Annotated in this window: 102 protein-coding genes and 3 pseudogenes (2 of these 105 cut by a window edge); 49 read left to right on the top strand and 56 right to left on the bottom strand. The window is 71.7% G+C overall.

Translation table 11 applies throughout. The features are described 5' to 3' along the window. The 4 genes from ACZ7DY_RS15310 to ACZ7DY_RS15295 form a co-directional block, all read left to right on the top strand. Nucleotides 1–928, top strand: the 3' portion of a protein-coding gene (locus ACZ7DY_RS15310; RefSeq protein WP_471134970.1) for a WD40/YVTN/BNR-like repeat-containing protein. The gene continues 158 nt to the left of window position 1, outside the view; the window shows 928 of its 1086 coding nt (coding positions 159–1086); the start codon falls outside the window, past its left edge; its stop codon occupies nt 926–928. A gap of 33 nt (nt 929–961) precedes the next feature. Continuing rightward, a complete protein-coding gene (locus ACZ7DY_RS15305) occupies nt 962–1639 on the top strand; it encodes a uracil-DNA glycosylase (protein WP_471134968.1) in 678 nt (225 codons plus the stop codon). Continuing rightward, nucleotides 1636–2652, top strand: coding sequence for an N-acetylglucosamine kinase (locus ACZ7DY_RS15300; RefSeq protein ID WP_471134965.1), 1017 nt, complete (start codon nt 1636–1638; stop codon nt 2650–2652). The genes ACZ7DY_RS15305 and ACZ7DY_RS15300 overlap by 4 nt, the downstream gene beginning before the upstream one ends. A gap of 95 nt (nt 2653–2747) precedes the next feature. Continuing rightward, nucleotides 2748–3692: a sirohydrochlorin chelatase gene (locus ACZ7DY_RS15295; RefSeq protein ID WP_471134962.1), complete on the top strand. Its 945-nt coding sequence runs from the start codon at nt 2748–2750 to the stop codon at nt 3690–3692. Between the two features lie 119 nt (nt 3693–3811). On the opposite strand, the gene ACZ7DY_RS15290 is transcribed toward ACZ7DY_RS15295, so the two are convergent. The 3 genes from ACZ7DY_RS15290 to ACZ7DY_RS15280 all read right to left on the bottom strand — a co-directional run bounded on the left by ACZ7DY_RS15290 (nt 3812) and on the right by ACZ7DY_RS15280 (nt 7430). Then, complete coding sequence (locus ACZ7DY_RS15290; RefSeq protein ID WP_471134959.1) at nt 3812–4855, bottom strand: lactonase family protein; 1044 nt, start codon at nt 4853–4855, stop codon at nt 3812–3814. A 377-nt stretch (nt 4856–5232) separates the two neighbouring features. Beyond that, on the bottom strand, nt 5233–5745 hold the full coding sequence (locus ACZ7DY_RS15285) for a hypothetical protein (RefSeq protein ID WP_471134957.1): 513 nt from the start codon (nt 5743–5745) through the stop codon (nt 5233–5235). Nucleotides 5746–5927: 182 nt separating this feature from the next. Next, nucleotides 5928–7430, bottom strand: coding sequence for an FUSC family protein (locus ACZ7DY_RS15280; protein WP_471134955.1), 1503 nt, complete (start codon nt 7428–7430; stop codon nt 5928–5930). Between the two features lie 273 nt (nt 7431–7703). On the opposite strand from ACZ7DY_RS15280, the gene ACZ7DY_RS15275 reads away from it, so the two are divergent. From ACZ7DY_RS15275 to ACZ7DY_RS15260, 4 genes are all read left to right on the top strand, one after another. Next, on the top strand, nt 7704–8600 hold the full coding sequence (locus tag ACZ7DY_RS15275; protein WP_471134953.1) for an NAD-dependent protein deacetylase: 897 nt from the start codon (nt 7704–7706) through the stop codon (nt 8598–8600). Between the two features lie 140 nt (nt 8601–8740). Next, on the top strand, nt 8741–8944 hold the full coding sequence (locus ACZ7DY_RS15270; protein WP_471134950.1) for a hypothetical protein: 204 nt from the start codon (nt 8741–8743) through the stop codon (nt 8942–8944). A 126-nt stretch (nt 8945–9070) separates the two neighbouring features. Continuing rightward, nucleotides 9071–9466: a CBS domain-containing protein gene (locus ACZ7DY_RS15265; RefSeq protein ID WP_471136657.1), complete on the top strand. Its 396-nt coding sequence runs from the start codon at nt 9071–9073 to the stop codon at nt 9464–9466. Between the two features lie 75 nt (nt 9467–9541). Beyond that, entirely contained in the window at nt 9542–10465 is a 924-nt protein-coding gene (locus ACZ7DY_RS15260; RefSeq protein WP_471134948.1) for an SDR family oxidoreductase, read from the top strand. A gap of 57 nt (nt 10466–10522) precedes the next feature. On the opposite strand, the gene ACZ7DY_RS15255 is transcribed toward ACZ7DY_RS15260, so the two are convergent. Next, nucleotides 10523–10939, bottom strand: a complete 417-nt coding sequence (locus ACZ7DY_RS15255; RefSeq protein WP_471134945.1) for a CBS domain-containing protein — start codon at nt 10937–10939, stop codon at nt 10523–10525. 186 nt (nt 10940–11125) lie between these two features. On the opposite strand from ACZ7DY_RS15255, the pseudogene ACZ7DY_RS15250 reads away from it, so the two are divergent. From ACZ7DY_RS15250 to ACZ7DY_RS15225, 6 genes and pseudogenes are all read left to right on the top strand, one after another. Beyond that, nucleotides 11126–13620 (top strand): annotated as a pseudogene (locus ACZ7DY_RS15250) (molybdopterin oxidoreductase family protein). Further along, complete coding sequence (locus ACZ7DY_RS15245; RefSeq protein WP_471134943.1) at nt 13617–14108, top strand: hypothetical protein; 492 nt, start codon at nt 13617–13619, stop codon at nt 14106–14108. The pseudogene ACZ7DY_RS15250 and the gene ACZ7DY_RS15245 overlap by 4 nt, the downstream one beginning before the upstream one ends. 148 nt (nt 14109–14256) lie before the next feature. Further along, the gene (locus tag ACZ7DY_RS15240; protein ID WP_471134940.1) at nt 14257–14820 is read left to right on the top strand and encodes a DUF2243 domain-containing protein; all 564 of its coding nucleotides are present in this window, start codon (nt 14257–14259) and stop codon (nt 14818–14820) included. After that, nucleotides 14820–15659, top strand: a complete 840-nt coding sequence (locus ACZ7DY_RS15235) for a cytochrome c oxidase assembly protein (protein WP_471134937.1) — start codon at nt 14820–14822, stop codon at nt 15657–15659. Before ACZ7DY_RS15240 ends, ACZ7DY_RS15235 begins: the two co-directional genes overlap by 1 nt. A gap of 50 nt (nt 15660–15709) precedes the next feature. Next, on the top strand, nt 15710–16144 hold the full coding sequence (locus tag ACZ7DY_RS15230; protein ID WP_471134936.1) for a hydrolase: 435 nt from the start codon (nt 15710–15712) through the stop codon (nt 16142–16144). A gap of 48 nt (nt 16145–16192) precedes the next feature. After that, nucleotides 16193–17254 (top strand): YihY/virulence factor BrkB family protein, encoded by a 1062-nt coding sequence (locus ACZ7DY_RS15225; RefSeq protein ID WP_471134934.1) that lies wholly within the window; start codon nt 16193–16195, stop codon nt 17252–17254. Between the two features lie 5 nt (nt 17255–17259). On the opposite strand, the gene ACZ7DY_RS15220 is transcribed toward ACZ7DY_RS15225, so the two are convergent. Beyond that, the gene (locus tag ACZ7DY_RS15220; protein WP_471134932.1) at nt 17260–18057 is read right to left on the bottom strand and encodes an SAM-dependent methyltransferase; all 798 of its coding nucleotides are present in this window, start codon (nt 18055–18057) and stop codon (nt 17260–17262) included. A gap of 383 nt (nt 18058–18440) precedes the next feature. Here ACZ7DY_RS15220 and ACZ7DY_RS15215 point away from each other — a divergent pair, with 383 nt between their 5' ends. Beyond that, nucleotides 18441–18635, top strand: coding sequence for an antitoxin (locus ACZ7DY_RS15215; protein ID WP_471134929.1), 195 nt, complete (start codon nt 18441–18443; stop codon nt 18633–18635). Between the two features lie 139 nt (nt 18636–18774). On the opposite strand, the gene ACZ7DY_RS15210 is transcribed toward ACZ7DY_RS15215, so the two are convergent. The 9 genes from ACZ7DY_RS15210 to ACZ7DY_RS15170 form a co-directional block, all read right to left on the bottom strand. Beyond that, nucleotides 18775–19725 (bottom strand): ribosome-inactivating family protein, encoded by a 951-nt coding sequence (locus ACZ7DY_RS15210; protein ID WP_471134926.1) that lies wholly within the window; start codon nt 19723–19725, stop codon nt 18775–18777. A 195-nt stretch (nt 19726–19920) separates the two neighbouring features. Next, nucleotides 19921–20616 carry a L,D-transpeptidase family protein gene (locus tag ACZ7DY_RS15205; RefSeq protein WP_471134923.1) on the bottom strand — a complete coding sequence of 232 codons (696 nt, stop codon included), beginning with the start codon at nt 20614–20616 and terminating at the stop codon, nt 19921–19923. 844 nt (nt 20617–21460) lie between these two features. Next, nucleotides 21461–21871 (bottom strand): RacP protein, encoded by a 411-nt coding sequence (locus ACZ7DY_RS15200; protein WP_471134920.1) that lies wholly within the window; start codon nt 21869–21871, stop codon nt 21461–21463. Beyond that, nucleotides 21766–22401: a DUF6192 family protein gene (locus tag ACZ7DY_RS15195; protein WP_471134918.1), complete on the bottom strand. Its 636-nt coding sequence runs from the start codon at nt 22399–22401 to the stop codon at nt 21766–21768. Before ACZ7DY_RS15195 ends, ACZ7DY_RS15200 begins: the two co-directional genes overlap by 106 nt. A gap of 419 nt (nt 22402–22820) precedes the next feature. Next, nucleotides 22821–24494, bottom strand: a complete 1674-nt coding sequence (locus tag ACZ7DY_RS15190; RefSeq protein ID WP_471134915.1) for a serine/threonine-protein kinase — start codon at nt 24492–24494, stop codon at nt 22821–22823. A 135-nt stretch (nt 24495–24629) separates the two neighbouring features. Further along, nucleotides 24630–25784: a hypothetical protein gene (locus ACZ7DY_RS15185; protein ID WP_471134913.1), complete on the bottom strand. Its 1155-nt coding sequence runs from the start codon at nt 25782–25784 to the stop codon at nt 24630–24632. A 143-nt stretch (nt 25785–25927) separates the two neighbouring features. After that, on the bottom strand, nt 25928–26908 hold the full coding sequence (locus tag ACZ7DY_RS15180) for an SDR family NAD(P)-dependent oxidoreductase (protein WP_471134910.1): 981 nt from the start codon (nt 26906–26908) through the stop codon (nt 25928–25930). A gap of 55 nt (nt 26909–26963) precedes the next feature. Beyond that, entirely contained in the window at nt 26964–28148 is a 1185-nt protein-coding gene (locus tag ACZ7DY_RS15175; protein WP_471134907.1) for a zinc-dependent alcohol dehydrogenase, read from the bottom strand. Between the two features lie 106 nt (nt 28149–28254). Continuing rightward, entirely contained in the window at nt 28255–28629 is a 375-nt protein-coding gene (locus tag ACZ7DY_RS15170) for a DUF6479 family protein (RefSeq protein WP_471134904.1), read from the bottom strand. 345 nt (nt 28630–28974) lie between these two features. Between ACZ7DY_RS15170 and ACZ7DY_RS15165 the strand changes: the two genes are divergently transcribed. Further along, on the top strand, nt 28975–29769 hold the full coding sequence (locus ACZ7DY_RS15165; protein WP_471134902.1) for a VOC family protein: 795 nt from the start codon (nt 28975–28977) through the stop codon (nt 29767–29769). 63 nt (nt 29770–29832) lie between these two features. Continuing rightward, the gene (gene ku / locus ACZ7DY_RS15160) at nt 29833–30897 is read left to right on the top strand and encodes a non-homologous end joining protein Ku (protein ID WP_471134900.1); all 1065 of its coding nucleotides are present in this window, start codon (nt 29833–29835) and stop codon (nt 30895–30897) included. A 45-nt stretch (nt 30898–30942) separates the two neighbouring features. Here the strand turns inward: ku and ACZ7DY_RS15155 are convergent, their stop codons facing one another. The 6 genes from ACZ7DY_RS15155 to ACZ7DY_RS15130 all read right to left on the bottom strand — a co-directional run bounded on the left by ACZ7DY_RS15155 (nt 30943) and on the right by ACZ7DY_RS15130 (nt 36000). Next, on the bottom strand, nt 30943–31479 hold the full coding sequence (locus ACZ7DY_RS15155) for a cysteine hydrolase family protein (RefSeq protein ID WP_471134898.1): 537 nt from the start codon (nt 31477–31479) through the stop codon (nt 30943–30945). Nucleotides 31480–31489: 10 nt separating this feature from the next. After that, nucleotides 31490–32407: a non-homologous end-joining DNA ligase gene (ligD, locus tag ACZ7DY_RS15150; protein WP_471134896.1), complete on the bottom strand. Its 918-nt coding sequence runs from the start codon at nt 32405–32407 to the stop codon at nt 31490–31492. Between the two features lie 83 nt (nt 32408–32490). Beyond that, complete coding sequence (locus ACZ7DY_RS15145) at nt 32491–33198, bottom strand: HAD family hydrolase (protein ID WP_471134893.1); 708 nt, start codon at nt 33196–33198, stop codon at nt 32491–32493. Then, a complete protein-coding gene (locus ACZ7DY_RS15140; RefSeq protein WP_471134891.1) occupies nt 33195–34157 on the bottom strand; it encodes an LLM class F420-dependent oxidoreductase in 963 nt (320 codons plus the stop codon). The genes ACZ7DY_RS15145 and ACZ7DY_RS15140 overlap by 4 nt, the downstream gene beginning before the upstream one ends. Nucleotides 34158–34348: 191 nt before the next feature. Continuing rightward, entirely contained in the window at nt 34349–35074 is a 726-nt protein-coding gene (locus tag ACZ7DY_RS15135; RefSeq protein WP_471134888.1) for a nucleotidyltransferase domain-containing protein, read from the bottom strand. A 77-nt stretch (nt 35075–35151) separates the two neighbouring features. Next, entirely contained in the window at nt 35152–36000 is an 849-nt protein-coding gene (locus tag ACZ7DY_RS15130) for a LysR family transcriptional regulator (RefSeq protein WP_471134886.1), read from the bottom strand. A gap of 80 nt (nt 36001–36080) precedes the next feature. Between ACZ7DY_RS15130 and ACZ7DY_RS15125 the strand changes: the two genes are divergently transcribed. Then, nucleotides 36081–36584, top strand: coding sequence for a cupin domain-containing protein (locus ACZ7DY_RS15125; RefSeq protein WP_471134883.1), 504 nt, complete (start codon nt 36081–36083; stop codon nt 36582–36584). Nucleotides 36585–36597: 13 nt separating this feature from the next. Here the strand turns inward: ACZ7DY_RS15125 and ACZ7DY_RS15120 are convergent, their stop codons facing one another. Together ACZ7DY_RS15120 and ACZ7DY_RS15115 are read right to left on the bottom strand one after the other, a co-directional pair. Then, a complete protein-coding gene (locus tag ACZ7DY_RS15120) occupies nt 36598–37413 on the bottom strand; it encodes a thioesterase family protein (protein WP_471134881.1) in 816 nt (271 codons plus the stop codon). A 65-nt stretch (nt 37414–37478) separates the two neighbouring features. After that, nucleotides 37479–38015 (bottom strand): P-loop nucleotide/nucleoside kinase family protein, encoded by a 537-nt coding sequence (locus ACZ7DY_RS15115; RefSeq protein ID WP_471134878.1) that lies wholly within the window; start codon nt 38013–38015, stop codon nt 37479–37481. Between the two features lie 247 nt (nt 38016–38262). Here ACZ7DY_RS15115 and ACZ7DY_RS15110 point away from each other — a divergent pair, with 247 nt between their 5' ends. The 7 genes and pseudogenes from ACZ7DY_RS15110 (at nt 38263) to ACZ7DY_RS15080 (ending at nt 48407) form a co-directional block, all read left to right on the top strand. Beyond that, nucleotides 38263–41901, top strand: a complete 3639-nt coding sequence (locus ACZ7DY_RS15110) for a nitrate reductase subunit alpha (protein WP_471134875.1) — start codon at nt 38263–38265, stop codon at nt 41899–41901. Nucleotide 41902: 1 nt separating this feature from the next. Continuing rightward, on the top strand, nt 41903–43510 hold the full coding sequence (narH, locus tag ACZ7DY_RS15105) for a nitrate reductase subunit beta (RefSeq protein WP_471134872.1): 1608 nt from the start codon (nt 41903–41905) through the stop codon (nt 43508–43510). Then, a complete protein-coding gene (narJ, locus tag ACZ7DY_RS15100; protein WP_471134870.1) occupies nt 43507–44145 on the top strand; it encodes a nitrate reductase molybdenum cofactor assembly chaperone in 639 nt (212 codons plus the stop codon). Before narH ends, narJ begins: the two co-directional genes overlap by 4 nt. Beyond that, nucleotides 44142–44876: a respiratory nitrate reductase subunit gamma gene (gene narI / locus ACZ7DY_RS15095; RefSeq protein WP_471134867.1), complete on the top strand. Its 735-nt coding sequence runs from the start codon at nt 44142–44144 to the stop codon at nt 44874–44876. Before narJ ends, narI begins: the two co-directional genes overlap by 4 nt. Nucleotides 44877–44971: 95 nt before the next feature. After that, a complete protein-coding gene (locus ACZ7DY_RS15090) occupies nt 44972–45955 on the top strand; it encodes a helix-turn-helix transcriptional regulator (RefSeq protein WP_471134864.1) in 984 nt (327 codons plus the stop codon). Nucleotides 45956–46144: 189 nt separating this feature from the next. Then, nucleotides 46145–46717, top strand: a pseudogene (locus tag ACZ7DY_RS15085) (dioxygenase family protein); the annotation flags it as partial. Nucleotides 46718–46877: 160 nt separating this feature from the next. After that, nucleotides 46878–48407, top strand: coding sequence for an FG-GAP and VCBS repeat-containing protein (locus ACZ7DY_RS15080; RefSeq protein ID WP_471134862.1), 1530 nt, complete (start codon nt 46878–46880; stop codon nt 48405–48407). Nucleotides 48408–48450: 43 nt separating this feature from the next. On the opposite strand, the gene ACZ7DY_RS15075 is transcribed toward ACZ7DY_RS15080, so the two are convergent. Further along, nucleotides 48451–49416 (bottom strand): GNAT family N-acetyltransferase, encoded by a 966-nt coding sequence (locus ACZ7DY_RS15075; protein WP_471134859.1) that lies wholly within the window; start codon nt 49414–49416, stop codon nt 48451–48453. Nucleotides 49417–49577: 161 nt separating this feature from the next. Here ACZ7DY_RS15075 and ACZ7DY_RS15070 point away from each other — a divergent pair, with 161 nt between their 5' ends. Together ACZ7DY_RS15070 and ACZ7DY_RS15065 are read left to right on the top strand one after the other, a co-directional pair. Continuing rightward, on the top strand, nt 49578–49862 hold the full coding sequence (locus ACZ7DY_RS15070; protein WP_471134857.1) for a DUF6199 family natural product biosynthesis protein: 285 nt from the start codon (nt 49578–49580) through the stop codon (nt 49860–49862). A gap of 32 nt (nt 49863–49894) precedes the next feature. Then, complete coding sequence (locus ACZ7DY_RS15065) at nt 49895–50182, top strand: hypothetical protein (protein ID WP_471134855.1); 288 nt, start codon at nt 49895–49897, stop codon at nt 50180–50182. Between the two features lie 43 nt (nt 50183–50225). Here the strand turns inward: ACZ7DY_RS15065 and ACZ7DY_RS15060 are convergent, their stop codons facing one another. After that, a complete protein-coding gene (locus ACZ7DY_RS15060) occupies nt 50226–50642 on the bottom strand; it encodes an ATP-binding protein (protein ID WP_471134853.1) in 417 nt (138 codons plus the stop codon). A 255-nt stretch (nt 50643–50897) separates the two neighbouring features. Between ACZ7DY_RS15060 and ACZ7DY_RS15055 the strand changes: the two genes are divergently transcribed. Further along, complete coding sequence (locus ACZ7DY_RS15055; protein WP_471134851.1) at nt 50898–52073, top strand: alpha-hydroxy-acid oxidizing protein; 1176 nt, start codon at nt 50898–50900, stop codon at nt 52071–52073. A gap of 103 nt (nt 52074–52176) precedes the next feature. Then, nucleotides 52177–53697 carry an MFS transporter gene (locus ACZ7DY_RS15050; RefSeq protein ID WP_471134848.1) on the top strand — a complete coding sequence of 507 codons (1521 nt, stop codon included), beginning with the start codon at nt 52177–52179 and terminating at the stop codon, nt 53695–53697. On the opposite strand, the gene ACZ7DY_RS15045 is transcribed toward ACZ7DY_RS15050, so the two are convergent. The 4 genes from ACZ7DY_RS15045 to ACZ7DY_RS15030 all read right to left on the bottom strand — a co-directional run bounded on the left by ACZ7DY_RS15045 (nt 53694) and on the right by ACZ7DY_RS15030 (nt 58543). Beyond that, nucleotides 53694–55256 carry a glycoside hydrolase family 13 protein gene (locus ACZ7DY_RS15045; RefSeq protein ID WP_471134846.1) on the bottom strand — a complete coding sequence of 521 codons (1563 nt, stop codon included), beginning with the start codon at nt 55254–55256 and terminating at the stop codon, nt 53694–53696. The two genes, ACZ7DY_RS15050 and ACZ7DY_RS15045, sit on opposite strands and share 4 nt — an antisense overlap. A gap of 80 nt (nt 55257–55336) precedes the next feature. Further along, a complete protein-coding gene (locus ACZ7DY_RS15040; RefSeq protein ID WP_471134844.1) occupies nt 55337–56218 on the bottom strand; it encodes a carbohydrate ABC transporter permease in 882 nt (293 codons plus the stop codon). Nucleotides 56219–56222: 4 nt separating this feature from the next. After that, nucleotides 56223–57173, bottom strand: coding sequence for a carbohydrate ABC transporter permease (locus tag ACZ7DY_RS15035; RefSeq protein ID WP_471134841.1), 951 nt, complete (start codon nt 57171–57173; stop codon nt 56223–56225). After that, entirely contained in the window at nt 57173–58543 is a 1371-nt protein-coding gene (locus tag ACZ7DY_RS15030) for an ABC transporter substrate-binding protein (protein ID WP_471134839.1), read from the bottom strand. The genes ACZ7DY_RS15035 and ACZ7DY_RS15030 overlap by 1 nt, the downstream gene beginning before the upstream one ends. Nucleotides 58544–58841: 298 nt before the next feature. On the opposite strand from ACZ7DY_RS15030, the gene ACZ7DY_RS15025 reads away from it, so the two are divergent. The 3 genes from ACZ7DY_RS15025 (at nt 58842) to ACZ7DY_RS15015 (ending at nt 65758) form a co-directional block, all read left to right on the top strand. Then, a complete protein-coding gene (locus tag ACZ7DY_RS15025) occupies nt 58842–63185 on the top strand; it encodes a discoidin domain-containing protein (protein WP_471134836.1) in 4344 nt (1447 codons plus the stop codon). Between the two features lie 146 nt (nt 63186–63331). Further along, complete coding sequence (locus ACZ7DY_RS15020) at nt 63332–64342, top strand: LacI family DNA-binding transcriptional regulator (protein ID WP_471134833.1); 1011 nt, start codon at nt 63332–63334, stop codon at nt 64340–64342. 132 nt (nt 64343–64474) lie between these two features. Beyond that, entirely contained in the window at nt 64475–65758 is a 1284-nt protein-coding gene (locus ACZ7DY_RS15015) for a ricin-type beta-trefoil lectin domain protein (protein ID WP_471134831.1), read from the top strand. Between the two features lie 8 nt (nt 65759–65766). Here the strand turns inward: ACZ7DY_RS15015 and ACZ7DY_RS15010 are convergent, their stop codons facing one another. Next, nucleotides 65767–66393 (bottom strand): TetR/AcrR family transcriptional regulator, encoded by a 627-nt coding sequence (locus ACZ7DY_RS15010; RefSeq protein ID WP_471134828.1) that lies wholly within the window; start codon nt 66391–66393, stop codon nt 65767–65769. Nucleotides 66394–66518: 125 nt separating this feature from the next. On the opposite strand from ACZ7DY_RS15010, the gene ACZ7DY_RS15005 reads away from it, so the two are divergent. From ACZ7DY_RS15005 to ACZ7DY_RS14995, 3 genes are all read left to right on the top strand, one after another. Continuing rightward, on the top strand, nt 66519–67970 hold the full coding sequence (locus ACZ7DY_RS15005; RefSeq protein ID WP_471134826.1) for an amidase: 1452 nt from the start codon (nt 66519–66521) through the stop codon (nt 67968–67970). Nucleotides 67971–68062: 92 nt separating this feature from the next. Then, nucleotides 68063–68545 (top strand): Lrp/AsnC family transcriptional regulator, encoded by a 483-nt coding sequence (locus ACZ7DY_RS15000; RefSeq protein ID WP_471134824.1) that lies wholly within the window; start codon nt 68063–68065, stop codon nt 68543–68545. Between the two features lie 26 nt (nt 68546–68571). After that, a complete protein-coding gene (locus tag ACZ7DY_RS14995; protein ID WP_471134821.1) occupies nt 68572–69258 on the top strand; it encodes an HAD family hydrolase in 687 nt (228 codons plus the stop codon). A 7-nt stretch (nt 69259–69265) separates the two neighbouring features. Here ACZ7DY_RS14995 and aspA read toward each other — a convergent pair whose 3' ends face one another. Next, the gene (gene aspA, locus ACZ7DY_RS14990; protein WP_471134820.1) at nt 69266–70675 is read right to left on the bottom strand and encodes an aspartate ammonia-lyase; all 1410 of its coding nucleotides are present in this window, start codon (nt 70673–70675) and stop codon (nt 69266–69268) included. A 70-nt stretch (nt 70676–70745) separates the two neighbouring features. Beyond that, entirely contained in the window at nt 70746–71771 is a 1026-nt protein-coding gene (locus tag ACZ7DY_RS14985) for an asparaginase (RefSeq protein WP_471134818.1), read from the bottom strand. A 141-nt stretch (nt 71772–71912) separates the two neighbouring features. On the opposite strand from ACZ7DY_RS14985, the gene ACZ7DY_RS14980 reads away from it, so the two are divergent. Beyond that, nucleotides 71913–72368 (top strand): Lrp/AsnC family transcriptional regulator, encoded by a 456-nt coding sequence (locus ACZ7DY_RS14980; protein WP_471134816.1) that lies wholly within the window; start codon nt 71913–71915, stop codon nt 72366–72368. A 140-nt stretch (nt 72369–72508) separates the two neighbouring features. Next, entirely contained in the window at nt 72509–73555 is a 1047-nt protein-coding gene (locus tag ACZ7DY_RS14975; protein WP_471136655.1) for a chitinase, read from the top strand. Here ACZ7DY_RS14975 and pulA read toward each other — a convergent pair. The 7 genes and pseudogenes from pulA to ACZ7DY_RS14940 all read right to left on the bottom strand — a co-directional run bounded on the left by pulA (nt 73545) and on the right by ACZ7DY_RS14940 (nt 83830). Further along, nucleotides 73545–76265, bottom strand: a complete 2721-nt coding sequence (pulA, locus tag ACZ7DY_RS14970) for a pullulanase-type alpha-1,6-glucosidase (protein WP_471134814.1) — start codon at nt 76263–76265, stop codon at nt 73545–73547. The two genes, ACZ7DY_RS14975 and pulA, sit on opposite strands and share 11 nt — an antisense overlap. Before the next feature lie 91 nt (nt 76266–76356). Continuing rightward, nucleotides 76357–77751: pseudogene (locus ACZ7DY_RS14965) on the bottom strand (alpha-amylase); the annotation flags it as partial. Between the two features lie 76 nt (nt 77752–77827). After that, complete coding sequence (locus tag ACZ7DY_RS14960; RefSeq protein ID WP_471134812.1) at nt 77828–78913, bottom strand: LacI family DNA-binding transcriptional regulator; 1086 nt, start codon at nt 78911–78913, stop codon at nt 77828–77830. Then, on the bottom strand, nt 78901–80550 hold the full coding sequence (locus ACZ7DY_RS14955) for a glycoside hydrolase family 13 protein (protein WP_471134809.1): 1650 nt from the start codon (nt 80548–80550) through the stop codon (nt 78901–78903). Before ACZ7DY_RS14955 ends, ACZ7DY_RS14960 begins: the two co-directional genes overlap by 13 nt. Nucleotides 80551–80655: 105 nt before the next feature. Next, the gene (locus ACZ7DY_RS14950; protein WP_471134806.1) at nt 80656–81528 is read right to left on the bottom strand and encodes a sugar ABC transporter permease; all 873 of its coding nucleotides are present in this window, start codon (nt 81526–81528) and stop codon (nt 80656–80658) included. After that, on the bottom strand, nt 81525–82535 hold the full coding sequence (locus ACZ7DY_RS14945) for a carbohydrate ABC transporter permease (protein ID WP_471134804.1): 1011 nt from the start codon (nt 82533–82535) through the stop codon (nt 81525–81527). The genes ACZ7DY_RS14950 and ACZ7DY_RS14945 overlap by 4 nt, the downstream gene beginning before the upstream one ends. A 20-nt stretch (nt 82536–82555) precedes the next feature. Continuing rightward, the gene (locus ACZ7DY_RS14940; protein WP_471134801.1) at nt 82556–83830 is read right to left on the bottom strand and encodes an extracellular solute-binding protein; all 1275 of its coding nucleotides are present in this window, start codon (nt 83828–83830) and stop codon (nt 82556–82558) included. Between the two features lie 358 nt (nt 83831–84188). On the opposite strand from ACZ7DY_RS14940, the gene ACZ7DY_RS14935 reads away from it, so the two are divergent. Continuing rightward, entirely contained in the window at nt 84189–85214 is a 1026-nt protein-coding gene (locus tag ACZ7DY_RS14935) for a LacI family DNA-binding transcriptional regulator (protein ID WP_471134798.1), read from the top strand. A 53-nt stretch (nt 85215–85267) separates the two neighbouring features. On the opposite strand, the gene ACZ7DY_RS14930 is transcribed toward ACZ7DY_RS14935, so the two are convergent. Then, entirely contained in the window at nt 85268–86032 is a 765-nt protein-coding gene (locus ACZ7DY_RS14930; protein WP_471134795.1) for an NAD(P)-binding domain-containing protein, read from the bottom strand. Nucleotides 86033–86115: 83 nt separating this feature from the next. Between ACZ7DY_RS14930 and ACZ7DY_RS14925 the strand changes: the two genes are divergently transcribed. Beyond that, nucleotides 86116–87318: a CaiB/BaiF CoA transferase family protein gene (locus tag ACZ7DY_RS14925; protein WP_471134793.1), complete on the top strand. Its 1203-nt coding sequence runs from the start codon at nt 86116–86118 to the stop codon at nt 87316–87318. Further along, nucleotides 87315–88487, top strand: a complete 1173-nt coding sequence (locus tag ACZ7DY_RS14920; RefSeq protein WP_471134790.1) for an acyl-CoA dehydrogenase family protein — start codon at nt 87315–87317, stop codon at nt 88485–88487. Before ACZ7DY_RS14925 ends, ACZ7DY_RS14920 begins: the two co-directional genes overlap by 4 nt. 15 nt (nt 88488–88502) lie before the next feature. On the opposite strand, the gene ACZ7DY_RS14915 is transcribed toward ACZ7DY_RS14920, so the two are convergent. The 3 genes from ACZ7DY_RS14915 to ACZ7DY_RS14905 all read right to left on the bottom strand — a co-directional run bounded on the left by ACZ7DY_RS14915 (nt 88503) and on the right by ACZ7DY_RS14905 (nt 90627). Beyond that, the gene (locus tag ACZ7DY_RS14915; RefSeq protein WP_471134788.1) at nt 88503–89069 is read right to left on the bottom strand and encodes a YbaK/EbsC family protein; all 567 of its coding nucleotides are present in this window, start codon (nt 89067–89069) and stop codon (nt 88503–88505) included. Nucleotides 89070–89130: 61 nt separating this feature from the next. Then, nucleotides 89131–89715 carry a helix-turn-helix domain-containing protein gene (locus ACZ7DY_RS14910; protein ID WP_471134785.1) on the bottom strand — a complete coding sequence of 195 codons (585 nt, stop codon included), beginning with the start codon at nt 89713–89715 and terminating at the stop codon, nt 89131–89133. A gap of 174 nt (nt 89716–89889) precedes the next feature. Further along, nucleotides 89890–90627: an acyltransferase gene (locus ACZ7DY_RS14905; protein ID WP_471134784.1), complete on the bottom strand. Its 738-nt coding sequence runs from the start codon at nt 90625–90627 to the stop codon at nt 89890–89892. Between the two features lie 143 nt (nt 90628–90770). Here ACZ7DY_RS14905 and ACZ7DY_RS14900 point away from each other — a divergent pair, with 143 nt between their 5' ends. Next, nucleotides 90771–91304 (top strand): gamma carbonic anhydrase family protein, encoded by a 534-nt coding sequence (locus tag ACZ7DY_RS14900; protein WP_471134781.1) that lies wholly within the window; start codon nt 90771–90773, stop codon nt 91302–91304. Nucleotides 91305–91335: 31 nt separating this feature from the next. Here ACZ7DY_RS14900 and ACZ7DY_RS14895 read toward each other — a convergent pair whose 3' ends face one another. The 4 genes from ACZ7DY_RS14895 to ACZ7DY_RS14880 all read right to left on the bottom strand — a co-directional run bounded on the left by ACZ7DY_RS14895 (nt 91336) and on the right by ACZ7DY_RS14880 (nt 96919). Next, entirely contained in the window at nt 91336–92001 is a 666-nt protein-coding gene (locus tag ACZ7DY_RS14895) for a DedA family protein (RefSeq protein ID WP_471134778.1), read from the bottom strand. A gap of 87 nt (nt 92002–92088) precedes the next feature. Continuing rightward, nucleotides 92089–93732 carry a carboxylesterase/lipase family protein gene (locus ACZ7DY_RS14890; protein WP_471134776.1) on the bottom strand — a complete coding sequence of 548 codons (1644 nt, stop codon included), beginning with the start codon at nt 93730–93732 and terminating at the stop codon, nt 92089–92091. Continuing rightward, nucleotides 93729–96215, bottom strand: a complete 2487-nt coding sequence (locus ACZ7DY_RS14885; protein WP_471134774.1) for a beta-glucosidase — start codon at nt 96213–96215, stop codon at nt 93729–93731. The genes ACZ7DY_RS14890 and ACZ7DY_RS14885 overlap by 4 nt, the downstream gene beginning before the upstream one ends. A gap of 260 nt (nt 96216–96475) precedes the next feature. Next, complete coding sequence (locus tag ACZ7DY_RS14880; protein ID WP_471136653.1) at nt 96476–96919, bottom strand: DUF4442 domain-containing protein; 444 nt, start codon at nt 96917–96919, stop codon at nt 96476–96478. Between the two features lie 96 nt (nt 96920–97015). On the opposite strand from ACZ7DY_RS14880, the gene ACZ7DY_RS14875 reads away from it, so the two are divergent. From ACZ7DY_RS14875 to ACZ7DY_RS14860, 4 genes are all read left to right on the top strand, one after another. Next, nucleotides 97016–98089 (top strand): DUF8017 domain-containing protein, encoded by a 1074-nt coding sequence (locus ACZ7DY_RS14875; RefSeq protein ID WP_471134772.1) that lies wholly within the window; start codon nt 97016–97018, stop codon nt 98087–98089. Nucleotides 98090–98170: 81 nt separating this feature from the next. Further along, nucleotides 98171–99229 carry a DUF8017 domain-containing protein gene (locus tag ACZ7DY_RS14870; RefSeq protein WP_471134770.1) on the top strand — a complete coding sequence of 353 codons (1059 nt, stop codon included), beginning with the start codon at nt 98171–98173 and terminating at the stop codon, nt 99227–99229. A gap of 110 nt (nt 99230–99339) precedes the next feature. After that, nucleotides 99340–100419: a DUF8017 domain-containing protein gene (locus ACZ7DY_RS14865; protein ID WP_471134767.1), complete on the top strand. Its 1080-nt coding sequence runs from the start codon at nt 99340–99342 to the stop codon at nt 100417–100419. Nucleotides 100420–100529: 110 nt separating this feature from the next. Continuing rightward, a complete protein-coding gene (locus ACZ7DY_RS14860; protein ID WP_471134764.1) occupies nt 100530–101846 on the top strand; it encodes an MFS transporter in 1317 nt (438 codons plus the stop codon). Here the strand turns inward: ACZ7DY_RS14860 and ACZ7DY_RS14855 are convergent. The 4 genes from ACZ7DY_RS14855 to ACZ7DY_RS14840 all read right to left on the bottom strand — a co-directional run bounded on the left by ACZ7DY_RS14855 (nt 101808) and on the right by ACZ7DY_RS14840 (nt 105346). Then, on the bottom strand, nt 101808–102599 hold the full coding sequence (locus tag ACZ7DY_RS14855; protein WP_471136651.1) for a spermidine synthase: 792 nt from the start codon (nt 102597–102599) through the stop codon (nt 101808–101810). The genes ACZ7DY_RS14860 and ACZ7DY_RS14855 overlap by 39 nt on opposite strands. Nucleotides 102600–103019: 420 nt before the next feature. Next, nucleotides 103020–104210 (bottom strand): elongation factor Tu, encoded by a 1191-nt coding sequence (tuf, locus tag ACZ7DY_RS14850; RefSeq protein WP_471134762.1) that lies wholly within the window; start codon nt 104208–104210, stop codon nt 103020–103022. 123 nt (nt 104211–104333) lie between these two features. Beyond that, on the bottom strand, nt 104334–104462 hold the full coding sequence (locus ACZ7DY_RS14845) for a hypothetical protein (protein ID WP_471134759.1): 129 nt from the start codon (nt 104460–104462) through the stop codon (nt 104334–104336). Between the two features lie 122 nt (nt 104463–104584). Next, nucleotides 104585–105346 (bottom strand): DNA alkylation repair protein, encoded by a 762-nt coding sequence (locus tag ACZ7DY_RS14840; protein WP_471134756.1) that lies wholly within the window; start codon nt 105344–105346, stop codon nt 104585–104587. 49 nt (nt 105347–105395) lie between these two features. Between ACZ7DY_RS14840 and ACZ7DY_RS14835 the strand changes: the two genes are divergently transcribed. Further along, nucleotides 105396–106100, top strand: coding sequence for a TVP38/TMEM64 family protein (locus ACZ7DY_RS14835; protein WP_471134753.1), 705 nt, complete (start codon nt 105396–105398; stop codon nt 106098–106100). 64 nt (nt 106101–106164) lie between these two features. Here ACZ7DY_RS14835 and ACZ7DY_RS14830 read toward each other — a convergent pair whose 3' ends face one another. Next, nucleotides 106165–107334 (bottom strand): thiolase family protein, encoded by a 1170-nt coding sequence (locus tag ACZ7DY_RS14830; protein ID WP_471136649.1) that lies wholly within the window; start codon nt 107332–107334, stop codon nt 106165–106167. Nucleotides 107335–107483: 149 nt separating this feature from the next. Here ACZ7DY_RS14830 and ACZ7DY_RS14825 point away from each other — a divergent pair, with 149 nt between their 5' ends. Then, nucleotides 107484–107972 carry a winged helix-turn-helix transcriptional regulator gene (locus ACZ7DY_RS14825; protein WP_471134750.1) on the top strand — a complete coding sequence of 163 codons (489 nt, stop codon included), beginning with the start codon at nt 107484–107486 and terminating at the stop codon, nt 107970–107972. A gap of 127 nt (nt 107973–108099) precedes the next feature. Next, a complete protein-coding gene (locus tag ACZ7DY_RS14820; RefSeq protein WP_471134748.1) occupies nt 108100–108972 on the top strand; it encodes an undecaprenyl-diphosphate phosphatase in 873 nt (290 codons plus the stop codon). 571 nt (nt 108973–109543) lie between these two features. Here ACZ7DY_RS14820 and ACZ7DY_RS14815 read toward each other — a convergent pair. Continuing rightward, nucleotides 109544–109771 (bottom strand): hypothetical protein, encoded by a 228-nt coding sequence (locus ACZ7DY_RS14815; protein ID WP_471134745.1) that lies wholly within the window; start codon nt 109769–109771, stop codon nt 109544–109546. Between the two features lie 85 nt (nt 109772–109856). Beyond that, nucleotides 109857–109988: a hypothetical protein gene (locus tag ACZ7DY_RS14810; protein WP_471134742.1), complete on the bottom strand. Its 132-nt coding sequence runs from the start codon at nt 109986–109988 to the stop codon at nt 109857–109859. Nucleotides 109989–110465: 477 nt separating this feature from the next. On the opposite strand from ACZ7DY_RS14810, the gene ACZ7DY_RS14805 reads away from it, so the two are divergent. Continuing rightward, complete coding sequence (locus ACZ7DY_RS14805) at nt 110466–110837, top strand: type II toxin-antitoxin system PemK/MazF family toxin (protein WP_471134739.1); 372 nt, start codon at nt 110466–110468, stop codon at nt 110835–110837. A 26-nt stretch (nt 110838–110863) separates the two neighbouring features. On the opposite strand, the gene ACZ7DY_RS14800 is transcribed toward ACZ7DY_RS14805, so the two are convergent. The 3 genes from ACZ7DY_RS14800 to ACZ7DY_RS14790 form a co-directional block, all read right to left on the bottom strand. Next, entirely contained in the window at nt 110864–111865 is a 1002-nt protein-coding gene (locus ACZ7DY_RS14800; RefSeq protein ID WP_471134737.1) for a PI-PLC domain-containing protein, read from the bottom strand. 207 nt (nt 111866–112072) lie between these two features. Beyond that, nucleotides 112073–113101: a HEAT repeat domain-containing protein gene (locus ACZ7DY_RS14795; protein WP_471134734.1), complete on the bottom strand. Its 1029-nt coding sequence runs from the start codon at nt 113099–113101 to the stop codon at nt 112073–112075. A 50-nt stretch (nt 113102–113151) separates the two neighbouring features. After that, a protein-coding gene (locus ACZ7DY_RS14790; protein ID WP_471136647.1) for a HEAT repeat domain-containing protein crosses the window boundary here: on the bottom strand, nt 113152–113465 show its final stretch. The gene runs 418 nt beyond the window's last position; the window shows 314 of its 732 coding nt (coding positions 419–732); the start codon falls outside the window, past its right edge; its stop codon occupies nt 113152–113154.

Genomic DNA, 113465 nt, shown 5'->3' with positions numbered 1-113465 from the left:
CGGCGGTGACAGCGCGCACTGGGGCCCCTCCGTCTTCCACTCCGACGACCTCGGCCGGAGCTGGACCGAGCCGTCGAAGCCGGCCGTGAAGTTCCCCAAGGACACCGGGGCCTCGCTGGAGCGCGTGTGGCAGCTGCACCCGTCCGCCGCCGAACCGGACGTGGTGTACGCGGGCACGGAGCCCGCCGCGCTGTACAGGTCGGAGGACCGCGGCGAGTCCTTCTCGCTGGTGCGCCCGCTGTGGGAGCACCCCACCCGTTCCAAGTGGGTGCCGGGCGGCGGCGGAGAGGGCCTGCACACCGTCCTGACGGACGCCCGCGATCCGCGGGCGGTGACCGTCGCGGTCTCCACCGCCGGCGTCTTCCGCACCCTGGACGGGGGCGAGAGCTGGACCCCGTCGAACAGCGGCGTCTCCGCGGTGTTCCTGCCCGATCCGGACCCCGAGTTCGGCCAGTGCGTGCACAAGGTCGCCCGGGACTCGGCCGACCCGGACCGCCTCTATCTGCAGAACCACTGGGGCGTGTACCGCAGCGACGACGCGGGCGCGCACTGGACGGACATCGGCGAGGGGCTGCCGTCCACCTTCGGCTTCGCGGCCGTCGCCCACCCGCACCGCGGCGGCACGGCCTACGTCTTCCCCATCACCGCGGACAGCGACCGGGTCCCGGCCGACCACCGGTGTCGCGTCTACCGCACCTGTGACGCGGGCGAGAGCTGGGAGCCGCTCAGCGCCGGCCTGCCCCAGGAGGACCATTACGGCACGGTGCTGCGCGACGCCATGGCGAGCGACGACTGCGATCCGGCGGGCCTCTACTTCGGCAATCGCAACGGCGAGGTGTACGCGTCGGCGGACGACGGCGACAGCTGGCAACTGCTCGCCTCGCACCTGCCGGACGTGCTCTGCGTGCGGGCCGCGGCCATCGGTTGATCGACCCCGCCGTTACGGCAGTAGGGTGACGCCGTGGCACCACGACCCTTGCATGAAATCGTCGAACCAGGCTGGGCCAAGGCCCTGGAGCCGGTGGCCGAACGGATCGCCTCGATGGGGGACTTCCTGCGCGCGGAGATCGCCGCGGGACGCACCTATCTCCCGTCGGGGCAGCACGTCCTGCGCGCGTTCCATCAGCCCTTCGACGACGTCCGCGTCCTGATCGTCGGTCAGGACCCCTACCCCACGCCCGGCCACGCGGTGGGGCTGTCGTTCTCGGTCGCGCCCGACGTGCGGCCGCTGCCCGGCAGCCTCATCAACATCTACCGCGAGCTGGGCGACGACCTGGGCCTGCCCGCCCCGTCGAACGGCGACCTCACCCCCTGGACCGAACAGGGCGTCCTCCTCCTCAACAGAGCGCTCACCACCGCCCCGCGCAAACCGGCCGCGCACCGGGGCAAAGGCTGGGAAGAGGTCACCGAACAGGCCATCCGGGCACTGGCCGCACGCGGGAAGCCGCTGGTGTCGATCCTGTGGGGCCGTGACGCGCGCAATCTGCGCCCGCTGCTCGGGCAGTTGCCTTCGGTGGAGTCCTCGCATCCGTCGCCGATGTCCGCGGACCGCGGCTTCTTCGGCTCGCGCCCGTTCAGCCGGGCCAACGATCTCCTGGTCCGGCAAGGGGCGCAGCCGGTGGACTGGCGGCTGCCGTGACCCCCGAAGCGTGCGTACTGGGCGTCGACTCGGGCGGCACCGGAGTGCGGGCCGCCCTGCGGTTCACGCCCGGCCCGCACGGCCCGCGCGGCCCGCACGGGTCCGATCCGGTGCGCCCCATCGGCCCCGTGCGCTCCGCCGATCCGGTGCGCACCGGGCCCCGGGGCATCGACGCGGGGCACTTCCTCGAACAGCTGCTGCCCATGGCGCGGGCGCTCCTCGAACAGGCGGGCGGCGGCCGGATCACGGCGGTCTGCGTCGGCGCCACGGGCCTCGGCACCCTCGGTGACGACCTCCGTGCCGTGCTGCCGTCCGCGCTCGAACGAGCCCTGGGCGTACGCCGTACGGTGCTCGCCGCGGACGCCGTCACCGCATACGCGGGCGCGCTCGGCGACCGTCCCGGAGCGGTCGTCGCCGCGGGCACGGGCATGATCGCGATCGGCACGGACCTCGCCGGCTGGCACCGCGCCGACGGCTGGGGTCATCTGCTCGGCGACTGCGGCGGCGGAGCCTGGATCGGCCGCGCCGGACTCGAGGCGGCGATGCGGGCGCACGACGGCAGGGCGGGCGGTTCGAAGGCGCTGCGCACACGCGCCGAGGAGCGGTTCGGTCCCCTGCCGGGTCTGCCGGGGCAGCTCTACCCCCGCACCGACCGGCCCGCCGTCCTCGCCTCGTTCGCGCCCGACGTGGCGGGCTGCGCCCAGGACGACCCTGTGGCGCAGGACATCCTGCGGGAGGCCGCCCGCCACATCGCCGCCTCCGCGGCCGCCGTCTGCCCCCGCACGCCGGGCGCGGAAGTCGCGCTGACCGGTGGCCTGTTGAAGCTGGGCGACCCCTTGCTCGTACCCCTGTACGAGGAATTGGCGGACCAACTGCCGCAGGCGCGGCGGGTCCCCGCGGCCGGCGATCCGCTGGACGGCGCGCTGCGCATGGCGGCCGATGTGGCCGCGGACCGGCTGCGGCTCCCGCTCGACGCGCGCCTGCTCTCCGTGCAGAGAGAAGGCGACAGTTGACCTCTACGTAATTCATCAGACAAAAACGGACTTATACCGCCCACCTGCACCCTCCCCGAACAGCGATGGTCCGCAAGCCAGTAGCATGCGGGCGCATGAGCTCCCCCACTGGGCCCGCATCCGGCCTGCCTGTACGAATGCCGCGCCCCCGTCAGCCGGGCCGGCACCGCCGTCCGGAGCCCGTCGCGGCTCCTGAGGGCGCGCCCGCACTTGTTCTCGCCGTGCCGGGCGCCCCCAGCACCACCACGCGCGGCCTCGCCGAGGAAGTCGTGAGCATCGCCCGCTCCGAGCTGCCCGGCCTGGACGCCAGGATCGGTTACGTCGACGGTGAGGAGGACGCCACCGTCACGTCCTTCCCCGAGTTCCCCTCGCTGCACTCCGTGCTCGCGCACGCCGCCGCCGAGCGCACCGCCCGCGTCGAGCGTGCCCGTGCCGCCGGCGCCGAGGTGGCCGAGCCCGAGGGCCCCGTGGCCGTCGTCGTGCCGCTGCTCGCGGGCCCCGACGCCGCGCTGATGCGCCGCATCCGGCAGGCCGTCATGGACAGCGGTGCCGCCGCCGAGCTGACCGACGTGCTCGGCCCGCACCCGCTGCTCGCCGAGGCGCTGCACGTGCGCCTCTCGGAGGCCGGCCTGGCCCGCGCCGACCGCGCCCGCCTCTTCACCGTGGCGACGGCCGCCGACGGCATCGTGCTCGCCACGGTCGGCGGCGAGGAGGCCGTGCAGGCCGCCGGGATCACCGGGATGCTGCTCGCGGCGCGCCTCGCGGTGCCGGTGATGGCCGCCGCGCTCGACGAGGAGGGCTCCATCGCCGCCATCGCCGAGCAGCTGCGCGGCTCGGGTTCGGCCCAGCTGGCGCTGGCGCCGTACCTGATCGGCCCCGAGCTGGACGCCGGGCTGCTGGACGCGGCCGCGAAGGAGGCGGGCTGCTCCGTCGCCGAGCCGCTCGGCCCCTACCCCGCGATCGGCAAGCTGGCGCTCGCCAAGTACACGACGACGCTCGGCATCACGCCGCAGCAGCCTTCGGGCGCGCCGGTGCACTGATCCGGTCCGCAACGCGATCGCCACGCGGTCGCGGCGCGTTCTGTCCGTACGGCGAAGGGCCCGCCCCGATGTGGGGGCGGGCCCTTCGTCGTGCCCGGCCGCTTCCGGGCGCGGCGTGCTCAGCCGAAGACCACACAGGAGGCCGCGGGGACCTCGACAGAGCCCGTGCGGCGCGGGAGGCCCGTCTCCTGGTCGATGGTGAACCAGGTGACGTCCCCGGAGCGCTCGTTGGCCGCGTACAGGTGCCGCCCCGCCGGGTCGATGGCGAGGTCGCGCGGCCAGTGTCCGCCGCACGGCACGGTGGCGAGCAGCCGGGGCGCGTCCCCCGCCTCGTCGAGCGCGATGACGGAGAGGACGTCGGGACCGCGCGTGGCGGTCCACAGGAAACGCCCATCGGGGGCGACGACGATCTCGGAGGGGTAGGTGTCGCCGTCCGGGGACTCCGCGAGGACCGGCAGCTCGCCGAGCGGCTTGAGCGCGCCGTCGACGGCGTCCCAGGCGCAGACGGTGAGCGTGGGGCTGAGCTCGTTCAGGATGTACGCGCGGTCGCCGCGGGGGTGGAAGACGAGGTGCCGCGGCCCGGATCCCGGGCGCAGCGCGACCTCGCGGTGCAGGGAGAGCTCGCCGTCGCCGAGCGCGCAGACGCGCACGGAGTCCGTGCCGAGGTCGACGCTGACCGCCCAGCGGCCGCTCGGGTCGGTGAGGACCTGGTGGGCGTGGGGGGCCTGCTGGCGCTGCGGGTGGGGGCCGGAGCCGGTGTGCCGGAGTTCGCTCGACGGCGCGGGCGCGAGGGAGCCGTCGGCGCGCAGCGGCACCGCGGTGACGCTGCCCGAACGGTAGTTGGCGGTGAGGACGTGCCCGTCGTGCAGGGCGAGGTGGGTGGGGGCGGCGCCGACCCGTACGGGCACTCCCGCGAGCCGGGGCGTGCCGCCGTGGGTGCGGAACGCGGCCACCGCGCCGTCCGGGGAGGTCTCGCTGACCGCGTAGAGCGTGTCCCCGCCGGGTGAGAGCGCGAGGTAGGAGGGGTCGGCGACCGCGTCCGTGGCGCCGGTGAGCGTCAGTGCGCCGGTGTCCGGGTCGACGTCCGCGGCGAGGACTCCGGGTCCTCCGGCCGCGGTGAAGGATCCGATGTACGCCCGTCCCGCGTCTCTGCCGACGACCACTGCCAGTCCCCTCTCGGCCGGGGCGCCTCGTGGGGGCGCCGCTCGTGCGGCCGACGCTAGCAGTCGGTCTAGACCAGGGGGCGACCGGAGGTGGCGGGCGGTGCCGGGGCGGGGTGTCGCGGAGGCGGCGGTGTCGGCGCACGATGGGCGGCCTGGGGGCCGCTCGGCGAGCGCTGTGCCCGCGCGCCCGCCGAGCGGTTCCGGATGCGGTCCGCTCCCGCACGGGCCGCGACCGTCAGCCCTGCAACTACCCCGCGTCCCGGCTGATCCACCCTTGGAGATGCCCGGCACACATGCGCGGATCGGGGCGTGATGCCCGCGGGCGCGCGGGGCGGGGCGCGGCGCGCGACGGCGCCCCGGGGCAGCTCCCGGGGCGGTCAGCGCACCCAGCCGGTGAAGTTCTGTCCGAGGGTGCGGGTCCGCTCCGCCGTACGCGGTCGCGCGCCCCCGTCGACGGCGGCCGACACGGCCCGTACAAGCCAGGCGTTGACCGACAGGCCCTCGCGGCTCGCGGCCTCCTCGGCGCGGGTCTTGAGGGCGGCGGGCAGGCGCAGGTTGACACGGGCGGTGCCGCCCTCGCCGGCGTCGGCGGGGACCGGGGCCTGTGCGGGGGCGGGCGTGTCGTGTGGTTCCGTCCGGTCCTCGGGCTGCGGGAGCGTCACCACGAAGTCCGGGTCGAGTCCGCGCAGCCGTACGTCGACCGAGCCGGGGGCGAGTTCGCGGGTGACCTCGTCCATGGCGGCGGACAGTACGTTGAGCAGGGTCAGGCGGGTGGCCGACTCCAGCGGCGCGGTCAGCCGCTCGGCGAGCTCGCGGGCTTCGTCGCCCCCGGCCTCGGCGGCCACGGCCAGTTCCCTGTGCAGTGTTTCGACGTACGGCGTGAGATCCATGACGCATGGTGACACCACTTTGGCGCCATTGGCAAACAGGAGGAGGGGGCCCTGAGCCCTCTCCCTGCGCTGCAGGGTGGGCTCATCGCAGCAGGTCAGGCGCTTGGCGAGGAGGCCGCACCACCCGACCTGCCGATGGTGTCGCAGGCGGCGTCATCCACGCCCGCACAGCGCCCCTCAGGTCACGCGATCTGCGCCGGTTCCTCCCGCTGCAGCGGTCCGGCGAGCGCCGCGAGGGCCCGCTCCACGCCGTGCAGGTGGGCGAGTGCGGGGTGGTGGCCGGCGGCCGGCTGGAGCGAGGCGTGGGGCTCCCCTTCGCGCCGGGTGCCGCCCGGCGACGTCAGCGCCTCCACCGCCGCCTCGACGCGCCAGCACGCGGCGGAGAGGCGGGCGTCGTGGGAGGCCTCCGGGTCGGCGGCGATGGCCGCGAGTCCTCGCACCTCGCGTGCGCAGTCGTCGAGCAGCGCGAGGACCTGCAGGGCGCGGCCCTTGCGGGCGCGCAGGGGGCTGAGCGGGTGCACGAGCGGGGCCAGTGACATGCGGACGCGGCCGAGGAGCAGTTCCAGTTCGGCGACGCGGGGTGCGGGGTCGGCCGACGCGGTGCCGCCGAGGCGTGCCGCGGCCTCCTCCGTGCAGCCGTGGACGCAGCGCAGCGCCCGCTCGATCCAGGCGTCGGTCGTGGCGTGCGTGGTCACGGGCAGGACGAAGAGCACCGCGAGGACCGCGCCCAGCGCCCCGACACCGGTCTCGGCAAGCCGCAGGGCGAGCAGGCCGGTGTCCAGTACGCCGAGGAGGCCGTACAGGGACCCCGCGAGGACCGTCACCGAGAGCATCATCCAGGAGTACGAGACGGCGGCCGTGTAGAAGATCCCGAAGACGCTCACCGCGATCAGCAGGGCGCTGGGGACGGCCGCGCCGTTCAGCGGTACGACGAGGACGAGACCCGCGCCGATCCCGAGGACCGTCCCGAGCACCCTGCGGAATCCGCGGACGAGCGTCTCTCCGCGGGAGGTGGTGTTGACGAAGACCCACCAGGTGGCGCCCACCGCCCAGTACCAGCGGTCGCCGGACAGCGCCTGTCCGACGGCGAGCGCGAAGGCGCCGCCGAGCACGGCCTGGATCGCCTGGCGCGTCGTGGCCCGGGCCAGTCCCGTGCCGGCCGGCGGAGCGGGCACCACGGCGGGCGGCAGCCGCCGCTCGTAGCACCACGCCCCGAACCGCACCGCCGAGGACGCGAGCAGGGAGATCACGACCGCCGCGTAGAGCTGCGGCAGCTGTCCCGGCTCGGCGTGCAGGAACTGGGCGGTGAAGAAGGTCATGAAGGCGAAGACGCCGAGGGAGTGGCCGCGCGGCCCCCACCGCCGGGCGTACACCCCGGCTCCCATGACGGCGAGGAAGGCGGCGTCGCGCGCCAGGGGATAGTCGTGCAGCCCGGCGGCGAGGGCCAGCACCGGGAAGCCGACGGCCGGGAGCAGCGCGGTGGTGACCGCCTGACCGCGCACGGTCGTGTCGGTGACGGTGAACAGGGCGAGGAGCGCGGCGAGCCCGCCGGTGATCGACCCGGCGAGCGAGTGCCCGGCGAGCCCGCACAGGGTCACCGCCAAGGTGATGCCGAGGACGGCCCGCAGTGCGAAACGCAACCGCGCCCGCCCCGGATCTGGCGCCACGAACACCCTCTTCAGCACAGCTTTCCCGCCCCTTTCGGTTGGCTCGTCCTGCCCACATGGAAATGGCGCCGCGGAATTCCGCAGCGCCATCGACAAGACCATCACACCACCTCAAGGCCTCCTGGCTCAACTGACACAGGATTCGCTGGTCCAATGGTCCAGTCCCGCCGCCGCGATGACGCCGCGAGGAGGCCCAGTTGCCCAGTCGGGGCGGCGTCCGCGGTCACCGGCCCGGGGCGGCACTTCTGGTTGTCCGGGACGGTGCGACCGGCCGGTACGTAAGGTGGCGGCATGAGGACGCGACCCACGCTGACCTGGGAGCCTCAGGGCGACCTGCCTCCTGCCTCGACCGACCTCGCGCCGGTCGTCGCCGCCGTGCGCGCGGGAGGCGTCGTCGTCCTCAGTGGAGCGGGGCTGTCGACGGAGTCCGGCATCCCCGACTACCGCGGGGAGAACGGCTCCTTCCGCCGCAACCACGTGCCCATGACCTTCCAGGAGTTCACCGGCAGCGCCCATGCCCGCCGGCGGTACTGGGCCCGCAGCCAGCTGGGCCGGCGGGCCATGGCCGGGGCCCGGCCGAACGCCGGGCACCGGGCGGTCGCGGCCCTGGCCGGGGCGGGCCTCGTCAGCGGCGTGATCACGCAGAACGTCGACGGGCTGCAGCAGGCCGCGGGGGCACGGGACGTGATCGAGCTGCACGGCAGCCTGAGCCGGGTGATCTGCATGAGCTGCGGGCGCCCCAGCTCCCGCGCGGAGCTCGACGACCGGCTGCGCGCGGCCAACCCCCGCTTCGAGGCCGTCGCCCTGCGCCACCACGCGGCGCGGGTCAACCCGGACGGCGACGTGGACCTGTCCGACGAGGCGGTCCGTGAGTTCCACCTGGTGGCATGCGCGGCCTGCGGCACCGAGGCGCTCAAGCCGGACGTCGTGTTCTTCGGCGAGAACGTGCCGCCGGAGCGGGTCGCGGCGTGCCGGGACCTCGTCGACGGGGCCGCCACCCTGCTCGTCCTGGGCTCCTCCCTCACCGTCATGTCCGGGCTGCGCTTCGTGCGCCGGGCGGCGGAGTCCCGTACCCCGGTCCTGATCGTGAACCAGGGCGCCACGCGCGGCGACCGGTGGGCCGACGCCCGCATCGACCTCCCCCTGGGCAAGGCGCTCAGCGACGTCGTGGCCCGCGCCGGCCTCTGATCGGCGAACGCGCGCGCGACGGGTCGGACATCCCCGTTGGACATCCCCGGCGGATGTCTGGCAGGGTCGCCCGTCCGTCCCCCATACGCCCACAACCCCCCGGCCCCGTAAGCCTCGAAGGGAGAAACACGATGATCGAAGTGAGCACACGCAGCGTCAAGGAAGCGGTCGCCGCCGAAGAGCTGCGCGCGAGCACCACGACGCTGGACATTCCCAAGGGTTTCGACCTGTGGTCCCCCGAGGAGATCTCGGAGTGGCTCGACCGGATCGAGGACGACCCGGGCGTCTCCGACGCCGACTTCTACGCCGCCCAGCAGGCGGTTCGGCGGGTCCTGGACGCCTAGGACCCGTTTCACGGGAGCCGAACCCGGTCACCCGAACCATAGCCTCCGGTACTGAAGGTGCGCCGGAGCCCCAAGGTTCGGAAAGGACGGTGGTCCACCGTGGCGACGACCAAGGCACGGGACATCATGACCGGCGGCGCGCACTGCGTGCGGGCACACGACACCGCGCTCGACGCGGCACGCAAGCTCAAGGAACTCCAGGTGGGCGCCCTGCCCATCTGCGGTGAGAACAACCGGCTCGTCGGTGTCGTGACCGACCGGGACATCGTGGTGAAGGTCCTCGGCGCCGGGCTCGATCCGGCGGAGGTGGAGACGGGCACCCTCGCGCAGGGCGAAGCCGTCACCATCGGCGCCGACGACGGCGCGGAGGAAATCTTCGCGACCATGACCCGGCACAAGGTCAGGCGCCTGCCGGTGATCGACGGCACCGACCTCGTCGGCATGGTCGCCCTCGCCGACGCCGCCCGGGCCCTCGACGCGCCCGATGCGGGACGCCTGGTCGAGGCGCTCTCCACCGACTGAGGCCGCCCGGCGGGCGACCGCGCCCGCCCGGCAGGCCGCACACAGCCCCCAGGGTTCTCAGGAGGTCCCTCCGCCATGCCCGACCACACCAACGGTGCCCCCAACGCCGCGTCCGCCTCCGCCCAGGTGTCGGACGAGCTCTTCCCGCCCTACCCGGTGCAACGCCTGCGACGCCCGGGGCTCGAGTCCGAGATGGAGCTCGCCCCGCGTTACCGGGCCAGGAACTACCGGCCCGCCGACAAGCTCGCCGGCAAGGTCGCGCTGATCACGGGCGGGGACTCCGGCATCGGCCGCGCCGTGACGCTCCTGTACGCGCGGGAGGGCGCCGACGTCGCCATCGTCTACCTGCCCGAGGAAGAGCCGGACGCCAAGCAGGTCGAACAGGAGGTCACCGCCCTCGGACGCCGGTGTCTGCTGCTCCCCGGCGACCTGTGCGACGCCGCGTTCTGCGAGGAGGTGGTGCGCCGTACGGTCGACGAACTCGGCGGCCTGAACGTCCTGGTCAGCAACGCCGCCTACCTCAACAGCCAGACCGAGCTGGACCAGCTGACGGCGGACGACTTCGACCGGGTCTTCAAGACGAACGTCTACGCCTACTTCCATCTGGTGATGGCGGCCGTCCCCCATCTGTCCCGGGGCGACTCGATCATCGCGACGGCCTCCGAAGAGGCGCTCAAGGGCAGTGACCTGATGATGGATTACGCCGCGTCCAAGGCGGCCGTCGTGGTCTTCACCAAGTCCATCGCCCCGCACCTGGTGAAGAAGGGCATCCGGGCCAACATCGTGGCGCCAGGACCCACTTGGAGCGCGCTGAACCTGGCGGGCCAGCGCTTCACCGACGACTACCTGGAGAACCTGGGCGCGCAGACGCCCCTGGGCCGGGTGGCGCAGCCCGAGGAGATCGCCCCGGCGTACGTCTATCTCGCGAGCGACGCCGACTCCAGCTACACGGTCGGCGAGACCATCGCGGCCACGGGCGGCTACACCGACTCGCGCTGACGACTACGGCGACGGCGACGGGCCGTGGGGGGCACCCCACGGCCCGTCGCGTCGGGTTCAGTCGGTGGAGAGGGCTTCCAGGAGGTCGCCGACCTTCGGGTCGGGCAGCGCTCTGGCGACGTCGGCCTGGGCGACCATGCCGACCAGGTCGTGGCCGTCGATGACGGGCAGCCGCCGCACCTTGTGCGCGGTCATGGTGCGCAGGATCTCGTCCGCGTCGTCGTCGGCGCCGATGGTCACCGCCTCGCCCTGCGCGAGCTCCCCGGCCCGGCAGGTGGCGGGGTCCTTGCCCGCGCCAAGGACCTTCACCACGATGTCCCGGTCCGTGAGCACGCCTTTGAGCCGGTTGTCGGTGCCGCAGATCGGCAGCGCCCCGACCCCGAGCTCCGTCATCTTGCGGGCGGCGTCCAGCACCGTCTCCTGTTCGCCGACGCACCCGGCCCCGCCGGTCATGATGTCCCGGGCCTTCGTCATCACAAGCCTCCGTTTCACAGCTGCGGTTCTCTCGGTATCGGTGGACGCGCCATGTGTTCCCCGCGGCGGCGAACCGTAACGAGGTCCCGGGCCCGCGGGGGCGGGAGGCGGCGGCCGTTAGACGGTGGCGCCAACGGGTACCGATGACGCGCGGCCCGCCGCCGTGCCGTCCGTACCCGCCGGGAGATGACCGTGGACCCTTCGATGGACCGGATCGCGCACCCGTGGGGCAGCCGTACTCCATACGGGCGACACGAACCGTGGCCCATGCGCAGGGACACCTACCTGGCGGAAGGCACCGACCCCGAGGGGGTGCAGCGGTGGGTGCAGGCCGCGTCGCTCCTGCACTCGGACGGGGACGCGATGGACATCGCGGTCGTCGACGGCCGGATGGTCGGGGTGCGGGGCCGCGTGCGGGACCGGGTCAACCGGGGCCGCCTCGGCCCGAAGGACCTCTTCGCGTGGCAGGCCAACGCCTCCCCCGACCGGCTGACGCGGCCGCTGGTCCGCAGGGACGGGCGGCTGGTCGAGTGCGACTGGGCCACCGCGATGGAGCGGATCGTCACCCGTTCGCAGGCCCTGCTGCATGAGAGCGGCCCCGGGTCGATCGGCTTCTACACGAGCGGCCAGCTCTTCTAGGAGGAGTACTACACCCTGGCGGTCCTGGCCCGCGCCGGGATCGGCACCAACCACCTCGACGGCAACACCCGACTCTGCACCTCCACCGCCGCGGAGGCGCTGAAGGAGTCCTTCGGCTGCGACGGGCAGCCGGGCTGCTACGACGACATCGACCACGCCGACGTGATCGCGCTCTTCGGCCACAACCTCGCCGAGACGCAGCCCGTGCAGTGGATGCGCGTCCTCGACCGGCTGGCAGGCGACGACCCGCCCCGGCTGGTCTGCGTCGATCCGCGCCCCACCCCGCCGGCCCGCAGGGCGGCCGTGCACCTCGCCCCGCGTCCCGGCACCAACCTGGCCCTGCTCAACGCCCTGCTGCACGAGATCATCCGTACCGACCGCGTCGACCACGACTACATCGCCGCCCACACCGTGGGCTTCGAGGAGCTGGTGGCGGAGGTGAAGGAGTCCACGCCGAAGTGGGCGGCCGCCATCTGTGACGTGCCGGCCGCCCGCATCGAGGAGGCGGCCGAGGTCATCGGAACCGCCGACCGGCTCCTGTCCACCGTGCTGCAGGGCGTCTATCAGTCGCATCAGGCCACCGCCGCGGCCGTCCAGGTCAACAACCTGCATCTGATCCGCGGCATGCTGGGGCGGCCCGGCGCCGGCATCCTGCAGATGAACGGCCAGCCCACCGCGCAGAACACCCGGGAGTGCGGGGCCAACGGCGACCTGCCGGGCTTCCGCAACTGGCAGAACGACGACCACGTCGCCGACCTGGCGCGGGTGTGGAACGTCGAACCGCGGACGATCCCCCATTACGCCCCGCCCACCCACGCCCTGCAGATGTTCCGCTACGCCGAGCAGGGGTCGATCCGCATGCTGTGGATCAGCGGCACCAATCCGGCGGTCTCCCTGCCCGAGCTGTCCCGGATCCGTTCGGTCCTCGCCCAGGAGCGGCTCTTCGTCGTCGCGCAGGACCTGTTCCTCACCGAGACGGCCCAACTGGCCGACGTGGTGCTGCCCGCGGCGACCTGGGGCGAGAAGACCGGGGCGTTCACCAACGCCGACCGCACCGTGCACCTGTCCGACAAGGCGGTCGAACCGCCCGGCGAGGCCGGCCCGACCTGGACATCTTCCTCGACTACGCGGCCCGCATGGACTTCCGCGACAAGGACGGCGGCCCGCTGATCACCTGGCACGACCCGCCGTCCGCGTTCGAGGCGTGGAAAGAGTGCAGCGCCGGCCGGCCGTGCGACTACACGGGACTGAGCCACGACAGGCTCCGCGGGGGCAGCGGCATCCAGTGGCCCTGCAACGACGCGGCCCCGGACGGCACAGAACGTCTCTATACGGAGGGCATCAGCTGGGCCGGGCCCGATGTCTGCGAGTCGTACGGCAAGGACCTGCTGACGGGGGCGGCGGACGATGCCGACGCGTACCGCGCGCTCAACCCGGACGGCAAGGCCGTGATCAAGGCGGCCGGGTATCTGCCGCCCCACGAAGAGCCCGACGAGCGGTACCCGTTCCAGCTGACCACCGGCCGGACCCTCTACCACTTCCACACCCGGACGAAGACGGCGCGCACCCCCCAGCTCGACGCGGCCGCCCCCGACATGTGGGTGGAGGCCTCCGTCTCCGACGCGGACCGGCTCGGCCTCGGCGAAGGGGACCTGGTGGAGGTGGCCACGCCGCGCGGGGCGGTCCGGGGCCGGCTGCGGGTGACAGAGATGCGTCCCGGCCTGCTGTTCCTCCCCTTCCACTACGGCTACTGGGACACCGAGGGCGGGCACGGCCACGACGCCGGTACCCCGGGGCGGGCCGCGAACGAGGCGACGAGCACCGACTGGGACCCGGTCTCCAAACAACCCCTGTTCAAGACGGCCGCGGCCGCGCTGCGGCTGGTCGAACGCGGCGCGGGCCGCGTCGCCCCCGCACCGACCACCACCGCCTCCGCCCCCTGCCGCGCGGACGCCGTGCCGGCCACGGCCGGGGGCCGCTCCGCGCAGGTCGCCCGGACGGACGACGTGGCCCGGGACACCCATGGGGAGGCGGCCGAATGAACGGGCTCCTGCGCGCCCTGCGGACCCTCCACGACGGCGAGGAGCACCTCGCGCGGCTCCTGACGGCCGCGGCGGAACGGCATCTGGCCGAGCACGAGGTCCACCACGTCGCCACCGACCTCGCCGAGTGGTCGCGGGAGCACGTCCGCCGCCTGACCGACACCGCGCACGCGTACGGCGCGGACCTCCGCGACCCCGGCGAGCGGCCCCTGCCCGGCGCCCTGACCACGCTCGGGGAGGGCACCGACGAGGCGGCGGACAGCGGCCCTGAGCCGGGTTCGCTTCTCCTGCGCGATCTGCGGGGACTGCATCTGGCCGCCGCGGAGAACTCCCTGCACTGGGAGATGCTCGCGCAGGCGGCACAGGCCGCCAAGGAGGAGAAGCCGCTCGCCGTGGCCTCGGCGTGCCACCCGCGAACCCTGCGCCAGATGCGCTGGACGAACACGATGATCAAGATTCTCTCCCCTCAGATCCTGACGAGTCTCTGAGGCCGCTTTCGCCGGATGACCGCTTTGGCTCCCTTCGCCGGATGGCCGCTTTCGCCGCGTGCGGAACGCCTCGGGCAGGGAACCTGCTCGTAAGGCATTCCCGGCAACAGATTCCCGGCGCACCCAGGTGCAGGAGCGGAGACGAGTGATGGCGACGACGACGGGCGGCACCCCGGCCGGCATCGCAGGACCGACGAGCATCCGGCTGCCGGGCATCGTGCTCGGGGTGGGGATGGGCGGGTTCGTCGACGGCATCCTGCTGCATCAGCTGCTGCGCTGGCATCACATGCTCAGCAGCACCAACGAGGACCACATCGGCGTGAAGTACTACAACCCCCACACCGTCTCCGGTCTGGAGATGAACACCGTCTGGGACGGCATCTTCCACACCGTGTGCTGGCTCGCGGTCCTGCTGGGCATCGGCATCCTGTACGCGCGGGTCACGGAAAACCGGCTGCGGTTGTGGGCCTCGCCGGTGCTGTGGGGCTGGATGCTGGTCGGGTGGGGCCTGTTCAACCTCGTCGAAGGCGTGCTGGACCATCACATCCTCGGCATCCACCACGTCCACGCGGGCGACGGCCAGGTCTGGTGGGACATCGGCTTCCTCGCCCTTGGCGCCCTGCTGGTCGCGGCCGGCCACCTCCTCCAGCGTGGCGGCCGCCCGATCGACACCGGTACGCCCGCGGGCCGGGGTGCGGGCCGGACCGCCTGATGGACCACCACATGCCCGCTCACCGGCACGGCGGGGGCGACGGCGGCGGCCTCGATGCGCTGCTGCCCGCGCTCGTCCTGCTGGCGGCCGTCGGCGCCTACCTCCTCCTCGTCCGCCGGGCCCGCCGCCGCAACCCGCCCCTGGGCTGGAGCCGTTGGCGCACGGCGTGGTTCCTCACCGCGGCCCTCCTGATCGGCGTGGCCCTGTCACCGCCCGTGGCGCCCTTCGCGCACGAGGACTTCCGGGGCCACATGGTGCAGCACATGCTCATCGGCATGTACGCGCCGCTCGCGCTGGTCCTGGCCGCCCCGGTCACGCTCCTGCTGCGGGTGCTCCCGGCGTCCGGCGGTCGCCGGCTGACCGCCGTGCTGCACAGTCCGCCCGCCCGCCTCCTCACCCGCCCCGCGGTCGCGCTGACCCTGTCGACGGGCGGTCTCGCCGCCCTCTACTTCACGCCGCTCCACGACACGATCACCGCCCACCCGGCGGGTCACTGGCTGCTCCACGCGCACTTCCTGCTGTCCGGCTGTCTGTTCGCCCACGTCATCGCGGGCCCCGACCCCGCCCCCGCCCGGCCGGGCGTGCGCGCGCGGCTGGTCTGGCTGGGCGCCGCGATCGCCGGACACGCGGTGATCTCCCAGCTGATGTACGGCGGCTTCTGGGTCCGGGTCCACGCGCCCATCGACCAGGTCCGGGGCGGCGCGGAGATCATGTACTACGGAGGGGACATCGCCGAACTGCTCCTGGCCGCGGCGGTGGTGGCCACGTGGCGCCCCGAGCGGCGTGGACGCAAGGCTCACGGGCCTGTCACCGCAGGCCAGTTGTCGAGCCCAGCCTGACAACGACCTTGCGACGCCCCGCCATTGTCGACCACGACGACCATGGACGCATGGAATCGATCAAGTCACGGCTCCCGGCCCGCTTCTGGACCGTCCCGTACGACGGGGCACGCTTTCCCGGGTCCCCCGCCGTCGCCGCCCGCCCCGGCATCGCGGCGGGCGGCAACTGCCAGCTCTTCGCCTACGCCGTGCTCGAACACTTCGGCCTGCCGCCCTTGGCCCTGCGCTCGGCGGAGTTGTGGGACGACACGGCCGCCACCGCCCGCGTGCGGGTGCCCGAACCCCTCGACCTGCTGCTCTTCAACGCCTCCGACAACGCGTACGGCGCCCATGTCGGCGTGTGGGCGGGCGAGGACGCGATCCTCCATCTCTGCGCGGAGGTGGGGCGCCCGATCGTGTGGCGCCGCGGCGACTTCGCGGCGCGTGAACGGTACCGGGTCCTGGTGGGCGTAAAGCGGGTGCGGGTACGGGCGCCGCGGAATTGATGCGCGTATCCCGGGATGGACCGCGCGCTTCCGGATACCCGGAGAAACATGGTGTGGACTCCGAAACGGCAAGGGAAGCACGGCGAGCACGCTCCGGACGGTCACGAGGCCCCCGGCAGGCCGGACACGGATGTCGGGCCCGGCGAACAGGTCGAGCGACGGGCCCCGGACACCCCGTCCGAGCTGCCCAAACGCTCCTGGTGGGCGGTGTTGAAGGGCACCGTCAAGGAGTTCAAGGACGATGAGCTGTCCGACCGGGCCGCGACACTGACCTACTACGGCATCCTGTCGCTGTTCCCGGCGCTGCTGACCCTGGTCTCGCTGCTCGGCATCGTCGGCCGGTCGGCGTCCCAGGAGGTCCTCGACAGCATCGAGGACCTCGCCCCCGGCGCCGTACGGGATGTTCTGAGCAGCGCCGTACGGCAGTTGCAGGGCAATGCAGGGACCGGCTCGGTGATGGCGATCGTGGGTCTGGCGATCGCGGTGTGGTCGGCGTCCGGCTATGTGGCGGCCTTCATCCGCAGCGCCAACGCCGTCTACGACATGCCGGAGGGCCGGCCGATCTGGAAGGTGCTGCCGATACGGCTCGGCGTGACCGTGGTGCTGATGGTCCTCGCCGTCGTCAGCGCGCTCATCGTCGTGTTCACCGGCGCCCTGGCCGAGGAGGCCGGCAGTCTGCTGGGCGTCGGCGACACGGCCCTCACCGTGTGGTCGATCGCCAAGTGGCCGGTGCTCATCCTCCTCGTCACGGTGATGATCGCGCTCCTGTACTGGGCCACGCCGAACGCGAAGGTCCGCGGGTTCCGCTGGATCACGCCGGGGAGCCTCCTGGCGCTGCTGATCTGGCTGGCCTCCTCCGCCGGTTTCGCGCTGTACGTCGCCAACTTCGCCTCGTACAACAAGACATACGGCACCTTCGCGGGCGTGATCGTCTTTCTGGTGTGGCTGTGGATCACCAACCTGGCGATCCTGCTCGGCCTGGAGTTCGACGCGGAGATGGCCCGGCAGCGCGCCGTGGCGGGCGGCCTCCCGGCGGATCAGGAGCCGTACGTGCAGCCGCGCGACACCCGCGCGTGGGACGAGGAGGACCGCCGCCGGCTCGAACCGTGAGGCGCTCAGCCGGACTTGCGGGCCACGCCCCCGTAGAAACCGATCTCGCGGGCCCGCTCCTCCGGCGGGGTGTCCGGGCGCCAGAACGGCACCTGGGCGAGGCCGGGCTCGACGAGTTCGAAGCCGTCGAAGAACCGCTCGACCTCGCCGCGGGAGCGCAGGTTCAGCGAGGCGCTGGCGTTGTTGTAGACGGCCTGGGCCTCGCTGCGGTCGGCGAAGTCGCCGGTGGCGTGCGACAGCACGAGGAAGCTGCCGGCGGGCAGGGCGTCCCGCAGGGTGGCGACGACTTCTTCCGGCTGCTCGGCGTCGGTGAGGAAGTGGAGGACGGCGACGAGGAGCAGGGCGACCGGCTCCTCGAAGTCGATCACCCGGTGGACGTCGGGGTGGGCGATGATGGCGGCCGGGTCGCGCAGGTCGCCGAGGACGATGCTGGTCTCGCCGGTACGGCTGAGGAGTCCGTCGGCGTGCGCCTTCACGATGGGGTCGTTGTCGACGTACGCGACCCGCACGTCCGGGGCGACCGCCTGGGCCGTCTCGTGGACGTTGGGCGAGGTCGGCAGGCCGGTGCCGATGTCCAGGATCTGGCGGACGCCGTGGCCGACGACGTGGCGGACGGCGCGCTGCAGGAAGGCGCGGTTGGCCCGGACGCCGATCCGCGCCTCTGGCGCCACCGCGGCGAGCGCGTCGGCGGCCCGCTGGTCCACCTCGTAGTTGTCCTTGCCGCCGAGCAGGTAGTCGTAGATCCGTGCGGGATGCGGCCTGCTGGTGTCTATCGCCTCAGCGGGAAAGCCGTCCTGCAGCACGCCGCACTCCTCTCGACAGCCGCCCCGGCCCCTTGCCCACGGGCGACGGGAACACCTTTTCACATCAACTGCGGTGCCCCGGCCGGGACATGAGCCGTAAGGCACTCACTCAGCGACCGAAACGTCCCTTGTTGGGCCCTGTCCGGAACACCAGGCGGCCGTACCAGCTCGCCATCCCGCTCCTCCCCGCAGTTACGACGGCCACCGCCGCGCCCGTCGTAACCGTCCGCAAGATCGCCAAAGGGTAGCCGGGGGCCAGGAGGCGGGGAAGCGAAAAAGCCCGCCGAAGCCTGATTCCAGGGGGCGTCGCAGCCACCGGATGCGGATCGGGCGCGGCGCTGCAAGCCTGGGACGTGGGGGCGAAGCAGAGAGGCAGGCATCCCATGTCAGTCATGGACAAGCTCAAGCAGATGCTCAAGGGCCACGAGGACAAGGCCGGCCAGGGAATCGACAAGGCGGGTGACTTCGTCGACGACAGGACCCAGGGCAAGTACAGCGGCCAGGTCGACACGGCCCAGGACAAGCTCAGGCAGCAGCTTGGCCACGACCAGTCCGGGGACAACCCCCCGCAGAGCTAGGACCGGGCCGGCCTGACGGGATCAAGGGGCAGACCCCGGCCATGGGCCGTCGCGCCGCGCGCGGAGCGAGTCCGCGTGCGGGGCGACGCCGTGTCCGGCCGGACCTCAAGCGCGCCGCCCGCCAGGGCAGAGCAGAAGCTCAGAACAGGCCACCCTTGGTGATCAGCACGGAGAGCCTTCTGTCCGGCGCTCCGCCGGGACCGTTGAAGATGTCGCCCAAGGTGCGGTACCTCGAACCGTCGACATTGACCGGGGAGCCCGATTGCCCACGATTCAGGTTGTTGACGAGAGCCGAGAGCCGGCCCCAGTTGTTCTCCAGGGAGGCCCCGAAGCTACCGATGTAGTCGAAATGCTGCGGACCTTCTCCACCCTGGCGGATCGTGTTGGACACGCGATTCTGGATCCAGCCCATGCGCGCGGCTTCGGAGGTCGCGCCGATGATGTGCGCGATGTCCCTGCCGTAGTCCTGGGAGGAGGGCCGGTTGTCCCGGACCGCGCCCAGTCGATCCAGGTGACGTGCCAGCGTCCAGCCCTGGTAGTTCATGTTCGCGCTGGCACGGGTCGAGTCGGAGGCTCCGAGGTCGCTGTACCGGCCCGTGTAGCCCAGGTTCGTGAACGCCCTGCGGTGGCCATTCGGGTACGCCGCGTGCTCTCTCTGCCGCAGGAGATCCGACGTATCGGAGAAGCGGTAGTTGTACCCCTGAGAGGTGAATCCGATCAGGTACAGGTCATGCGCCCAAAAGTAGAGCGAGAGGTTGTGCGTGCGCTGACCTCCACGGGGATAGCGGACGACCTGCACCTCGATGACATGGCCCTCCTCCCGCGTGGTCTGGCCGACGCCTCCGGCGATCGGGGTCGCCGCTATTCCGCGCAGCTCCCGGATCATGTTGTCGTACTGCCCGGCGGCGAGCGGATTGTTGCCGTCCTCCAGGCCGGTGATGTCCCATTCGATGCTCTGATAGGGGTACGCGGGCAACGCGTGCGCCTCGGGCGTCGCAACGCCCTGCGTGATCCCGAGTACGACAAGGAACGACGCGAGCCAGGCGCCTAATCGCCTGCCCCAACTGACAGTGAGCGCAGGGTTCTTCATGACCGGGTGACCTCCAGGAGACGCGAGCTCATACGCCGCCACCCTCCTGCACACCGCTCACGCCACGCTCACACTTTTCTCACGTTTCGCTCACGCACATGAGGAAGCCGGGAAGTCGCGCGGACGCTTCCCGGCTCTGTCTCAGGCGTTCGTCCGTGGCCGGCTCGTCCACGAGCGGCGGCGCCGGCCGCGGGATCAGGTGCCCGGCTTGCGGCCGTAGACGAAGACGTCGTCGCCCTTGCGCAGCGTGCTCCAGTACTTCGCGGCGTCCTTCTTCGTCATGTTGACGCACCCGTGGGAGCCCGGCGGGGCCCAGACGCTGATGCCCACGGAGTGGAAGGCCTGGCCGCCGTCGAAGAACTGGCTGTACGGCATCGGCACGTGGTAGATGCTCGACACGTGGTCGATGTCGCGCCAGTAGATCTTCTTCAGGCCCGTGCGGGTCTCGTGCCCGTTGCGGCCGGTGCGTACCGGGACCGGACCGTACTTGAGGTTCTTGCCGTCCTGGATCCAGCTGATCTGGAGGGTCAGGTCGACGCAGGCGATGCGCCCCTTGTCGGTCGGGCACTTGCCCGCCTTGTTGGGGTTGTTGCCCACCGCCTTCTGCTTGTTCATGAGGTCCATGACGCCCCAGGTGACGCTGCCCGCGTACCCGGCGTTCGGCGTGATGCTGTGCTTGGTCTGGAAGGCCTTGATGGCCTTGCAGTCGGCCGCCGACTGCCTGCCGTCCACCGGCCGGCCGAGGAACTTCTCGACCTGCTTCTGGTACGGGCCGGCCTGCGTCGAACACGACGCCGCCTGCGCACTTCCGGAACCGAGCGCCACGGTGAGCGGGGCCACCAGCATGGTGATCCCCAGCATCGCGACGCCTCGTCTGCGTATGTCCCCCATTGCCGCCTACCCCTCGTCAATCATCCGTTGTTCGTCGTCCGCGTCCGCGTTCGCGTTCGCGCTCGTGTGGGGGTTGAATCCCATGAGCTAGACGACGTACCCGCGGGGTTCGTTGTAGGGCGAATCGCCACAGGTGTGTAACAGAGGGGATTTGTCGCTGGGGGCGGGCCGTCTCGGGCCTGCGCGGGCCGGGGCGAGGCGAGGCCGCATGGGGCGACTGCGGGGAAGCCGACGGCTGGAACGGAACCGCCTGCTGGGGCCGTAAGTGACTGTCTTTGAACTCCGGCGTGCGGCGTTCACCCTGGTCCGTGACGAGCCCCGCCAGCGTTCGTTTTCCGGGCATTATCACACGTCAGTCACTTGCAGCGCTGTCACTGACCGCCATCGCACTAGGCGTGGGGCTCGCCACCGCCACTCCCGCTGAGGCCGGCGGCATCGGCGACTTCCTCTCCCCCGCCTCCGGCACCGACTGCGCCAACCACCACACCCGCCCCCACGCCCAAGGAGCCACCACGGCCGGGACCGGCACTGCCGACGGCAACCTTCTTGGCCTCCCGCTCGGCTCGGCACTCAACCAATGCGGCGGAGCTGACCTTGATTGCCGTCTCCAGCCCCCTCCTCCCTCACCCGTCCCGCTCCCGCTCCCGGTGCGACCGCCTGGAGTTTCACAGTAGGGAGCTCGGCACACCTGATCCTGCTGTTATGGCCGAGTTCGGAGTGGGCGGCAGGCATCGACCGCGCGGGGGCCGGCAGGCCGGAGTAGGCAGCAAGGGCTCAAGCAGCGCCCACTCCAGGTCGGTGGTGTCCGAGGGATACCGGCGCCGACGCACGATGACCGCCCCTGTCAGGCGATCAGGTCGAGGGGGGACTCGACCGAGTTGAGCTGGGCGACGATGTGCCGGATTCGCTTGTCCTCCGGGTCCACGGCGGCATGCGGGGCGATGGTGCCCGTGATCAGGCGGCGTACCTCCGTGAGCAGCACGTGGACCCGGGCCGTCTCGTAGGACTCCAGCTCGTTGGGGTCCACCGTGAACTGGTAGCCGTCCGCACGGGTGTAGATCACCGGGGGCCACCCCTTCTCCATGGTGATGTCGCGCAGCATCGCCATCCCCGACTGGATCTGGCTGCGGGTGAGTTCGGTCGCCCGTATCAGCTGCGGCATGTGCAGGCCCGCCGGACGGGCGTCCTTGAGGGCCTTCCAGATCGCATCCGCGTGCTTGCGTGCCGCATCGCCCCGGTGCCGTGACCGGGGCATTCCTGCACGGTGTCACGCTCATCCTCGGAGAACGGGCGCTCACGCAGCGAGGGCACGATCCGTCCGGTGGCCGCGACGAACCGCTGGCAGGCGCCGACCAGGTCCAGGAACTCCAGGGCGTGGTTGATGCGGCGCACGGTCGGCTCGAACGGCTGCGGCTCACCGGCGAGTTGCTGTTCGTGCGCCTCGCGAATCTGCCGCGACTGCTCGACCTGGGCGTGATTGACCTGATGGCGGGCGGTATCGTCGGTCATGGCTCTGAACGCCACTGAGGGCCGGCGCAGGAGATCGGTGGCCACCTTCGCGGCGACCTGCTCGTCGGCGACCAGGTCGTGCACGGCCTCGATCTTCTCCTGCACGGTCTCCGGGCCCGGGCCGTGGTAACCGACCCGCTGCCGGGTCGTCTCCGGTGTCCACCGTCGTTTCCCGGTCCGCTCGTCCAGCGGCGGATTCTTGATCGCTGCCCACCGTTCCTCGTCGTCGGAGATCGCCGCGAGGATCCGGTGCGTGCTGAAGGCGACCCTGGGCACCGGTGCCGCTCCGGGAACCGGCTGGCCACCCACCTGTACCCCTTGATCGTGGTCTAAGGGACGTTGGTGTCCTCGGACAGCCGGTGCAGCCACGCCGAGACGCCGAACAGGTCGTCGCGGAAAGACCGGCCGCTGTGCGGCTCAGCCATAGGGACCACTTCGAGAGCGCCGTCACCGATGATGAACTGGCACTTCGACATGTTCTCGACGGCCTCACGCAGCCGCTGGACGATCTGCTCGTACCGGCAGAATCCGCCCGCCGGTCGGCGCCGGAAAGGCGCTCCGCTCAGGTACGTGGGGCGCCCGGAAGCTCTCCGCAAAGCCTTCTGCCGGACCACTGCGCGCAGAGGGCTCAGTGCGTACGCGAGCCCTCCATCGTGGCGCGTGAACGAGATCAGCAGGGGTTCAAAGATGGGTTCTCACTTGCGCCAGACCGTCATGTCCGCGGTCAGGAAGCTGAACCCGCCCTTGGGCAGCGCGGTCGACTTCACCTGGACCACGAGCAGCGCGATGTCCCCCGTGGGGCTCTTGACGCAGATCTCGCTGCCCGCCGCGGCCGCGGCCAGCGGCAACCGGCGGCTGTCGGCGCCGGTGAGGGCCACCCGGCACGAGTCGAGGGACGCGCCCGGCTTGCCGTACAGCATGGTGATGACGCTGCTGTCGCTCTCCAGCGAGCAGCCGGTGTCCCCGCAGACGAACCGGACGTCGCCCCTGCGGTCCTTGCGCTGAACCGGCTCCTTGAAGCTCAGGGAGTTCTTCTCGTCCAGCCACTGCTGGGGGTACGGGATGGCCCTCGGCGACCGGGACCGGACGCTGTCGTCCGACGCGTCGCCCGAGTCCTCCGATGTCCGGCCGCCGCTCCCGGACGACTCCCCCGACCCCGACCCCGCCCCCGATGACGACCCCGGCTTCGACTTCGCCCTGGCCCCGGGCCCGGAGTCCGCCGCCCCGGCCGAGCCGGACTCCGACGACCCGGACGACGCCGACGACGCCTTCGCGTCCCGGTCGCGGAACGTGTCCATCGCGTCCATGACCGTCCAGGCCAGAGCCGTGAGCAACAGCGCCCCTGCCGCCACGGACGCGGTCGTGATCAGCGCGGTGCGGCGCCTTCGGGACCGCCGCGCCTCCCGCGTCACCGGCTGCGGCGCCGGCATGAAGGGCAGCGTGTGCACCGGCGTGGGGTGGGGAACCGGCGCCGGGACCGGCACCTCCGGTCCCATGACGTCGCGCCAGACGGTCGGCCCCGCGCCCGCCTCCGCGTCCCGGCCGAGGCGCTGCCGGCACCACGCGACGACCTCCGCCGGGGTGGCCCGGTCCTTCGGGTCGGCGGCGAGACAGCGGGCGAGCAGGGGGCGGAGCTGGACGGGCAAAAGGTCCAGGTCGGGTTCGGAGTGCACGATCCGGTACAGCACGCCGACCGAGGAGCCGGTCCCGTACAGCGGCTCGCCCAGCGCGGCGAAGGCCGCCGTCTGACCGAGCGCGAAGATGTCCGTCGCCGCCGTGACCTCCTGGCCCGACGCCTGTTCGGGGGCCATGAACGAGGGCGTGCCGACGGTGGAGCCGGTCGCGGTGTGCGAGGTGATGTCGGAGGCGAGCGAGATGCCGAAGTCGATGACGCGGGGGCCGTCGGCCGCCAGCAGCACGTTCGACGGCTTCAGGTCCCGGTGCACGATCCCCGCGGCGTGGATGGCCTGCAGCGCTTCGGCCACACCCGCCATCAGCCACAGGACAGCGGGTACGGGCAGCGGCCCGCGCCGGGCGACGGCGTCCGAGAGCGAGGGGCCGGGCACGTAGAGCGTGGCGAGCCAGGGCGGTACGCCGTCGGCGTCGGCGTCGATCAGCTCCGCGGTGTACGCGCCCCGCACGCGCCGGGCCGCCTCGACCTCGCGGCGGAAGCGGCGCCGGAAGTCCGGCGCGTCGGCCAGCTCCGGCCGCACCACCTTGATCGCCACGGGGCGGCCGCCCTGCGTGTGCGAGAGGTAGACGCGGCCCATGCCGCCCGCGCCGAGCCGGGCCGCGAGCCGGTAGCCGGCCACCACGGGCGGATCCTCGGCCTGTAGTGGCCGGAAAACACCCTCGGTCGCGTCGTGCATCGGCCCTCTCCCCCGGATCCCCTGATCCCTGATCCCCTGCCCCTCGGCCAACCGTTGGGCCGACCAAGGGAGCAGCCTAATCGGGCGGGCGGGGCGCGTGAGCGGAGGGTCGGACGACCGGTGGCTGGGCGCGTGTTACTTGTGCGGGTCCCGGAAGCGGCCGAACGTCTTCGTGAGGCCGCCCAGCAGCGAACCGTCCGCCTTGCCGGCCCCCGCCTTGCGCGGTCCCGGTAGCCCGTCGCCGCCGGTCGCCTCGGCGAGCGCGGCCTGCGCCGCCTCGGCCGCCTCGCGGTACAGGTCGCAGGAGTTCGTCATCGCCTCCAGCGCCTCGGCGTACTTGGTGACCATGCGCTGGGCGTGGGCCAGCTCCTCGTCGGGGGTGAGCAGGTGCCAGCCCTGGCGCAGCCGCTGCACGGCCCGCTCCGCCTCGCCCTCCAGGGGGCGCGGCAGCGCGGCGAACTCCTTGATCCTGTCGAGGAGTTCGGTCGGTTCGGAGCCGTCGAGGAAGACGCTGCGCACGGTGTAACGGTCCGCGTCGTACTCCGCGTGGCGCGGCGTGGTGGGCAGGACGACGCCACCGCCGCGCGGCATCCGCACGCTCAGCTCCCGCTTCATCGCGAAGTCGGCGATCTGCGCCTGCTCCGGCGTGCCCCGGTGCTCGACGACCAGGTGCCGAAGGCCGGGCGGCAGGAAGACCGAGACCGGCTGCTGTCCCTTCGCGTCCGGCGTCATCGCTTCGTGCACCACGACGTGGACGTACCAGCTGTCCCGGCTGCACTCCCTCAGCCGGCGGCGCAGCTCGTCGTCGTCCTTCGGCAGGTGGTTCGTCGAGCGCAGGCGCAGCCCCGGCACGGCGGCGTCGTGGTCCCAGGGGATGCGGTCGCTGTCGGGCCAGAACATGGTGGCGGGCGAGGGCCAGCGCATGTCCCACGCCTGTTCCGCCTCGGCGGCGAGGATCCAGGTGACGCCCTCGCCCTCCTTGCGGCGGCCGCCGGGGTCGTACGTGGTCAGCTGTGCGCGCACCGTGACGTCGTCGGCGACGCGCCAGCGGGCCTCGTAGAGGCGGCGCGCGGACGGGCCCGGGTCCGCGGACTCGTCCCGCGGGTACAGGACGGTCGAGCGGGCCGCCTCGACGGGGTCGAGGTCCAGGAAGTCGTCGAGCACCCCGGCCGCCTTGAGGGCGATCAGGTTGCGCCGGACGTCCTGCTCGGGTTCGGGTCCGAGATGGCTGCCGCGCGCCAGCCACACGGTGTCGGGGACGGTGGCCGATGAGGTGCTTTTCTTGGTCATGGAGTCGTTCTGTGAGTGATCAGGGCCCGACCAGTATGGCCCGTCGACCTGTCAATGGAAGTGGTACCGCCACATTGACTTCACCACGGTCGGCTCACGTCCCGCTCATGTCCGGCTCGCGCGCGGCGCGCGTGGGAATCGTCTCACTCGGCCTCGCGCGCGTTGTAGGCGTCGGCCGCCTTCTCGTTCATGGCGCTGCCCCACGCCTGGAACCTGCCGCTCACCGGGCCGTCGGGCGCGGGGGTGTCCGCGCCGCGCCGCATGGCCGGCCGGCCCTTGGGCGTGTCGGGCAGCAGGCGGGCGAGGGCGCCGTTGAGGCGGGTCGTCGCGGCGGGCGCCAGGCCGTGGGCCAGGTCCGCGGCCCGGGCGGCGGGGGTGAGGACCAGCCGGGTGCGGCGGCGGGTGACCGCCTTGACGATGCGTTCGGCGGCCCGCTGGGCGTTCATCGAGAGGACGGGCGCGCCGGCCAGGGCGGAGAACCAGCCGTACTCGCTGCTGCGGTCCCCGCCGAACTGCGCGTGGAGGTGCGAGCCGGTGCGCATGAGCCCGGGGTAGACGGCGGTGACGCTCACGCCGCGGGGGCCGAGTTCCGCGTTCAGCCCTTCGGCCAGGATGCCGGTCGCCGCCTTGGCACTCGCGTACGGGAGCAGGTGCGGTACGCCGAGCAGGCCGCCGACGGACGAGATCAGGCCGAGCCGCCCGCCGTGCTCGCTCTCCGCCAGGTACGGGAGGGCCTCCAGGGCGGTGTGTACGGCGCCCATGAACATCGTGTCCATGGCGTCCCTGAACTCGGCGGCCCCGACGGCCTCCACCGGGGCGACCTGGATGATCCCGGCGTTGGCGATGACGAGGTCCGGGCCGCCGCAGGCCTCGTGGGCGGCGCGGAACATGTGGTGCATGGACTCCTGGTCGCGCACGTCGCACACCGCCGTGTGGAAGGTGGTCCCGGGGTTGCGGTGGCGCAGCTTCTGCTCGGCGGAGGCGAGCTCGTCCCCGTCGCGGGCGGTGATGACCACGGTGGCCCCGCGGGCGGCGAGCCGGTCGGCCATGAGCAGGCCGAGGCCCCGGGAGCCACCGGTGACGAGCGCGGTCGTTCCGGACAGTGACTCGGTGGAGTGCGACATGAGCGCCTGACGTCCCTTCGTCGGTGGGCCGTTCCCGTCGGTGGCCGTTCCTCGGTCAGGGCTTGAGCAGCGTCTTGATCATGCCGTCTTCCTTGTCCTTGAACATCTGGTACGCCTTGGGGGCGTCCTCCAAGGGCATGTGGTGGGTGGCGAACCGGTCGACGCCGAGCGGGTCGTCGTCGGTGAGGAGCGGCAGGATGTCGTCCACCCAGCGCTTCACGTTCGCCTGGCCCATGCGCCACTGGATCTGCTTGTCGAACATGGTCAGCATCGGCATCGGGTCGACCGCGCCGCCGTAGACGCCGGAGACGGAGATGGTGCCTCCGCGCCGGACGATGTCGACTGCCGCGTGGAGGGCGACGAGCCGGTCGATGCCGACCCGCTCCATGAGCTTCTCGGCCACCGCGTCGGGCAGCAGGCCCACGCCCCACTGGGCCGCCTTGGCCAGGGGCGCGCCGTGCGACTCCATCCCCACGGCGTCGATGACGGCGTCCGTGCCGCGCCCGTCGGTCAGATCGCGGATCGCGTCGCCGAGATCCTTGCCGTGCCGGCGCAGGTCGAGGGCCTTGACGCCGTCGGCGTGCGCGCGGCTCAGGCGCTCGGGCACCAGGTCCACGCCGACCACGAGGCTCGCACCCCGGTGCAGGGCGATGCGGGCGGCCATGGCGCCGATCGGGCCGAGGCCGAGGACGGTCACCGTGCCGCCGGGCGGGATATCCGCGTACTCCACGGCCTGCCAGGCGGTGGGCAGCACGTCGGAGAGGAAGACGAACCGGTCGTCCGCGGGACCCGAGGGCACCTTGATGGGGAGGTTGTTGCCGAAGGGGACCCGGAGGAATTCGGCCTGCCCGCCGGGGACCTGGCCGTAGAGCTTGGTGAAACCAAAGAGGGCGGCTCCCATGCCGCGCTCCTTGACCTGGGTGGTCTCGCACTGGGAGTGCAGACCCTGGCCGCACATGTGGCAGGTCCCGCAGGAGACGTTGAACGGCACCACCACGCGGTCGCCCGCCTTGACCTCGGTGACGTCGCGACCGACCTCTTCGACGATGCCCATCGGCTCGTGGCCGAGGATGTCGCCGGGGTCGAGATAGGGCCCGAGCACCTCGTACAGATGCAGGTCAGAGCCGCAGATCCCGCTGGACGTCACCCGCACGATGATGTCCGTCGGGTCCTTGATCGCGGGGTCGGGGACGGTCTCCACTCGGACGTCGCGCTTGCCGTGCCAGGTGAGTGCACGCATCGGGTCTCCTCCTGCTCGCATGGGCGTCTTGCTCTCCACGGGTCTCCCGTGAGCGCGTCGCCATGCATCCCGCACGGCGCGACCGTGTGCCGGCCGGGCGGCGGTCTCAGGTCCTGCCGGGGCCGCCGCTGCCGAAGGAGCCGCTGGAGCCCGGCGTCCAGCGCGGCGGGTCCTGGTCGTCGCTCCGCTTGTCCCCGTGGTGCATGTTCTCCGGGCGGAGACGTTCACTCTCGTCATGCGCGTGCGGGACCTCGTCCGGCTCCCGCATCTCGCGGATCTCGTGGACCGGCCCCGACTCGGGGAGCTTCGGCTGTTCGTCCGCGCGCGGCGGTGCCGGCTCCCTGTTCCTGATCCTCTTGCCCAGCCAGAAGGCCCAGAGCAGCGCACCGACGACGATCAGACCGCCCACGAAGGCGCCGATCGTCCCGAGCGCGGCGCCGGAGGCGGCCAGGTCGTACAGTTCACCCCTTGCCGTGATCATGAGTGTCGACTACCCGGAACATAAGCGACAAAAACCCCTAAAGTGATTCGGAATAAACTGGTCCATACAGGTTCATGGTGCGCGTTCGCGTGACGGCGTGATCACGGCGACCATGATGTGACCCGGTGCTTCGGTCGCGGACCGCATCCTGCCCGAGGCGACGTCGCTGAGAGGAAGAGCGTCATGAGCGTGCCCGTCCCGCCCGACCCCGATACCCGCCCCTCCCCCGCCCCCGGCCCCGGCGGCCCCCACCCGGGCCCGGGCCCCGTACCCACCCCCGGCCCGGACCCGACACCCGACCCGGGACCCGACCCCACGCCCCTACCGACCGCCCGCTGAACGCACATGAACAGCCACAGAGCAGTGGTGAGAGAGGTCGCGGCCAGCACCTCGGTGTTCGGCGCGCCCTGCTGGGTCAGCCTGACCGCACGTGACCTGCCGACCGCGGAGCGGTTCTACCAGGCGGTGCTCGGCTGGGAGTGGCGGTCCGGCAGCCTCGGCGACCAGTACAGGTTCGCGAGCGTGAACGGGGTGCCGGTGGCGGGCGTCTCCGCCATGGACAGCCTCGGGCAGATGGCCGTCGCCTGGACCCCCTACTTCGCCGTGTCGAACGCGGACGAGACCGTCTCGCGCAGCCAGGAGCGCGGCGGGACGACCGCGGTGGGGCCGATCTCGTTCCCGCCGGGCCGGGCCGCGCTGCTGGCCGACCGCGACGGGGCGGTCTTCGGCATCTGGGAGGGCGAGCTGGTCGTCGGCTGGGAGAGGTGGCGCAGAGCAGCGCCGACCTTCGCCGAGCTGCACACCCGCAACGCCTTCGACGCGGCCATCTTCTACGGGGAGGTCCTGCGCTGGGCGACGGCGGAGCCGGGCGCCTGCGAGGTCGACTACGAGGACGACGAGGTCGTGCTCCGCAGCGAGGGCGACGTGGTGGCCCGCATCCATTCGGGCGCGGTGGACTCCGCGCCGGACCCCGCGATCCGGCCGCGCTGGCAGATCCACTTCACGGTGGCGGACGTGGACGCCTGTGCCAGGGCCGCGCAGGCCCACGGTGGCAGCGTGCTGCTGCGCGACGAGGGCTCGGCGGAGGCGATCCTGCGCGACCCGGACGGCGCGCGCTTCGTCGTGAACGGAGTGAAGTGAACGGAGCGAACGGACGGTAGGCCCGCGGCGGTCCTGACTGGAGAGAGGAAGGGTGAGACCGACATGGCGCGTCCCGTGTGGAGCGGAGCCGTTACCTTCGGCCTGGTGTCCCTGCCCGTCCAGATGTTCACCGCCACGGAGAGCCACACCATCCGCTTCCACCAGTTGCAGCGCGGTACCTCCGATCGGGTTCGCAACAAACGGGTGAATGAGCGCACCGGCGAGGAAGTCCCGTACGACGAGATCGTCAAGGCCTACGACGCCGGCGACGAGTACGTCCTCGTCGAACCCGAGGAGCTGGAGGACATCGCTCCGGGCCGCTCCAAGACGCTGGAGATCACGGGGTTCGTCGACCTGAAGGACGTCGAGCCGATCTTCTTCGACAAGACGTACTACCTCGGCCCCAAGGGCAAGGAGTACACGAAGATCTACGCCCTCCTGGAGAAGGCCCTGTCGGAGGCGGACAGGGCCGGGATCGCCACGTTCGTGATGCGCAACCACCAGTACCTGGTCGCGGTGCGGGCCGAGGGCGGGCTGCTGACGCTGCACACCCTCCACTGGGCCGACGAGGTCCGGGACCCGCGGGACGAGATCGACGATCTGCCGAAGCAGACGAAGGTCACCGACCGCGAGCTGAAGATGGCGCGGCAACTCGTGGACACCCTCCGCGTCGACTGGAATCCGGAGGACTTCCACGACACCTATCAGGAACAGGTGGCCGCGCTCATCGAGGCCAAGCGCACGGGCGAGTCGGTCGAGAAGGCGGAGCCCCCGGCCGAGTCCACCAACGTCGTCGACCTCATGGACGCCCTGCGGGCCAGCGTCGACCGGGCGAAGAAACCCTCGGCACGCGGCGGCAAGAAAGCCGACTCCGACGAGGTCACGCCTCCGACGCACATCAAGGACGCCGCCGCCAGACGCCGTCCCACGGGCGGCGGCAAGAGCCGGTCGAAGGGCACCGGGGGCGGAAAGGCGGGCGGCGCAAAGGGCGGCTCGCTCGACGCCCTGACCAAGGCCGAGCTGTACGAACGGGCCACCGAGGCAGGGGTCCCCGGCCGCTCCTCCATGAACCGCGACCAGCTGGTCGAAGCGCTCCGCGACACACGGAAGCACAAGGCGACGTCCTGACCGGCGACCGGCGCCGGAAACCGCAGGGGCTGTGCCGCGGCCCTCTCAGAACGTGATCCGGTCGACGGTCGTGACGTCCGCGCCCATGTTGCGCTCCATCATCCGCAGTGCCGCGTCCGCGAGGTCGGCGTCGATGGCCGCGACGGCGTCCTCGGCGACGACCACCTCCAGATGCCGGATGTGGGCGTCCAGCGCCGAGTAGAGCACGCACTGCTCGGTGACCTGGCCGCAGAGGATCACCCGGCCGACGTCCAGTTGGGAGAGCAGGTACGACAGGGGCGTCTCGAAGAAGATCGAGTGCCGGGCCTTGACCACGAAGAGCGAATCGGCGTCGGGCTTGATGGGTTCGATCAGGTCGGCGTGCTTCCCCGCGAGCGCGGTTTCGAGCATCTCGCCGTGGTGCGAGCGCCATTCGCCGAAGTTGTCGTTGGCGTAGATGACGGGAACCCCGGCCTCCCTGGCCCGCTCCAGCAGCCGGACCATGGTCGGCACGGCCTTGCGGACCGCGGGCAGCAGCACTTCCGCGTCACGGTGCTCGTACGTGTTGATCATGTCGATGACGATGACTGCGCTCTTGCTCATGTCCCTATGGTCACTCCGTTTCCTCCGCGCGGCCTCGCAGCCGCCGGGCCGCGGCCGCCACCCCACGGGCCCGCCGCGCCAGCCCCGACCAGGGGTCCTTGTCGAGCCGGTCGCCGAGGTCGGTCACCGTCCAGCGGCGCGCGGTCAGTTCCGGTACGTCCAGTTCGTCCCAGGCAAGCGGTACGGCGACGGGGGCGCCCGGCCTGGACCGCACGGCGAACGGGGCGACGGCGGTCTGGGCGTAACCGTTGCGCGCGACGTCCAGGTAGAGCCGGCCCTTGCGGGCGTCCTTGCGCGGCTCCGTCGTCAGCTCCTTCGGGTACCGCGCCGCCAGTACGTCCGCGGCGGCACGGGCGAAGGCGAGTACGTCGTCGACGTCGTCGCGCCGGTTCAGCGGTACGACGACGTGCAGCCCCCGGGAGCCCGTGGTCATCAGGCCCGAGGGCAGCTCCAGCTCTTCGAGCAGCTCACGCAGGCGGTGGGCGGCGGACCGTACGGACTCGAAGTCGTCGTCGGACGGGTCGAGGTCGAAGACCAGCCGGTCGGGGCGGCGCGGCCGGTCGGCGCGGCTCAGCCAGCGGTGCGGGGTGATGCACGCCTGGCCCGCGAGGTAGACGAGCGTGGCCGTGTCGTCGCAGAGCACATGCGTGACCTCGCCGTTCTCCTTGGCCATCGGGGCGCGGTGGATCCAGTCGGGGAAGTAGTCGGAGACCTCCTTCTGGTAGAAGCGGTCGCCGTCGATCCCGTCCGGCATCCGTTCGAGCATCAGGGGCCGGCCACGCAGCTCCGGCAGCATGCGCGGCGCCACGCGGCGGTAGTACGCGGCGAGGTCGGCCTTGGTGATGCCGTCCCCGGGGAAGAGTTCCTTCTCGGGCCGCTTCACCACGATCTCGCGCCGTCCGACCCGGAGCTCAAGGGTGGAGCTCACGCGACCGCCTCCTTCGTACCGATGGTGTTCATGCCCCCCGGTGCCGGGGACCGCGCACGCGGAGTGGGCCGGGGCCGAGTGGGTCAGCCGTCGGATCGTCCCTCGTCGTCCCTCTCCAACTGGTCGAACACGCTGTCGTCGAGCCGAGCGAGGAGGTCGGCCGGGTCCCGGTAGACGGCGACCGCGCCGGCCTCCTCCAGGTCGGCGCGCGGGATGCCGCCCGACAGGAGTGCGACGGGGCGGACGCCGGCCCGTACCGCCGCCTTCATGTCCCAGACCGTGTCCCCGATGAAGACCGCCGCGCCGGCGTCGACCCCGGCCAGTTCGAGTGCCCGGTGGACCGGGTCCGGGGCCGGTTTGCCGTCGGCCACGTCGTCGGCGCTCGCCGTGCCCACGATCACCTCGTCCGCGTCGATCGCGCGCCGCAGGGCGTCGAGCTCCCGGCCCCCGGCGGAGGTGGCGAGGACGTTGCGCCAGCCCCGGCCCGCCAGGGTGTGCAGCAGGTCGTGGGCGCCGTCGAGGGGCGCGAGCCGATCGGAGTAGGCGCCGTACAGGGCCTTGTGCGCGGCGCTGAGCGTGGCGTCCTGCTCCTTGTCCCGGTCCTTGCCGAGCAGGTGCTCGATGAGGTCGTCGGAGCCGAGGCCGATCGACCGGTGGATGGCGTGCGTGGACACCCGGTGGCCGGCCTGGCGGAAAGCCTCCCACCACGTGACGACATGCAGGTGATTGGTGTCGACGAGCGTTCCGTCGACGTCGAACAGCGCCGCGCGTCCGGCGCGTCCCCCGCTCATGAGCCGCTCCGCAGCCGGGGCAGGACGTTGGTCCGGTAGAAGTCGAAGAAGCCCTGCTGGTCGGGTCCGATCTGGTTGACGTACACCTCGTCGAAGTCCGCGTCCGCGAAGGCCCGTACCGCGTTCACATGCTCCTCCACGTCGTCGCCGCAGGTGACGGCGGAGCGGATCATCTCCTCGGTGACCAGCTCGCTCGCCTGCTCGAAGTGTTTCGGGGTCGGCAGGAGCTGACCCAGCTCGCCCGGCAGGTGGTCGGTGGGCCAGCGGCGGTGGACCGTCCTGACGGCCTTGTCGCGGTCGGGGCCCCAGCAGACCTTCAGCCCTCCTACGACCGGCTTGCGGCCACCGCCGGCCCTGCGGAACTGTCCGACCAGGTCGCGGTCGGGCGTCATGGTGACGAATCCGTCCCCGATGCGTCCGGCGAGCGCGGCCGCCCGGGGGCCGAACCCGGAGACGTAGAGGGGTGGTGGCTCGTCCGGGAGGGTGTAGATCCGGGCGTTCTCGACGGTGTAGTGGCGGCCGCGGTGGGTGACCTGCTCGCCGGTGAAGAGCTGCCGGATGACCTGGACGGCCTCCTCCAGCATCTCCATCCGCAGTTCCGCGTCGGGCCACCGGTCGCCCAGCACGTGCTCGTTGAGCGCCTCGCCGGTGCCCACGCCGAAGCGGAACCGGCCGCCCGTCAGGACGGCGGACGTGGCCGCGGCCTGGGCGTTGATCGCGGGGTGCATACGGATCGTGGGACAGGTGACGAGTGTGGTCACGGGCAGCGAACAGGCCTGGGAGAGGGCACCGATCATGGACCACACGAAGGGGCTCTGGCCCTGCGCCTCGCTCCACGGGTGGAAGTGGTCCGAGATGGCCAGCGCCTCGAACCCGGCCTGTTCGGCCGCCCTGGCCTGCGCGAGGAGCTCGGCGGGCGTGAACTCCTCGCACGACAGAAAGTATCCGTACACGGTCATGGCGCGCGGCGCTCCTTCGTCTGGGCCCCTCTCACAGGTTCACGCAGTCCGTGGCGCGCCACACACTGGACGGACCCGATGGGTGAACCGGCGGGACGGGCCGGGATCTCGTGCGCAGCGGGTACCCCCGGCGCCACGCGTCACACGAATCCCTCACCGCGCCCTCGGCGGGCCGCCCCGCCCCACGCGCCTCAGGGCCGCCAGAAACGCACGTACCCCTCCCGCAGAGGCCCCCCGACCACCCCGAGCACGCGCCCGACCGCGGCGGCCAGCGGCCCGGAATCACCATGCTCGGCCACCGCCCGGTGACCGTCCAGCAGCGCCTTGCCGAGCACCGGATCGGCGTCCAGCAGCCTGCGGGGCAGCCACTTGCCGATACCGGTCCAGGCGTTGTGATGCGCGGTGAGGAGATGGGCCGCTTCGCGCAGGGTGAAGTCGGCGAGGGCGAGCTGTTCGTACCGGTCGGCCGGCGGAGTGTCGGTCAGGTCGTCCAGGTAGCAGGTGAGGCCGTAGCGGCCCTGCTCCCGTTCGGCCGGGAGGAGCGGGGGCGGGCCCTCGGCGAGCACCGCTGCGGCGAGTTCGCGGGTACGGGAGATGTGTCCGTCGGGGTCGAACAGGGTCAGCCCCCGCTCATAGAGGAACAGGACGGTGCCGCGGCGGCGGGCGCGGTCCCACGCGAAGAACTCCGGCACGTCCGCGAGGGTGTTGAGGAAGAGCTCGGCCGGGCGGCCCTCGTGGCGGGTCACCTCGCGGCGGGTGGTGTCCGTGTCCGGCAGGAGTACGGCCACGTCGAGGTCGCTCGTCGGGGTGGCGCGGCCGTGGGCGGCCGAGCCGCCCAGGAGGGCGCCCAGGGCGTGCGGGAAACGGGTGGTGACCAGACGCAGCGCCTGCGCCGCGGGGCTGTCTCGCTCATCCATGGTCCCGCATCGTGCCACCGCCCCGGGCCGCCGGGCAGCCACAGGTTTCGGCCTCCAGCACCCGGTGTGGCGCTCGGTCATCGGTATGCGGTGGTTGCCGTCCGTACGAAGGAGTGGACCAACGGGTTGCGGTCGGAGGTGTTCCAGGCGACCAGGGCCCGGCTCGGTGGCATGTCGGTCAGGGGGACCACCGTGAGGCCCTCCGGCGGATCGTCGTCGAGGAGGGTCATGCCGACGCCGCCGTTCCACAGCACCGCCTGCCGGCACTCCTGGACGGCCCGTACCACCGGGCCCGTGCGCGGCGCCCCGCCGTTCCAGTACGACTGCCAGGCGGTGTCGGTGCCCTGCGGGAAGACGAACCAGCGGCGGTCGGCGAGGTCGGCCAGCTCCAGGGTGTCGCGGGCGGCCAGCGGATCGTCGGCGCGCAGCAGCGCCCCCACGGGATCGGCGCGGAGTTCGCGTACGGCCAGGCCCCTCTCGTCGAACGGGCCGCGGGTGAGGGAGACGTCGACGAGGCCGGCGCGCAGTCCGCAGGTGGGATCGGTCAGGTCGGTCTCGCGGACGCGGATCTCGACGTGCGGGTGCCGTCGGCGGAACGCGTCGGCCAGGCGGGCCGCGCCCCGGTCGGTGCCGCCGCCCAGGACGCCGACGGTGAGGGTCGCGGCGCCGGCGGCGGCCGCGACACGGGCGCGTACCCGGTCGGCCCGGTCGAGCAGGGCGCGCGCCTCGTCGAGCAGGACCGCGCCCACGGGGGTGAGGGTCACACCGGCCGGGGAGCGGTCGAAGAGCGGGGCGCCGAGGTCGGTCTCCAGACGCCGGATCGCGCGGCTCAGCGGCGGCTGGCTCATGTGCAGCCGGGCGGCGGCCCTGCCGAAGTGGAGTTCCTCGGCGACCGCCACGAAATAGCGCAGCGCGCGCAGCTCCATCCGGCCACGATACCCACGCGGTATCGGCGGGCCGGAACAGGTCTTGGACGGCGGCCGGGTCCGGGGCGTGGAATCGGGGCATGAGCGACGACATCGAGAACACCGAAGACGGCGGGAACCACGAGCCGGTCACCGTCCCCGCCGTGTCCGTGGTGCGCCCGGGCGAGGGTGAGGTCATCGTCCTTGGCACCACGCGGATGCGGATCCTGGAGGACGGCGGCAACACCGGGCACCGCCTCGGCATCGCCGAGTCCGTGCTCGTCCCGCACACGCCAGAGCCGCCCCAGCACCGGCACGCCCAACACGACGAGGGCTTCTACGTCATCTCCGGCACGGTGCGGTTCACGGTCGGCGAGGAGGAGCACGACGCGGCGCAGGGCACGCTCGTGATGGTCCCGGCCGGGGCACCCCACACCTTCGCCAACGTGACCGACCGGCCGGCCGTCCTGCTCAGCACGTTCACGCCGGACCTGTACGTGCAGTACTTCCGTGAGCTGCGGGACGCGTCGGCCGGCGGCGGGCCCATGACCCCGGAGGCGACCATCCGGACCATGACCCGCTTCGCGACGGAACCGGCCACGTGAGGACCGCCCTCGGCTAGCCGGGACTTCCCGGGCCGACCGGACCGCCGACCGGGCGGACGGTGAGCATCTGCTGCGCGTGACCGACGGGGCCCGCGACGTCGTGCAGGACGGTGCTCGTGATCCCCTGCCCGGTCGGCCCGAAGGCGACGGTCGTGTCGAGTCCGGCCCAGCGGCCCCGGGGCTGCCGGTGCAGGTGGATGGTGAGGTCGACGTTGGGGAAGATCCAGTCGGTGGGCGACTCGCGCGCGGCGATGCCGTTGGCGGTGTCGACGAGCGCGACGTAGGAGGCGAGGGGACTCGCGCTCTGCCCGGCCACGAGGTCGAGCGGGGTGGAGATCCACGCGGTGGTGCGGCCGGGCCGCGGGGGCGCCGTCGGCCGGACGTCCAGGGAGGCGATGTACCCGCCGGGCCAGACGGAGCCCATCCGCCAGGGCGTGAGGGTCTCGGGCGCGGGGAGCGGGTCCGCGCCGCCGCCGGCCACCGCCGCGGTGTCGCCGGAGGCGAGCAGCCAGGCGCGGGCCCGGACGGCGGGGCGGCCCGCGATGACGGCGACGGCCTCGACGAGTTCGATGGTGCGACCCGGCCTGAGGGTCTCCACCCGGATCTCGCACTCGTCGAGGGCGAGGCGGCCGAGGATGTCGAAGCTGATCCGGGAGAGCAGCAGGCCGGTGTCGGGGCGCGCGCCGGCGAGGTGCCGCTCGATGGCGTGGACGAGGAGCCCGCCGAGCGGACTGAAGTGCTGCTCGTCGGTGTTCCACGCGCCGCTCGCGTGCGGGGTGGGCTTGTAGTGGTGGTCGTCGATGGCCTGGAAGTAGCCGGCGGCGTTCACGGGTGCGCGTACCTCCGTGGTGCGGTGGGTGGGATCCGGACAGGGGTGGCGGGGAATCGGCGGGCTCAGAGGGCCGGCACCCCGGCCAGGATCTGGTCCGCCAGGTCCTCCGGGGGCAGTTCGCCGTTGAGGAAGACCGTGTCGTCCGGCATCTTTCGCGCTGCCGCCAGGCAGGGGCCGATCCGGTCCTTGCACCAGCGTCGGACGCGTTCGTCCTGCTCGGGGTCGTCCGGTGTGAAGCTTCTGGCGTCGATCCGCTTCTCCAATACCTCTCGGGGGACCTCCAGGAAGAAGTGGTGGAGTTCGACGCCCGCCTCCCCGAAAGCGTCGAAGATCTCGGTGAGGTATCCGGGGTCGACCAGCGTCATGGGGACCAGGAGCGGACGGCCGTACTCCTCGACGAGTCCCACCGCGAGGGAGGCGACCTGCCGGCGCCAGAGCCTGAGGTCCTGGAAGTCGCCGGTCGGCACCTCGACGATCCGCCGGAGCAGGAAGCCGACCGTCTCCGGGTCGTAGACGAGCGCTGCGGGCCGGAGCGGACGCAACGCGTCCACGAGCGTGCTCTTGCCGCTGCCGAACGCGCCGTTGATCCAGACGATCACCGCGTGTGCCTCCCCTGTCGCGGACCGTCGACTCCCACCCCCTGGGGGTAAAGGAACCGTGCTGGTCCGCTCTCGTATCCCAACGTCCCGTACCAAGAGCAAGAAAAATAACTTCTAGGTACAACCAACTGGCCGGATTGAGATCCACGTCACGGGCCCGGCGAGAGGAGTCTGATGCTCGTTCGTCGACAGACGCATGCCGGAGTTGACCGTTCCGGCAGGCCGGTCCCCGAGGGGAGTCCGTGGCATGGGACGTGGCAGGGCGAAGGCGGAGCGGATCGCGGCAGATGCCGCTGAACGCCTTTTCGCCGTAGGGCAGTTGATGCAGAGGGCGCCGACGACGCCCGAGGGCAGGGCGGTGTTCCGCACGGACCAGGAGGTCAACGACCAGCCCTACCGCGACCGCTGGGCGCACGACAAGGTGGTCAGGTCCACGCACGGAGTGAACTGCACAGGCTCGTGTTCCTGGCAGGTGTACGTCAAGGACGGCCTGATCACCTGGGAGACGCAGGCGACCGACTACCCGTCGGCGGGCGCCGATCGCCCGGACTACGAGCCGCGGGGCTGCCCGCGCGGCGCCTCCTTCTCCTGGTACACGTACTCGCCGACCCGGGTGCGCTACCCGCACGCGCGCGGCGTACTGGTGGAGATGTTCCGGGACGCCAAGCGCCGGCTCGGCGGCGACCCGGTCGCGGCTTGGGCGCAGATCACGGGCGACCCCGACCAGCGGCGCCGCTACCAGTCGGCGCGCGGCAAGGGCGGGCTCGTGCGCATCGGCTGGGACGAGGCCCTGGAGATCGCGGCCGCGGCGCACGTGCACACCCTCAAGGAGTACGGGCCCGACCGCATCGCCGGTTTCTCGCCGATCCCGGCGATGTCGATGGCCTCGCACGCCGTCGGCGCCCGCTTCCACTCGCTGATCGGCGCCCCGATGCTGTCGTTCTACGACTGGTACGCGGATCTGCCGATCGCCTCGCCGCAGGTGTTCGGCGACCAGACCGACGTACCGGAGTCGGGTGACTGGTGGGACGCGGCGTATCTGATGCTGTGGGGCTCCAACGTCCCCGTCACCCGTACGCCCGACGCCCACTGGATGGCCGAGGCCCGCTACCGGGGGCAGAAGGTCGTCGTGGTCTCGCCCGACTACGCCGACGAGTGGCTGCACCCGCATCCGGGCACCGACGGCGCGCTGGCCATGGCGATGGGGCACGTGATCCTCCGGGAGTGCTTCGTCGAGCGGCAGGTGCCGTACTTCACGGACTACGTCAAGCGCTTCACCGACCTGCCCTTCCTCGTCGCGCTCGACGAGCGCGGTGCGGGCACCCGCACGCCGGGTGCGTTCGTCACCGCCCGCGACCTGGATCTGGCCAAGGAGGCCACGGCCGACGCGCGCCGCTGGATGCCGGTCCTCTACGACGCGGCCACCAGCCGGCCGGCCGTCCCGAACGGCACCCTGGGCGAGCGCTGGGGCAAGGCCGGCGAAGGCCGCTGGAACCTGGACCTCGGCGACATCGACCCGCTCCTGACCCTGTACGGCCACCCGGGCGCGGAGACGGCCGAGGTGGTCCTGCCCCGCTTCGACGAGGAGGGGGAGACGGTCCGGCGCACGGTCCCTGCGCTGCGCGTCGAGGGGCGCCTGGTGACCACGGTCTTCGACCTGATGCTGGCTCAGTACAGCGTGGGGCGCGAGGGGTTGGGCGGTTCGGCGGTGTCGTACGACGACGCGGCCACGCCCTGCACCCCGGCCTGGCAGGAGGCGGTCACCTCGGTTCCCGCGCAGGCGGTGGTGCGGGCGGCGCGGGAGTTCGCCCGTACCGCCGAGCAGACCAGGGGCCGCTGCATGATCGTGATGGGGGCGGGCACCAACCACTGGTTCCACTCCGACACGATCTACCGGTCGTTCCTCTCCCTGCTGCTGCTCACCGGCTGCCAGGGCGTGAACGGCGGCGGCTGGGCGCACTACGTGGGGCAGGAGAAGGTGCGGCCGTACGCCGGCTGGCAGCAGCTGGCCTCGGCGGCGGACTGGGTGCGCCCGTCACGGCAGATGGCCGGGACGCCGTACTGGTACCTGCACACCGACCAGTGGCGCTACGAGAAGTTCACCGCCGACACCCTCGCCGCGCCCACCGCGCCGGGCGACCTCGCCGGGCTGCACACCGCGGACCTGGTCTCCCGGTCCGTGCGCCAGGGGTGGATGCCCTCGTACCCGACGTTCGGCGCCAACCCGCTGGACCTGGGGCGGCGGGTGCACGAGACCGGCGCCGACCCCGCGGAGTGGGTGGCCGCCGAACGCGACGCGGGAAGCCTGTCGTACGCCTGCGAGGACCCCGATGATCCGGCCAACTGGCCGCGGGTGCTCACCGTGTGGCGCGCCAACCTGATCGGCTCGTCCGCCAAGGGCAACGAGTTCTTCCTGCGGCACCTGCTCGGCGCCTCCGACAACGCCAGCGCCGAGGAAGCGGGCCCGGAGCAGCGGCCGCGCGAGGTGACCTGGCGGGACGAGGCGCCGCGCGGCAAGATCGACCTGCTGCTCTCGCTGGACTTCCGCATGACGTCCACCGGCCTCTTCGCCGACCTGGTGCTGCCCGCGGCGACCTGGTACGAGAAGCACGACCTGTCCAGCACGGACATGCACCCCTACGTGCACGCCTTCTCCCCCGCGATCGATCCGCCCTGGCAGGCCCGCACCGACTTCGAGATCTTCCACGGCCTTGCCGCCGAGGTCAGCCGGCTCGCCGCGGGCCGCCTCGACGTGGCCCACGACCTGGTCGCCGCCCCGCTGCTGCACGACACGTCCGGCGAGGCGCCGCCCGACGGGCCCACGGGGCAGCAATTCACGCTCGTGGAGCGGGACTACACCGCCATCGGCGACAAGATGGCCGCGCTCGGCCCGCTCACCGGCGAGCGGGGCATGACGGTCAAGGGGGTGACCGTGCGTCCGCAGCCGGAGATCGACTGGCTGGCCGGCCGCTGCGGCACCGCCCGTCACGCGCCCGTGCGGGGGCTGCCGCTGCTCGACACGGACGTCAAGATGTGCGAGGCGATCCTCGCCCTCTCGGGCACCACCAACGGCCGCCTCGCCGCCGAGGGCTTCGACCGGCTGGCGGAGCGCTGCGGCGCCGACACGGGCCTCGGCGAGCTGGCGGCCTCGGTGGCCGAGCGGCGCATCACGTTCTCCGACACGCAGGCACGGCCGGTGCAGGTCGGGGCGAGTTTCGAGTGGTCGGGCAAGGAGGGCCCGGAGCGCCGCTACGCGCCGTTCACCATCAACACCGAGCACTTCAAGCCCTGGCACACCCTCACCGGGCGCCAGCACTTCTACCTCGACCATCCCTGGATCGCCGAGTACGGGGAGCAACTGCCCGTCTACCGGCCTCCGTTGAACCTCGCCGAGCTCGGCGAGCAGCCGGTGGCGGACGGCGAGGGGCGGTCGGTGACGGTGCGGTACCTGACCCCGCACTCGAAGTGGTCGATCCACTCCGAGTACCAGGAGAACCTGCTGATGCAGACGTTGGCCAGGGGCGGCCCGGTCATCTGGCTCGGCGTGGCCGACGCCGAGGCGATCGGCGTGGTGGACAACGACTGGATCGAGGCGCAGAACAACAACGGCGTGGTCGTGGCCCGCGCCGTCGTCTCGCACCGCATGCCGCCCGGCACGGTGTTCATGTACCACGTCCAGGAACGCCTGGTGAACGTGCCGAAGTCCGAGGCCACCGGCCGGCGCGGCGGCGTCCACAACGCCCTCACCAAGCTCCTGATCAAGCCGACCCATCTGATCGGCGGCCACGCGCAGCTCAGCTTCGCCCCCAACTACTACGGCCCCACCGGAAACCAGCGCGACGCGGTCACCGTGATCCGCCGCCGCGCCCAGGAGGTTCAGTACTGATATGCGCGTCATGGCACAAGTGGCGATGGTGATGAACCTCGACAAGTGCATCGGCTGCCACACCTGCTCCGTCACCTGCAAGCAGACCTGGACCAACCGCTCGGGCACCGAGTACGTGTGGTTCAACAACGTCGAGACCCGTCCAGGACAGGGCTATCCGCGCGGCTACGAGGACCAGGACAAGTGGCGGGGCGGCTGGCAGCTCAAGCACGGCCGTCTCGTGCCGCGCAGCGGGGGCCGCGCCCGGCGCCTCGCCCGGCTCTTCGCCAACCCCGAACTGCCCTCGCTCTCCGACTACTACGAGCCGTGGACGTACGACTACGAGACGCTCATCAACGCGCCGCTCGGCGACGACGTGCCGACGGCGTCGCCACGTTCCCAGATCGACGGCGAGCCCACCGCCGTGACGTGGGGGCCGAACTGGGACGACGACCTCGGCGGCGGCCCGGAGCACATCGCGGGCGACCCGATGCTGAAGAAGATGAACGAGCAGGTGCGCCTGGAGTACGAGCAGGCGTTCATGTTCTATCTGCCGCGGATCTGCGAGCACTGCCTCAACCCGTCGTGTGTGGCGGTGTGTCCGTCGGGCGCCATGTACAAGCGCGTCGAGGACGGCATCGTCCTCGTCGACCAGGACCGCTGCCGCGGCTGGCGGATGTGCGTGAGCGGCTGCCCGTACAAGAAGGTCTACTTCAACCACCAGTCGGGCAAGGCCGAGAAGTGCACGTTCTGCTACCCGCGCATCGAGGCGGGCCAGCCGACCGTCTGCTCGGAGACCTGCGTGGGCCGGCTGCGCTACCTCGGGGTGATCCTCTACGACGCCGACAAGGTCGGCGAGGCCGCCGCGACCGAGAACGAACAGGACCTGTACGAGGCCCAGTTGGGGTGCTTCCTCGATCCGGACGACCCGGAGGTGGCGCGGGCCGCGGAGGCGGCGGGCATCCCGCACGACTGGGTCACCGCCGCCCGCCGCTCCCCCGTGCACGCGCTGATCAGCACGTACAAGGTGGCGCTCCCGCTGCACCCGGAGTACCGCACCATGCCCATGGTCTGGTACGTGCCGCCGCTCTCGCCCGTCGTCGACTCGCTGACCGCCAGCGGACACGACGGCGAGGACCCCGCCAAGCTCTTCGCCGCCATCGACTCGCTGCGCATCCCCGTCGGCTACCTCGCGGAGCTGTTCACTGCGGGCGACCCGGTCCCGGTGGAGAACGCGCTGTGCCGGCTGGCGGCGATGCGCTCCCACATGCGGCGCGTCAACCTCGGCGAGGAGCAGGATCCGGCCATCGCCCGCGCCGTCGGCATGGACACCGACGGGATCGAGGCCATGTACCGGCTGCTCGCCCTCGCCAAGTACGACGAGCGGTACGTCGTCCCCACCAGTTACACCGCCAAGACGCCCGCCGACGACCTCGACGCGGGCTGCAGCCTGGACGGTCACGGCGGCCCCGGCATGTACGAGGCCGACGCCTTCCACACCGCGCCGGCCCCCGGCAGGGAGCCCGAGCACGCCGGGACGTCGCTGCGCGACCGGGTCAACCTGCTGAACTGGAACGGCCGCGGACGGCCCGACGGCCTTTTCCCGGGCGCCCGGGGCGGCGCCCGGTGAGCCGCGCCGTCGTCCACCAGGCGGCCGCGCTGCTGCTCGGCTACCCCGACCACGGCTGGCCCGAGCGGCTGCGCACCGTACGGACCGTGCTGGAACCCGTGCCCGGCCCCGACATCCGTCTCCTGCGGCGGTTCTGCGAGCGCGTCGGCGGCATCGACGCGCTCACGCTCGCCGCCCGGTACGTCGCCACGTTCGACCGCAGCCGCCGGCGGTGCCTGTACCTGACGTACTACTCCGACGGCGACACCCGGCGGCGGGGGCCGGCCCTCGCCGCGCTCAAGGCCCTCTACCGCGAGCACGGCTGGCGGCCGCCCGAGGACGAGCTGCCCGACTTCCTGCCGCTCATGCTGGAGTTCGCCGCCCGCGTGCCGGACGCCGGGACGCGGCTCCTGACCGAGCACCGCCCGGCCCTCGAACTGCTGCGGCTCGGCCTCGCGGCCCACGACAGCCCTTACACCGACGTCGTCGAGGCCATCTGCCACACCCTGCCCGGCACCGGCCCGGCCACCCGCGAGGCGGCCCTCCGGATCGCCCGCACCGGCCCGCCCGCCGAGTCGGTCGGCCTCGTCACCCTCCCCATCCCCCGGCTCCGACCGGCTCCCGACGCCCCCCACGCGGAGGAGACTTCCCGGTGAACCACCTGCACATCGCCCTGTGGGGCGTCCTGCCCTATCTCGTCCTCGCCCTCCTCGTCACCGGGTCGGCGTGGCGCTACCGCTACGACCGCTTCGGTTTCACCACCCGTTCCAGCCAGCTGCACGAGCACCGGCTGCTGAGCGTCGGCGGGCCGCTCTTCCACTACGGGCTCCTCTTCGTGGTGGCCGGCCACGCCATCGGGCTGCTGGTGCCCGAATCCCTCACCGAGAGCGTCCACGTCCACGAGTGGCTCTACCACGCCAACGCCCTGCTCGTCGGGGGCACCGCGGGCCTCGCCACCCTCGCCGGGCTGGTGGTCCTGCTGTACCGGAGGCTGCGCGTGCCCGCCGTGCGCGCGGCGACCAGCCGCAGCGACCGCGTCGTCTATCCGGTCCTCGTCTGCGTGATCCTGGCCGGCCTCACCGCCACGGCCACCACTCTCCGACCCGACTCCTACGACTACCGCCTGGGCGTCTCGGTGTGGTTCCGCTCGCTGTTCGCCCTCGACCCCGATGTGACGGCCATGGCCGACGCCCCCCTCGCCTACCAGGTGCACGCCCTGCTCGGCATGGCCCTGTTCGCCCTGTGGCCCTTCAGCCGTCTCGTGCACGCCTTCACCGCACCCATCGGCTACCTCGCCCGCCCGTACGTCGTCTACCGCTCCCGGGGCGTGCCCGCCACCCGCGTGCCCGGAGGTGACGCGGCGGCTTCGGCGCAATCGCGCCGCTGACCGTCCCGGGGCGCGCGTGCCATGGTGGGAGCCGGCTGGTCCGGACCAGCCTCCGGCGGGGGTCGACGATCCGAGAGCCGACGAGGGGTGTGCGGATGCGCGGCGACACGGTCCTACCGGGCGAGGGCAACAACGGCGAGCCGGGCGAGGACGGCATGCCGACGCACCGGCTCCAGGTGCCGATGCCCAATGCCCTGCCGTTCGCCATCGGCACGTTCGACACCATCGGCCCGATGTCGCGCGCGCCCTTCCCGCACCGGCACACCTTCCACGAGATCGTCCACGTCACCGGCGGGAGCGGCGGGCACGTCGTCGACCTGAGCCGCTTCACGCTGCGCCCGCCGAACCTGTGCTTCATCGCGCCGGGCCAGGTCCACCAGTGGGAGGATGTCACCGGTCTGGAGGGCCGGGTCATCCTCTTCACCGACGACTTCCTCGTCGACCACCCCGCCGACCGGCACGTCCTGCGGACGCTCGCCCGGCGCTCCTGGCTGGATCTGGCCGAGGGGGCCCAGGAGGCGGTCACGCGGCTGGTGGACGAGTTGGACGCCGAGTACCGGACGGGGGCCGACGGGTTCCACAGCGTGCTGCGGGCCCTGCTGCACATCCTGGTGATACGGGCGGCACGGCTGCCCGCGCCCCGTTCCGCGGCGGTGCCGCTCCTGCCGCCGCCGGAGCCCGCGCCGGACGCGGCGCGCTCCCGCCCGCGCTCCGTGGCCACGGAGTTCGTGACGCTGCTCGGCACCCCCGGCGGCGCCCCGCAGTCGGTGCGCTCGTGCGCCGACAGCCTGGGCGTCTCGGTGAGTTACCTCAGCGAGGCGGTGAAATCGGCCACCGGCCGCACCCCCGGCGAGCTGATCCGGCAGGCCCGGGTCCACGAGGCCAAACGGCTGCTGCTGCGCACGGAGTTGTCGATCCGTCAGATCGCCGGGCGGGTCGGCTTCGGCGACCCCGCCTACTTCTGCCGCTTCTTCCGCCGCGAGACCGGGGCGAGCCCCGGGGACTTCCGTCGCGGCGTCGGCGATATTCACCACGACCACCGGCTTGAGTCCATCGCCGGTCCCGGATCCCGCGCATAGCTTCATAGCCGATCCGGAATCCGCCCAACCCCTTCAGGCTCAGGAGGAGCGATGGACAGCGATGGCATAGGAGACGACCGGCGCACCGACGCGGACGGCGGTGCCGACGGCACCCCCGCGGGCGACGGCGCGCGGGTGAACGGCGGCCGGGGCCCCAGCCGCAAGACCGTACTGCGGGCCGCCGCCGCCATGGGCATGGCGGTGCCCGTGACCCTCATGGGCGTGCCCGCCCTGGCCCGGACCGCCGGCCAGCGCGGCGAGGCACCGGAGGCGACCCCGTCCTGTGACGACGGGGACGACCCGACGATCCCGCAGATGGAGGGCCCGTACTTCAAGCCCAACTCCCCGGAGCGGAGCACGCTCGTCCAGCCCGGCACCCCGGGCGTGCGGCTGACGGTCACCGGGTACGTCTTCGGACTCGCCTGCCGGCCGATCGCCCGGGCGCTGCTCGACTTCTGGCAGGCGGACACCTACGGGACGTACGACAACGCGGGGTACCGCTTCCGCGGGCACCAGTTCACCGACGCCAACGGCGCGTTCAGACTCACCACGATCGTGCCCGGCCTCTACCCCGGCCGCACCCGGCACCTCCACGTCAAGGTGCAGGCACCGGGCCGTCCGATCCTCACCACGCAGCTGTACTTCCCCGGCGAGCCGCGCAACAACACGGACTCGATATTCGACCCCCGGCTGCTCATGAACGTCCGCTCCGTGGGCGGCGCGAAGGAGGCGGACTTCGACTTCGTCCTGAACGTGCCGCAGTAGCCGTATGACGGCGCGGGCCGTGACGCATGTGACGGGTGGTGCCCCGTACAACCTTCGGTGGTCGTGGCAGGTCAAGTGTTCGGCCGATGTGAACCGGTGGTGAACCGATCACCAACCGCCGGGAACACCACGCACCGAGGGAACCAAGGGAAAACGTATGTCACGCACCCGTCGCAGAGCCCGCCTCACCATGCCCCTGATCGCCGCGTCCCTGCTGGTGGGCAGTGGCCTCTCCGCCCTGACCCTCGGGCAGGGCACCGCCGGCGCGGCCGAGCCGGCCGCCGACGCGGGCCGCGCGGCCGCGGCCGGGGCGTCCGACGACTTCAACGGCGACGGCTTCGCCGACGTGGTCGTCGGCGCCCCGGGCGGCACCGTCTCCGGCCAGGCGCAGGCCGGGTACGTCGTGGTGACGTACGGCTCGAAGGACGGTCTCGACCCGGCGCACAAGAAGGTCGTCAGCCGCTCCACGAGCGGTGTGCCCGGCTCGGCCACCGCCAAGCAGGGCTTCGGCCGTACGTTCACCAAGGGCGACCTGGACGGGGACGGTTACACCGACCTCGTCGTCGGCGTGGACCAGAACCCCGCGTCCGGCTCGGTGATCCTGTGGGGCTCCCCGCAGGGCCTCACCGGCGGCACCGCCATCGCCACGTTCGGCTTCGCGCCGCAGGCCGGCGACTTCGACGGCGACGGCACCACCGACCTGGCGCTGTTCGCCGGGGCGGGCTCCCACGGTGACGACGCCATCGGCCAGAGCGCCCGCCTGTGGAAGGGCCCGATCGCCCGCACCGGGACGCCGGCCGCGACCCTCGACTTCATGGACAAGTCGCAGTGGTGGAGCTACGAGAGCGAGCAGCAGCCCGACCCGTCCTGCGGGGAGAAGCCCGAGACCTGCGTCGACGGTCCGATCTCCGTGAAGGGCCCGGTGGTCCCCAAGGCCGTCGGCGACATCAACGGCGACGGGCGTGCCGACATCGCCATGAACGACTACTACGGCGACGGCGAGTGGATCAACAGCGTCCTGTACGGCAGCCCCACCGGCTTCAAGCGCGGTGACGCGCCGGGCGCCCGGGGCGCCCTGGCCGTCGGCGACGTCAACGGCGACCACTACGACGACCTGGTGGTGGGCGCCTCCGACTACGAGACCAGGGTCATGGTCGCCTTCGGCTCCAAGGAGGGCCTCAACGAGCGCCTGAAGAAGTTCGACCAGGACCTGCCGGGCGTGCCGGGCGCCGAAGAGGCCGGCGACCACTTCGGCGCTTCGGTGGCGGTCGGGGACGTGACGGGCGACGGTTACGCCGACATCGCGGTCGGCGTGCCCGGCGAGAACGTGGGGAGCGTCGTCGACGCGGGCTCGGTCGTCCTCGTCCGCGGTGCCGCGGGCGGGATCTCGGACGCCGGTGGCGTGACGGGCGACGGCGCGCAGGCCTTCCACCAGGACACGGCCGGTGTCCCCGGGGTCGCCGAGAAGAACGACCAGTTCGGGGCGGCCGTGACGCTGCTGGACGTGACGGGCGACGGTCACGGTGACCTCACGGCGTCGTCCGTGGAGGAGAACGCGCGGGCGGGCGCCCTGTGGTCGCTGCGCGGCACGTCGTCGGGGCTGACGACGTCGGGCGCCGTGGCCTTCGGCCCCAAGGACGTCGGGGCGCCGGACGTCGAGGCGCTCTTCGGCAGCACGCTGCGCTAGATCCTCCCCGGCGCCGGCACCCCATCCGTCCGGTCGGCCCGGCTCACTCGGGCCGGCCGGCCGGGCGGATCAACTCCCAGGTGTCGACCGCGTGGTCGAGGCTCATGCCGTGCCGCTCGTACAGGGCGAGGGCGCCGCTGCTGTTGTCGGTGTCCACGCCCAGGCCGATGCGGTCGCGGCCCAGCCGCGCGTAGTGGCCGAAGGCGTGGCGCAGGAGGTGGCTGCCGAGTCCGCGCCCGCGCGCGGCGGCCAGGACCCCGAGGTTGCTGATCCAGCCCGCCGAGGGACGGTCGTTGTGGGTGCGCAGCACGGCGGCGTCGCCGATGCCGTCGACGTGGGCGATCCAGACGAGCGACCAGTCGACGCGTTCGGCACCGATGTCGTCGAGCCACTGCGCGTAGGTGCGCGGCTGGTGGTCGAAGTGGTCCTCGAAGGACTCCTGGAGCAGGGCGTGGGCGCGCCTGCGGTCGTCCTCGGCAAGGCAGGGACGCAGGGTCACACCGGGCGGCGGCGCGGGTATCCCATCGGATTCCGCGTGCAGTTGACGCTCCATCACGTTGTACCGGCGCACGGTGCGCCAGCCGCGGGCGCGCAGGTCCGCCGGGTCCGTGGTGGGGGTGGCGGAGAGGTGCAGGTGCACCACGGCGCGGGGCGCGCCGTTGGCCGCCGCCCGCTCCGCGGCACGGGTCTCCAGCAGGTCGAGCAGGTGCAGGGAGCCGTGCGGGCGGCCGGGCAGGACGTAGTGGTCGACGTCGATCCGCTCACCGCCCGACTCGTCCCACACCAGGGCGTACCCGACGAGCAGGTCGCCGTCATGGAGCAGCCAGGAGTCCCGCTCCAGGTCCGTCTCGGGGTGGCTCAAGTCGGTCTGGACCTCGCCCAGTACGGTGTCGGAGCGGCCGGTCTCCAGCAGGTCCACTTCGTTGAGCAGGGCGCATATGGCCGGGGCGTCACCGAGCGTCGCCGGGCGCACGGTCAGGCCGGCGGGCGGCGTGAGTGACGTAGTCATGGCGCAACTGTCCCGGGCCCGGGGCGGGGGTCGCAACGGACTTTTTCCCGGCGTGCCATCCGAGCGCTGTCCGGGCGCCGTCCGAGCGCCGTCCGGGCACCGGGAGGCTCTCCCCCTCCCCCGCCCGTTTCCTGAGCCCTCGTCAGGGCATTCGGAGCCCCATGAATCGTGATGCGGCGGAGCATGTGGCGGCGGGTACGACGGCGCTGGCCTCCTCGGGCGGCGGCAGACCGTTCGTCTTTCTGATCTTCGGTTTCATACTGGTCATGGCGCTGATCCAGATCGTGCGCCCGCAATTGCTCTGGAGGATGAACAAGAACCTCCAGAAGGGCTGGGTGAAGGACCCCGACGCGACCGAGCCGACCCACAAGGGGTACGCGGTGCAGCGGATCTCCGGCGTACTCGTCCTGGCCTTCGCCACCTGGATGCTGGTGCAGCAGATCTGACGGGGAGATCTCCGACGGGGAGGTGGGCACGAATGCGACGCGACCGGTCACGCACTCCGCCGGCCTGGCTCCGGCCCGGCAACCGGTGGGTCCCGCGGGTGTTCTGGGTGCTGCTCTTCCTGAGCCTGGCCCTGCTGGTGGCCCGGGCCGTCCGTGGTGAGCGCATCGCCGGGGCCGTGGCGACGACCGTGCAGGTGCTCCTGCTCGGCTGCGTGCTGATCGTCGCCCGGGCGGTACGCCGCAGGCGGTCCCGCCGGTCGCGGCCCGCCCGGGACTCCCGGTCCGGCCCCCGTTCCGGGGAGCCGCTCGACTCCGAGTGACCGGCGCCCCCGCCGACTTGGGGGGCGATACGCCCGCCGGGGCTCAGGCCAGGACTGCGCGGACCGTCTTCCCGCCCCGGTGCGCGCCCACCACCTCGATGCGGTGCGCCAGTTCCCGCACCATCGCGAGACCGCGACCGCCCTCCCTGTCGACGCTCGGCCTCTGGAAGCGGGGATGCTCGGGGCTGGCGTCGGTGACCTCGACGGTCACCCGGTCCCCGGACACCTCCACACGGAGCCGGCAGCCGCCGTCGGCGTACCGCACGGCGTTGGACACGAGCTCGGAGACGACGAGCGTGGCGTCGTCCACGCGCTCGGCGTCCACCTCTGTCTTACGGCGACGGGATCCGGAGAGAAATGTGGCGGCCAGCCTCCGTGCCCGGCCCGCCGACGCGGGCTCCTGCGGCAGCGCGTACTCCACCCGTTCCGTCGGCCGATGGGCGCGCTGGTGCGCACGCATGGCAGCTCACTCCCCTCCCGAATACATACCGGCGTCCACCCGCGATCAACGTCGCCACCGGGGTCGCGGCAGTGGTGCGCGACCGGCCCTGCCTCTCGGTGATGCCCTCGCCCGCTGATCGCCAATCCGCCCGCCTTCCGTTGCCTTGCCATCCATTGACCCTGACATCAACTTCGAACGAGACTGAGCGGTCATCCGACGGCACCGGCGTCGAAGGCGTCGGGCCCGCCCCTCCGTGCCGGGAAGGCCATCCTCATGAAGTCGACGCCCCGCCCCTTCAAGGAGTACCAGGACGAGATCTACCTCGGCGGTCTCGGCGGTGTCGTCCCCGAATACCCCATGAGTCACGCCGAGTTGGAGGCCCGCGCGCACGCCGCGATGCCGCCCTCCGTCGTCTCCTACGTCGCGGGCGGCGCCGGAGACGAGCACACCCAGCGCGCCAACGTCACCGCCTTCGAGCGGTGGGGGCTGATCCCGCGCATGTTCGTCGGCGCCGCGCAGCGCGACCTCTCCGTCGAGCTGTTCGGCATGCGGCTGCCGTCGCCGCTGTTCATGGCGCCCATCGGTGTCCTCGGCATCTGCGCACAGGACGGGCACGGCGATCTGGCGACGGCACGGGCCGCCGCCCGGACCGGGGTCCCGATGATCGCCTCCACCCTCTCCGCCGACCCGATGGAGGCGGTCGCCGCTGAGCTGGGCGAGACCCCCGGCTTCTTCCAGCTGTACACGCCGACCGACCGCGCGCTCGCCGAGAGCCTCGTCCACCGGGCGGAGAAGTCCGGCTACAAGGCGATCGTCGTCACCATGGACACCTGGATCACCGGGTGGCGCCCGCGCGACCTGAGCACGTCCAACTTCCCCCAGCTGCGCGGCCACTGCCTGGCCAACTACACGAGCGACCCGGTCTTCCGCGCCCAGCTGCCCGCCGACCCCGAGCAGGACACGCAGTCCGCGGTCCTGACCTGGGTACGGGTCTTCGGCAACCCGCTCACCTGGGACGACCTGCCGTGGCTGCGCTCCCTGACCGATCTGCCGCTCATCGTGAAGGGCCTGTGCCATCCCGAGGACGTGCGGCGGGCCAGGGACGGCGGCGTCGACGGCATCTACTGCTCCAACCACGGCGGCCGCCAGGCCAACGGCGGGCTTCCCGCGCTCGACGTGCTGCCCGCGGTGGTCGAGGCCGCCGACGGGCTGCCGGTCCTCTTCGATTCCGGGGTGCGCAGCGGCACGGACATCGTCAAGGCCGTCGCGCTGGGCGCCACCGCCGTCGGGGTCGGCCGCCCGTACGCGTACGGGCTCGGCATCGGCGGTGCCGACGGCGTCACGCACGTACTGCGCTCGCTGCTCGCCGAGGCGGATCTGCTGATGGCCGTCGACGGCTACCCGACCCTCGCGGACCTCACCCCGGAGGCGCTTCAGCGTGTGGGGTGAGCGCTAGAGCGACCCGGGGCGCGGGGCCCCGGGCCAGGAGTAGACACCTTCGTGTTCCATGTGAGACATTTATGTCTCATTCGAAATTGAGGTGTTACACCACATGACCCCGCCACGTGATCCACGGCGCTGGGCCGTCCTCGCGATCCTCTCCGGCAGCCTGCTGCTCATCGCCATGGACACCACGATCCTGAACGTCGCCTTCCCCTCCCTGGTCGCCGATCTGCGGCCCAGCTCCGTGCAGCAACTGTGGATCATCGACGTCTACGCCCTGGTCCTCTCCGGGCTCCTCGTCACCGCGGGCGCCCTCGGCGACCGGTGGGGCCGCAAGCGGCTGCTGCTTATCGGCTTCGGCGTCTTCGCCCTCGCCTCGCTGCTCGCCGTCTTCGCGACCGCCCCCTGGCAGGTCATCGCCGCCCGGGCGCTGCTCGGCGCCGGTGGCGCGACGATCATGCCGGCCACCCTGTCGATCCTGCGGCACGTCTTCACCGACGCCCGCGAGCGCGCCCTCGCCTACGCCGTCTGGTCCGCCGTCTTCGGCGGCGGCATGGCGCTCGGCCCGGTCGTCGGCGGTCTGCTGGTCCAGCACGACGGCTGGCACTCCGCGTTCCTGATCAACATCCCGATCGCCCTGGTCATCATCGCGCTCGGCCTCTGGATCCTGCCGGAGTCCCGCCAGCCCCGCGAGGGACGCTGGGACTGGTGGGGCGTCGGCCAGTCCGTCGTCGGCATGCTCGCCCTCGCGGGCGGCATCAAGCAGCTCGGCAAGGGCGGCCCCGCCGACCCCGTGGCCTGGGCGCTCCTGGTCGTCGCCGCGGTGACGCTCACGGTCTTCGTCCGTCGCCAGCTGCGGCTCGCACACCCGCTGCTGCGGGTGCGCCTCTTCGCGTCCCGGCCCTTCGCCATCGCGGCGGCCTCGATCTTCCTCGGCATGATCGCGCTGGGCTCGGCGCTCTTCCTGATCACCCAGTGGTTCCAGTACGGGCAGGGCTACACCCCGCTGGAGGCGGGCATCCGACTGCTGCCCGCTCCGCTGGGCCTGGTCGTCACCTCCCTCGTCACCCCGGCCCTGATGCACCGGCTGCCGATCCGGCACGTCATGGGCGGCGGGCTGCTGCTGATGACGGCGGGGCTCGCCCTGCCGTGGCTGCTCCAGCTGTCGGGGCCGCTGGGCTACGGCGGGATCGCCGTGGCGCTCGGGGTGCTCGGCTGCGGTGTCGGCATCGCGACCACCGCGGCCTCCGTGACGCTGATGGCCGCCACTCCGGCCCGGGACGTCAGCGGTGCCGCGGCGGTCGAGGAGACCTGCTACGAGCTCGGCGCGGCGATGGGCGTGGCCATCCTCGGCAGCGTCGCCACCGCGCTGTACCGCGTGAACCTGCCGGACCTCGGCCTATCGGCCGAGACCACGGCGTCGGTGAGCGACTCGATCGGCGAGGCGGCACGGGTCGCCTCAGAGCTGACCGGTCCGGCCGGCTCCGCGCTGCTGACGCGGGCCTCCGACGCGTTCACCTCCGGTATGACGCCGACGTTCCTGATGGCCGCGGCGCTGCCGCTGGCGGCCGCCGCGCTCACCTGGGCGAAGATCCCCAAGGGGCTGCGCCCTACGGAGGACGCGCACTAGGCCCGCAGCCAGACCGCCGTGTCCTGCGGGAGCAGGCCCAGTGGGGACAGGGGGCCGCTGGCCAGCAGGAGTTCGGTGCCGGACGGCAGCGCCACGTCCCCGGGGCCGAAGTTGACGAGCGTGACCCAGGTGGTGCCGTCCCGTTCGGAGGTGCGGGCGAAGGAGAGGACGCCGGGCTCGTCCGGGCGCAGCCTGCGCAGGGGGCCGGCGTCGCCCAGGGAGCGTCTGAGCCGCAGGGCCGTGCGGTACAGGGCGAGCATCGAGTCCGGGTCCCGCGCCTGCCGTTCGGCGGCGTACCGGCCCCAGTCGGGCGGCGTCGGCAACCAGCTCGGGACCGGGGCCCCGTCCCAGGGCAGCGGCACCCGGCAGCCGTCCCGGCCCGGGTCGAGCCCGCCGGAGCGTGCGTGCATCGGGTCCTGGATGAGCTCGCGGGGGATCTCGGCCTCCGGGAGCCCCAGCTCCTCCCCCTGGTAGAGGTAGACGGAGCCGGGCAGGGCCAGGGTGAGCAGGGCGGCGGCCCGGGCCCTGCGGGTGCCGAGCGTGACATCGGTGGGGACCCCGAAGCGCTTGCGTTCGAAGGCGAAGCCGGTGTCCTCGCTCCGGCCGTACCGGGTGACCGTGCGGGTCACGTCGTGGTTGGCGAGGACCCAGGTGGCGGGCGCGCCGACCGGGGCGTGGGTGGCGAGGGTGAGGTCGATGGACTCCCACAGGGCCGCCGGCTCCCAGGGGCGGGAGAGGAAGTCGAAGTTGAACGCGGTGTGCAGCTCGTCGGGGCGCAGGTAGCGGGCGAACCGTTCGGCGTCCGGCAGCCAGATCTCGCCGATCAGCGCCGCCCCGTACTCGTCGGCGATCCGCCGCCAGGAGCGGTAGATGTCGTGCAGCTCGGGCCGGTCGTGGAAGGGGTGCGGGCGGGTGTCGTCCATCGGTGGCAGCCCGTCGGCCTTGGCGAGCAGCGCGGCGGAGTCGATGCGCACGCCGGCCGCGCCGCGTTCGAACCAGAACCGCAGGACGTCCTCGTGCTCCTGGCGGACCTTCGGGTGGTTCCAGTTGAGGTCCGGCTGCTCGGGGGCGAAGAGGTGGAGGTACCACTCGCCGTCCGCCGTGCGGGACCAGGGCACGCCGCCGAATTCGCCGACCCAGTCGTTGGGCGGCTCGTCGGAGGGCGGCCGGAAGTGGAACAGCTCCCGCTCCGGGGAGCCGGGGCCCGCCGCCAGGGCGGCCCGGAACCACGCATGTTGGTCGGAGACGTGGTTCGGGACGATGTCGACGATGCAGCGCAGTCCCAGCTCCTGGGCCTCGGTGATCAGCTTCTCCGCCTCGCCGAGGGTGCCGAAGGCGGGGTCGATGGCGCGGTAGTCGGCCACGTCGTAGCCGCCGTCCGCGAGCGGCGACCGGTACCAGGGCGTGAACCACAAGGCGTCCACGCCCAGTTCGGCCAGGTACGGGAGCCGGGCCCGGACACCGGCCAGGTCACCGGTGCCGTCGCCGTTCCCGTCGGCGAATGAGCGGACGTACACCTGATAGATGGCAGCGCTGCGCCACCACTCCGTGCTGGACAAGAGAGAGTCCTTTCGTACGTGACGCGTACGGGGCCTGCGGATGGCTGGGCGCCGGGAGCCTCAGGACTCCGGCCGCCGCGTCAGCCCTTGAGGCTCCCGGCGCCGAGACCGGCGACGATCTGGCGCTGGAAGACCAGGAAGAGCGCGATCAGCGGCAGGGAGGCCATCACGAGCCCCGCGACCAGGGAGTTGAGCGGGGTGTCCTGTGCCACCCGTTGGAGGAAGACGCTCAGCGGCTGGCGCGCCGGGTCCGGCAGGACGAGGAGCGGCCAGAGGAAATCCTTCCAGGCCGTGACGACGGAGAGGATCGAGACCACGGCGAGGATCGGCCGCGACAGCGGCAGGACGATGCGCCACATGGCGGTCAGCGGACCCGCGCCGTCCATCTTCGCCGCGTCGAGGATCTCGTCGGGGATCCGGTCGAAGAAGTTCTTCAGGATGTAGATGTTGAAGGCGTTGGCCGCGGCCGGGAGCCAGACGGCGCTCGGACTGTTGATCAGATTGCGGTTGAACAGGGGTACGTCGACGACGGTGAGGTAGACCGGCACGAGGAGCGCGGTGGCGGGCATCATCAGGGTGAGCAGCATCAGCCCGAGCACCAGGTTCCCGAACCGCGGGCGCAGCTTGGACAGCGCGTACGCGGCGGGCACCTGCACGGCCAGCTGGACCAGCCACGCCCCGCCGGCCAGGACGACGGTGTTGACGAAGTAGCCGGTCAGGTCCATCTCCCGCCACGCTTTGGCGTAGTTCTCCGGGTGCCAGGAGTCCGGTACGTAGGTGGGCGGGTTCCGCGCCAGTTCCGTGGACGACTTCATGGCTCCGGTCGCCGCCCAGTACAGCGGTACGACGAAGGCGACCGTGAAGAGGAGCAGGGCGAGGGCGAGCACCGACCAGTAGACGAGGCGTCCCTTGCGGGTCCTCAGGACGGCGGGGCGGACGAGCGTGCGCGTCGAGGCGGACATCCGGTCACTCCTTGGCGGCGCGGGTGACCCGCAGGTAGAGGGCGGAGAAGGCGCCGAGGACGAGCAGGAGCAGCAGGCTCAGCGCGCTCGCGGTGCCGAAGTCGTCGTAGACGAAGGCGTAGCGGTAGACGAGGAACATGACGGTGACCGTGGAGTCCTCGGGGCCGCCGCCGGTCATCACGTACGGCTCGGTGAACACCTGCATCGTGGCGACGATCTGGAGCAGCAGCAGGACGAGGAGGACGAAGCGGGTCTGCGGGACGGTGACGTGGCGCAGCCGCTGCCAGATGTTGGCGCCGTCCAGCTCCGCCGCTTCGTACAGCTCACCGGGGATGGTCTGCAGGGCGGCCAGGTAGATGAGGGTCGTGGTGCCCATGTTGGCCCAGGTCGAGACAACGACCAAAGAGACCAGTGAGGTGGACGAGGAGTCGAGCCAGGCCGAGGTCGGCAGGTGCAGGGTGCGCAGGATCTCGTTGAAGAGGCCCGGGCCCGGGTCGTAGAACCACTTCCACATCAGGGCCACCACGACCGGGGGCAGCATGACGGGCAGATAGACGAGGACGCGGAAGTAGGCGCGGGCGTGCCGGAATTCGTTGAGGAGCACCGCCGTGAGGAACGGTACGGCGAAGCCGAGGACCAGCGCGTACAGGGTGAACAGGCCGGTGTTCCGCCAGGCGGTGAGGAACAGCGGGTCGTCGAAGAGCTTCTCGAAGTTGGCGAGGCCGGCCCAGGTGTTGCCGGTGGCGAAGTTGACGTGCTGGAAGCCGAGGATCACGTTGCGGACGATGGGCCACCACGAGAAGAGCGCGAAGATCATCACGGCGGCGCAGAGGAACCCGTACGCGGTGAGGTGTTCGCGCAGTGCGCGGCGCCGGGCCGCCCTGGTCCTGCGCGGGGCGGGCGGCCGCGGGGGCGCGGCCGTGTCCCGGGGCCGGGCCTTCAGCGACACGCTCATCAGGAGGCGTCGTAGATCGCGTCGACCTTGTCCTCGGCGCTGTCGAGGAGCGCGTCGATGTCGGCGTCCTTCTTGGTGAGGACGGCCTGCATCGCGAAGTCGAGCACCGCGTAGACCTCCTGGGCCCTGGGTGGTTCGATCACGCCGGGCACCTTCGGGGCGGAGTCCATGAAGGCCTGGTAGTTGCCGGTCGGCATGGTGGCGTGGTCCTGCTTGGCCTTCTCGATCCTGGCGCGGACCGCGCCCTCGAAGACGTCGGGGACGGTGGGCATGGGGATGCCGACGGGGAGTTTCGCCTCGGCGTAGTCGGCGACGTTCTGCTCGATGAGGTCGGGGTTGAGGTAGCGCCACTGGATCCATTTGACGCCGGCCTTGATCTTCTCCGGGGAGGCCTTGGGGTTGAACATGTAGCCCTCGCCGCCCAGGAGGGTGGCCTTGGCGTCCGGTACCGGGGCGAGCGCGTAGTCCGCGTACTTCCCGCCGAACTGCTTGGCGATGACGGTGATGTTGTCGGCGGCGGCGATGTACATGCCGAGCTTCCCGGAGCCCATCATGCGCTGGACGTCCTCGACCTGGAGCAGCTGCTTGCTGCCCATCGACCCGTCCTTCCAGCGCATGTCGTACAGGTCCTTGAGGGTGGCCCTGCCCTCGGCGGTATTGAACGCCGCTTTCCATTTGTCCCCGTCCTGTCGCGCGATGCGTCCGCCGCGGGAGTACAGCTCCGCGGTGAAGTGCCAGCCGCCCTGGTTGTTCTTGGAGAAGTCGGCGTATCCGACGGTGTTGTCACCGAGTCCGGCGATCCTGTCGGCCGCCTTGCGGACGTCGGACCATGTCTTCGGCGGCCGGTCGGGGTCGAGGCCCGCCTTCTTGAACAGGGCGCGGTTGTAGACGAGACCCATCGAGTAGTTCGACGTCGGCAGGCCGTACTGGCGGCCCCGCCCGTCCTGGAAGATCTTCATCAGCGGGTCCTGGATGTCGCCGCGGAGCGGCATGTCCTTGACGGCGTCCGTGATGTCCGCGGCCTGCTTCTTCTCGATGAGGGACCGGGTGTCGGTGAAGTAGACGTAGAAGACGTCCTCCAGCTTGCCGCCGGCCAGCTTCGCGTTGAAGGTCTTCGGGTCCATGAAGCCCTCGTGCGGTACGACGTCGATGTCGGGGTGGGTCTTCTCGAACTGCGCCACGTGCTTGTCGAAGAGCTCGCGTTCGAAGGCCTGGGTCTTGGGCGGCTGCCCGTTGACGTCGAGCTTCACCCGGCCGCCCGAGTCCGTCTCGGGTCCGTCGTCGCTGCTGGTGCCGCAGGCGGACGTCGCGACCAGCGCGAGTACGGCGACGGTGGTGAGTGCGAGCGTGCGGCTGCTCGTGAATGTCATCGGGAGACCCCCTCCGGGTCGTGCTCACGGCGCGCGGGCACGCCGCTTCGGCGGCGCACACTCAACCACCGGCGACAACGCAGCACAATATCTCGCGCATATATTGCAAAAATCTGATCTCCCTTGCCGGGTACGTGACTTCAGGCGCTGGAGAGCCCTACTGCCCCATGGGGAGGCCACGGCGGAGGCGGTCACAACTTCCGCTCGGACTGTGGTCAGTTCGACAGTTCTCTGCAACTCTCCAACTTCTCGGCGCGAAAAGTTGCGCACGGACCTTCGTGAGGGAGCTGTGAGATCCATGAGACGCATCAGGGCCGCACAGACCGTGGCGTTGCCGCGAAGACCCCGTAGGCGACGGCCGCCCGGCCGCGGCTTGCGGGCCTTCGCCGCCGCGCTCGCCGCCACCCTGTTCCTGCTGGGGCTGCCCGCCCTCTCCGCCACCGCGGCGGGCGGCCCCGACCTGGCGGCGGGCAAGCCCGCCAAGGCGAGCAGCAGCAAGGGCGAGTACGGGGCCGGCAACGTCACCGACGGCAACGCGGCGACGTACTGGGAGAGTTCGGGCTCCGACCTGCCCCAATGGATACAGGTGGACCTCGGCCGCACCGCCCGCGTCGACGAGGTGGTCCTCCGGCTGCCCCCGGCCTGGGAGGCCCGCAAGGAGACCCTGGCGGTCCAGGGCAGCGCCGACGGCACCGGCTTCAGCACCCTGGCCGCGTCGGCCGCGCGCTCCTTCGAACCCGGCAGCGGCAACACGGTGACGGTCGCGTTCCCCGCGGCGCAGACCCGCTTCGTACGCCTGCACATCACCGCCAACACCGGCTGGCCCGCCGCCCAGCTGGCGGACCTGGAGGTACACGCGGCGGACGACGCCTCGCGGAACCTTGCCCTGGGCAAGACCCTCAAGGCCGGTAGCCACACGGAGGATTACGTGGCGTCCCGCGCCAACGACGGTGACCGGGACAGCTACTGGGAGAGCGAGAACGGCAAGCTGCCGCAGTGGATCCAGGCCGACCTCGGCGCCTCGGTGCGTGTCAACGAGGTGGTCCTGCGCGTGCCCGGCGGCTGGCAGTCCCGCACGCAGACCCTGAAGCTCCAGGGCAGCACCGACGGCACCCAGTTCACCGACCTCACCGCCGCCAAGGACCACGTCTTCAGCGACGCGACGGACCACTCCGCCGCCCTCTCCTTCGACACCACCACCACGCGCTACGTACGCGTCGTCATCAGCGCCAACTCCGGCCGCCCCGCGGGCCAGCTCTCCGAGCTGGAGATCTACGGCCCGAAGTCGGGCGACACCCAGGCGCCCACCGCGCCACGGAACCTCGCCCTCACCGAACCGGACCCCGGCCGCGTCAAGCTGACGTGGGACGCGGCCACCGACGACAAGGGCGTGACCGCCTACGACGTGTACGCCGACGGACAGCTGCGCACCAGCGTCGCCGGCGACGTGCGCACCTATACGGACACCCAGCCCGCCGACGCCACCGTCACCTACTACGTCCGCGCCCGCGACGCGGCAGGCAACGTCTCCCCCAACAGCAACTCCGTGACGCGCAAGGGCAATTCGGGCGACACGCAGGCCCCGACCACGCCCACGAACCTCGTCCTCACCGAGCCCTCCCGCGGCGAGATCAAGCTGTCCTGGGGCGCCTCCACGGACAACGAGAAGGTCACCGCGTACGAGGTGTACGCCGACGGCAAGCCGCTCAAGTCCGTCGACGGCACCACCACGACCTGCACCGACCAGCGGGCGGCCGGTGAGACGGTCTCCTACACGGTGCGCGCCCGGGACGCGGCCGGCAACGTCTCGGCCTTCAGCGACCCCGTGGTCCGCCGCGGTGCGGGAGACGGCACGAACCTCGCCGAGGGCAAGCCCATCACCGCGTCCTCGGTGATCCAGACCTATGTCGCGGAGAACGCCAACGACGGTCAGCTCTCCACCTATTGGGAGGGCGCCGCCGGAAGCTACCCGAACACGCTGACCGTGAAGCTCCGCGCCGACGCGGACATCGATGCGGTCGTCGTCAAGCTGAACCCGGACGCGAGCTGGAGCGCGCGCACCCAGACCTTCGAGATCCTCGGCCGCGGACAGAACGCCGCGGAATTCACCACGCTCAAGGCGGCCAAGGAGTACTCCTTCAGCCCGTCCGGCAACCAGAACACCGTCACGGTGCCCGTCTCGGCCCGGGTCGCCGACGTCCGGCTGAAGTTCACCGCGAACAGCGGGGCGACGGCCGGCCAGGTCGCCGAGTTCCAGGTCATGGGCACCCCCGCACCCAACCCCGATCTCGAGGTCACCAAGGTGACGCACGCGCCGGACACCCCGGACGAGACCGACGAGCTCACCCTCGGCGCCACCGTGCACAACGCCGGCAAGGAGGCGTCCCCCGCCTGTGACGTCACGTTCCGGCTCGGCGGCGACAAGGCGGGCACGGCTCCGGTGGGCGCGCTGGGAGCCGGCGAGTCGGCCACGGTGAGCGTCAAGGTCCCGGGGCGCGGGGCGGGTTCGTACCCGTTCGCCGCGACCGTCGACGAGGCGGACAAGGTCATCGAGCAGGACGAGGGGAACAACACGTACACCAGCCCGACCCCGCTGACCGTGCGGCCGGTGCGCAGTTCCGACCTGGTCGCCTCACCGGTGAGCTGGACGCCCGGCGCCCCCGCCGACGGCAAGGAGGTCACCTTCAGCGTGGCGGTCAAGAACCAGGGCACGCAGGACTCCGCGCCGGGCGGCCACGGCATCACGCTGACCCTGCAGAACGCCAAGGGCGACACCGTGAAGACCCTGACCGGCACGTACGACGGGGTCATCGGCGCGGGCGACACCACCGCGCCCGTCAAGCTCGGCTCGTGGACGGCGGCCGACGGCCGGTACACGGTCAGGACCGTCATCGCCGACGACGCCAACGAGATCCCCACCAAGCGCGAGAACAACACCGGCACCCGCCCGCTCTTCGTCGGCCGCGGCGCCGCCATGCCGTACGACACCTACGAGGCGGAGGACGGTGTACTCGCGGGCGGGGCCAAGGTCGTCGGCCCCAACCGCACCATCGGCGACCTCGCCGGAGAGGCCTCGGGCCGCCGGGCCGTCACGCTCGACTCGACCGGTGCCTCGGTGGAGTTCACCGCCGACCGCCCCACCAACACCCTGGTCACCCGCTTCTCCATCCCGGACGCGCCGGGCGGCGGCGGCATCGACGCGACCCTGAACGTGTACGTCGACGGCGTCTTCCGCAAGGCCATCGATCTGACCTCCAAGTACGCCTGGCTGTACGGCGCGGAGGCCGGACCCGGCAACTCGCCCGGCGAGGGACCGGCCCGCCACATCTACGACGAGGCACACCTCCTGCTCGGGGAGACCGTCCCGGCGGGCAGCAAAATCAGACTGCAGAAGGACGCCGCCAACACCTCCCGGTACGCGATCGACTTCATCGACCTGGAGAAGACCGCACCCAAGGCCAACCCGGACCCGGCCGCGTACGTCGTGCCCGGCGGGTTCGCCCACCAGGACGTGCAGAACGCCCTGGACAAGGTCCGCATGGACACCACCGGAAAGCTCATCGGTGTCTATCTGCCGCCCGGCGACTACGAGACGGGTAGCAAGTTCCAGGTCTACGGCAAGGCCGTGCAGGTCGCCGGTGCCGGGCCCTGGTACACCCGCTTCCACGCCCCGGCCTCGCAGCAGAACACCGACATCGGCTTCCGCGCCGACGCGGGGGCGAAGGGGTCGTCCTTCACCGGCTTCGCCTACTTCGGCAACTACACGTCCCGCATCGACGGACCCGGCAAGGTCTTCGACTTCCAGAACGTCTCGGACATCACCATCGACGACATCTGGAACGAACACATGGTGTGCCTGTACTGGGGAGCCAACACCGACCGCATGACCATCAAGAACTCACGGATCCGCGACATGTTCGCCGACGGCGTCAACATGACCAACGGCAGCACGGACAACCTGGTCGCGAACAACGAGGCCCGGGCCACGGGCGACGACAGCTTCGCGCTCTTCTCGGCGATCGACGCCGGTGGCGCGGACATGAAGAACAACGTCTACGAGAACCTGACCTCGCTGCTGACCTGGCGGGCGGCCGGCATCGCCGTCTACGGCGGCTACAACAACACCTTCCGCAACATCCGCATCGCCGACACGCTCGTCTACTCGGGGATCACCGTCAGCTCCCTGGACTTCGGCTACCCGATGAACGGCTTCGGCACCGATCCGACGACCCTGGAGAACATCTCGATCGAGCGGGCGGGCGGCCACTTCTGGAACGGCCAGACCTTCCCCGGCATCTGGCTGTTCTCCGCGTCCAAGGTCTTCCAGGGCATCCGCATCAACGACGTGGACATCACCGACCCGACGTACCACGGCATCATGTTCCAGACGAACTACGTGGGCGGCAAACCGCAGTTCCCCATCAAGGACACCATCCTGCGGGACATCACCATCACGGGCGCCCACAAGAGCGGTGACGCCTTCGACCACAAGTCCGGCTTCGGCGTCTGGGCCAACGAGATGCCCGAGGCCAACCAGGGCCCGGCCGTGGGCGAAGCCACCTTCCACAACCTGAAGTTGCGCGACAACGCCCAGGACATCAAGAACACGACCTCCACCTTCAAGATGACCATCGAGCCCTGAGCGGGCGGCACGGAACAGCGGGCCCCCGGCCGCCGCGACGACGGCGACCGGGGGCCCGTGGTCGCGGTCGCGGTCGCGGTCGCGGTCACGGAGGAGATCGCACAGGACCGTAACTGGCTTGCGCTGCTTGCGATACTCTTGCGCATATGACGCGACGACTTGCTCAGGTTGCGAAGAAGGTGGGGGTGAGCGAGGCCACGGTGAGCCGTGTCCTCAACGGCAAGCCCGGTGTCTCCGCAGCGACCCGGCAGTCCGTACTGACGGCGCTCGACGTCCTCGGGTACGAGCGGCCGACGCAGTTGCGCGGAGAGCGCGCCCGGCTCGTAGGCCTCGTGCTCCCCGAGTTGCAGAACCCGATCTTCCCCGCGTTCGCCGAGGTCATCGGGGGCGCGCTCGCCCAGCAGGGGCTCACCCCCGTGCTGTGCACGCAGACCAGGGGCGGCGTCTCGGAGGCCGACTACGTGGATCTGCTGCTCCAACAGCAGGTCTCCGGCGTGGTGTTCGCGGGCGGCTTCTTCGCGGAGACGAACGCCCCGCACGACCACTACCACCAGCTGGCTGAACGGAAGATCCCCGTCGTCCTCATCAACGCGTCGATCGACGGCCTCGACTTCCCCTGCGTCGCCTGTGACGACGCCGTCGCCGTCGAGCAGGCCTGGCGCCACCTCGCCTCGCTGGGCCACGAGCGGATCGGACTGCTGCTCGGCCCCTTCGACCACGTGCCGTCGCGCCGCAAGCTGGCGGCCGCCCGGGACGTCGCGAGGGCCGCGGGCATGCAGCTGGCCGACGAGTACGTCGAGCGGTCGATCTTCTCGCTGGAGGGCGGCCAGGCCGCCGCCACCCGCCTGCTGGACCGGGGGGTCACCGGCATCGTGTGCGGCAGCGACCCACTCGCGCTGGGCGCCATCAGAGCGGCCCGCAGGCGCGGGCTCTCCGTCCCCGCCGACGTCTCGGTCGTCGGGTACGACGACTCGGCGTTCATGACCTGCACCGAGCCGCCGCTCTCCACGGTGCGGCAGCCCATCGAGGCGATGGGCCGCGCCGCGGTCGACCTGCTGTGCGCCCAGATCCAGGGCAACCAGAACCACCCCGGCGAGCTCCTCTTCGAGCCCGAACTCGTGGTCCGCGGCTCGACCGCACAGCTGTCGGCGGGCTGACCTCCCCGCCGAGCGCCGCCCCAACTGTCTCAAGTCTCCCAGGACTTCGCCCCTATCATCGGTGCCGACCCCGGGCCCCGGTGACGCGGCCCGGGGTCGGCACCTGCTCTTCAGTGAGAGGACAACGGGGACTTGAGTTCCATACGGAAGCGCGGCGTGCGCAAGCGCCGCATCACGATGGCGGTCGTGGGCGCCGCGGCGGCCGTCGTGGCGGGGGTACAGCTGTCGCCCGCCGCGTTCGGCACCGGGGACAGCGACACCGGGACACCGCCGACCACGCACGCGGAGGTCCCGGACTTCGGCGCCTCCGGTGCCGATGGCACGGCGTTCAGGGACGGGGTCATGACCCTGAAGCCGGCCCCCGCGGCGCGCGCGGCCGCCGCCGCGCCGCACGGCGAGGGGTGGAAGTCCGGCGGCGCGTCCAAGTACCTGAGCACCGGCTACACCATCAAGTTCTACGACAAGCGGGCCGCGGAGTGGCTCGCCCCGTACGTCAAGCGGTCGGCGGCGGAGCTGCGGCGCGTGACGACCCTCCCCATCTCGGTGGACACGAACCCGGTGGGCTGGGACCACGTGCGCCCCAAGGGCGAGATCGTCATCGGGCTGCTGACGCGCCCGTGCGTACCGCCCGCCGACGGCGGCGGCGCCGGCTGGAAGGTGGTCCGCGACGGTTCCGGCAGCAAGAACCTGAGCTGCGGCCTGTACTCCTCGTCGATCCCCGACACGGTCACCAGCGGACACGCGTACATCGACGACGAGTTCTTCACCGCCGACGGCAGGCCGGCGCCCTCCATGGGCGAGACGTACCTGCGCAACCACATCAGCCATGAGCTGGGGCACACGATGGGCCTCGCGCACGCCAACCGCAGTGCGGCGCGCGGCGATTGCGTCAAGGGCACCGACTCCGGCGAGTTCCCGGTGATGTGTACGCCCACCACCGCCTACCAGGACAAGCGCGCGGGCACCTATGTGCAGCAGTTCGACATGCAGGGCCTGCGCCACCTGGCCCGTGGCGGCGGCGCGGCGCTGCCCCCGCAGGGCAAGGTGACCGGCATCGGCCGCAAGTGCCTCGACGTCAAGGGCGGCAAGGCGGCGAACGGCACCCAGATCCAGCTCTACACCTGCAACGGCGGCGTGGCGCAGTCGTGGATCCCGCAGCGGGACGGCACGTTCCGGGCGCTCGGCAAGTGCCTGGACAACCACCGCAACGCGAGCGCCGACGGCAACAGGATCGTCCTCTCCGACTGCACCGGCAAGGCGTCCCAGCGCTGGTCGGTGAATGCGAAGGGCCAGATCGTGCACATCGCGTCGGGCAAGGTCCTCGACGTGACCGGCGGTTCCACCGCCGACAGCACGAAGGTCCAGCTGCACGCGGCGAACTCGTACAAGCGCCAGATCTGGGTCATGCCCAAGTAGCGAGGTCGTCAGCCAGTGGCGGCCGGGGTCCGGCCCGAAAGCACGCCGTACCGCTCCAGGATCCCCTCGACGATCCGCATCAGCCGCTCCCCCGTCCGGTCGATGCTCCCGTTCTGCGTGCTGACCTGGGCGCCTTCGAGCACGAAGGTGATCTCGGCCGCGGCCTGTTCGGGGTCGGGCAGCCCGGCCGCCGCGCACATGGCGACGAGTCTGCTGGTCTGGCGGGCCTTGTGCCGCTCGATCACCTGCCGCGCCGGGTGGGAGCGGTCGGGCAGTTCGGCCAGGGAGTTGATGAACGGGCAGCCCCGGTGCGAGATGGCGGGCAGCCCCTCGGCGATGAAGCGGGCCAGGCCGAGGATCTGCTCCGCGGGCCGGTCCGGGAAGGCCGCCTCGACCCGGTCGAAGGCCGCCTGGTACTCGGTGGCGACGATCCGCAGCCACTCGGCGACCAGCGCGTCCTTGGTCTCGAAGTGCCGGTAGATCGCCATCTTGGTGGTCTCGGCCCGCTCGGCGATCGCCTGGACGCCCACCCGCCGGATGCCCTCGCTCTGGAAGAGCTCCTCCGCCGCGTCGAGGATGCGCTCGCGGGGCGGCAGTTTCGCCACCCTGCTCGGCCTGCCCGCGGTCGATGCCATGAGTACTCCGTCACATCCGGTCGTCGAGGGCTCACATGTCACTGCTACGGTACCAGTCCGTCCCATGCGATACCGATCGGTATCGTCAGGGACTGAACGGTATCGACGGCTCTTCGGGAGTGACAGTGGACATCACCGAGTACGTGAACTTCGACGCGGTCGGGCTGGCCGGGCTGGTGGCCGCGGGCGAGGTGACACCCGCCGAGGTGGAAGCGGCCGCGCGGAAGGCCGCACAGGCGGTCGACCCGCGGATCAACGCCATCGTGGAGACGTGGCCGGCCGACGACGAACCGCAGCCCGGCGGCGCTCCGCTGGCCGGTGTCCCTTTCCTGATCAAGGACATCGCGGTCACCATGGCCGGGAAGCGGATGGAGCTGGGCAGTCGGCTCGCCGCCGGTCACGTCGCCGCCGCCGACTCCGCGCTGATGGGGCGCTTCCGCCGCGCCGGCCTGGTGACGTTCGGGCGGACCGCGACACCGGAGATGGCCTACAGCAACACCACCGAGCCGGTGCTGTACGGCGCGACCCGCAACCCGTGGGACCCGCGGCGCAGCGCGGGCGGGTCCAGCGGGGGCGCGGGCGCGGCGGTCGCCGCCGGGGTGGTGCCGATCGCCCACGCCACCGACGCCGCGGGCTCGCTCCGCATACCCGCCTCCCACAACGGTCTCTTCGGGCTGAAGCCGACCCGCGGCCGGGTCTCCGTCGGCCCCGACTTCGACGAGATCTTCAACGGCCTTGCCGTACACGGCAGCGTCAGCCGCACGGTGCGGGACAGCGCCGTCCTGCTCGACCAGATCCGCGGCCCCGAGCCGGGCGACCCGTACGTCGCGCCGGAGCCGCCCCGGCCCTACGCGGAGGAAGTCACCCGGGACCCGGGCGCGCTGCGGATCGGCGTGCTCGCCCAGGCATGGGGCGGGCACCGCACCGCCGCGCCCGTGGCCGACGCCCTCGCGCGCACCGTCCGGCTCCTCGAATCCCTCGGCCACCGGGTCGAGGAGAGCGAGGTCGACCTCGGGGTGGAGTGGGAGGAGTTCGTCCTGGCCAGTGCCCGGCAGTGGACGGCGAACCTCACGGCCTCGCTCGACGAGCTGGCCGGCGCCTTCGGCCGCCCCCTGGACTCCTCGACCCTCGAACCGCCCACCCTGGCCGGCTACCACTACGGGCGGCGGGTCGGCGGCGCCGAGTTCGTCGCCGCCCTCTCCCTGCGGAACCGGATCGCCCGCAGCCTGGCCCGGTACTTCGACACCCACGACGTACTGCTCACCCCGACCGTGCCCGGACTGCCCGTGCCGCTCGGCACCCACGCCGAGGGCGTGGCGGACCTGGACGGGCTCGGCTGGCTGCGCCGCCTCTTCGACCTGTCGCCGTTCTCCGCGGTGTTCAACGTGACGGGCACGCCCGCCATGTCCGTGCCGGTGACGGCCGACGCGGCGACGGGGCTCCCCATCGGCATGCAGTTCGCCGCGGGATACGGGCAGGAGGGCCGCCTCTTCCGGCTCGCGGGCCAGCTCGAACAGGCGAGTCCGTGGGCGGGCCGCACCCCCGCGGTGTGGGCCGGGCACGCCGGCCGAAGCTGAGCCGCGCGGCACCGCGCCGCCGATCGTCGCGCCATGGTCCAGCGGCTACAGTCACCAGCGATCGACCCCGCTCACCTGGAGAACCACGGACCATGGCCGTCGACGAACTCGACACCCGCATCCTCCGGCTGCTCCTGGAGCAGCCGCGCACCAGCCTGCGCGAGTACGCGCGCGTGCTCGGCATCGCCCGCGGCACCCTGCAGGCCCGGCTCGACCGCATGGAGCGGGACGGCGTGATCACCGGGACGGGGCCGTCCCTCTCCCCCGCCGCGCTCGGCCACCCCGTGCTCGCCTTCGTCCACATCGAGGTCACGCAGGGGCATCTGAACGAGGTGGGGGACGCGCTCGCCGCCGTGCCCGAGATCATCGAGGCGCACTCGATCACGGGCGGCGGCGATCTGCTGACCCGCGTCGCGGCCCGGGACAACGGCCACTTGGAGGACGTCATCCAGCAGTTGATCAATCTGCCGGGTGTGGTGCGCACGCGCACGGAGATGGCGTTGCGCGAGCGCGTGCCGCACCGCCTGCTCCCGCTGGTCGAGTCGGTGGGCAAGGCGGCCACCGGACAGGGGTGACCAGCCCGTTTGGCATGCTGGAGGTCATGAGCACCTTCGGCAGGACCGCCGTCGTCCTCGACCTCGACGGCACCCTCGTGGACAGCGAACCCAACTACTACGAGGCCTCGCGGGCCCTGCTCGCGGAGTTCACGGGCCGGGATTACACCTGGGCCGACAACGAACAGTACGTCGGCATCAGCTCCCACGAGACGCTGGCGCTGTGGCGCGAGGAGTACGGGATCGAGGCGTCGGTGGCCGAGCTCCTCGCCGATCTCGACCGCCGCTATCTGGCGCTCGCCCGGGCCGGCACCCACGTCTACCCGGAGATGCGCAAGCTGGTCGAGCGGCTGCACGACGCGGGCGTGCCGATGGCCGTGGCCTCCGGTTCGTCACGCGCGGCCATCGAGGCGATCCTGGCGGGCACGGGCCTGGACGCCCAGCTGACCTCGTTCGTCTCCGCCGAGGAGGTCCCGCGCGGCAAGCCCGCGCCGGACGTCTTCCTCGCGGCGGCCGCACTGCTCGGCGTGGAGCCGGCGCGGTGCGTGGTCTTCGAGGACGCGGCGCCGGGCGCGCTGGCGGCGCACGCGGCGGGTATGCGCTGTATTGCCATCCCCTACGTCGCCGCGCACGCGGACGATCCGGCGTTCGCCGCCGCGGAGCTGCTGTTCCGGGGCGGCCACGACGAGTTCACGGCCCAGGCGGCCCTTGACCGGATCCTGCCTGCGGGCTGAGGCGCGCTCAGGCCGCCCCGGCCACCCGCTCGGGCGTGAGCAGTTCCGCGAGCCGCTCCGGGGGCAACAGCCCCTTCTCCAGGACGAGTTCGGCCACGCCGCGGCCCGTGGCGAGGGCCTCGCGGGCGATCTCCGTCGCCGCGGTGTAGCCGATGTGCGGGTTGAGCGCGGTGACCAGGCCGATGGAGGTCTCCACCGAGTGGCGCAGCACCTCCGTGTTGGCGGTGATGCCCGTCACGCAGCGCTCGGCGAGCGTCATGCAGGCCGCGCGCAGCGAGGTGATGCTCTTGGCGAGGGAGTGCAGGATGACCGGTTCGAAGGCGTTCAGCTGGAGCTGGCCCGCCTCGGCGGCCATGGTGATGGTGACGTCGTTGCCGATCACCTCGAAGGCGACCTGGTTGACGACCTCCGGGATGACCGGGTTGACCTTGCCGGGCATGATGCTCGAACCGGCCTGTACGGGCGGCAGGTTGATCTCGTTGAGCCCCGCGCGCGGGCCGGACGAGAGCAGGCGCAGGTCGTTGCAGCTCTTGGAGAGCTTGACCGCGATCCGCTTCAGGACGCCGGAGAGGTGCACGAAGGCACCGCAGTCCTGGGTGGCCTCGACGAGGTTGGCGGCGGTCACCAGCGGCATGCCGGTGATCCCGGCGAGGTGGCGGCGGGCCGTCTCGGCGTATCCGGCGGGGGCGTTGAGGCCGGTGCCGATGGCGGTGGCGCCGAGGTTGATCTCGTGGATCAGCTCGACGGCTTCGGCGAGCCGCATGCGGTCCTCGTCGAGCATCACGGCGTACGCGGAGAACTCCTGGCCGAGCGTCATCGGCACCGCGTCCTGGAGCTGGGTGCGCCCCATCTTCAGGACGTCGCGGAACTCGAGGGCCTTGGCGGCGAAGGCGTCCTGCACCACCGACATCGCGCGCAGCAGTCCGTGCACCGCGCTGATCGTCGCGATCTTCACGGCGGTCGGGTAGACGTCGTTGGTGGACTGGCTGAGGTTGACGTCCTCGTTGGGGTGCAGGTGTTCGTACGCGCCCTTGGGGTGCCCGAGGAGTTCGAGCGCGCGGTTGGCGACGACCTCGTTGGCGTTCATGTTGGTGGAGGTGCCGGCGCCGCCCTGGATGACGTCGACGACGAACTGGTCGTGCAGCCGTCCCGCGCGGATCTCCTCGCAGGCGGCGGCGATGGCGTCGGCCTTGACCTTCGGGAGCAGCCCGAGCTCCTCGTTGGCGCGGGCGGCGGCCTGCTTGACGGCGGCGAGCGCGTCGATCAGCTGCGGGTAGACGGAGATCGGGATGCCCGTGATGGGGAAGTTCTCCGTGGCACGCAGGGAGTGGATGCCCCAGTAGGCGTCGGCGGGGACGTCTCGGTCGCCGAGCAGATCGTGCTCGCGGCGGACGGCGCTGGTGGTCGCGGCAGTCATGGGTGGTTCTTCTTCCGGGGCAGTGCTGGTGGGAGGGGGCGGCGGAGGCCTGACGGAGGGGGTCGGCGGGCTAGGCGGCCCGGTCCGTGGCGGGGGCGGCCGGTCCGGCGACGATGCGGCGCAGGGCGGCGGTGCGCTCGGCCGGGTCGCTCGCGGAGAGCAGGGCGGCGAGGAGCGCGGTGCGGGCCTGGCCGGCGCGCAGGGTGCCGGTGAGGACGGCGCCTGCCGCCGAGAGGTCGACGGCTCCGCCGTGCGTGTAGATCTCGGTGACGGGGCCGGCCGGGACCCGGGTGGTGAGGGCGACGACGACGCCGCGCTCGATGGCGGCGGTGGTGGCGGCGACGAACTCGGGGGTCGCGTTGCCCGCGCCGGTGGCGACGAGCACGATGCCCTCGGCGCCGGCCTCGACCGCCGTCTCCAGGAAGAGCGGGTCGGCGTCGACGTGGTGCATGACCATGTCGATGCGCGGCAGGGAGCCGGTGGAGACGGCCGCGGGCAGCGGCAGCGGCTCGGGGCGCGCCGGGCGGTGCAGGATCGACACCTTGCCGAAGCCGACCTTGCCGACGGGCGGCCCCGAGGGGTCGGCGAAGGCGTCGGCGGCGAGGGTCTGGGTCTTCACGGTGCCGCGCGCGGCGTGCACCTTGCCGTCGAAGACGACCAGGACGCCGAGGTCGCGCACGGTCGCGGCGGTCAGCAGCGCGTCGTAGAGGTTGCCGGGGCCGTCGCCGTCCTCGGCGCCGAGGGGCTTCTGGGCCCCGGTGAAGACGACCGGGCGGGGGTCGTCGTGGTGCAGGTCGAGCAGGAACGCGGACTCCTCGAGGGTGTCCGTGCCGTGGGTGACGACGATGCCGTCGACGCCCGGGTCGGCCAGCACCTCGCGGACGGTGCGCAGGAGGGTGACCTGCTGGGCGGAGGTCAGGCGGGGGCTGTTCACGTTGAACAGGTCGATGACCTCGGAGGCTATGCCGTGGGGTATGGAGGCCGTGGCGAGCACCTCACGGCCGGGGGCGTCGGCGGCGAAGCCGGTCCCCTGCCAGCGGCTGGCGATCGTTCCGCCGGTGCTGATGACGACGACCCGTCGCGCCTGTGCTTCCACGTCTGCGTACCTCCCAGGGATCCCGAGGACCATCAGCCCCCTGAGTGGTGGGCAGCCTCGGCGCAAGGATAGGTCGAACATGACGCAATGTGTTTGCCGAGATCGGGCGATCATGCAATATACGTGGTGGATAATTGCGCCATGGACCACATCGATCGCAATATCTTGCGCGAGCTGCAGAATGACGGCCGGCTGACCAACCAGGAGCTGGCCGCGCGGGTCGGCCTCAGCCCTTCGCCCTGCATGCGGCGGGTGCGCCAGCTGGAGCTCGACGGCGTGATCCGCGGATATCGCGCGGTGGTCGACGCGGACGCCGTCGGCCGGGGGTTCGAGGTGCTCGTCTCCATCGAGGTGCGGCGCGACCGCGAGACCGTCGAGGCGTTCGAGGCCGCCCTCCAGGAGATTCCGGACGTCATCGAGGCGTACCGCCTCTTCGGGAGCCCCGGCTGTCTGCTGCGGATCGCGGTCGCCGACCTCGCCGCGTACGAACGCCTCTGGATCGAGCGGCTCACCGCGCTGGCCGGCGTCACCGAGGTCAATTCCCAGATCATCATGAAGCGGATCAAGGAACCGCGGGGGCTCCCGGTGGGCGACTGACACCGGGTCCAGCACCCAGGCGGCGACCGCCAACTCCGGTTTGGTACAGACCTATTGACGGCTGGTCTGGTCCAGCCTAGGTTGACGCACCGCACCAGACACGTCTCCAGGTCCCCTCCGCACCCAGGGAGCACAGCGTGATCGGTCGGACGTTACGCCTGCTGGGATCCGCCCTGGCACTGGCCTGTGCCGCACAACTGCCGGCCGTCGCCACGGCGGCCCCCGCCGCCCCCGACACCTGCGCGGTCAAGGCGAAACCCGCGGGCAAGGTGCTCCAGGGGTACTGGGAGAACTGGGACGGCGCGTCCAACGGCGTGCACCCGCCCTTCGGCTGGACCCCGATCACCGACCCACGGATGCGCCAGCACGGCTACAACGTGATCAACGCGGCGTTCCCCGTCATCCGCTCCGATGGCACCGTCCTGTGGGAGGACGGGATGGACGCCACCGTGAAGGTGGCGACCCCGGCCGAGATGTGCCAGGCCAAGGCGGACGGCGCCACCATCCTCATGTCCATCGGCGGCGCGGCGGCCGGCATCGACCTGAGCTCCAGCAAGGTCGCCGACCGCTTCGTCGAGACGATCGTGCCGATCCTGAAGAAGTACAACTTCGACGGCATCGACATCGACATCGAGACCGGCCTGGTGGGCAGCGGCAACATCAACCAGCTCTCCCCCTCGCAGTCCAACCTCATCCGCATCATCGACGGCGTGCTCGCCAAGATGCCCGCCGGCTTCGGCCTGACGATGGCCCCCGAGACGGCGTACGTCACGGGCGGCAGCGTGACCTACGGCTCGATCTGGGGCGCCTACCTGCCGATCGTCAAGAAGTACGCGGACAACGGCCGCCTGTGGTGGCTCAACATGCAGTACTACAACGGCAGCATGTACGGCTGCTCGGGCGACTCCTACTCCGCGGGCACCGTCCAGGGCTTCACCGTCCAGACCGACTGCCTCAACAAGGGTCTGGTCATCCAGGGCACCACCATCAAGGTCCCCTACGACAAGCAGGTCCCCGGCCTGCCCGCCCAGCCGGGCGCCGGGGGCGGATACATGTCCCCGAGCCTGGTCGCCCAGGCCTGGAACCACTACGGCGGCGCCCTCAAGGGCCTGATGACCTGGTCCATCAACTGGGACGGGTCGAAGGGCTGGACCTTCGGGGACAACTTCAACCGGCTCACCCGGTAGGGGCGAAGACCGCGACCGTCCGAGCCGGCACGGTGAAGGTCCCCGAACTCCGTTCGTACGAGGATGACTTGACCGTCCGGTCGGCGCCGGTGGACTGCACCGGATGCAGGGCGTACGGGTCGCCCTCGACCGCGGCGACGCGCTGGCTCTGCCGGTGCGGGCTCGCGTTGAGGACGACCACGAGGCGGCCCAGCTTCATGGTGATGACGCCGGGCGTCTCCGCCCCGGTGCCGGAGAGCGGGAAGGAGAGCGCCGACTGGACCTGGCCGGCCGTGGCCAGGGAGAAGACGGGCTCGGCGCTGCGGATCCTCAGCAGGTCCCGGTGGGCGGCCGAGGCGCCCTCGATCTCCGCGCAGCCCGGGGTCAGAGCCGTCGAAGACGCCAACAGGGGCTTGGCGTAAGGCCACTTGTCCTTGTTGTCGGCGGCCGGGGGCAGCCCGCGTCCGAAGCCGTTGCCGGCCCGGCAGTTCCAGTGGATGGCGTTGAACCAGTCGCCGCTGTCGAAGGAGTTCCGGTCGAGGGACTTCGAACGCAGCAGGTCGGACCCGGCCTGGGAGAGCGCCGGGCCCTGGGAGAGCGTGGCGGTGGCCATGGCGAGGACCTGCATACGGGCGCGGTCGGCCACCGTCGTGCCCTCGGGCAGCTTGAAGGCGAGCGCGTCGTAGAGCGATTCGTTGTCGTGCGCGTCGGCGTAGGAGAGCGCGTCGCCGGGGGCCGCCGCGTACCCGGCCGGAGCGCCGTTGTAGTCGACGTCCGCCCCGCTGACCTTGCGCCCTGCCGAGTCCGTGAAGGTGAAGCCGGCGAGATTGCCGCTCAGGCCGACCTTGATCAGGTCCTGGTAGTGCAGGAGCCGGGCCTTCTGCTCGGCCGGGGTGCCGTTCGCCTTCGAGGAGTTGGGGTCGGTGTACAAGCCGCTGGCGAACCCCTGCACGCCCGGGTCCGCGTCGAAGGGCCCGCCGCCGCGCAGCGCGTCACGGGAGCGGTCGGAGAAGGTCGCGACGCCGGTGCCCGCCATGTTCTTCTGGGTGGCCTGGACGAAGCGGGCGTCGTCGGCGACCTCGCCGAAGTTCCACCCCTCGCCGTACAGGACGATGCTCTTGCCGTCGACGCCGTCCTCCGCCTCGGTCAGGGCGTCGAGGGCCTTGCGGACGGCCAGGATGTTCGCCTTGGGGTGGTGGCCCATCAGGTCGAAGCGGAAGCCGTCGACCTTGTACTCCTTGGCCCAGGTGACGATCGAGTCGACGACGAGCCTGCCCATCATGGCGTTCTCGGGGGCCGTGTTGGCACAGCACGTGGAGGTGGCGACCGTGCCGTCGGCCTCCAGCCGCTGGTAGTAGCCGGGCACGATTCTGTCGAGTACGGACCTGTCGGCCTGACCGCTCGCGACGGTGTGGTTGTAGACGACGTCCATGACCGTACGCAGTCCCGCGCCGTTCAGGCCCTGCACCATCCTGCGGAACTCGACCGTGCGGCGTGGGCCGTCGGGGTCGCTCGCGTACGAGCCCTCGGGGACGGTGTAGTGCAGCGGGTCGTAGCCCCAGTTGTACGCGTCCTTCGCCGCGCTCCTGGAGACGCAGGCCTGCTGTTCGTCGGAGTCGGGGGTGTAGGAGGGCAGGTCGCAGTCGGGGGTTGTGCGGTCGGCGGGGCGTTCGGGGATGGTGCCGATGTCGAAGGCCGGCAGCAGGTGCACGTAGGACGTGCCGGAACGGGCGAGGCGGCGCAGGTGGCGCATGCCGTCGGAGTTCTTGTCGGTGAACGCCAGGTACTCGCCGGGGTGGGACGACGTGGGGTCCGCGGCGGAGAAGTCGCGGATGTGCAGCTCCTGGATCTGCGCGTCGCGCAGCGGAGTCGCCTTCGGTTTGCGGAGTGTGGACCAGCCCTTCGGGGCCAGTGCGGGGTCGTCGAGGTCGACGGCGAGGCTGCGGCGGGAGTCGGCGGTGAGGGCGGTGGAGTACGGGTCGGTCACCTCGTTGGTGACGACCTTCCGCACGCTCGGCGCCCACACCCGTACGACGTACCGGTAGGCCTTGCCCCGCCAGCTGCTGGGCCCGGTCGCCGACCACACCCCGGAGGCGTGGTCCCGGCGCATCGGGACCTTGTGGCCGCCGATGTCGAGCAGGACGCGTTGCGCGGTGGGCGCCCAGACCGCCAGGGAGGTGCGGCCGCGCGCGAACCGGGGGCCGAGGGGCGCCTTGATGGCGGCGGCGCCGTACAGGTCGTCGAGGACGCCTTGGGTCTGGACGCCGGTGGCGGCGCGCAGGGTGCCGTCGGCGGACCGGCCGGTGGCGACGAGCTGGCCGGTGAGGGCCGCGCGGACCCGGTCGCGGTCCCGGCGGTCGACGGTGAACGCGGCGTACTTCTTCAGGTGCGGGTACGCGGCCTTCTGCGCTTCGGTGAGGCCGCCGTCGACGCGGGTGAGGCGCAGCAGCCGGGCGGTGCCGCGTACGTCGCCGTCCTCGATCGCGAGTCCGCCGTGAGGCGCGTACAGGAGCTCGTGGACGGTGCCCTCAGCGGTGTCCCAGACGAGGGTGGACCGGTCGATCCACTGGGCCCTGGACTTCGACAGGTCCAGGGCGTCGGCCGGTTCGGCCGCGGTGGACGAGGCCGGCGGGGCGAGCGGTACGGCCGTCGCCGTCGCGGTCAGGGGCACGGTGGCGGCGAGCAGGGCGAGGGCCACGGTCACGGCGGTGCGGCGCGGGGAGCCGGTCACGGAGGTTTCTCCTTGCGGGGTGGGAGGGGGTGCGGCCGCCCGGCTGCGGGGACACGGATGGGCCGGGCGGCCGGTCTGGGGGGCCCGGTCAGCAGCCCTTGGCCCCGACGCGCAGCGCGAGAGCGGTGTTCGGGGCGACGGACGCGGTGAACCTGCCGGAGCCGTCCACGCCGACCCTGCGGCCGCTCTGCACGTCGCAGTAGGTCCCCGCGGGCAGGGACGTCCGGAAGGTGCGGTTGAGGGTGGAGCCCTCGTGGTTGATGACGACGTACGCCTTGTCGCCGCGGCCGAAGGCGATGGCGTCGTTGCCGTTGTCCCACCAGTCGGTGACGGGCGCGCGGCCCGCCGTGTTGCGGAACTTGACCATGGCGCGGATCTCCGGCCAGGCGTGCTGGCACTTCCAGCCGTCGCTGTAACAGGCCTTCACCTGGCCGCCGTTGGGCGGACCGGCGTCCGCGTCACTGAACTCGTATCCGGAGTGGACGTCCGGTGCCCCGTAGGGCCAGGCCAGCATGAAGACGTGCGCGAGGGTGTAGTCGGCGCCGTCCTTGTAGGAGAGGGTCTGGCCGTGGCGTTCGGTGTCGTGGTTGGTGACGAGGACCGCCGCCGAGCCGCTCGGCAGGTAGCCCCAGCCCTCGCCGTAGTTCTTCAGGTAGGCGAGCTTCTCGTCCTTGAAGACCCGCTTCAGGTCCCAGGCGTAGCGGAACTCCTGCGCGTCGCCGGTCGCGGTGTACTCGTCCGGGGAGACGGCCTCGCCCGCCCCGTACAGCGTCTCCTGCTTCCAGTAGACGCCCGGGTCGGTCAGCCGTGACCTGATGTTCTTCAGGTCCTCCACGGGGATGTGCTTGGCCGCGTCGATGCGGAAGCCGTCGACGCCCAGCGAGAGGAGGTCGTTCAGGTACCGGGCGATCCGGCCGCGCACGTACTCCTCGCCGGTGTCCAGGTCGGCGAGGCCGCCCAGTTCGCAGTGCTGGACGTTCCAGCGGTCCCGGTAGTCGGTGATGTCGGCCTTGCAGTCGTCCATGTCGGCCGCCGAGTACGTGCCCGGGTAGTCGTACTTGGAGAAGACCGAGCCCGCGGAGCCGGTGCCGGAGCCGCTGGTCATGTGGTTGATGACCGCGTCGGTGACGACCTTCACCCCGGCGGAGTGGCAGGTGTCCACCATGTTCTTGAAGGCCGCGCGGTCGCCGAGCCGGCTGCTGATCTTGTAGCTGACGGGCTGGTACGCGGTCCACCAGGGGGTGCCCTGGATTCGTTCCTGTGGCGGCGACACCTGCACGTATCCGTAGCCGTCCGGGCCCAGCCGGTCGGTGCAGGCCCTCGCCACCGACGAGAAGTTCCACTCGAAGAGGACGGCGGTGACGTCCTTGACGCCGGGCGGGGCGGCCTGGGCGCCCGGGGCGGCGGCGACGCCGCCCGCGACACCCGCCAGCAGGGCGAGCGCGGTCGCGACGGATCTGCGGTGCCTGGTGGTTCGGCCTGTCATGGGGGGACCTCCCGACGTTGAAGGCTCTTGCAGCAAGTCATCGAAACTCGTTGCGAGTTGGACCGTATGGCGGCCTTTACGTCGGGTCAACCCTCTGGACACACCCCGGACAACACGCCGTGGATCCCCGTACGACCAGCTCCGGCTGGAAGACGAACTCCGTGCGCTGTACCGGGTTTCCGTCGATCTCCTCCAGGAGCGCGCCCACCGCGGCGGCCGCCATCGCGTGCACGGGCTGGCGCACCGTGGTCAGCGGCGGGTCCGTGAAGGCGATGAGCTGGGAGTCGTCGAAGCCGACCACGGAGACGTCGCCGGGCACGCTGAGGCCGCGCTCGCGCACCGTCCTGACGGCGCCGAGCGCCATCAGGTCGCTGCCGCAGACCATCGCCGTGCAGCCCTGGTCGAGCAGGGCGCCGGCCGCGGCCTGTCCGCCCTCCACGCTGAACAGGGTGCGCTGCACCAGCTGTTCGGCCTCCTCCCGTGCCAGGCCGAGCATGCCGTGCAGCGCCGACGCGAACCCTTCCGCCTTGCGCAGCGAAGGGACGTACCGGGTCGGGCCGATCGCCAGGCCGATCCGCTCGTGCCCGAGGTCGACGAGGTGACGCACCGCCATCCGCACGGCCGCGCGGTCGTCGGGCGAGACGAAGGAGACCGGGATGGCCTCGTTGTAGCCGTTGACGAGGACGAACGGCACCTTGCGGTGGACCAGTTCGCGGTAGCGCGCGGTGTCGGCGGTCAGGTCGGCGTGCAGCCCCGAGAGGAAGATGATGCCGCTGACCCCGCGGTCCTCCAACTGCTCGACCAGCTCGTCCTCGGTGGCGCCGCCCGGCATCTGCGTGCAGAGCATCGGGGTGTAGCCGTGCCCGGCGAGGAGCTGCTCGATGGCCTGCGCGAAGGCGGGGAAGATCGGGTTGGTCAGCTCGGGGATGACCAGGCCGACCAGCCCGGCGCTGCGCCGCTTCAGCCGTACCGGACGCTCGTAGCCGAGGACGTCGAGAGCGGCGAGGACCCGGCGTCTGGTGCCCGCAGCGACGCCCGCCTTGCCGTTGAGCACCCGGCTCGCGGTGGCCTCGCTGACGCCGGCCTGGGCCGCGATGTCCAGGAGCCGCGGGCCGCCCCGGTGGGCGTCCCGCGGCACCGGGGCGTACGTCACACCGCCCACCACACGGTGGTGTCGGCGGGCAGCAGCACGGCTCCGTCGACGACCTCCGTCCCGGCGGAGGCGAGCAGGACGCGGCCGGGCGCCGGGATCCGGACCGCCCTCGCCGTGGTGTTCACGGTGCAGACGAAGCCGTCGCGGGCGAAGGCGAGCACGCCGTCGGGCGCGTCGAGCCACTCGACGGCCTCCCCCTCGCCGAGCCCCGGCTCCGTGCGGCGCACGGCGAGGGCGCTGCGGTACAGCTCCAGGGTCGAGCCGGGGTCGCCGGTCTGTGCCTGCACGCTGAGCTTGCCCCAGCCGTCCGGCTGCGGGAGCCAGCTGCCGCCCGTGCCGAAGCCGTACGACGATCCGTCCGTGGTCCACGGGATGGGCACCCGGCACCCGTCCCGGAAGCCGTCCTGGCCGTCGGCGCGGTGGAAGGACGGGTCCTGGCGCGCCTCGTCGGGCAGGTCGGTGACGTCGGGCAGGCCGAGTTCCTCGCCCTGGTACAGGTAGGCGGAGCCGGGCAGGGCCAGCATGAGCAGGGTCGCGGCGCGGGCACGGCGCAGGCCGAGCTCGCGGTCGCCCGCGGTGCGCAGCTGGGTGCCGAGTCCCGGCGGGTTGGCGAGGCGGGTGGCGTGCCGGGTCACGTCGTGGTTGGAGAGGACCCAGGTGGCGGGCGCGCCCACGGGCCGCATCGCGTCCAGGGAGGCGTCGATGACCTCGCGCAGCTCCGCGGCGTCCCACGAGGTGCCGAGGTACTGGAAGTTGAAGGCCTGGTGCATCTCGTCGGGCCGCACGTAGTGGGCCGAGCGTTCGATGGTCGGCGTCCACGCCTCGGCGACCAGGATGCGGTCGCCCGCGTACTCCTCGAGGACCCGCCGCCAGCTGCGGTAGATCTCGTGGACGCCGTCCTGGTCGAAGAAGGGCATGACGTCGTTGCCGAGCAGCTTGAGCTGGTCGCCGCTGCCGATGTCGGGCAGGCCGGCCGCCTTGACCAGGCCGTGCGCGACGTCGACCCGGAATCCGTCGACGCCCATGTCGAGCCAGAACCGCAGGATGGAGCGGAACTCGTCCCGGACTGCGGGGTGTTCCCAGTTGAGGTCGGGCTGCTCGGGCGCGAAGAGGTGGAGGTACCACTCGCCGTCGGGGACGCGCGTCCAGGCGGGCCCGCCGAAGATGGACTCCCAGTCGTTGGGCGGGAGTTCGCCGTCGGCGCCCTTGCCGGGGCGGAAGTGGTAGCGCTCGCGCAGCGGGGAGCCGGGCCCCTCACGGAGCGCGCGCCGGAACCAGTCGTGGCGGTCCGACGAGTGGTTGGGCACCAGGTCCACGATGATGCGCAGGCCCAGTCCGTGGGCGTCACGGATGACCGCGTCGGCGTCGAGGAGGGTGCCGAACATGGGGTCGATGGCCCGGTAGTCGGCGACGTCGTAGCCGGCGTCGGCCTGCGGCGAGGCGTAGAACGGGCTGAGCCAGACGGCGTCGACGCCGAGGTCCCTGAGGTACGGCAGCCGGCTGCGGATGCCCGCCAGGTCGCCCATGCCGTCGCCGTTGCCGTCGGCGAAGCTGCGCGGGTACACCTGGTAGATCACCGCGCCGCGCCACCAGTCCGTGTGCGTCTCGGTGGTGGGGGCGGCAGGGGCAGCGAGGTGCTGGGTCATGTCTTCCCTGGGGATCGAGTGTGGTGGGGGTGGCGCCGGACGGTGTCGGTCCGGCGCCGCCGGCAGGGCGTGCGCGCCGCGGCGGTCACGGGGTGCCGGGACGCCTCAGGACTTGGTCGCGCCCGCGGTCAGGCCCGAGACGAGGTGGCGCTGGGCGAAGCCGAAGATGACGGCGGCGGGCACCGCGACGATCACGGCGGATGCGGTCAGCGAGCCCCAGTCGCTGGTGTACTGGTTGACGAAGGTCTGCAGGCCGCCCGCGAGCGTGAGGTTCTCCTCGCCGGTCATGAAGGCGGAGGCGTAGGCGACCTCGGCCCAGCCGGTGATGAAGCTGTAGAACCCGGTGACGGCGAGCCCCGGCTTGGCGAGCGGCACGATGAGCCGCCAGAAGGTGCCGAACGGGTTGAGTCCGTCCACCCGCCCGGCCTCGTCGATCTCGACCGGGATGGTGTCGAAGTACCCCTTCATCATCCAGGCGCAGAACGGCACGGCGATCGTCAGATAGGTGACGACGAGGCCGACGGGCTGGTTGAGCAGGCCGAGGCTCGCCAGCAGGTTGTACAGGGGCACGATGAGGACCGCGACCGGGAACATCTGGGTGATCAGGAGCAGCCACATCAGCGGTCGCATGCCGGGGAACTTGAACCGGCTCACCGCGTAGCCGGTCGTCGCCGAGATGAAGACGCCGATGATTGTGGTCAGGCCCACCACGACCAGGGAGTTCAGGAGCCAGTTGGGGAACTCCGTGTCGTACAGGACGTGTTCGTAGTTGCCGAGGGTGAAGTCCTTGACCAGGTCGGTGGAGAAGGCCTCGCTCTCCGGCTTGAACGAGGTGACCAGGAGCCACAGCGGCGGGCCCACGGCGATGGCGCTCGCCAGCAGCAGCGTCAGGTGCAGCCCCAGGGAGGCGAGCGGCCCGCGCTCGCCGCGCGGCCGCGTCCTCCGCTTGGATTCCTCGGCTTCGGTCGGGGTGGTCACCACACTTCTCCCTGCTTGCGGAGCGCGCGGCGGTAGGCCACCGCGATGATCGACAGGAGGGCGAGGATGAGCACGCCCCAGGCCGCGGAGCCCGCGAAGTCGCGGGGGCTGACGACGAACGAGAGCCGGTAGGCGTACGTCACCAGGATCTCGGTGGCGTCACCCGGACCGCCCCTGGTCAGCAGGAAGATGACGGGGAACATGTTGAAGGTCCAGATGCCGCTGATCAGGATCACCGTGCTCGCGACGGTGCGCAGCCCCGGCAGGGTGATGTGGCAAAACCGCTGCCAGGCGTTGGCGCCGTCCATCTCGGCGGCCTCGTACAGCTCGCCGGGGATGGACTGCAGGCCGCCGAGCATGGCCACCAGCATGAACGGCACACCGAGCCATACGTTGACGGTGATCACCGAGATCTTCGCCCACATCGGGTCGTTGAGCCACGGGACGGCGTCGATGCCGCCGCCTTCGAGGATCTTGTTGAGGATGCCCTTCTTCTCGTTGAAGAGCAGCCGCCAGGTGAAGACGGAGACGAAGGCGGGCACCGCCCAGGGCAGGATCAGCGCCATCCGGTAGAAGGAGCGGCCCGCGAACCGGCGGTTGAGCATGGTGGCGAGGACGAGGCCGAGCGCGAAGGAGAGCGCGACGCAGGAGACGGTCCACACCACGGTCCAGGTGAGCCGGTCCCAGAAGACGCCGTCCGAAAGGATCGACCGGTAGTTGTCGAGGCCCACGGACTTGTAGGTGGCCGGGATGTCGTTGACGCCGATGTGCCGTTCGACGTTCGCCTCGTTGGCGTCGGTCGTCGACAGGTAGACGCCGCGCACCAGCGGATAGCCGACGATCACGCCGATCACGATCACCACGGGGGCGACCATGGCCCACGCGTACCAGTGGGTGGCCAGCGTCCTGCGCAGCCGTCCCGGGTTCTTGGCGGGCCGGCGGCCGCGGCCGCGGATGCTCCTGGCATCCGCGGCCTTCGCCACCGACTGGCCGGTCTCGACAGCCATGGGGCGGTCGGCCCTCCCTCTTACTTGTAGTCCTTGAGGAGCTTGCGGTAGGCGTCGCCGATGGCCTCGGCGCCCTTCTCGGGCGAGGACTTGCCGCTGAGCACCTTCTCCATCTGCAGCCGGATCGGCTCGAAGAGCGCGTTGGCCTCGGGGATCCACGGCCGCTGCACGGACTTGGCGACGGCGGGCTTGAAGAACTGCACCATCTGGTTGTCCTTGACGGACTTCACGTCGTAGACGGAGGTGCGGGTCGGCAGCAGGCTCAGCTGTTCGGTGGTCTGCTGCTGCACCTTGGCGGAGCTCATGTACCTGATGAACTCGTAGGCCGCGTCGAGGTTGCCGGACCCGGCGTACGCGGCGAGGTTCCAGCCGCCCTGCGGGGCGCCCTGGCGGACGCTGCCGGCGGGGGCCGGGGCGACGCCGAGGTTGCCCTTGTCGGACGCGAACTGCTTGCCCTTCAGGGCGCCTTCGATGGACCAGGGCCCGTCGAGCGCCATCGCGACGTCGCCGTCCTTGAAGGCGTTGAGCTGGTTGTTGTAGCCGTCGCTCGCGTCGGTGACGGCAGCCTTGGAGTCGACCAGGTCCTTCATCACCGAGAACGCCTTGGCGCCCTCGGGGTCGTCGACGGTGACCTTCTTCTTCTTGGTGTCCAGGAGGTCGCCGCCCTCTCCGTAGAGGTACGGGAGGTAGTAGTACGGGTCGTCGCCGCGCAGGTACAGGCCGGTCTTGCCGGTCTTCGAACTGATCTTCTTCGCGGCGGACTTCACCTCGTCGAAGGTCTTCGGCACCTCGACGCCGGCCTTCTGGAGCATCTTCTTGTTGTAGAAGAGCGCGAGGGTGTCGATGGTCTGGGGCGCCGCGTAGGTCTTGCCCTTGAACTTCGTGCTCGCCGCGGCCTGCGGGAGGTAGTCGTCCGCCTTGTCGAGCGCGACGGTGCCGTCGAGCGGGGCGAGGTAGCCGAGCGAGGCGAAGTCCTGGGTCCAGGCGACCTCGGTGCGCATCACGTCCGGTGCGCCGGAGTTGCCGCCCGCGGCGTTCTTGAACTTGGCGTTGGCCTCACCGAACGGGACGTTCACGTATTTGACGTCGACGTCCGGGTGCAGCTTCTCGAACCCCTCGGCGATCTTCTTGTACGCGCCCTTCTCGGCGTCGTTCGAGGTGTCCCAGAAGGTGACGGTGCCGGAGAGCTTCCCCGAGCCCTTCTTGCCACCGCTGCCCCCGTCGTCGCCCCCGCACGCTGCCGCCGTCAGGGCCAGGGCCGCGATCAGCCCGGTGGCCGCTATGCCACGCCGCATGTGAACTCCTTCAACTGATCCCGGAATCACGGGGAGACGGAGAGGTGCCTCCTGCTGGCCGCTCTCGACGCGGCGCCGGGTTGCCAGGAACGTAACAGCGTCGGAATCTTGCCGAAAGAGCTTGCGGTAAATTTCTGCAAGCACCGGCGATCGTTACATCTGCGTGTCCTTACCGTTGCCGCACCCGCGCTTGACACCGCCGTGGGCTGCGGATCTTTGGACACCTGCGCGGCGTGGGGGCGGGACCGGCCCTGCCGAGTGGGCTGAATCCGGCTGCAAGACTCTTGCAAGACGGCACTTTCCGCAAGCTTTCAGGAGCGGTGTGCAATCCCTGCGATGACAGGTACAGTCCAGTGCCATGACCGCACGGCTTGTCGACATCGCAGCCCACGCGGGGGTCAGTGAAGCCACCGTGAGCCGCGTCCTCAACGGCAAGCCCGGGGTGGCCGCCGCCACCCGTGAGGCGGTGCTCGCCGCCCTCGACGTCCTCGGGTACGAACGCCCCGTACGGCTGCGGCGGCGCAGCGAGGGCCTCATCGGCCTCATCACGCCCGAGCTGGACAACCCGATCTTCCCGGCCTTCGCCCAGGTCATCGCGCAGGCGCTGACGCGCCAGGGGTACACCCCGGTGCTCGCGACACAGACCCCCGGCGGCTCCACCGAGGACGAACTCACCGAGATGCTGGTCGACCGCGGGGTCAGCGGCATCATCTTCGTCTCCGGCCTGCACGCCGACACCACCGCCGACATGGGGCGTTACGACACGCTGCGCGGCCAGGGCGTCCCCTACGTCCTGGTCAACGGCTTCTCCCCGCAGGTGGCCGCCCCGTTCGTCTCCACGGACGACCGCGCCGCCGTGCGCCTCGCCGTCACGCACCTGACGTCGCTCGGCCACACCCGGATCGGACTCGCGGTCGGCCCCAAGCGGTTCGTCCCCGTGGTCCGCAAGATCGAGGGCTTCCAGCTGGGACTCCAGGAGCATCTCGCCCTGAGCGTCGAGGAGTCGGCGGAGCTGGTCCAGCACTCCCTCTACACCCTGGAGGGCGGCCAGGCCGCGGCGACCACGCTCATCAACCGCGGCTGCACGGCCGTCGTCTGCGCCAGCGACATGATGGCGCTCGGCGCCATCCGGGCCGCCCGCGACCTGGGACTGTCCGTGCCCCGGGACATTTCCGTGGTCGGCTTCGACGACTCCCCGCTGATCGCGTTCACCGATCCGCCGCTGACCACGATCCGCCAGCCGGTGCAGGCGATGGGCCAGGCCGCGGTCCGGGCGCTGCTCGAGGAGATCGGCGGGACGCCCGCACCGAACGGGGAGTTCGTCTTCATGCCGGAGCTGGTGGTACGGGGCTCCACCGGTTCCGGGCGGCTCAAGCCGCAGTGAGCCACGGCCCCCGCGAGCGACGGGGCGGCGGGGCATCGGGGATGGTCCAGTCCCTACGTCAGGTCGGCGAGCAGCCCGTCGAGCGCCTTGCCGAGGGCGTCCGCGTTGGCCGGGTCGAACCAGGTGGTGCGGATGCGTTCGTTGCTGCCGTTCGGGGTCTCGTGGTCGGCGGCCAGCTGCCGCAGCGTACGGCTCTCGTCGCCCAGGGCGCGGCCGACGCCCTGGAAGAGCCCGCGGACGTAGCGGTCGGCGTCGTCGGCGGGGATGCCCTGGCCGGCGGCCCATGAGGTGAGGGTGGCGAGGTACCAGTAGTGGGCGGTCAGCGTTCCCGTCAGGGCGGAGAAGACGTTGAAGGCGTCCTCGTCGGCGACGGGGAGGGCTCCGCCCAGCCGCTCGAAGAAGGCGTCCGTCTCCGGGTGCGAGGGGTACACCACCGTGACGCAACGGCGTTCGCGTATGGACGGCAGAGGGATCGCCCGGACCAGGGGGGCGTCGGTGGCGAGCAGGCGGCGCAGCTCGGCGTCGGTGACCCCGGCCATCACGTTGACGACCACCTTGTCACCGTCCACCCGCAGACCGGCCAGGGCGTCGTGCCGGTCCTGCCGCCGTACGGCGATGAACACCAACTCGGCGCGGTCCACCACTTCCTGGTTGTCGGCGCACACCCGCACGCTCGGGTGGCGCTCGGCGAGCTCCGCGGCGGTGCGGGCGCCGCGCGGCGAGAGGAACACCTCGGGCGGCTCGTCGCCGCCGTCGCACAGGCCCTCCACCATGGCCCGGCCGATCTCGCCCACTCCGATGATGCCGATACGCTTCACTGGCTCTTCTCCCTGGTACGCGGTGTTGTCCCGGATCATGCCCCTTCATTGACGCACCCGGTGTTTGGCCGTACAAACGCCGCATGCCTCCACCCCCTCACCTGCCCCTCACCGGTATCACCGTCGTCAGCCTGGAGCAGGCCGTCGCCGCGCCGTTCGCCACCCGGCAGCTCGCCGACCTCGGGGCCCGGGTCATCAAGGTCGAGCGCCCCGGCGGCGGTGACTTCGCCCGCCGCTACGACACGACGGTGCACGGGCAGGCCAGCTATTTCGTCTGGCTCAACCGTTCCAAGGAGTCGCTCACGCTCGACCTCAAGTCGGCGCGTGGCAGGGAGATCCTGGAGCAACTCCTCGCGGAGGCCGATGTGTTCGTGCAGAACCTCGCCCCCGGCGCCGCCGACCGCATGGGTCTGGGCGCCGGAGAGCTGCAGGAACGCCACCCCTCCCTGATCCCCTGCACCGTCAGCGGCTACGGCACGGACGGGCCCTGGGCCGAGCGTAAGGCGTACGACCTGCTCGTGCAGTGCCAGACCGGGCTGCTCCAGCTCACCGGCACCCCGGACGAGGCCGCGCGCGCGGGCATCTCGGTGGCCGACATCGCAGGCGGCATGTATGCGTACAGCGGCATCCTCTCCGCGCTCTTCACGCGCGCGACGACCGGCCGCGCGCCCACCGTGGAGGTCTCCCTCTTCGACGCGCTCGCCGAGTGGATGGGCCAGCCCGCCTACTACACGCGCTACGGCGGCACCCAGCCGCCCCGCGTCGGCGCCCGGCACGCGACGGTCGCACCCTACGGCCCGTTCACCGCGGGCGACGGGAAGGACGTGCTGCTCTCCGTGCAGAACGAACGCGAATGGGCGGCGCTCTGCCGCGAGTTCCTCGGCCGCCCCGAGCTGACGGACGACCCGCGCTTCGCCACCGGGGCCGACCGGGTGGCGCACCGCGACGCCCTCGACACGATCATCTCCGTACGCTTCGGGGAACTCGGCAGCGAGGAGGCGATGGAGCTGCTCGACCGTACGGGGATCGCCAACGCCGGGGTCAACTCGGTCCACGACTTCCTGGCCCACCCCGTCCTCACCGAGCGCGGACGCTGGCGGGACATCCAGATCCCCGGGACCGAGGAGCCCGTGCAGGCCCTGCTGCCGCCCGCCGTCCTCTCCGGGGTGACGCCGCGCATGGACCCGGTGCCGGAGGCGGGCGAGCACACGCGGGCCATCCTCGCCGAGCTCGGCCACGGACCTGACGACATCGCCCGGCTGTGCGAGGACGGGGTCTGCCGGTGAGCGCCCTCGACGGCCTGCCGGCCGAGGAGCGGCTGGTCGTCAGGACCGTCCGGGACTTCGTCGACCGCCGGGTGAGGCCCGTCGCCAGGGAGCTGGAGCACTCCGACACCTACCCCGAAGACCTCATCGAGGGGATGAAGGAGCTCGGCGTCTTCGGCCTCGCCGTCCCCGAGGAGTTCGGCGGAAACCCCGTCTCCACGCCCTGCTTCGTCCTGGTCACCGAGGAGCTCGCACGCGGCTGGATGAGCCTGGCGGGAGCGATGGGCGGCCACACGGTCGTCACCAAGCTGCTGGTGCACCACGGCACCCCCGAGCAGCGGAGCCGCTGGCTGCCCCGCATGGCCACCGGAGAGGTGCGGGCCACGATGGCGCTGACCGAACCGGACGGCGGCTCGGACCTGCAGGCCCTGAGCACGGTGGCGCGCCGCTCCGAGGACGGCTCCGCATACGTCGTCCACGGCGCTAAGACGTGGATCACCAACTCCCGGCGCTCCCAGCTGATCGCGCTGCTCTGCAAGACGGACCCGGACGCCGAGCCACGCCACCGCGGCATCTCGGTCCTGCTCGTCGAGCACGGGCCCGGCCTGACCGTCTCACGCGACCTGCCGAAGCTCGGTTACAAGGGCGTGGAGAGCTGCGAGCTGTCCTTCGACGGCTACCGCGCCCCGGCGACCGCGCTGCTCGGCGGCGTGGAGGGCAAGGGGTTCGGGCAGATGATGCGGGGCCTGGAGACGGGGCGGCTGCAGGTCGCGGCCCGCGCGCTCGGGGTGGGGCGCGCCGCGTTCGAGGACGCGCTGCGCTACGCCCGGCAGCGCGAGTCGTTCGGCGTGCCGATCTGGCGGCACCAGTCCATCGGCAACTACCTGGCGGACATGGCCACTTCGCTCACCGCGGCGCGCCAGCTCACCCTGTACGCCGCCCGCGAGGCCGACGCGGGACGCCGGGTGGACATGGAGGCGGGGATGGCCAAGCTCTTCGCTTCGGAGACGGCCATGCGCGTCGCCCTGGACGCGGTCCGCATCCATGGCGGCCACGGGTACTCCACGGAGTTCGACGTCGAACGCTACTTCCGCGACGCGCCGTTGATGCTCGTCGGCGAGGGCACCAACGAGATCCAGCGCAATGTGATCGCACGTCAGCTGGTGGAGCGGGGCGGCATGGAGGAGTGAGCGCGGAGCACCCGATCAGCCCTCGACAGGCACTCCAAGCCCCTCGATGACGACGGCGTTCGGCAGAGCCGCCAGCGCCTTGCCCGGGACGATGAGTTTGCCGCGTCGGCTGCCGCTGCCCACCAGGACGTGGGGCAGGTCCGTCACGGCGGCGTCGATCAGCAGCGGCCAGGCGGCCGGCAGCCCGATCGGCGTGATGCCGCCGTACTCCATGCCCGTCTGGCCGGTGGCCGTCTCCATGGGGGCGAACGAGGCCTTGCGCGCGCCGAGTTGGCGGCGCACCGCGCCGTTGACGTCGACGCGCGTACCGGAGAGGACGACGCACGCGGCGAGGGTGGTCTCGCCGCCGCGCTTGCCCGCGACGACGACGCAGTTGGCGGACTGGGCGAGAAGCTCGGGACCGTAGTGCTCCAGGAAGGTGGCGGTGTCGGCCCACTCCGGCGCGGTGTCGACGTGGATCAGCTCGGCGGCCGGGACGGCTCCGCTCCAGGCGCGTACGGCGTCCGCGACGGGCGGCACGAGCAGGTGCAGGGCTTCGGGAGCGGGGCTGACGACGTCGAAATCACCGAGGGGAGCACGCATGGCGGCACGGTAACAGGCGCCTGGGGCGCGGGGATCCGGCAGCCGCGGGATCCGGCGACCGTCAGTGGGAGGCGGCGTGGGCCGGCGGCACCGAGACCGACATCGTCATCTCGACGGGTTCGGCGCCCCGGTTGTGGTAGCCGTGCGGGACGTTCGCCTCGAACGTGGCCGCCGTCCCCGCGGGCACGGCGTGCTCGGCGCCGTCCACGACGAGCGTCAGCTCTCCGCGGACGACGTGCAGCAGCTCGACGGTGCCCGCCGGATGCGCGTCGGAGTCGCTGCCGTCGCCGGGCATCAGATGCCAGGACCACAGCTCGAACGGTCCGCGCGCCTCGGTCCCCACCAGCAGCGTGGTGCTGCTCCCGCTCTCCGTGGACCACATGCGCACCGCCTGCTCCGGCGGCACGATCCGGACGTGCGAACCCTGCTCGCGGTCGAGGAGGGTGGTGATGCCGATGCCCAGCGCGTCGGCGATCTTCACGGTGATGCCGACGCTCGGGTTGGTCCTGGCCTGCTCGATCTGGATGATCATGCCGCGGCTCACGCCCGCGCGGGCCGCGAGGGCGTCGAGGGTGAAGCCCCGTTCGTTGCGGTACCGCTTGAGGTTGCGCGCGAGCGACTGGGTCAGCTGATCGAGGTCCGACACATTCCCGTCCAAATTCCGGATGACAGAGGTCACGATACTGAACCGAGCCGCACCGCGGTGCACGTGATCATCCCAGATGGTCCAACACGCTGTACCGCGAGGTCGGCCCGCGCCGGTTCCGCGTCGAGCCCGTCCGGGCCCGGCGGCGAGGCATCCGGTGGGGCCGGGCGCCCCTCACCCCTCGCCCAACTCCCCCAGGGCGATGAGCTGTTCCGGCGTGACCCCGTCGGGTATCGGCACCGGCGCGGGGGTCCGCAGCGGCGGCTGCCAGCCGTGGTCGGCGTCCCAGGTGCGTACGACCCGGGCCGGCGCCCCCGCCACCACCGCGTGGTCGGGGACCTCACCCCGGACGACGGCGCCGGCGGCGACCACCACGTTGCGGCCGATCCGGGCGCCGGGCAGGATCACGGCGCCCGTCCCTATCCAGCAGCCGGAGCCGATCTCGACGGGGTCCATGCGGGGCCACTGCTTGCCGATGGGCGTGTGCGGGTCGTCGTAGGAGTGGTTGGTGGACGTCACGTACACGTACGGGCCGAAGTAGCAGTCGTCGCCGATCGAGACCGTCGTGTCCGCGATGACGTGGCTGCCGCGGCCGAGCACGACGCCGTTGCCGATGCACAGGATCGGCTCGGGTCCGAGGTCGAGGTCCGGCATCATGCCGGCGGTGAGCGTGACGTGCTGGCCGACGATGCAGTGGTCGCCGATCCTGATCCACGGCTCGCCGAAGACCGTGCCCTGCGGGAAGGCGAGCTTCGTGCCTTCGCCGATCGCGCCGAACCGCAGCCGCCCGGGGTGCGCGGCGGTCACCGCGCCCGTGCGCTGCACCCACTCCCAGCCCGCGTGGACGGCGCGCTGCGCCAGGCGGCGCGGCGCGGCGGCGAGGGATGAGAACGTGTTCCTGTTCTTCGGCACGCGCTCACGTTACTCAGTGCCCCGGTGCCCCGCAGGCCCACGGCCTGTGATCTTCACCCCACACGGCGGCGCCCGTACCCCCGTCCCGTACCGTGCCGTCAGGCGCGACACCACGTAGCAGCACGGAAAGAGGGAGCGAGTCGATGGGCCACGAGCCACTCATCACCGGCATCGGCGGCAAGGACCCGAAGATCGATCAGGACGCCTTCACCGCTCCGACCTCCGTCGTGATCGGAGAGGTGACCCTGCACGCCGGTGCGAGCACCTGGTACGGCGCGGTGCTGCGGGCCGACTGCGGCCCCATCGTCGTGGGCACCGACAGCAACATCCAGGACAACTGCAGCCTGCACGTCGACCCCGGCTTCCCGATCACGATCGGCGAGCGCGTCTCCGTCGGCCACAACGCCGTCCTGCACGGCTGCACCGTCGAGGACGACTCCTTGATCGGCATGGGCGCCACCGTCCTCAACGGCGCGGTCATCGGCGCCGGCTCCCTGGTGGCCGCCCAGGCCCTGGTGCCGCAGGGGATGCGGGTGCCGCCGGGGTCGCTCGTCGCCGGGGTGCCCGCCAAGGTGCGCAGGCCGCTCACCGACGAGGAGCGCGAGGGCATCACCCTCAACGGCACGATGTACGTGGAACTGGCCAAGGCCCACCGCGACGCGCACGCCACGGAGTGACCGGGGCCGGGGCCGGTCCCGGTCCCGTCGTTCAGTCGGCGGCGGGCACCGGTGCCGGGTCGGCCGCCGTCGCCCCGGCGGCCTCCATCTCGGCCGCCGCCTTCTTCGCCCGGCGCTTGACGAACAGCATCGATCCGACGCCGATCAGCACGGCGATGCCGAGTCCCACGTACGAGAAGCGCTTGAGCCAGTCCTCGGCGACCACGCCGATGTAGTAGATGACGGCGGTGGTGCCGCCGGCCCAGATGATGCCGCCGAGGACGTTGGCGATCAGGAACTTCCAGTACGGCATGCGCAGGACGCCCGCGAGCGGACCCGCGAAGATGCGCAGCAGCGCGATGAAGCGGCCGAAGAAGACCGCCCACATGCCCCACTTCTGGAAGGACCGCTCGGCGGTCGCCACGTTCGCGGCGCCGAAGTGCTTGGGGAACTTCCGTTCCAGCCAGGCGAGCAGCGGCCGGCCGCCCTTGCGGCCGATGGCGTACCCGATGGAGTCGCCGACGATGGCACCCACGGTGGCGCACGCCCCGAGGATCACCGGGTTGAGGTCACCGTGCTGGGAGGAGAGCAGCGCCGCGGAGACCAGGACGATCTCACCGGGCAGCGGAATGCCCAGGCTCTCCAGTCCGATGACGAGGCCCACCAGCGCGTAGATGCTGACGGCTGGTACCTGCTCCAGCCACTCCTGAACGTGCAACGCCGGTTCCTCCCGTGGTCCAAGTGTGTGTGCCCGGCGTGCGCTCCCCCCACGGTCGCGCACGCCGGGCAGCCTACCCGCAGGGGCTCATCCGGCCGGAACGGCGTCCCAGAGCCCGCACCGGTGCTCGGCGTGCACGATGGTGCTGATCGTGGTCCCGCCCGCCGACGCGGTGCGCAGGGAGAGGACCCGGCCGGGCCGGGTGCGCTGGTCGGGCGCGTCGGGGCCGCCGTCGGCGCGCGGCACCCCGGTGCGGATGAAGGAGCCCCAGTAGCCGACCATCTGGCGGGCCAGCGCCCGCTGTCCGGCGTCGAACGGCGAGGTGAGGCCGAAGTGCTTGAAGAGGTACTGCACTTCGTTGACGTGGGTCGCGCCGAAGTCGAAGTCCGTGTGGAGCTCGCGCAGTGACGCGAAGGGCGGCGAGGTGCGGTCCGCGAACTCGTACGCGTAGACGGGGCCGCGGCCCGCGAGCGCCCGGTCCATGCGCAGCGCCGTGCAGGCGAACATCCGGTCGCCGGTCGCCGCCGCGTAGGCGTGCGTGGGCGAGGCGTACTCCGCGAGCGGGTACGTCTTCAAAACGCGGCGGCCGAGCTCGGGGCCGTACGCCTCGGTGAGCGCCGCCGGGTACCGCTCGGCGGTGAGCGGCTCGCCCCGTCCGTCGAACTGCCCGAAGGCGAAGAGCCGGCCCTCGTCGCTGTTGGCGCCGTTCAGCACGGGTACGCGTGCCGCGCCGCCCTTCCGGTACGCCTCCGCGGGCTGCACCGGCAGGAACGCGCCGCCCACGACCGGTCCCCAGTCGACGTCCGACTGGGCGGCGAGGATGTCCGCAGCCGGTTTGCGGCGCAGACAGGCGAGCGCGGTCCGTGGCTCCGGGCAGCCGGCCTTCTTCGCGAAGGCCGTGCCGTCGCCGACCGCCTGGCGGTGTCCACGGCCCGCGCAGTCGCCGTACGCTCCGCTCTCCACGATGCCCGCGCGGAACAGGCCGCGGGCGGTCGGTGAGGCGAGCAGGGTGCAGACGGAGCGACCACCGGCGGATTCGCCCGCGATCGTCACGCGGCCCGAGTCACCGCCGAAGCCGCCGATGTTGGCGCGCACCCAGCGCAGCGCGGCCTGCTGGTCGAGCACCCCGTAGTTGCCGGATACGCCGTCGGACGCCTCGTCGTCGAGGCCGCCGGTGGCGAGGAAACCCATGGCGCCGAGGCGGTAGTTGACGGTCACGACGACGGTGCCGGTCTGCCGGGCGAAGGCGTCGGGCACGATGTCGTCGCCCGCGCCGGCGACCAGTCCGCCCCCGTGCAGCCACACCATCACGGGACGGTGCGCGGTCCGCCCCTTCGGTGTGTAGACGTTGAGGTCGAGGCAGTCCTCGGTGTGGCTGGGGTTCTCATAGCCGGGGTCCCAACTCGCGGACTGCACGCAGTGGTTGCCGAACTCCGTGGCCCGTCGCACGCCGCGCCAGGCCTGCGCGGGGCGCGGCTCCTTCCACCGCAGGCGCCCGACGGGTTGCCGGGCGTAGGGGATGCCGAGGAACTGCCGCCCCTCGGCGGTGGTTTCGCCGCGGAGCCAGCCCGTGTCCGTGCGTACGAGGGTGCTGTCGCCCCCGGGGTCGCTCCCTGCCTGGGCGGGGAGCGGCACGAGGGCGGCCGCGGCGGCCGCCGCGAGGACGGCGGCGGCCGACACGGCGCGGCGTATCCGCCCTCCCCTCCCCCTGCCGCCGCTTCGGCGGTTCATGAGCGGCCTCCCTTGATGACGGTGGTGCCGGAGAGGACGAGCTCGCGCGCCGATGTGCCCACGTGGACGGTGCGCCGGCCGGTGCCGCGCACCCAGTCGTGGCGTGCGATGTCCCACGCCGACAGGGCCCGCGCGTCGACGTGGACGGTGACGCGCCGCCGTTCGCCCGCCCGCAGCGCGAGCCGCCGGTAGCCGGCGAGTGCCCGCTCGGCCTGCGTCAGCGGCAGGTCGGGCGAGGGTCCGAGGTACACCTGCGCGACGGTGATGCCGTCCCGCCTGCCGGTGTTGCGCACGGTGAAGGTCACGTCCACGCCCCGGCCCGAGGTGCGGACGGACAGGTCGCGGTAGGCGAAGGTGGTGTACGAGAGGCCGTGCCCGAAGGGGAAGAGCGGCCGCACCCCTTCGGCGTCGTACCAGCGGTAGCCGACGTGGATGCCCTCCGAGTACTCCTCGACGCCGTCTACGCCCGGGTAGCGGCGCGGGTCGCCCGCCATCGGGTGGTGGTCGTCGTCGACCGGGAAGGACTGGGTGAGCCGGCCGCCGGGGTCGCAGTCGCCGAACAGGACGGCGGCGGTGGCGGCCGCGCCCTCCTGGCCGGGGTAGTACATCTGCAGCACGGCGGCGGTGCGCTCCAGCCACGGCATGGAGGTGGCCGACGAGGTGTTGAGGACCACGGTGGTACGCGGGTTGGCGGCGGTCACCGCTCTGATCAGCGCCTCCTGGTGGCCGGGGAGGGCGACGGTCGTGCGGTCCTGGCCCTCGGTGGCGTCCTCGTACGCGAAGAGGATCACGCCGTGCGCGGCGCGCGCCGTGCGGACCGCCTGGGCGACGTCCGCGGCGCGGGTGGCGCCGGTGACGCGCCGGAGCCGGAAGACCTGGCCCTTGTCGCCGCCCTTCGCGGTGATCTTCAGCCGGTGCCCGTCCGGGGTCAGCCGCAGCGTCGCGCGGCGCACGTTGAGCCCGTCGGGTGCGGTGGAGACGAGGCCGCCCGAGAAGTACTCGCCGACGCCCGGCAGTGTCGGGTACAGCTCGGTGCCGTCCAGCTCGACCTTGGGGCGGTCGCCGGAGTAGTGGATGACGAGCGTCCACTCGTCCGGCTCGTCGGGCGTCAGCGTCCCCTCGTACGTCCACTTCTTGCCCGCGGCGACCTGCTGGCCCTCCGTGGCGAGACCGGGGGTGAGCAGGTGCCGCGGAATGGCCTTGCCGTAGAGGTCCTCCCCCAGCGCGTACTTGACGTCGGCGTGGCGTCCGGCGCGGGCGGTGATGGCGTCGAGCGGGCTGTCCGCCCGGTCGGGGACGACATGGGCGCTGCCGCCGCCGCTGACGAACGGGTGGCGGCCCGTGGGTCCGATGACGGCGAGGTCGCGGGCGGCGCGGCCGGTCAGCGGCAGGGCGTGGTGCTTGTTCCGCAGTAGGGTGGCACCCGCCTTGGCGACTTCCAGGGCGACGGCCGCACCCCGCTCGGGGTCGCGTCGCGGACGCCGGGGCGCGCTGCCGTCGAGCAGTCCGAAACGGTCCATGACGCCGAGGATCCGGCGCACCGAGCGGTCGACCTGCGCCTCGGGGACGCTGCCGTTCCTGACGGCCCTCTTCAGGGCGGCCCCGAAGTAGGCGTCGTCGGGCATCTCCATGTCGAGGCCGGCGGCGAGGGCGGCGGCGGTGCTGTGCTGGGCGAACCAGTCGGTCATCACCCATCCGTCGAAGCCCCAGCGCTCGCGCAGGATGTCGCTGAGCAGCGTCTTGTTCTCGCAGGCGAAGGTGCCGTTGACCTTGTTGTACGCGCCCATGACGGCGCCGGTGCCGGCGGCGACGGCCGCCTCGAAGCCCCGTAGCTCCGTCTCGTGCATGGTCCGCTCGTCGGCGCGCACGTCGATCGACATGCGGTCCTTCTCCTGGTTGTTCAGGGCGAAGTGCTTGACGGTCGCGATGAGGCCCTCGTCCTGAATGCCCTTGATCTCCGCGGACACCATGTCGGCGGCGAGCAGCGGGTCCTCGCCGAAGGTCTCGAAGTTGCGGCCCGCGTACGGGGTGCGGATGAGGTTGACCATCGGCGAGAGCAGCACGTCCTGCTCGAGGGCGCGCCCCTCGCGGCCGATGACCTGGCCGTAGCGGCGGGCCAGGGCCGGGTCGAAGGCGGAGGCGAGCAGGACGGGGGCGGGCAGGGCGGTGGCGCGGGCCGCGACGCGGACGCCCGCGGGGCCGTCGGCGAGCCGCAGCGGCGGGATCCCCAGGCGCGGCACCCCGGGGACGTACCCCGCCTGGCCGAGGCTCTTCGGGTCGGTCGCGCCGTGCAGCAGGGAGATCTTCTCGTCGAGCGTCAGCTTCCCGACGAGGGATTCGACGCGCGGGCCCGCGCCGGGCCCCTGTCTGGTGCGGGCGGCCGTGTGCGAGGGCACCGCCACACCGGCGGTGGCCGCGGCGGCCACGGAGATCGCACCGCCGACCAGCCTGAGAGCTGACCGCCGGGACACGGAGTCGGACATGAGCCGTCACTTCCTTCTGTGCCTTGTGCGCGAAACACGACTGTGCGAAGCGAAGCGTGTACACGTGCCAATGGCGGGTCGACGTTCGCCCTTTGAACGCACTATGCGACAGAGCGGAGTTGATACACCGTTAGGCACCGGGTGTGGCGGCGGGAAAACTATGGCCGTGGATGACTCGTGTCAATAAGTTGAACAAGAAGCGAAACGGAAACGGGCCGGGCGCGCATCGCTGCGCGTCCGGCCCGTTCGCGTGCCGAGGTTCAGCTGGGGTTGTTGGGCCGCAGCGTCCAGACGACCGTCATCTCGCCGGTCACGGTGCCGTCCTCGCGCCGGATCTCGACGGCGACCGGGAACTCGGGGCGCTTGCCCGCGTCGAGGTCGGCAACCACATCGGCGGCCGGGCGGCCGAGCGTCGCGGTGGCCGTCACGGGGCCCATCGCCAGCTTCTTGTACGCGATCTCGGCGCTGACGGCGAGCGGCACGGCCCGCGAGAGCTCCGCCCCGAACGCGGCGAGGACGATGGCGCCGCTCGCCGACTCGCCCAGCGTGAACATGGCGCCGGCGTGCGGGCCGCCGACGTGGTTGTGGTAGTCGCTCTGGTCGGGCAGGGCGACCACGGCCCTGTCCGGCGCGGTCTCCCGGAACTCGAGGTTCAGGGTCCGGGCCATCGGAACCGTGGCGGCGAGCATCTCGCCGATCGACATCTGGTCTGCGCTCATGGCCGCGATGTTACCCACGGGTAGCGTTCCTTGGCCAGGGCCATCCGCCCTGTGGATCACCGTCGCCTATGGTTGACGCCCATGTGGCAAGGACAGCAGCCGCCCGGGGGCGAGCAGAACCAGCGGGACCAGGGGCCGGGGCAGAATCAGGGTCCGGGTCAGGGGCAACCCCAGGGGGTCGGACCGGGGCAGAACCCGTACCACCAGCCCGGGTACCAGCAGTCGCAGCCGCAGCCCGGCCCCTACGGGCAGCAGGCACCGTGGAACGCGCCGACCATGCCCGGCGGCGGCCCGCAGCACCCGGCACCCGAGCCGCCGCGCGGCGGCGACGGCAGCGGCAACGGGAGCGGGGGTGGCAACCGCAATCGGACCCGGCTGATCGCCCTGATCGCCGCGGGCGCCGTCGTGGTGGCCGCGGGTGTCACCGGAGCACTCCTTCTCGGCGGCGACAAGGACGACTCCGCGAAGCCGGACCCGACGGCCTCCGGCTCGCCGTCGCCGAGCCGCTCCGACGACGCGAACGCACGTACCGGGGACGGCGTGCCCGAGCCGACCGTGCCCGGCTGGAAGGTCGTCGTGAACCCCAAGCGCGGCCTCGCCTTCGACGTGCCCGCCGAGTGGACCCTGGAGTCGCGGGACTGGGCCGGCGGAGTCGTCGACGCCAAGGACGCCGATGACGAGACGGCCGATTTCCTCGTCGCGTACGCCGCCCCCGCCTACTTCAAGGAGAAGTGGTGCGTGAGCGACGACGACCGGGACGGCACCGAGGACGAGACGGCGCTGGCGGCCGCGGGCACCCGGGGCAACCGGGGAGCCAGGAGCACCGAGGAGATCGCGCGGCACGACGCGACCAACTGGGTCTACGGCGCGTACACCCAGCCGGACCGGAAGAAGGTCACCACCGGTCCGACGGAGACGTACACCACGAAGTCGGGCATCAAGGGCAGCCTGGTGAGCGCGAGTTCGTCCGGTGCCGACAAACGGGACAAGTGCGACTCGGACGGCAAGGCGACGGTGTTCGCCTTCAAGGACTCCGGGGGCGAATTCGTCTCCTGGTCGCTGCACGGCGCGAAGGGCGTCAAGGGCGAACTCCCGGACGCCACGGTGAAGAAGATCCTGGCGACGGTGCGCGAGTACCGGGTCTCCGAGGACTGAGCGGGCGCGCCGGACGGCCGGGCCGCCCCCTCGCGGGGGCGGCTGCGATCGTGCGTGATCATCCCCGTATCGTTGCCCGCCATGTGGCCAGGAGAGCAGCCGCCCGGGGGCGAGCAGAACCCGCAGGACCAGAGTCAGAACCCGTACCGGCAGCCGGGGTACCAGCAGCCGAACCCCTACCAGCAGCCGAACCCTTATCAGCAGCAGGGACATCAGGCACCCGGCCCCCACGGCCAGCCGGTGCCGCCCGGCGGGCAGGCGCACTGGAACGCCCCGACCGCGCCGGTCGGCGGGCCGCAGGCGCCCGGCCCGGGCGGCGGCCGGAGCGGCGGCAAGCGGAAGGTCGTGCCGCTGGTGGCGGCCGCCGCCGTGGTCGTGGCCGCCGGTGTGACGGGGTTCCTGCTCCTGGCCGACCGTGGTGACGACGGAGGCGGCAAGGACACCGCGGCCGGCTCCCCCGCGGCGACGGGCTCCCGCAAGCCGGACCCGACGGCCGGTTCACCCGACGGTGACGGCGGGCGCGGGGCGGACGCCGCCCTGAAGCCGACCATCAAGGGCTGGCACGTCGTGGTGAACCCCAAGTGGGGCACCGCCTTCGACGTGCCGCCGGAGTGGCAGGTGAGGGACCCCGACACGGCGCTCGCCTTCGAGGACCACAAGACCGGCAAGCCGCTGATGACCATGTCGGCCCCCGCGTACCTGCGGCCCGCGTGGTGCGTCGACGACGAGGACAAGGACGGCAGGACCGAGGACCACGAACTCGCCGCCGCGGGCACCAAGGGCGCCCAGGGCGCGAAGAACACCGCCGAGGTCGCGGTCAACCAGGTCGGCTGGTGGGTCTACGCCGGATACACCCAGCCGGACAAGAAGAGCTTCACCAACGACGACGAGGCCGAGCCGTACACCACCAGGTCGGGGCTGAAGGGCAGCATCGCCCGCGCCCGGTCCGAGGGCACCCCCCAGCGGGGCAAGTGCGCGTCGGACGGCAAGGCGATCACCTTCGGCTTCAAGAACTCCGCCGGTGATTACGTCTCGTGGAACCTCTACGGCGCCAGGGGCGTGCCCGGCGAGATACCCGAGAAGACGGTGATGAAGATCCTCAGCACCGTGCGCACCCACGGGGAACCGACGGAATCCTGACGGCTTCCCCCGTTTTCTCCCCGGCTTCCGTGCACCAGCTCTGTCACCGTGCGCGCCCCGCGGGGGGCGCGCATGGCACCGGACCCCCGGCCCCTCTATGGTTACTGGCCATGTGGCCAGAAAACCAGCCGCCCGGGGGCGAGCAGAACCCGCAGGACCAGAGTCAGAACCCGTATCAGCAGCCGGGGTACCAGCAGCCGAACCCGTATCAGCAGCCGGGGTACCAGCAGCCGCAGCCGGGATACCAGCAGCCTGCGGGGGGCTACCAGCAACCGCACTCGGGCGCCTTCTCGCAGCCCGAGCAGCCGCAGTGGGCGGCGCCCACGCCGCCGCCCATGCCGCAGCCGAGCGGCGGCGGCCAGGGCGGCGGCGACGGCAGGAAGACGAAGATCACCGCCATCGTGGCCTCGCTCGCCGTGCTGGCGGCGGCCGGTGTCACCGGCTTCCTCGTCTTCGGCGGCGACAAGGACAAGGACGACCAGGCGGGTCCGGCGAAGCCCGCGAAGTCCGTCTCCAAGAAGCCGAGCCCGTCGCCCAGTGACGACGGGAACGAGCGCGGCGAGGGCGGCGAGGACAAGCCGACGATCCCCGGCTGGCAGGTCGTGGTGAACCCCAAGTGGGGCACCGCCTTCGACGTACCCGCCGACTGGAAGGTCGAGACGCCGGACACCCTCATCGGGTTCGACGACCGCAAGGACGAGGGCTCGAAGTCGATCATCATCATGTCCGCGCCCGCGGTCTACAAAGAGAAGTGGTGCACGTCCGACGACGACAAGGACGGCGAGAAGGACGACACCTCGCTCGCCGCGGTCGGCACCAAGGGCCAGAACGGCGCCAAGAACACCAAGGACGTGGCGCGCAACGACTCGGCCTGGTGGGTCTTCGGCGGCTACACCGAGCAGACGAAGGCCGACAAGAAGAAGATCAAGATCAGCAAGGTCGAGGACTACACCACCAAGTCCGGTGTGAAGGGCAGCCTCGCCACGTCGACGACGTCCGGCGCCGCCACCTCGGCCAAGTGCGACTCCGAGGGCAAGGCCACGACATTCGCCTTCAAGAACGAGGCCGGTGAGTACGTGGCCTGGACCCTGTACGGCGCCAAGGGCGTGAAGGAAGAGGTCTCCGACGCCACGGTGAAGAAGATCCTCAGCACGGTCCGGTGGAGCGAGGCCGCCTCCGAGGGCTCCTGAGCCACCGGTTCTCCGGGCCCGACGGAACCGCCGGAGCACGCCTTGCCGTCCGGCGCCCACCGGGACAAAACGGTTTGTCATGCCTGCCGTCCGCCGGGGATAGTCCCCCGGTGACCACTGCCACCCCCGCACCGCGCCACCGCCCCTCCTGGGCGGGCCGCAACTACACACTGCTGACCGCCGCCGCGATCGTGACGAACCTCGGAAGCCACGGGGCGTTGATCGCGGCGGCGTTCGCCGTTCTCGACGCGGGCGGCGACGGCGGGGACGTCGGTCTCGTGGCCGCCGCCCGCACCCTGCCGCTCGTCCTGTTCCTGCTCATCGGCGGGGCGGTCGCCGACCGGCTGCCGCGGCACCACGTCATGGTCGCGGCCAACGCCCTCAACTGCGTCTCGCAGGCGGCCTTCGCCGTGCTCGTCATCGCGGGCGAGCCGCGGCTGTGGCAGATGATGCTGCTCACCGGCCTCGGCGGCGTCGGCCAGGCCTTCTTCGGGCCCGCCGCCGAAGGCATGCTGATGTCGTCGGTCAGCGGCGAACAGGCCGGCCGCGCGTTCGCCGTCTACCGCATGGCGATGCAGGGCGCGGGGCTCGGCGGGGCCGCGCTGGGCGGCGTGCTGGTCGCGGTGATCGGCCCCGGCTGGGTGCTGGCCGTGGACGCCGTGGCGTTCGCGGTCGCGGGGGCGCTGCGGTCGCTCCTGGACGTCAGCCACATCCCGGAGCGCGCGCCCGGCGAGGGGCTCATCGCCGATCTGCGGGACGGCTGGCGGGAGTTCACCGGGCGGCCCTGGCTCTGGTCGATCGTGGCGCAGTTCTCGGTGGTGGTGGCGGTGGTCGGTGCCGCCGAGTCGGTCTACGGGCCGCTGGTGGCGCGCGACGAGCTGGGCGGCGCGGCGCCGTGGGGCCTCGCGCTCGGGGCGTTCGGCGCGGGCACGGTGTGCGGCGCGTTCCTGATGACCCGGTGGAAGCCGCGGCGGCTGCTGCTCGCCGGCACCCTCTGCGTCTTCCCGCTGGCGGCGCCCTCGGCGGCGCTCGCCGTGCCGCTGCCGGTCACCGGTCTCGCCGCGGTCATGTTCGTCAGCGGAGTGGCGATCGAGGTGTTCGGCGTCGCCTGGATGACCGCCATGCACCAGGAGATCCCGGAGGAGAAGCTGTCGCGCGTCTCCGCCTACGACTGGTTCGGCTCGGTCGCGATGGTCCCGCTGGCCACCGCGCTCGCCGGTCCGGCCGAGTCGGCGTTCGGCAGGACCGCGTCGCTGTGGGGGTGTGCCGTGCTGGTGGTGCTGGTGACGGCGGCGGTCCTCTTCGTCCCCGACGTACGCAATCTGACCCGGCGCACGGCGGAGGTGGCGGTGTCGGCGAAGCCCGTCCCGCGCGGCGCCGCCGACCCGTCACCCGATGGAGAAGGCGCCGTCGGGCGGCTCGGGTGAGGCCACCGCGTCCTCGTCGCGCACCGGCTTCGCGTCGCCGATGAGGCGCCGCAGCGCCTCGCCGTGTTCGACCCGGGCGGGAAAGGCGTCGGACGCCGTGCGGCGGGCCAGCGCCCCGACGTCGATGGGGCGGTGCGCGGCGATCAGCACGGCGTTGCCGAAGCGGCGCCCGCGCAGCACGGACGGCTCGGCGATCAGCGCGAGCTCCCCGAAGACCTCGGCGAACGTGGCCAGTTGGGAGCGGAGGAAGGTGAAGGGCGCGCCGTCGGCGACGTTCGCCAGGTAGTACCCGTCCGCGCGCAGGACCCGTTCGGCGGTCCGCGCGTACGCGACCGTGGTGAGGTGGGCGGGGACGCGTGAGCCGCCGAAGACGTCGGCGACGATGATGTCCGCGCTGTCGTCCGACGCCGATTCCAGCCACTGTCTGGCGTCCGCGCCGTGCACGTCGACACCGCTCGCGTCGGCCAACGGCAGCCGCTCGGTGACGAGCCGGAGCAGTCCGCGGTCCGCCTCGACGACGTGCTGGCGGGAGCCGGGCCGGGTGGCGGTGACGTAGCGGGGCAGGGTGAGCGCTCCCCCGCCGAGGTGGATGACGTCGAGACGGTCGCCCGGTTCGGCGGCCGCGTCCAGCACGTGCGCCAGCCTGCGGGCGTACTCGAACTCCAGGTGGGCGGGGTCGTCCAGGTCGACGTACGACTGCGGGGCGCCGTCGACCGTGAGCAGCCAGGCGCGCGACCGGTCGATGTCGGGCATGAGCTTGGCGGTGCCGTGATCGACCTCCCTGATCACCGGAACCGGTTCCTCCGCGCCACCTCCCTGCCCCTCTGCGCCCTCGCCGCCACCAGGGACATCCGCCCCGGCCCCACCCTCGAACTCGTCCTCGTCCACGCCGTCCATTGTGCCCGCCGGGCCATTGCTTCCGGTTTGCCCGTTGCCCTTCGGCCTGATCCGGGCCTGCTCTGGGCCTGATTCGAGCCTGCTCCGGCCGCCGTACGGCTGGGAGGGCGTACGTACGACTCCACGCGCCACGCCACCGTGGCCCGCGGCGGGAACTTGGCCCCTGATCTGCCCCCTCCGATCTGCCCTCCCCGGATTCGACCCGCCCCCCGACCCGCCCGTGGGCTTTCGCCGGGGGGGCGGGTCGGGAGCGGTCCGGGCGGACGCTGCGGCCCGTCAGGCGACCCCCGTCACGGTGCCCGCGCCGACCGTGCGGCCGCCCTCGCGGATCGCGAAGCCGAGGCCCGTCTCCAACGGCACGTCACGGCCGAGTTCGACGGTCATCGTGACCGTGTCGCCGGGGCGGGCCACGCCGGCCTCGCCGAGGTCGACGTCACCGACCACGTCCGCGGTGCGGATGTAGAACTGCGGCCGGTACCCGGTGGCGATCGGCGTCCTGCGACCGCCTTCGCGCGCCGAGAGGACGTACACCTGCGCGGTGAAGCGCCGTCGCGGCACGACGCTGCCGGGCGCCGCGACGACGTGGCCGCGGCGTACGGCGTCGCGGGGCAGGCCGCGCAGCAGCAACGCCACGTTGTCGCCCGCCTGCGCCTCCGCCATCGGCTTGCCGAAGGTCTCCAGGCCGGTGACCACCGTCTCCGCCTGGGCGCCGAGCACCTCCACGCGGTCCCCGACGCGGACGGTACCGCGCTCCACGGCGCCGGTGACGACGGTGCCGCGGCCGGTGATGGTGAGGACGTTCTCGACGGGCAGCAGGAACGGCGCGTCGAGGTACCGCTCGGGCATCGGCACATACGTGTCCACCGCGTCCAGCAGCGCCTCGATCGCCGACGTCCACCGCGGGTCGCCCTCCAGCGCCTTGAGCCCCGATACCCGTACGACGGGGACGGAGTCGCCCCCGTACCCGTGCTCGGAGAGCAGGTCGCGGACCTCGAGCTCGACGAGGTCGGCCAGCTCGGAGTCCTCGCCGTCCTCGACCGCGTCGGCCTTGTTGAGGGCGACGACGATGTGGTCGACGCCGACCTGGCGGGCGAGCAGCACATGCTCGGCGGTCTGCGGCATGATCCCGTCGAGCGCCGACACGACGAGGATCGCGCCGTCGAGCTGGGCCGCGCCGGTGACCATGTTCTTCACGTAGTCCGCGTGGCCCGGCATGTCCACGTGCGCGTAGTGGCGGGTGTCCGTCTCGTACTCGACGTGCGCGATGTTGATGGTGATGCCGCGCTGCGCCTCCTCGGGGGCGCGGTCGATGCGGTCGAAGGAGACGTACTGCGTGCCACCGCCGGTGCCGCGCTCGCTGAGGACCTTGGTGATGGCGGCGGTGAGCGTGGTCTTGCCGTGGTCGACGTGGCCCATGGTGCCGATGTTCAGGTGCGGTTTCGTGCGGACGTAAGCCGTCTTGGGCATGGTGGTTCCTTCTCCGGAACTCGAAGCTGCTGTCCCGTGCCCGCGGTGGACGCGGTCGGGACGGGGACCCCGGGGCCGAACCGACCCTCCCCCTGCGGGGTCCGCCGGAATGTCCGGGGAGGGTCAGCTTCGGGCGCCGTCGAAGGCGGCGGTTGCGAGGGCGATGTCTGCGAGGACGGTGTCCGTGGGGACGGCAGCCTTCGCGACGCCCGCGACCGCGGGCGTTGCTGCGAGGAAGGCGTACCGGAACATGGGACAGATCCTCACGGATCGAACGACCCGCGTCGAATGATTTTCCCTCGAGGGACCGGGGCGTTTCGGCGCCGCAAGGACGCGTCAGTCCTGCGGGGCCGCGTCAGTCCTGCGGGGTCGCCTCAGCACTTCGGAGAATCGTCGGCGCTCCGGAGGTTCTTCAGCGCTTCCCGTGCCGAGAGCGGCGACAGCCTGTGGCGCTCGCGCGCCACGAAGGCGCGTACGGCCTCCGGATCGGTCTTGGCGTACTCCCGCAGGCACCAGCCGATCGCCTTGCGGATGAAGAAGTCCGGATGCCCCGACGTGCGCAGACAGTAGGCGAAGAGGCGCTCCGTGTCGGTGTTCTCCTTGTGGCGAAGCTGGTGGAGGAGGGCCGTGCGGGCCACCCACACGTCCTCGTCCGCGATCCAGGTGTCCATGACCGACCGTAGGGCCGGGTCGGCCGCCACCAGGCCCCCCACGACATGGGCGGCGAGCAGGTCGACGGTGTCCCACCACGCGTGCGTCGTCACGAGGTGCCGCGCGACCGGCAGGAAGCCGGACGAGCAGCGCCGCACATGGCGACGGAGGTAGTCGACGGCGAAATAGTGGTACTCGCGCTCGGGCAGGGCCCAGCAGCGCAGCGCGATCGCCGTGCAGTCCGTCTCGTCGGGGCGCGGGGTGCCGGCGAGGACCGCGCGGGAGAGGTCGCGGCGGACCGGTGAGGTCAGCCCGAGGAAGGGGGCGATGTCCTTCATATACGTCTTCATCTGCGCGGCCCGCCCCGGATCGGCCGCCTCCGTATAGCTGGTGACGAGCCGTCCGATGACGGTGTCCGCCAGGTCGCTGCCCGGCGCTCCGCCCGGCCCACCGCTCGGCCCCCCGCCCGGAACTGTGACGCTCATGAGACGCACCATACGGCGATCAGATACCTCTGCCGGTTACTCTTCCCGGATGTTCGAGACCGCCACCGCCCGTCCGCAGGGCTTCGTCGTGCGCTGCGCCAGGGTCCTTCTGTCGCCGTGGTCGCGGCTGTCCCTGCTCGTGGTGCTGCTGGCCGCGGCCGCCACCTGTGTGCTGCTCTTCGAGCCGCAGCGGCTCCTCTCCGACGGGTGGCCCGCCCAGGTGGGCGGGGCCACGGCCGTGGCTCTGTTCGCCGTGGCCTACGGGGCGTGCACGGCCGCGTTCGTGCCGCGGCCGCTGCTCAATCTGGCGGCGGGCGCGCTGTTCGGCTCGCAGGCGGGTCTCGCCGCGGCGATCGCCGGCACCGTCTTCGGCGCCGGGATCGCCTTCGGGCTCGGCCGGATGCTGGGCCAGGACGCGTTGCGGCCTCTGCTGCGGGGCCGCTGGCTGAAGGCCGCGGACGGACAGCTCAGCCGGCACGGTTTCCGGTCGATGCTGGCGGTGCGGCTCTTCCCCGGGGTGCCGTTCGCCGCGGCCAACTACTGCGCGGCGGTCTCCCGCATGGGCTGGCTGCCGTTCCTGGTCGCCACCGGTCTGGGGTCCATACCGAACACGGCCGCGTATGTCATCGCGGGCGCGCGTGCCTCCACCCCGACGTCCCCCGTCTTCCTGATCGCGATGGGGTTCATCGCGGTGACGGGGCTGGGCGGGGCGGCTGTGGCGTGGTTCAAGCGCCACCACTTCCGCGACCGCTGAGACCCTCTCTTTCCCCTCACCTCCCTCCCCTCCCCCTCCGCCGCCCGGTGCCGCACGAACCGCGCTACAGCGCTTCGAGGACCGTGGCGTTGGCGAGTCCGCCCGCCTCGCACATCGTCTGCAGCGCGTACCGCGCGCCGCGGACCCGCATCGCGTGCACGAGTGTGGTCATCAGGCGGGTGCCGCTGGCGCCGAGCGGGTGGCCGAGGGCGATGGCGCCGCCGTGCACGTTGACCTTCTCCGGGTCGGCGCCGGTCTCCTGCAACCAGGCGAGGACGACGCTCGCGAAGGCCTCGTTGACCTCGAAGAGGTCGATGTCGTCCAGGGAGAGCCCGGCCCTGCGCAGCACCTTCTCGGTGGCGGGCAGGACGCCCGTGAGCATGAGGAGCGGGTCGGAGCCGGTGACGGCGAAGCTGTGCAGCCTGGCGAGCGGGCGCAGGCCAAGGCGCGCGGCGTTCTCGCCGGTGGTGATGAGGACTGCGGACGCACCGTCGTTGAGGGGGCTCGAATTGCCCGCCGTGACGGACCAGTCGATCTGCGGGAAGCGCTCGCCGAAGTGCGGGTCGTAGTAGGCGGGCTTGAGACCCGCGAGGACATCGGGGGTGGTGGCGGGTCGTACGGACTCGTCGCGCGTCAGGCCCGCGATCGGCGCGGTCTCGGCGTCGAAGAGGCCGGCGTCCCAGGCGCGCGCGGCCCGCTGGTGCGAGGTGGTCGCGAAGGCGTCCATCCGCTCGCGCCCGATGGACCACTTGGCGGCGATGAGTTCGGCGCTGATGCCCTGCGGGACCAGCCCTTCCGGGTAGCGTCCCGCGACGCCCGGTCCGAAGGGGTCGGCACCCTCGGGCACGTTCGACCACATCGGTACGCGGCTCATCGACTCGACCCCGCAGGCGACGACCATGTCGTACGCGCCGGACATGACGCCCTGCGCCGCGAAGTGCACGGCCTGCTGGGAGGAGCCGCACTGCCGGTCGACGGTGGTCGCGGGCACGGACTCGGGGAAGCCGGCCGACAGGACGGCGTAGCGGGTGGTGTTCATGGCCTGCTCGCCGACCTGGTCGACGGTGCCGCCGATCACGTCGTCGATCCCGGCCGGGTCGATGCCGGCGCGTTCGATGAGGGTGCGCAGGGTCTGGGCGAGGAGTTCGACCGGGTGGACGGCGGCGAGCGCGCCCTGGGGCTTGCCCTTGCCGACCGGGGTGCGTACGGCTTCGACGATGACGGCGTCACGCATGGTGCGGGCCTCTCTCGACTTCTTGACCGGATCGACGACTTGAGCGACGTCGACCACTCCGACTACTGGCGAGTAGGAAATCCAAACTCACCATAGCCCGGTGAGTTGGAAAATCAAACCCTCTGGGCCCGTCCCCCTACACTGCCCGCATGAAGGATCCGCGCCCCTGCTCCATCGCCGACGCCCTCGCCCTCGTCGGCGAGAAGTACTCCCTGCTCGTCCTGCGCGAGGTGTGCCTCGGCAATGAACGCTTCGACCAGCTGGTGCGCAACATCGGCGCGCCCCGCGACGTCCTGACGACGCGCCTGCGCCGCTTGGTGGAGGCGGGTGTCCTGGAGAAGGTGGAGTACAGCGAACGGCCGCGACGGTTCCTCTACCGGCCGACCAGGGCCGGGCTGGAACTGGAGCCGGTCCTGATGACCCTCATGGCCTGGGGCGACCGCCACCTGCGCGGGGACGGCGACCGCCCGATGGTCCTCGAACACTCCTGCGGGCACGAACTGGTGCCGGTGGTGACGTGCGCGGCCTGCGGCGACGCGGTCCACCACGACGACCTCACCGCACATCCACAGGCGCCGGGCTGGACGAGGGAGGGCCCCGCGGCGCGGTCCGCGGTCGGCCCTCCCACTGTCCCGTAACCCAGGACCGCTACGCTGCCCCACAGCGAGGGACGTGATCACCCCCCGCCCTCAGGCATTCGCCCGCATTTGACCGCTATGCCCGCATCCGCGGCCTGATGATCAGTACTTGGACGGCGCAGTTCACATGTCTTGGCTTGAATCCTTCATCCTCGGACTCGTCCAGGGACTGACCGAGTTCCTCCCGATCTCCTCCAGCGCGCATCTGCGGCTGACCGCGGCGTTCGCCGGCTGGCACGACCCGGGGGCCGCGTTCACGGCGATCACGCAGATCGGCACCGAGGCGGCCGTGCTGATCTACTTCCGCAAGGACATCGCGCGGATCCTGTCGGCGTGGTTCGGCTCGCTCTTCGGCAAGGTGCCGCGCTCGGACCACGACGCCCAGATGGGCTGGCTGGTCATCGTGGGCTCGATCCCCATCGGCGTCCTCGGGGTCACGTTCAAGGACCAGATCGAGGGCCCGTTCCGCGACCTCCGCCTGATCGCCACCACCCTCATCGTGATGGGCATCGTCCTCGGCATCGCCGACCGCCTGGCGGCCCGCGACGAGACGGGCGGCAGGCACCGCGCCGCCCGGCACCGCAAGAGCCTGCGGGAACTCGGCGTCAGGGACGGCCTGATCTACGGCGTCTGCCAGGCGATGGCCCTGATCCCGGGCGTCTCCCGCTCGGGCGCCACGATCAGCGGCGGCCTCCTTATGGGCTACACCCGCGAGGCCGCGGCCCGCTACTCCTTCCTGCTCGCCATCCCGGCGGTCCTCGCCTCCGGCGCGTACGAGCTGAAGGACGCGGGCGAGGGCCACGTCTCCTGGGGCCCGACGATCTTCGCCACGATCATCGCGTTCATCGTGGGCTACGCGGTGATCGCCTGGTTCATGAAGTTCATCACGACGAAGAGCTTCATGCCGTTCGTCTACTACCGCATCCTGCTAGGCATCGTCCTGTTCGCCCTGGTGGGCACGGACGCACTGAGCCCGCATGCGGGGGAATCGGCGGGGTGAGCCGGGGGCATGGCGCTAGGAATCAGGCACATTTCCCTATGAGTTTCTAACGTGAACGCGTAGATACGTGCAGAGCGGTGCAGCGTCTTACAGGGGGCTTCTCCCAGAAATCTCCCAGTCGATCACTCGTCATGGACGACACCCTCCGGCCCGCCCACTTCGGAGGTGGACTCAACACCCGTTCACGTTGCGCCCCTTGCCGGATGAGGCGGCAGGGGGTGCGGCTCACCCTTGAAGTCCCCGAAAAGGTCAGCCTTCCACGTGCCCAAGCGCGAGATGAACTTGGCGGCATTGACGCGTACAGCGCCTGCACAGCGGCGAAGTCAACCGCCACCACCAAGCCGGCCGCACTATCCAGGCCACGGGCGTCACCGGTACGGGCGTCTGCGTGCGGCGTGGTCGCTGTGGGGTTGGGGTGCCGTAGGGGTGGATGACGTTGCCGTCCGTGTAGGGGGTGTCGGGACGGCGGCTGCGAGGTGGGGTTTCCTTGAGGGCTTGGCCGCCGGTGAACAGGTCGTCGAGATGGAAGGCCAGGTTGCACAGAGGAGGCGTAGGCGGTGCCCTTCGGGGCCTATGGCGTGCACCTGGTCGGCGCTATGGGTGGTGAAGGCGACGTGGCCTGGAGTTCCTCGGGTGTGGCGGTGACCGGCTGCTTGCACCCTTCTTTGAGGCGCCGGTAGGGAGTGTCCAGCCAGGTCTTTGTGTCCGGGGTGTCCGGGGCGGGGGCGAGTTCCCCGGGTGCGTACCCGCCGCTGCTGTCCTCGAAGTCGACCAGGACATCGTCGTGGGCGGTAATCATGACTACTTGGCCCACGTGGACACCGCGTTGACACTGCCTTTGCTACCCCTGGCGTAGTTGTTGATCGCCTTGTCCCACAGGCGCATCACGTAACCGTTGTAGGGTGGTTGGCCTTGTTGCCGGTGGAGCCGCCGCGCTTGATGTGCTCGAGCCCGTACTTGCGATTGCCCACGCGGATCAGGGTGTGTTCAAAGTCCGCGATGAACCAGCGGTACACCTTCGCCGATCCGGGCCCGCTGCGGGTGTTCTTCGTGCAGGCCTGGTCGAAGTCGCAATGCCATGACTTGGGCTTGCTCTTGTGAGCTTCGACGTCTCAGTCACGCCGTCCGCCGCCGATTTGCCCGTTGCCCTCGGTGTCGACGGCTCCTGGCCCCACCGCCGCCCCTGCCGGCGCTCCAGGCGGTGGCGCCGCGCCGCCATACGAGCTCCGTAGGGCGGGCATCCTTGAGGCTCTGGTGCCGCACTAGATGCCACGCGAGGAAAGCGCTGAAGTGGGAGGCTTCTTCGAAGGGCTCGAGAAGGCGATCGCGGGCTCGTCGGATGGCAGTGGCCAGCGAGCCCCGGCCCCGCTCCCCTTTCCCTGACCCGGTGACGAACTCTTCTCCCGCTATATACGCCCGGGCCGCGAGCCGTCCGCAATGACGAGTGCGTATTGTCGCGTCAGGTCGCGCAGCGTCTGCGTGCCGTCCTGTGCATGGGAGGACTTGTGCAACGTGGCGAAGTCTGGTGGGTCCAGTTCGACGAGCGGAGATTGGTCGTACTGCTGTCAGGTGACGACGCGTCCGGGTTCCAGGTGATGCAGGTCGTCCCTCCGGCGGGCCTCGACATCAGCGGTCTGGGCATCGAAGTGGCGGTCGGCGCCTGTGAAGGGCTGCCGCTCGACGGCGTGTTGCGGCTAGCGTTACCGCGTCCAGGGCTCACCCCGTGCACGTGGCTGACCACCGTGTCCCGGGACGATTTATTGGAGCGGGCGGCCGTCCTGTCCTCCAGGAAGCTCAGCGAGATCGACGATGCCCTCCGGCTTGGGGGCATGCATACCGGGGCCCGGCCACTCCTAGGTGAGTGAGGGGTCGGGCCCCCGGTGTTCCGGGGTCAGTTGCCGAAGGGGATGTCCTTCGTCGTGGCCATGCGGTGGGTGTCGGGGTGGGCGGTGACGAAGTCGTGGATGTGGGCGATGGCCTCCTTCGCGGAGGACTCGTCCTTGCCGCAGCCGCCCGTGCCCGAGACGCCGTCGGGGTAGCAGGAGGCACGGTGGCCGTAGATCAGGCCGTCGGCGTTGCCGCCGGAGGGCTCCAAGAGGCGGTCGGTCGCCTCTTTGTCGCCGGCCGCGGTCGTCCAGCCGAAGACGCGGGCCAGTTCGCCGCGGTCCCGCGCCTGTGCGCCGAGGCTCAGCTGTTCCCGGACCTTTCCGAGCACGGTCGGCAGGCCGAGGTTGAACAGGCCCTTGTCCATGACGCGCTGGTTGTTCGCGACGGCACCGCCGTACTCGCCGTACTGCCGCCGGACCTCGTCGAAGTCGCCGCTGATGTCCACGCCTTCGAGGTCGTTCAGGTCGCCGCTGACGTCCTTCCAGCCGGCCTTGCCCGCGGTGCCGTAGAAGCCGTAGAGGACCCGGACGCCCGCGCTCTCCAGCTTGGTGCGGGCCATGTCGCGCAGGGCCGCGACCGAGCAGTGGCGCCACGTCGCGTCGCCGCTGTCGCAGTAGTCGGGGTTCTTGATGTCCAGCCAGACGAACCCGACGTTCTTGCCCGCCCGACGCTGCTCCGCGATGCGGTCGAACATCGCCGCCATCGTGTCGCCGCCGCTCGTGGGCAGCCCGTCGTGATCGGCCCACCAGCCCTTCTTCCAGGCGGTGGCGTCGATCTCCATCGCGTTGGCCCCGTGGTCGAGCGCCTTGTCGACGCCGCCGACGGTCAACACCCGGTGCGCGATGGCCCAGACCGGCCGCTTGGTCTGCGCCCGGGTGCCGGATTTCGCCGCGTCGTCGGTGGCGGCCCCGGCCGGCGGGGCGGCGAACCCCATCACCAGGGCGCCGCACGCGGCGGCCAGCATCGCGGCTCGAGCGGTCGAGCGACTGCGGGCACGAGGTGTCACGGTTGTCTCCCCATCCGTTCCTGTGCGCTCGGTCCTGGGCGCGCCGCAAGGAGGCGGCACCCAGGGAAAGGAGCGCGCCGGGTGCTGGTCTCCACACCCGGCCTCAGCTGGCCCACCTGCCCATCCCGTCGCAGGTCAAACATGGCCCTTCGTGTGTCTGTTCGAGGGGGTGGAGGTGGTGGTGACAAAGCTTGGTCGCGTAGCGCGTCATCGTCCTTCGCGCAGTCCGAGGACGTACGTCGCGGTGAGCGCGACCGCGCGGTCCTCGTCATGTGCCAGCTCCGCGAGGGCACGTGACGCCGTCGTACCCGGGATGTCCGCGAGCGCCTGGGTCAGCCGGCGACGCGCGGACAGATCCGCGGACACATTCGCCGACAACTCCGCGGAACCGTCGGCCAGGCGGTCGACGAGCGCGGCGGCGATCCGTTCCGCGTCGGCGGGACCGTGCGCCAGTGCGCTCAGCGCGTCGGCCGCGTCGACGTCGTTCGTGTCGCTGACGACCATGTCGACGAGTACCGGGACCGCGTCGGCCACTCCCCTCGCTCCGAGCGCCAGAGCCGCGTAACCGCGGACCACGGCGTCGGAACCGGCCAGCGACTCCCGCAGCAGTGCGGTCGCCCCCTCGTCCGGGATCTCGGCGAGGCACTGGACCGCGCGTCGGCGTACCGCTGCGTCCGGCGAGTCAAGGCCCTCCGCCAGCAGCGCCCACCCCGCCTCGCCCGACCGCGCGAGGGCCCACCGGAGGGCGCCCGCGACATTCGGGTCCGTCTCGCTCAGCACCGCCTCGACCAGTGCCTCCACCGGCACCGGAACCTCGTCGACCGCGGACAGGGCCGCGCGCTGCCGCCGGTCGGCGCTCGGCGAACCCAGCGCCTGGAGCAGCGCCACGGTCTGCAGGACGTCCTCCCAGCCGGCGGGTTCCGCCGCGTCGATACGGCGGAGGCGGGTGAGCAGTTCCGTCTCGGCCGCGATGCGTTCCCGCGTCTGGCGGATGAGACCGTCGACGAGTTCCGCGGGGGCGAAGCCCGGATCGTCCAGCGCCCGGCCGACCTCCCGCAGGGACAGCCCCAGCGACCGCAGGCTCTCGATGTGGAAGATCCGCCGGATGTCCTCGCCGGAGTACTCCCGGTACCCGCCGCCGCTACGGCCCGTCGGCCGCACCAGACCGAGCGACTCGTAGTGCCGGAGCATGCGGGCGCTGACCCCGGACCGCCGTGCCACTTCCCCGATGAGCACCGCTCGTCACCTCTCCGGCCGCCCGTGGTCAGGCCGGCCCGCATCGCGTTCTAGTCGGTCGTATTCTCGCCGGTCGTGTTCTCGCCGGTCGTGCCGAGCACCGCGATCCGCTTCGCCTCCTCGACGGCGAACTCGAAGCCGGCGTCCGGATCCCGCAGCATCCTCTCCGTGGCCGCCGCGTGCGCACGTACGCGCGGGTCCTGATCCCTCATCGCCTCGTGCAGCGTCGGCACGATCACCTCACCGAGCCCGATCAGTGCCCGGCTCAGACTCAGCTGCGTCTCGCGCCCACCGCGCCCCAGCTGCGTGGCGAGCACCGCGGCCAACTCGCCCTCCTCCTCGTCGGGTACGAGCACGACCGCCG

It is taken from the genome of Streptomyces sp. NPDC037013 (assembly GCF_055607265.1).
This window is presented reverse-complemented; position numbering and strand designations above follow the sequence as displayed.

Bases quoted from the DNA above. Each gene is read 5' to 3' on its own strand.
- ACZ7DY_RS14955 (WP_471134809.1), bottom strand. From the start codon at position 80,550: ATGACCCAGCACCTCGCTGCCCCTGCCGCCCCCACCACCGAGACGCAC.
- ACZ7DY_RS14845 (WP_471134759.1), bottom strand. From the start codon at position 104,462: ATGTTCCGGTACGCCTTCCTCGCAGCAACGCCCGCGGTCGCGGGCGTC.
- ACZ7DY_RS14835 (WP_471134753.1), top strand. From the start codon at position 105,396: ATGTTCGAGACCGCCACCGCCCGTCCGCAGGGCTTCGTCGTGCGCTGC.
- ACZ7DY_RS14820 (WP_471134748.1), top strand. From the start codon at position 108,100: ATGTCTTGGCTTGAATCCTTCATCCTCGGACTCGTCCAGGGACTGACC.
- ACZ7DY_RS14815 (WP_471134745.1), bottom strand. From the start codon at position 109,771: ATGATTACCGCCCACGACGATGTCCTGGTCGACTTCGAGGACAGCAGC.
- ACZ7DY_RS14915 (WP_471134788.1), bottom strand. From the start codon at position 89,069: ATGCGTGCTCCCCTCGGTGATTTCGACGTCGTCAGCCCCGCTCCCGAA.
- ACZ7DY_RS15070 (WP_471134857.1), top strand. From the start codon at position 49,578: ATGAATCGTGATGCGGCGGAGCATGTGGCGGCGGGTACGACGGCGCTG.
- ACZ7DY_RS15230 (WP_471134936.1), top strand. From the start codon at position 15,710: ATGGAATCGATCAAGTCACGGCTCCCGGCCCGCTTCTGGACCGTCCCG.
- ACZ7DY_RS15200 (WP_471134920.1), bottom strand. From the start codon at position 21,871: ATGCCCCGGTCACGGCACCGGGGCGATGCGGCACGCAAGCACGCGGAT.
- ACZ7DY_RS14840 (WP_471134756.1), bottom strand. From the start codon at position 105,346: ATGAGCGTCACAGTTCCGGGCGGGGGGCCGAGCGGTGGGCCGGGCGGA.
- ACZ7DY_RS14980 (WP_471134816.1), top strand. From the start codon at position 71,913: ATGGACCACATCGATCGCAATATCTTGCGCGAGCTGCAGAATGACGGC.
- ACZ7DY_RS15030 (WP_471134839.1), bottom strand. From the start codon at position 58,543: ATGACATTCACGAGCAGCCGCACGCTCGCACTCACCACCGTCGCCGTA.
- ACZ7DY_RS15130 (WP_471134886.1), bottom strand. From the start codon at position 36,000: ATGGAGCTGCGCGCGCTGCGCTATTTCGTGGCGGTCGCCGAGGAACTC.
- ACZ7DY_RS15205 (WP_471134923.1), bottom strand. From the start codon at position 20,616: ATGGGGGACATACGCAGACGAGGCGTCGCGATGCTGGGGATCACCATG.
- ACZ7DY_RS15170 (WP_471134904.1), bottom strand. From the start codon at position 28,629: ATGATCACGGCAAGGGGTGAACTGTACGACCTGGCCGCCTCCGGCGCC.
- ACZ7DY_RS15255 (WP_471134945.1), bottom strand. From the start codon at position 10,939: ATGACGAAGGCCCGGGACATCATGACCGGCGGGGCCGGGTGCGTCGGC.
- ACZ7DY_RS15125 (WP_471134883.1), top strand. From the start codon at position 36,081: ATGAGCGACGACATCGAGAACACCGAAGACGGCGGGAACCACGAGCCG.
- aspA (WP_471134820.1), bottom strand. From the start codon at position 70,675: ATGACTGCCGCGACCACCAGCGCCGTCCGCCGCGAGCACGATCTGCTC.
- ACZ7DY_RS15000 (WP_471134824.1), top strand. From the start codon at position 68,063: ATGGCCGTCGACGAACTCGACACCCGCATCCTCCGGCTGCTCCTGGAG.
- ACZ7DY_RS14870 (WP_471134770.1), top strand. From the start codon at position 98,171: ATGTGGCCAGGAGAGCAGCCGCCCGGGGGCGAGCAGAACCCGCAGGAC.
- ACZ7DY_RS15165 (WP_471134902.1), top strand. From the start codon at position 28,975: ATGAACAGCCACAGAGCAGTGGTGAGAGAGGTCGCGGCCAGCACCTCG.
- ACZ7DY_RS15225 (WP_471134934.1), top strand. From the start codon at position 16,193: ATGGTGTGGACTCCGAAACGGCAAGGGAAGCACGGCGAGCACGCTCCG.
- ACZ7DY_RS14945 (WP_471134804.1), bottom strand. From the start codon at position 82,535: ATGGCTGTCGAGACCGGCCAGTCGGTGGCGAAGGCCGCGGATGCCAGG.
- ACZ7DY_RS15295 (WP_471134962.1), top strand. From the start codon at position 2,748: ATGAGCTCCCCCACTGGGCCCGCATCCGGCCTGCCTGTACGAATGCCG.
- ACZ7DY_RS15075 (WP_471134859.1), bottom strand. From the start codon at position 49,416: ATGACTACGTCACTCACGCCGCCCGCCGGCCTGACCGTGCGCCCGGCG.
- ACZ7DY_RS15215 (WP_471134929.1), top strand. From the start codon at position 18,441: ATGTCAGTCATGGACAAGCTCAAGCAGATGCTCAAGGGCCACGAGGAC.
- ku (WP_471134900.1), top strand. From the start codon at position 29,833: ATGGCGCGTCCCGTGTGGAGCGGAGCCGTTACCTTCGGCCTGGTGTCC.
- ACZ7DY_RS15235 (WP_471134937.1), top strand. From the start codon at position 14,820: ATGGACCACCACATGCCCGCTCACCGGCACGGCGGGGGCGACGGCGGC.
- ACZ7DY_RS15080 (WP_471134862.1), top strand. From the start codon at position 46,878: ATGTCACGCACCCGTCGCAGAGCCCGCCTCACCATGCCCCTGATCGCC.
- ACZ7DY_RS15050 (WP_471134848.1), top strand. From the start codon at position 52,177: ATGACCCCGCCACGTGATCCACGGCGCTGGGCCGTCCTCGCGATCCTC.
- ACZ7DY_RS15265 (WP_471136657.1), top strand. From the start codon at position 9,071: ATGACCGGCGGCGCGCACTGCGTGCGGGCACACGACACCGCGCTCGAC.
- ACZ7DY_RS15180 (WP_471134910.1), bottom strand. From the start codon at position 26,908: ATGTCGCACTCCACCGAGTCACTGTCCGGAACGACCGCGCTCGTCACC.
- ACZ7DY_RS15110 (WP_471134875.1), top strand. From the start codon at position 38,263: ATGGGACGTGGCAGGGCGAAGGCGGAGCGGATCGCGGCAGATGCCGCT.
- ACZ7DY_RS14890 (WP_471134776.1), bottom strand. From the start codon at position 93,732: ATGAACCGCCGAAGCGGCGGCAGGGGGAGGGGAGGGCGGATACGCCGC.
- ACZ7DY_RS15285 (WP_471134957.1), bottom strand. From the start codon at position 5,745: ATGGATCTCACGCCGTACGTCGAAACACTGCACAGGGAACTGGCCGTG.
- ACZ7DY_RS15275 (WP_471134953.1), top strand. From the start codon at position 7,704: ATGAGGACGCGACCCACGCTGACCTGGGAGCCTCAGGGCGACCTGCCT.
- ACZ7DY_RS15135 (WP_471134888.1), bottom strand. From the start codon at position 35,074: ATGGATGAGCGAGACAGCCCCGCGGCGCAGGCGCTGCGTCTGGTCACC.
- ACZ7DY_RS15035 (WP_471134841.1), bottom strand. From the start codon at position 57,173: ATGAGCGTGTCGCTGAAGGCCCGGCCCCGGGACACGGCCGCGCCCCCG.
- ACZ7DY_RS14880 (WP_471136653.1), bottom strand. From the start codon at position 96,919: ATGTCGATCGGCGAGATGCTCGCCGCCACGGTTCCGATGGCCCGGACC.
- ACZ7DY_RS15010 (WP_471134828.1), bottom strand. From the start codon at position 66,393: ATGGCATCGACCGCGGGCAGGCCGAGCAGGGTGGCGAAACTGCCGCCC.
- ACZ7DY_RS15020 (WP_471134833.1), top strand. From the start codon at position 63,332: ATGACGCGACGACTTGCTCAGGTTGCGAAGAAGGTGGGGGTGAGCGAG.
- ACZ7DY_RS15025 (WP_471134836.1), top strand. From the start codon at position 58,842: ATGAGACGCATCAGGGCCGCACAGACCGTGGCGTTGCCGCGAAGACCC.
- ACZ7DY_RS14825 (WP_471134750.1), top strand. From the start codon at position 107,484: ATGAAGGATCCGCGCCCCTGCTCCATCGCCGACGCCCTCGCCCTCGTC.
- ACZ7DY_RS14805 (WP_471134739.1), top strand. From the start codon at position 110,466: ATGGGAGGACTTGTGCAACGTGGCGAAGTCTGGTGGGTCCAGTTCGAC.
- ACZ7DY_RS14995 (WP_471134821.1), top strand. From the start codon at position 68,572: ATGAGCACCTTCGGCAGGACCGCCGTCGTCCTCGACCTCGACGGCACC.
- ACZ7DY_RS15175 (WP_471134907.1), bottom strand. From the start codon at position 28,148: ATGCGTGCACTCACCTGGCACGGCAAGCGCGACGTCCGAGTGGAGACC.
- narH (WP_471134872.1), top strand. From the start codon at position 41,903: ATGCGCGTCATGGCACAAGTGGCGATGGTGATGAACCTCGACAAGTGC.
- ACZ7DY_RS14875 (WP_471134772.1), top strand. From the start codon at position 97,016: ATGTGGCAAGGACAGCAGCCGCCCGGGGGCGAGCAGAACCAGCGGGAC.
- ACZ7DY_RS14925 (WP_471134793.1), top strand. From the start codon at position 86,116: ATGCCTCCACCCCCTCACCTGCCCCTCACCGGTATCACCGTCGTCAGC.
- ACZ7DY_RS15060 (WP_471134853.1), bottom strand. From the start codon at position 50,642: ATGCGTGCGCACCAGCGCGCCCATCGGCCGACGGAACGGGTGGAGTAC.
- ACZ7DY_RS14900 (WP_471134781.1), top strand. From the start codon at position 90,771: ATGGGCCACGAGCCACTCATCACCGGCATCGGCGGCAAGGACCCGAAG.
- ACZ7DY_RS14940 (WP_471134801.1), bottom strand. From the start codon at position 83,830: ATGCGGCGTGGCATAGCGGCCACCGGGCTGATCGCGGCCCTGGCCCTG.
- ACZ7DY_RS15190 (WP_471134915.1), bottom strand. From the start codon at position 24,494: ATGCACGACGCGACCGAGGGTGTTTTCCGGCCACTACAGGCCGAGGAT.
- ACZ7DY_RS14885 (WP_471134774.1), bottom strand. From the start codon at position 96,215: ATGTCCGACTCCGTGTCCCGGCGGTCAGCTCTCAGGCTGGTCGGCGGT.
- ACZ7DY_RS15140 (WP_471134891.1), bottom strand. From the start codon at position 34,157: ATGACCGTGTACGGATACTTTCTGTCGTGCGAGGAGTTCACGCCCGCC.
- tuf (WP_471134762.1), bottom strand. From the start codon at position 104,210: ATGCCCAAGACGGCTTACGTCCGCACGAAACCGCACCTGAACATCGGC.
- ACZ7DY_RS14935 (WP_471134798.1), top strand. From the start codon at position 84,189: ATGACCGCACGGCTTGTCGACATCGCAGCCCACGCGGGGGTCAGTGAA.
- ACZ7DY_RS15065 (WP_471134855.1), top strand. From the start codon at position 49,895: ATGCGACGCGACCGGTCACGCACTCCGCCGGCCTGGCTCCGGCCCGGC.
- ACZ7DY_RS15040 (WP_471134844.1), bottom strand. From the start codon at position 56,218: ATGTCCGCCTCGACGCGCACGCTCGTCCGCCCCGCCGTCCTGAGGACC.
- ACZ7DY_RS15145 (WP_471134893.1), bottom strand. From the start codon at position 33,198: ATGAGCGGGGGACGCGCCGGACGCGCGGCGCTGTTCGACGTCGACGGA.
- ACZ7DY_RS15090 (WP_471134864.1), top strand. From the start codon at position 44,972: ATGCGCGGCGACACGGTCCTACCGGGCGAGGGCAACAACGGCGAGCCG.
- ACZ7DY_RS15155 (WP_471134898.1), bottom strand. From the start codon at position 31,479: ATGAGCAAGAGCGCAGTCATCGTCATCGACATGATCAACACGTACGAG.
- ACZ7DY_RS14855 (WP_471136651.1), bottom strand. From the start codon at position 102,599: ATGCCCGACATCGACCGGTCGCGCGCCTGGCTGCTCACGGTCGACGGC.
- ACZ7DY_RS15210 (WP_471134926.1), bottom strand. From the start codon at position 19,725: ATGAAGAACCCTGCGCTCACTGTCAGTTGGGGCAGGCGATTAGGCGCC.
- ACZ7DY_RS15245 (WP_471134943.1), top strand. From the start codon at position 13,617: ATGAACGGGCTCCTGCGCGCCCTGCGGACCCTCCACGACGGCGAGGAG.
- ACZ7DY_RS14865 (WP_471134767.1), top strand. From the start codon at position 99,340: ATGTGGCCAGAAAACCAGCCGCCCGGGGGCGAGCAGAACCCGCAGGAC.
- ACZ7DY_RS15185 (WP_471134913.1), bottom strand. From the start codon at position 25,784: ATGACCAAGAAAAGCACCTCATCGGCCACCGTCCCCGACACCGTGTGG.
- ACZ7DY_RS14830 (WP_471136649.1), bottom strand. From the start codon at position 107,334: ATGCGTGACGCCGTCATCGTCGAAGCCGTACGCACCCCGGTCGGCAAG.
- ACZ7DY_RS15260 (WP_471134948.1), top strand. From the start codon at position 9,542: ATGCCCGACCACACCAACGGTGCCCCCAACGCCGCGTCCGCCTCCGCC.
- ACZ7DY_RS15055 (WP_471134851.1), top strand. From the start codon at position 50,898: ATGAAGTCGACGCCCCGCCCCTTCAAGGAGTACCAGGACGAGATCTAC.
- ACZ7DY_RS15240 (WP_471134940.1), top strand. From the start codon at position 14,257: ATGGCGACGACGACGGGCGGCACCCCGGCCGGCATCGCAGGACCGACG.